The sequence below is a fragment of the Rickettsia philipii str. 364D genome, from assembly GCF_000283995.1.
Classification (GTDB): Bacteria; Pseudomonadota; Alphaproteobacteria; order Rickettsiales; family Rickettsiaceae; genus Rickettsia; species Rickettsia rickettsii.
Genome location: NC_016930.1, coordinates 230685 through 346027 on the forward strand (window position 1 = coordinate 230685; position 115343 = coordinate 346027).

The window sequence follows — 115343 nt, forward strand, 5'->3', positions numbered from 1 at the left end:
TTTAATCCATATAAATATAGGATTTATGAAGCCGGAAATTGCCGAACTTTTAATTCATCAGGGCATGAGTCCTAATTTAAGATATGAAGACGGTATTACCGGAATGATGCTAGCCGCAGAAAGAAATAATCTTGATTTAATAAAACTTTTGCTTACGTTAGGTGTTAATCCTAATGTTCAAAATTCTAAAACCGGAATGACTTCCCTTATTATGCATCATCATATCTTAATGTTGAACCTACTCGTATTTTATTAGAATATGGAGCGGATCAAAAATTAAAGATTGCAAAGGGAAAAGAGCTTTAGATTGGATAGCGGTGGATGCTAATAGAACTTTACATGCTTATGACGTAGAATACTATACTGCTTTATTTGTTGCTCCATTTAAAACTAAACTGAAAATTATAAAAGAAAGAAATAGCATAAAGACTCAAAACAAAGAAAAGTAATAAAAAAGCTTCTCAATTCTCACCGTTAAATTTTTGTAGCGTTTCTATTTATACTTCACAAGTTAGGATAAAAACCTATCTTAATTTTCTGCCTTATGTTCTGTCTCTGTCATTGCAAGAAAATTGCATAGCAATTGACGAAGTAAGGAAGAGAAAAAATTCTGATTTACAGAATTCTTTTATTATTTTTTGGGGAGTGCCATGCAGTCTACGACTGCGATGTTGTTAGCCCGATTAAGATATCTTGGTAGCTCAATTGATTTAATAATATCTTTAAGGCTAATATATACTATAGGTAGATTCTCATGTCCTTTATGTACAATCCCCAAAATTAAGTGTCAACTATAGGCGATAAGTTATCACTCTTCTTGGTCATTTGGACGGTATGCAGCATCTACATGCCAATCTCAATCATTATACGGCGATTGAGAGCTATGTTCATTATGCGAATTACGTCTTGGTGCTACTGCTCTAATAATATTCTTATCTTCTTTATATAATACAGGCAAACTACCAATTATCCCTATTACTCCATACATATGACAAATTAATTCTTCTATTCCGCTAATCCGTACCTCACCGTCATAGGGAGTCATTATATTATAATTTTTTTGATCGATATTTTTTATATGTATAATTTCTGCATTATTATTTCCGGCATCTTTAATTTCTTTTGTATAATTTACATATTTTGTATCTCTAAATATAAATCTTTGTTTTCTTTCAACCAGCTAGTTAATCTAACGATTGTATTGTTTAAATTTTCTAATGTTGCTATACAAGTTTTTTCATCTAAAATTTTCCTCCAAACATCATAGCACGCATTATTATAGTCAATATTAGTATCTTCAATGATGAAATAATCCCCTTCTTCAAAAATATTCTAAAATACCTATAGTATTAATATGAGCATCTTCTATTCAAAGTATAGGATGTACTATTTCAGATATTTTTTCTTTTGGGAATATTGCCTCTACTTTATTAGAATCACCTTGTAAAAATTCTATTCTATTATCTTCTTTTTGATAACTATATTTTAATTTCGCTTTTCCTTGGATTCCTGCTTTCGCGGGAATGACATAAAACGCATTTTTCAATTCAGACAACAATGCTTATAGTTGCTCGCAATGACAATGTCTGGTCTTAGTTAGCAATATCATTAAGATAAATATACTTCCTTATCTAAAGTATCTTCGCTGTTATCTATAATCATAGTAATTGTTGCATCGCCGGTAATATTGATAGTAGTACGTAGCATATCAAGTATTCGGTCAATACCAGCAATAATTGCTACTCCCTCTATAGGTAAGTGAACCGAAGAAAGAACCATAGGAAGCATTATCAAAGAGGCACCGGGAATACCGGCACCACCGATAGATCCAAGTGTTGAGGTGAGAATAATGACTAAATAGTCGTGAGGAGCAAGTGTTACTCCCATCATCTGAGCAAAAAATATGGTGGTAAGAGATAAATTTATAGCAAAGCCGTCCATATTAATTGATGCACCTATCGGAAGTACGAACGAAGTACTAGACTCTGAAATGCCAAGCTTTTCACGACAAACTTGCATAGTAGTTGCAAGAGTTGCCTTACTGCTTGAAGTAGAAAAAGCAAGTATCTGATACTCAAAACTTTTCTTATAAAAAGGTATAGGTGAAACACGACAGAATACACATATAAGTAAGCCAAAAACTAAATATTGGAATGTCATCGCCACAACTACCGCTACAACAAGTTTCGATAAACTAATCATTACCTCAACTCCCTGCATGCCTACAATCCAGCCTGTTAAAGCAAAAGCACCGTAAGGGGATAATTGAATAACAAACGATATCATTTTTAATATTAATTTTGACATTACATGAATTAAATCAGTAATAGGTTCACCGATAGATTTCATTTTGTTTAAGGTAATTCCAACAAAAATAGCAAAAAATACAACTTGTAAGACATCACCGTTTGCAAAAGCTCCAACAGCATTATCAGGGACGATATTTACAAAAAAATCAATTATATTAAATGCAGTTCTGCTTGTCGTTCCTGAAGAGGTGAAATCTATATGTACGCCTACTCCTGGCTTTAATACTAAGGCAACAGTGAGTCCAAAAACCGTGGCAAAAAAGGTAGTACCTAAAAAAGCGACTACCGCTTTCATTCCTACTCTACCAAGGGCAGAATTATCATTCATACTAGTGATACCGGAAACCAAACTGAAGAAAATTAAAGGGGTAATGATCATTTTTATCAAACGTAAGAAAATGTCACCGATAGGTTTAATATAATTAACATATTGTGGTAAGTATATACCATATATAATACCTAAGATTAACCCTAAGGTAACTTTTTGCCATAATTTCATAATTTACTTACTTAATTTAAATTTTCTCAACTATAAGTTTATTTATTATTTTGGTTAATCCATTCTAAGTACTTTTGAAAGCCATAGTCAATATTTATTTTTATTATTTGTGGTAATTCATAATTATGCATTTCAAGGAGTTTATTTTCAATTGCATTATAATTAGAAGATTTTGTTTTAATTACAAGTCTATATTCAGTTTCTAAAGTTACTCTACCATTCCATCTAAAGTAACTTTTGACATCGTCAATTTGAATGCAGGCAGTAAGATTTAATTCTAACAAAACAGATGCTATTTTCTCGGCAATTTGTAAATCATTAGTAGTAGTTAAAATTAAACAGCAATCTTGCATGCCTAAACCTCAACAAAACAATTCGGTGTTTCATATAGTTTGAGGCTAGTTACGAAGAAGTTTTGACTTACGAAAAGTTTAGGAAAAATTTCATTCTTTAAATGCGTCGCTATATTTTCTGCAGTTGGGTTATTTTGCATGTAATATATTTTTTGACCGGTACAATTTTCTATTTGCTGCCCCATTTCATTATCGTCTTGATGTAGGATTAAGCTATGATCAAAATTTTCATCAATCCATTTTTTAGCTAAATCCTTAATTAAACCAAAATCGATTACCATACCAAGTTTATCGGTTTTGTTTGCGGCTATAGCGATCTCAAGAACATAGCGATGGCCGTGCAGGAATTGACATTTATTTTGATGTTCTATAATTCTATGTCCTGCATCGAACTCAATACGACGAGTACATTTTATCATTATTATATACTTCCTTTCTTTGAATGATTTTACTTTTTTTTCAAAGAGTAAAAACGGGACCACGTCATTGTGAGGAAAATTACGAAGTAATTGACGAAGCAATCTCAGGAGTTTGTTATGATTTCATGAGATTACCACGCAGCCTACGGCTGCTCGCAATGACAATTTTTTACAAATTTAACAATAACTTTTCAGGATTCTCAATAAGCTGCTTAATTTTTACCAAGAACGATACTCCTTCTTTCCCATCAATTATACGATGATCGTAAGATAAAGCTATATACATCATCGGACGTATTTCAATTTTACCGTCTATAACTACAGCTCTTTCCTCGGTTTTATGTAAGCCTAGAATACCTGATTGAGGAGGATTAATAATCGGTGTAGATAATAATGAGCCATATACGCCTCCGTTAGAAATCGAGAATGTCCCACCTGACAAATCAGCCATAGAAAGCTTACCCTCACGAGCTTGTTTAGCCAAAATTCCTATAGTTTTCTCTACTTCGGCAAATCCCATTTTATCGGCATCCCTAACAACCGGTACAACAAGCCCTTGCTCTGTTCCGACAGCTACACCTATATCATAGTAATTTTTATATACTAAATCATCGCCATCTATTTCAGCATTTACCGACGGAATAAGCTTTAAAGCTTCAATTGTTGCTTTAACAAAGAAAGACATAAACCCAAGTTTCACAGTGTGCTTTTTCTCAAACTCTTCTTTATATTGATTACGCAAAGCAATTACTTTTGACATATCGATTTCATTAAAAGTAGTCAAAATAGCTGCTGTATTTTGTGAATCTTTTAAACGCTGTGCAATAGTTTTACGCAAGCGTGACATACGAACACGCTGCACTCTTTCTTCATTAGATTTACTTATTGCAGGAGCAGAAGTAGTCGTAGTGTTTATTGTTGCAAGCACGTCACCTTTGGTAATTCTACCATCTCTACCTGTTCCTTTTATATTATTGGGGTCAAGCTTATTTTCGGTAACTAATTTTTGTACAGAAGGAGCAAGAGTATTATTAGCCACGGCAGGTTTTTCTGAAGTAGGTTGTGTTACTGGTTGAGCTTTAGCAGATTCATTATTAGTACCGGCAGTATTTACAGATGCTCCTTCATTTATTTCGCCTATTTCTTCGCCAACTGCTACATTTGCACCGTCAGTTTTCGATATTTTACCTATAGTACCATTGCAAGGAGCATGAACTTCTAAAGTCACTTTTTCGGTTTCGATTTCTAACAGTAATTCATCGGTTTTAACCGAATCGCCTTCTTTCTTATACCATTTGGCAATAGTTGCTTCCGTTATGGACTCCCCAAGCGACGGTACTATAATTTTAACTCTCATAATTTATTTTACTCCTATATTTGTATAGCATCGCCCTGTATAGTTTTATCGTCATTGCGAGAAGACGCTATAAGCGTCGACGAAGCAATCTCAGGCAAATTCCTGAGATTGCCACGCTCTTTTAGTCGCTCGCAATGATGATTATTAGGCAATACCCTAAGAATCATATTCCCAATGCTGTCCTTAATAGTTTCTCTTGCTGTTTATTATGTGCTTGCAGCGAGCCTACTGCTGGCGAGGCTGATTCCTCTCTACCTACATATTTAAATTCATTTTTAATGCCTGCTTCTTTTAAAGCATCGTTTAAGTGAGAAACTATATAACACCAAGTTCCCATATTCTTTGGTTCTTCCTGACACCAAATAAATTCCTGCGTCCTATTATATTTTTTTAATAGCGATGCTACAAGTTTTTTTTCAAAAGGGTATAATTGCTCAAGCCTAATAATCGCTATATTACTGTTATTGCCACGCATTTCAAATAGATCGTAATATACCTTACCGCTGCATAAAATTACTTTAGTAATATTGTTTGTATCTACTTTAGTTACTTCATCTAAAACTGGTAAGAAAGTAGTATTTTCACCTAGCTCGTCAAGTTTAGATACGGCATATTTATGACGTAATAATGATTTCGGCGACATTACGATTAACGGTTTACGGGTATCATCAAGTATTTGGCGACGTAGCAGATGGAAAATCGAAGCAGGGGTAGTAGGGTATGTAACATACATATTATTCTCAGCCGCCAGTTGTAAGAACCTCTCAAGTCTTGCCGAACTATGCTCCGGTCCTTGTCCCTCAAATGCATGAGGTAACAAAACCACAAGCCCGCTCATACGAAGCCATTTAGTTTCGCTGCTTGAAATAAACTGGTCAAAAATAATCTGAGCTCCATTAGCAAAATCACCGAATTGTGCTTCCCATAAAACTAAATTGTTTGGGTTTGCGAGTGAATAACCATACTCAAAACCAAGCACCGCATATTCAGATAAATGACTATCGGCTACCTCGTATTTTGCTTGTTCTTTAGATAAATTATTTAGAGGTATATAGGTAGTACCATCAATTTGGTTGTGCAATACTGAATGACGATGCGAGAAAGTACCGCGTCCCGAATCTTGTCCGGTTAGCCTTATATTTGTGCCTGAAGCAAGCAAGCTTGCAAAAGCTAGCTGTTCTGCTGTCGCCCAATCAATAGGTTGATCAGCTGTTAGAGTGGCTTTTCGAGCTTCAAATAGTTTTACAAGTTTTGGATTAACGGCAAAATCTTTCGGTATTTCGCATAGTTTAGTGCCTAAATCGTGTAATGTTTTTTTACTGATACCCGTTATTGTAGCTTGTGTACGAATACGAGAAATACCTTGCCATAATCCGCCTAAGCAATGTGCTTCTTGCTTATAACTTTTTGCCTGCTCATATTCCTTATCTAGTTTTGCTTTAAATTCTTCTTTTAACTTAGCAAAATAATTATTGTCGATTACACCGCTTTTTACTAACTCATTTGCGTAAATATTTCCAGGGGTCAGTTTGTTTTTAATAATGTTATACATCTTGCCTTGAGTATACATCGGCTCATCGCCCTCATTATGCCCATATTTACGGTAACAAATAATTTCTACTACAACATCCTTACCAAATTTCTGCCTGTATTCTACCGCAATATTGGTGGCTTTTAACACTGCTTCTATATCGTCACCGTTAACGTGTAAAATCGGGGCAGCTATGATTTTAGCAAACTCCGTAGAATATCTACTAGCTCTAGTATCTGCAGCATTAGCCGTAAAACCTAACTGATTATTAATGACGAAATGCAATATCCCGCCGATATCATAAGCAGCTAAAGGTGACATTGATAGACTCTCGGCAACCACGCCCTGACCGCAAAAAGCAGCATCGCCATGTACTAAAATAGCTTTGACTTTGCTGCGTTTAGTATCTCCAAGCATATCTTGCTTTGCTCTTACTTTTCCTGCAACTATAGGATTTACCGCTTCTAAATGTGAAGGGTTATCGGCTAGCGACAAGTGTATTTTCTTATCCTCTAGAGTTCTATCGAACGAATAGCCTAAATGGTATTTTACATCGCCTGAAACATTTAGCTCATCAGGAAATACGCTGCCGCTTATGAAGCCCGCAATAACGGCTTTATATGGCTTACCTACTACTTTAGTTAGAGTGTTTAATCTCCCTCGATGTGCCATACCGATAACGATTTCTGAGACGCCATGATGCATGGATAAATCTATAGCTTTACTCATAGCAACTATAGAAGCATCACCACCCTCAATGGAAAAACGCTTAGTTCCTGGAAATTTTGTATGTAAATACTGCTCAAACCCTTCTACTTCTACTAAATCATTTAAGATAGTTTTTTTGTCTTCAGAAGAAAACGTCACTTCGCTTTCTAGCTTATTATATAACCAATTTTTTCTTGCTACATTTTCTATTTGCTCAAACTCTACACCTATAGAACCTGTATAAACTTTATCGAACTTGGTCACTAATTCAGATAATTTACAGTTCCAAGTACCGACAAATTCATCCGTAATATTGATATTTTCTTCTAGCTGACTGCTATCAAGACCAAAAGTTTCTATATTAAGCTTTAAATCATTTTTTGTTTTACGTAGCTCAAGACCAAGCGGATCAAGATTCGCTAAATAGTGAGCATGCTTGCGATAAGCATTGATCATTTCCTTGGCTTTTAAACTATTTAAGTCTTCAGAAGATAAATTATTATTTAACGATTCTTTTTTTATTTCATCAGGGATAATTATTTTTGCCGTACTTTTATTGAGTAAAGTATTATTATCCTGAATGCCGGCAAAAAATTCTTGCCAAGTTTGATCAACCGAGGCAGGGTTGGCTAGATATTGCTTATATAGCTCTTCAACAAAAACAGCATTCCCGCCAAATAAATAACCTGTTTTTTTAAAGTCTTCTTCCATATTATTGTTTGTATTGTTTAGTTGTTGTCATAAGCCGTCATTGCAAGCGACTGCAAGGAGCGTGGCAATTTCAGCAATTCTTCCGAGATTGCTTCGTCAATTACTGCGTAATTTCCTCGCAATAACGATTTATTACTATAAATACTTCCCTTCTAAATATCTTATATACACCTCAGGGCTGATTTTTTCCTCACCGCTAGCACTTTTTAATAAATCGGCTGAATTTTTTAACGAACCGAGATTTCTAAAATTCTTATTTAGATAATTATTTAAATTACTAAAATCACCCTTTAATATATCATCTTTTATATTTGAATGCATCTCTGTTACTTTTTTCATCACCATTGATGCGATAATTGCACCGTTTGTATAGGCGGGAAAGTAACCGAAATTTCCGTGTGACCAATGAATATCTTGAAGACAGCCGTTACTAAAACTTACCGGTTTAACGCCTAAGTATTCCTGCATCTTACTATCCCAACAGCTTGGTAACTCATCGAGATTCAAGTCGCTATTGATAAGCATTTCCTCTATCTCAAAACGTAACATTACGTGCATCGGATAAGTTAATTCATCTGCATCTACTCTTATAAAATCAGGCGTCACTCTTGTAATTTTTCTATATAAACTTGCTGCTGAATATTCTTCGCCTTTAAAAGCAAATTCGTCTCTAAGTAATTTAGCTAAAAATTCGGTAAATTCTCTTGATCTACCTACTTGCATTTCCATAAATAAAGATTGGCTTTCATGGAAGGCCATACCTTTAGCAAGCCCAACCGGCTGCCCTTTATACATTTCTGGTAGATTCTGCTCATATAAAGCATGTCCTGTTTCATGAATAATTCCCATTAAACCGCTTATGAAATTATCTTTATCATACCTAGTAGTTAAACGTATATCGTTTGGCGTTCCACCGCAAAAAGGATGAGTCGATTCGTCTAATCGTCCTTTTGTTAGATCAAACTGCATAATTTCCATAATGCGTTTTCCGATACGCTTTTGCATTTCAGGAGCTAGTTTGCTGTGTTTTACTAGTTCTTTCTCAGTTTTCTGTTTTTCTAAAACTTTATTTATGAGCTGCGGGAGTTCTTTTTTAAGTACTGAAAAAACTTGTTTGATCTCGCTACTTTTTCTGCTTGGATCAAACATATCTATTAATGAGTTGTATAATCCACAATTAAAAGCATCTGCTCGTACTTTAGCAACTTCTTTCGTATAATCTAAGACTTTTTGTAAGTGTGATTTGAATAAATTATAGTCGTTATGTTTTCTTGCTTCTCGCCAAACAAGTGCGGCTTTAGTAGTAGCTGCTACTAATTTTTTTTGTAGCTGCTCGTCAATACAATTTGCATCTGTTACTTTTCTCTCAATCGCTCTAATATTACCATTCTGCCATTCATCAAGGTTCTTTGATTCTTCTTTTGCCTTGCTAAGTAGCTCCTTTAGAATAGGCGATTTGAGCATAGAATGAACTAGCGACGTTAAAGTTACTATTTCGTTTGTCCTACTCTCACCTGAACCCATAGGCATATTTACGGCAACATCCCAGTATAATATGCTCAAGATATTATTAAAATGTGAGATAGTTGCAAATTCGTTTTCTAATTTTGTGTAGTTGTTGTTCATATGTTCCCTATTATGTCATTCTCGCTTTCGCAGGAATGACATAAAAACCGTACCGCTAGTGCCTATTACAAATGCAACAACTCCTTTGCTGCTTTTAAACTTGCTTTGGTGATTGTTTTACCTGAAATCATGCGGGCGAGTTCCTCCTGTCTTTCAGCTAAATTTAAAGCTTTTACCGTTACTTTCGTTTCTTTCTCTAGCTGTGTTTTCTCGATTTTTATATGCAAATCCGCTTTACCTGCTACTTGCGGCTGGTGCGTAATAACTATTACTTGAGTAACGCTACTAAGTTTTTTTAATCGCTCACCTACTTTATCTGCGACCTCTCCGCCAATCCCAACATCTATTTCATCAAATATAATAGATGGTTTTACCATTTTATCAAACAAAGAAGTTTTTAAAGCTAACATGAATCTTGATAATTCACCGCCGGAAGCGATTTTATTAATTGCTGCAGCTGCTGTTCCCGGGTTAGTAGACGCTTTAAACACAATATCGTCATTACCGTCGGCTGTTGGTTCTTTAGCATTTATCTCAATCTCAAAAATTGCTTTCGCCATTTTAAGCTGCTGTAGTTCCTGATGCAACGATTCTTCTAGATGTTTTGCAACAATAAGACGCTTTGCAGATAAATTACTCGCTAGTTCATAATATTTTTTCTGCAGTAGTACTTCTTGAGCTTTCAACTCATTACTATTTGCTATTTTGTGTTTTAATATACTGAGCTGCTCTAAAGATTTATCTAAAAATACACCTAACGCATCAGCAGGAACATTATATTTACGGCTAATAGCTTTTATTAAAAATAATCTTTCTTCTGTTTCTTCAAGATTATATTCCTCATAATTGAAACTATCTAACAGATTTGATAATTCTTGGCGTGCTTCTTCTAGATTATTATAGGCTGCCTCTAAACTTGTAACGATAGCTTCAAAACGCTCATTGTTGCCTTGCCTTGCTAATAATTTCTCTGCTCTATTAATCGATGTATTTATTTCAGGGTTATTAATCTGTTCTAGAATATCTTTTATTAGCTGTAAATCCTTATCTTTATTTTGCAAATCTTTTCGTAGATTTGCTAATTTTTCTTCTTCACCTGTTTGAATGTTCAGTTTAGTTAATTCTTCCGTTGCAAAGCTCAAATAATCAATTTCTTGTTCTATAGAATTTTGTTTAAGTGTTATTTCGGCCATTTCTTTCCGAGTATTTTGCCAAGCCTGATAGCATTTGGAAAGCTCCGCTCGAAAGTCCAAAAGATTTCCATAACTATCTAAAATATCACGCTGCGTATTTGCTTCTAGAAGAGAAATATTATTATTTTGTCCATGAAGCTCGAATAAATAAGTAGCTAATTGCTGCATAAGAGCTTTAGTAACCACTTGATTATTAATGAAAAAATTTTTTCGTCCTTCGGCTTTTTGCAGACACTTTACAAACAATAACTCTTCAGGTTCAATAAAATTTTGAATCAGAAAATTTTTTATTTCTTCATTTAAAGAGAATATTATATTAACAACAGCGTACTCTTTTCCACGCTTTATTATATTATTTGAAGTTTTATAACCTAAGCAAAATAAAATAGCATCAAGTAAAATAGATTTACCGGCTCCCGTTTCACCGGTAATAACACATAAACCTTTATTAAACTCAATTTCCAGCTCGTCTATCAGAATGAAGTTTTTAACTGAGAGACTGTAGAACATATGCCGCTTAATTTTGGTGGTTCTGAACTAGCCTGTATGCATAACTATACCATTGACTATCAGGATAGTTGTAACCTAGCACTGAGGCATATTTTTTTGCTTCATCCGGAAGTCCAAGTATCATATAACTCTCGGCTAAACGGTAAAGAGCTTCTACCGAGTGAGAAGTAGTTTGATAATTATCAATTACCTCTTCAAATCTATTTATAGCTGCCATCGGATTCTTTTTCTTTAAGTAAAACCGACCTACCATCATCTCTTTACCTGCTAAATGATCGTTTACTAGGTCAATTTTTAAAGATGAATCAATAGCATATTTAGTATTTGGGAATTTTGCTATTACTTCTTCAAAACTATCTTTAGCTAGGAAAGTTCTAGATTGATCATGATTTACGTCTGAAATTAACATATAATATGATAATGCTTTAAGGTAATATGCATAAGCAATGTCAACATTTGCAGGGTGCAACGTAATGAACATATCAAGCACATCAACCGCTTCTTCATATTGAGCAGCGAGAAATAAAGAATAAGCCTGCATCAATTCGGCTTGCGGCGTCATTTCATTACCTGGATGTTGGTACAATACTCTTCCGAATTCTTCTGCAGCGTTCTTATATTTTTTCTTTTCCAATAAGGTAATACCTTCATTATAAAGGGTAGCGATAGGGACTACTATGTCATCACTGGTTTTTTTATTTTTGCACCCGCCTAAAACTAACCCTATAACTAAAAGGGTACTTAATAATTTTGTTAATTTCATAAGAACTTAAATTCAGTTAATAACTAAATATACATATAGGCTTACAGAATTTCAAGGATTCAATTTAAAATATCACAAACTTATAAATTAGACCTATTCAGAAACTTGTTTATAGGGAGGAATTTGAGGGAAACACAGAATGCAGAATCGCAGCGTACACTTGTACGTAAGGATTCGAGTACCGGATCGACGTACAAATTACCCCTAGAAGAATAGGTCTATATTCTTGTACTTATTTCTCTACCCAATGTCCTTTATCATTTTTATGGTATTTTTTTTCTACGGCCGACCATGCTACTTTATGTGCCACTGTCTCTCTAGAGTCATTTCCACGTCTTTTATCGGCATCCTTATATGGTTCAAATGCCATGATTAAAAGCTTTGCGATAAATATCCTTAGCATGGCTCGGAAGATGATTTTTAACTGAATCAGGTAAATCGTTATTATTCTTATAATGCATAAAAACCTCCGGTAATATTATGCAAATAATATTTTATAATATTGGAGGTTTCATTTCTATAGGAAAGGTAAATAAAATTTACGACCACAGACTTTTCATTTTATTAAAAAAGCTGCCGTCATTTTCTTTTTCATTTATGGATTCTTTTTTGAATTCTTCTAGTAATTCACGTTGTCTTTTAGATAAATTTTTAGGTACTTCGACATGAATATGCGTAAGCATATCACCCCTAATAGTTGATCTCATTTTAGACATACCTTTGCTGCGTAGCCTTAATTGATCACCGTTTTGTGTGCCTGCAGGAATTGTTAAGCTTACTTTTCCGCCTTCAATTACCGGTACTTCTATCTCTCCTCCAAGAGCAGCATTCACAAAACTAATAGGTAGTTTACAATGTAGATTTGCTCCGTCTACTTTATAAATATCATGTGGTTTTATTGTTATATCAACGTATAAATCACCGCTATTACCGCCTCTAATACCTGCTTCCCCTTCTCCGGTATGTCTTATTCTAGTACCGTTTTCAACACCGGCAGGAATGTTTACCGATAAATTTCGTTGTTTATGGTAACGTCCCATGCCATGACATTTCTTGCAAGGATTTTTTATAATGTGTCCGTTACCTTGGCATTTATGACAAGCTTGTTCGATCGTAAAGAATCCTTGCTGCATTCTAGTCGCTCCAACACCGCTGCAAGCATCGCAAGTAGTTACGGTTTCACCTTTTTCAGAACCGCTACCGTGACAAGTATCGCATTTTACTGCGCTAGAAAAGCTAATATTTTTTTCTATACCGTGAAATGCTTCCTCTAGGTTAATTGTCAGATTATATTTTAAATCTGAGCCTCTAACTTTAGCTGAAGTTGGGCGTGATGATCTTCTGCTGCCTCCCATAAAGTCGCTAAAGAAGTCACCGAATATGTCGTTAATATCAGGGTGAAAACCGCCATGATTTCCTCCTCCCCCTCGTGATTGTTGATTTTGAAAAGCATCGTGTCCCAAACGGTCATAAGCAGCTCTTTTTTGCTCATCTTTTAGAACATCATAAGCGGCATTGATTGCTTTAAATTTCTTTTCAGCATCTTTAGCATCAGTAGTATCAGGGTGATATTGCTTGGCTAGTTTGAGGTAGGCTTTTTTAAGGTCAGCTTGGCTAGCTGTTTTACTAACCCCTAGTATTTGGTAATAATTTTGTGACATAATTTAATTTATAAAATGAGATTGTAACGTCATTACGAGGAAAATTACATAGTAATTTGACAAAGCAATCTCAGGATATTTAACGAGATTGCCACGTCGCTTCGTTCCTTGCAATGACGACATTACTTCTACTTCTTCTCTACATCTTGAAAGTCGGCATCTACTATTTTTTCATCATTAGTGGCACTTTCTGCAGCAGGTTGGCTCTCGCTTTGTGCTTTATACATCGCTTCACCGATTTTCATGCTAGCTGCAGTTAAACTTGCAGTCTTTTCTTTAATCAAAGCAGTATCTTCCGACTCAAGCACGGCTTTTAAAGCGGCTAATGCTTCTTCAACAGCTCCTTTATCGTCTGATGATAATTTATCGCCATATTCTGTAAGAGTTTTTTCAGTAGAATAAACTAAACTATCGGCAGCATTTTTTGCTTCAATAAGTTCCTTACGCTTTTTGTCTTCATCAGCATTTTGTTCGGCATCTTTAACCATTTGTTCAATTTCTGCATCGCTAAGACCACCGGAAGCTTGAATAGTTACTTTCTGCTCTTTACCGCTTGCTTTATCTTTAGCTGAAACATGCACTATTCCGTTAGCATCAATGTCAAACGTTACTTCTATTTGTGGCAAACCTCTTGGTGCAGGAGGTATACCTTCGAGATTAAACTGACCAAGTAATTTATTATCTTTTGCCATTTCACGTTCACCTTGGAATACTCTAATAGTTACGGCATGCTGGTTATCATCAGCAGTTGAGAATACCTGACTTTTCTTAGTAGGTATAGTAGTATTACGATCAATTAATCTTGTAAATACACCGCCAAGAGTTTCAATGCCAAGGGATAGAGGTGTAACGTCTAATAATAATATATCCGTTACTTCTTTATTAAGTACTCCGCCTTGAATAGCAGCACCAAGAGCTACAACCTCATCGGGATTTACGCCTTTATGCGGCTCACGTCCGAAGAATTTTTTTACGGCTTCTTGTACTTTCGGCATTCTAGTCATACCGCCTACTAATACTACTTCTTGAATATCAGAAGCTTTAAAACCTGCATCCTGTAATGCTTTACGGCAAGGCTCAATTGTTTTTTCAATTAAATCATCTACTAATTTTTCTAGTTCAGCTCTAGTAAATTTAATATTTAAGTGTTTTGGACCGCTACTATCAGCCGTAATATAAGGTAAATTAATATCGGTAGTTACTGCAGAAGATAGCTCTTTCTTAGCTTTTTCTGCGGCTTCTTTCAAACGTTGAAGTGCTAAAGGATCTTGACTTAAATCTATACCGTTTTCTTTTTTGAATACATCTATTAAATGGTTTAATATTCTTGTATCGAAATCTTCACCGCCAAGGAATGTATCGCCGTTTGTTGATTTCACTTCAAAAACACCGTCAGCGATCTCAAGAATTGAAACATCGAATGTTCCGCCGCCAAGATCGTATACTGCAATAGTTTTACTTGCCGATTTCTCGAAACCGTAAGCAAGAGCTGCAGCAGTCGGCTCGTTGATTATTCTAAGGACCTCAAGACCTGCTATTTTACCAGCGTCTTTCGTTGCTTGACGCTGTGCATCATTAAAATAAGCAGGTACGGTAATTACTGCTTGTGTTACTTTGTCCCCTAAATAATTCTCAGCAGTTTCTTTCATTTTTTGTAAAATGAATGCACTAATTTGACTTGGTGAATATTTATTATTATCCGCTTCGACCCATGCATCCCCGTTATCGGCTTTCACTATATTATACGGTACAATACCTTGGTCTTTCCTAACCATAGGATCGATAAAATTTCTACCGATTAATCGCTTTACCGCATATATAGTATTGCGAGGGTTAGTTACTGCTTGCCTCTTAGCAGATTGCCCGACTAATTTTTCGCCGTTTGCAAAAGCTATTATTGACGGGGTAGTTCTTTCACCTTCTGCATTTTCTATTACCTTTGGTTCTTTACCTTCCATGACTGCAACACAAGAGTTGGTAGTCCCAAGGTCGATACCTATTACTTTTCCCATAAGATTCCTCGTTTTCTTTTTTATTTTATTATGACTTTTGATTTGATATAGTGTGGCTTAAATGATTTTACAAGAGGTGACAATGAAAAAACTACCGATTTTACTAAAACTTTTATTTATTATTAATTTAGTTTTCCTAAATAATATAGTTTTAGCATCTAGCGAAACAAGCACTATTATATTTGAAAAAGCAAAGAAAGCAATCGTAACGATCGATACTAGAATTGCTGTATCGGCATATGACGATACAAGTAGTTGGACTGGAACGGGATTTATCAACGATAAGAACAACGGTTATATAATTACTAATACTCATGTTGTCGGCGGTGCGTCTATCGGAACTTATTTTGTTACTTTTTATAACGGTGAGCAGGCAGAAGCAAAACTTATCTATTACGATATTTGGCAAGATTATGCCGTTTTAAAAGTAGAGAGTAAAGATATACCGGCATCAGCAACGCAAATATCTTTTGCAAGCGAATTTCCAAAATTAAATCAAAAGGTTTTTGTAGTCGGTAACACAGAATCAAAAGGTTTTTCTTTCCATACCGGTTATTTGTCTGATCTTTATAATATTGAAGGTTTAATGCCGCAATGTACTTATGTTATTAATTTAAATACTACAGGAGGTGCTAGCGGTTCACCGGTATTAAACGATAAGATTGAGGCTATAGGAGTATTATATGGTGGCGGTAAAACTCATTCTCTAGCGCTGCACGGTGATTATGTAGCTCGCACTTTAGAAAGTTTAAAGAATAATAAACAACCAGGCAGAAAACATATAGGAATAATAAGCGAGTTATATTCTTTAAATAAAGCAGTTAGACATCACAATTTCCCTAAAGAAGAAATGGATAAATATATAAAGAAATTTCCTGATAGTAGAAATAGAGTGATAAGCATTAAGGCAGTTTTAGCCGGATCACCTGCCGCAAAATCTTTAAAAGCCGGTGATATTATTTGGGCAGTTAATGATAAGGAACTCGGCGGCAATCTAGCATTATTTGATAGAGAAATGGATAATTTCCAAGGAATAGCTATTAAACTTACTATATTTCGTGACGGAAAAAAGCTAGAACAAGCAGTAGATTTATATGATGTGAACAATAATAAAATCGCTAAAATGATACATTTCGGCGGTGCAGTATTTTTTGAAGCCGATGATTATTTTAGTAATAAATCAGGTATTCCTCTTAAAGCTCTAAGTATAGCTTCAGTTCAATCCGGTAGTAGCTTTAGCTCTATACCAACGTTTTTTACTAAAGATTATAAAAATGTTTATAGATTGCAAATTTTTGAGATGAAAGATTTAGCTTTAAGTAATCTTGATGATTTGGTGAAACTCTTGCCTGCTATTACTAAAGAGAAGTTTATAACGGTTAGATTTAGAAATTATCAACCTTATTATGCTAATTTCGGTTATAATGAACTTATCTCGTCGCATGATGATATGATTGCTGATGTAACTCTAGATTCTATAGATACTAAGCCTTATATATTAAAGTATAATACTATTTCTCATGATTGGGATATGGAAAATATAAACCTTCAGTAACTAATGACATTGTGATAAATTAACAATTCTTAATCAATGAAGTAATATATAATTCAACTTGGTTTGTTGTGTTATTATTCTTAAATTTATAATCTTATATTTTAGGAGAATTGCAAATTAGCTCAGAGTAGTTCGCCAACTAGGTCATTTTTGAGTGGATTGATAAATATTCTTTATTTTATTCCTGCAAAAGCGAGACAGTATTGTTGCGTGGATACATACTGAAACCGTCATTGCGAGCAACCGTAGGCTGCGTGACAATCTCATGAAATAATAACAAACTCTCCTGAGATTTTGCTTCGTCAATTGCTATGCAATTTCCTCGCAATGACAGAAAAAACGCCCTTTACTCACCACCTAAGAAACATAGCTAATTAACAATTTCTCCTAAAATAATTAATAAATTTAGGAGAATTAATGACTAAAGAACCAATACCTACAGTAGATAAAACAAAAAACATCTTTTTTTAAGTTTTTTACAGAAAATAGTAATAACTCTAATACTCAGGATTCACTAACATCACCACGTTCAGATGATGATATAGAGAGGGATGTTTCTAAAAAAGAAGCTTCTTAAGAAAATTCAAAGCATTAATAGACAAGAATGATGAAGCTGCACTACATTTCTATTTGATAAAAATAATAAGTATATCTTACATGATGCGGTTGAGGATAAAGAACAAACATTAGTTGAAAAAATATTAGAATTAGCTAAATACGTAACAGAGATAACCTATAACGATTCAACAGTGTTACATTCAGCAGTTACAGGAATTGCTAACAAAGAGATGATCAAAACTTTATTAGCAAAAAATCCTTATTTAGTAATGATCAAAGATGCTTCAGGTCTTACTCCATCATATTATAATACTAGTAAAGAAATATTAGAAATATTGCAAAATTGTGAACGAGATATTATAGACCGGCTTAATATAGAACCATGGCATGGTTGGGCAGAAGATAAAATATTTAGAGATGATATGTCTATAATCGGAAACAATAAGCATACAATAATGGAGCTTGTATAAAAATTTTGTAAATTATCGGACAAGCATCTTCCTTGTAAATTTAACATAGAGTATGAGATTTGCAAGGAAGATATAGAGAGTTTCTTTAATAAAAAACGGTAAGTATGTAAAACTTAGCGATTAAATTTAAAGCTTAAAAGATTATAATTCGGTGATAGGGATATAATCGATATTTCCATCTTCTCCTATCAATGGGTAATACTTTGTTTGAAGGTTATAAGCATCATCACTAATTGATGTTTGTAATGATAGTTTTTGTGCTAATATTATCAATTTTTCTTCATATAACTCAAAAGATTTTTTTAAATCCTCTTGTGTAATCTTTACAGTTTTAGCTTCATCTGTACTTACTTTGAGCGTTTCAATATTTTCTGTTAAGCTATATTTTGTTAAAGTTACTGTTTCTAGAAAATATGCTCTTATTTTTATCCATGCTGTGTGTATGTGTATTGGAATACTTAGAACAAGTTTATTTAATAACATCTAATACCTTAAAAATTTTGAAATGGCAGCATACAAGCCTCACTTATTAATGTCAACATCAATTAACATATTATTATAAATATTAATAAATGCTCATTATTATAATTTTCTTTCACAAAATCGAAATAAACTGTTATTAATATAAAAAACCAATCTTAATTTAATATATGCGTTCTTTATTTGTAATAATTATATTCTTTCTAACGAGCAGTTGTAATTTAAAACCGGTATATAGTGAAAAATACAGTAGAAATAATGATTTAGAAGCTATTGAAGTTGAACCAATTCGAACAATTGAAGGGGCTGAGTTTTATCATCGTTTAACTAGTATTTTACCTCAGAAAGCACAAGCAAAATACCTGCTTAAAGTAAAGCTTATCGCAACAACTATGCCTGCTACTATTGAAAAAAACTCCAATGTTTTAAGGGAATATATTAATCAATTAGTTAGATATAAATTAATTGATATAGAAAGCCAAAAGGTTTTAATTGAAGAGAAGTTTTACCAAAACATGTCATATAATGCTATTTTTACACCATATGCGACAAATGTTGAAAGAGATAAAACAGGAATAGACTTGGCATATCAAGCAGCAGAAGAAATTCGTAGCAGATTAATTTTATATTTTACACGGAAATAGTTAAGTTATGAAATTTTATTTTTCACAAATAGGTAGGTTATTTGAACTAATAACATCCGGAAAGATTAGAGCTCTTTTACTATATGGTCCTGATAAAGGTTATATAGAAAAAATTTGTAAGCATTTAGTAAAAAGCTTAAATATGCTACAAACTTCTATAGAATACGCAGATCTTAATATTTCATCTTTAGAAATATTACTTAATTCGTCTAATTTTTTTGGTCAAAAAGAATTAATTAAAATTAGATCGGTTGGGAATTCAATAGATCAGAATTTAAAAACAATTCTAAACAGTGATTATATAAATTTTCCTGTATTTATAGGTGAAGAAATGACTTCTAGTGGGAGCATTAGAAAGTTTTTTGAAACGGAAGAATATTTAGCAGCAGTTGCTTGTTATCATGATGATGAAGCAAAAATTGAACGAATTATTTTAGGTAAAGTAGAAAAAACTAATAAAGTTATAAGTAAAGAAGCTATTACTTATTTAAAAGCTCATTTAAAAGGTGATCATGATTTAATTTGTAGCGAAATAAATAAATTAATATATTTTGTTCACGACGCACGCGAAATTACTTTAAACGACGTTCTAGAAGTTATAAGTAGCGAAATTACGGCAAACGGCAGTGATTTAGCAATGTATTTTTCAAAAAAAGATTATAGTAATTTTCTGCAAGAGCTTGATATATTAAAAAAACAAAATATCAATGAAGTTTTAATTATTAGAGCATTAATAAGGCATTATTTAAATTTATATATAGTTTTGTCGAAAGTAAAAAACGGTGAGCGTTTGGAACTCGCAATAAAATCATTATCACCACCGATTTTCTATCAGTATATTAATGATTTTACGAAGATAGCAAACGGTCTTAGCCTCACTGAATGTCTAAAGACTTTAAAAGTGCTACAACAGGCAGAAGTGGATTATAAGTTAAATCCTGCTAGTTTCGATTTATTCCAAAGTATACTCCAAAGTAAATGAAGAGTAGACGAAGTGTAATTTGGCAAAGAGCAAGGAAGACTATACGGCGAGGAGCGGGGCGTATACTTAATACGTGAGCACCTTAGCTCTTATAAGATGACGTAGCCAATTTTTCAAATTAAACGAGTATACATTATGCCTAGACCTGATTTTTCTGACCCTGACAAACAAATTCACGAGATAATTAGAGTTAATCATGCCGGAGAATATGGTGCAAAAAGAATTTATCAAGGACAGCTAAAACATATTAAATCTCAAAATGATCATATATTGATTAAAGAAATGCTTGACCACGAAGAAGTGCATTTAAATTATTTTGAAAAAAAATTACTGGAAAAAGAAGTGAGACCCACGTTTTTATTATTTTTTTGGCATCATTACGGATTTTTACTTGGTGCTTTATCTTCCTTGATGGGAATCAAAACGGCGATGCTTATTACCGAGAGTGTAGAAGAAGTAATAGAAAAACATTATGAACAGCAAATAAATTATTTAGAAAATAAAAATGTTGAGCCAGAATTATTAAATAATATTATTAAATTTCGACTTGATGAAATTGAACATAAAAATATTGCTATAATGAATGATAGTACTGAAGCAATATTTGCAGAAATAACTAGTAAAATAGTGAAGATAATTTGTCGTATCTCTATAATTTTAAGTAAGAAAATTTAGAGTTAACAACTTAATTAGTTAAAAAATCTAGAAATATTTTACTTCTAAGATATTAAGAAGATAATAAAAAAACATTAGTAATATTATTAGAAATGGTGATGAAAAGAAAAACTTTTTTTAAATTTGTTCTTTATTTTTTGCATTTGTATTTTTTAGAATTAATAAATAAAGGGGCCAGGGGTTAAGATCCGTTGCTGTAAGACAACAACCTCCATTATACTTCATGATTTTACTCACTGATAATAATAGACTCCTGGCATAACTTAATATTAAGTTTTGACAGATTGGTTTTACAACAATGGAGTTTAAACATTATTAGTGGTCTATATATGTTAAATAATATAAAGAGTCAAGAGATTTTAGTTGTCATTGATAATAAATAATGTAATTCTGAGTTGGGGGTATATTTTCTATATAATCTCCTTCTCGCATTTGCTTTTACATCAATAATAATTTATATTTATTTTCACTCATGCGAATAGCAGATTACTTTTGTAGTTTGTTATTGGTGATAATTAGGAAATATAAAATAACAATATGTAACAATATGAGTCAAAAGATAATTTTAAATAATTCATATTCTATTACTAAATCGCACTTATTCCATATAGTAGACCCAAGCCCTTGGCCCGTCCTAACATCTTTTGCTTTACTTCTTTTGGTTATAGGCGGCGTCTCGTTCATGCATGGCTACAAATTTAATATATATATTTTATCTGCAGGGGTTATTTCAGTAGGTTACTGTTTATATTCTTGGTGGAGAGATATAGTGAAAGAAGGAATAGTCGAACATCAGCATACTAGTCCTGTTAGAAAAGGTTTGCAAATAGGTATGGCGTTATTTATCTTAACGGAAATAGTATTTTTTGGTGTATTTTTTGCTTCTTTTTTTAAATCAAGTCTATCACCCGTAGGTCTTTTAGACGGTGTATGGGTTGTAAAGCAGGGCATTTGGCCTCCACCTACAATTAAAACTTTTGAGCCGTTTGATATTCCTTTTATCAATACTTTAATACTACTCTTATCAGGCACTACCGTTACTTGGGCTCACTACGCCTTAGAAGAAAAAAATCAAAAAGATTGTGTAACTGCACTTGCTCTTACCATATTGCTTGGAATATTTTTTACAACTATGCAGGCATATGAATATTACCATGCGGCGTTTAAATTTACAGATGGTATATATGCTTCTAATTTTTATTTAGCCACGGGTTTTCATGGAGCTCATGTAATTATAGGTACTATATTTCTAATAATTTGCTACTTTAGAGCAAAAAGAGGAGATTTTACTACAGAAGGTAATGGACATTTAGGGTTTGAATGTGCTGCATGGTACTGGCATTTTGTAGATGTGGTTTGGTTATTTTTATTTACGTTTGTTTATATATTTGGAAGTTAAATTATACTATATGTGATTATAATGTTACTTAAAATAAGTGTTTTTAAAATATTTTGGCATATTAATTAAAATTACATATATTTAGGAGTTGATTTATATATAAATAAATTATACATTATTTTTTAAATGCTAATTATTTTATTGAGGTAAAACATATGAACTTTCCTATTCGTAAATTAAACGAAGAATTAATCGATTATAATCTATCATTACGCATATTCTTTACTATTCTAAGCGTGGCTATTATTATGGTAGCTTTTGATAGCTTAGGTAGTAGTGTCGGTGATCCTGTAGGTGAGGCATTATGTAAGTTAATTAAAGTATTCAGAGGCAATACTGCAAAAGGTATAGCTGTTGTCGGTATAATTGTTCTGGGAATTCAAACATTAAGAGGAAAATTGCAGTGGGAAGTAGCTTTAGTGATAGTTACTGCAATCATTATATTATTTAAAGCTCCAGATATTGTTAATATGGTATCAAGTGATACTAATAGCTCAAATTGTGGTGTTTCCTAATACACAAAAAAATTATTATATCTTTAGTAATACCCATAAGCTTCGGCTTATGGGTATTTTTATTTTTAAGTGATGTTGTTGCATAGCCCCTATGTCATTCCTGCAAAGGTAGGGACAAGACAACCTTAATATAGGTTACATATTTAATAAAAATCAACATATAAAAACTTGTTTTTATATGTTTTCCTGGATTCCGCCTACGTGGGCATGACATCAATGGCCTTTATACTCAGGTCAACAGCAACATTCGTACAATACTCAATAGTGTTTTAATTGTTTTGATGGATCACGTGATTAAACCACGGGATGACAGTAGATTTTGTCGGTCTATGCAACAACATCCTCACTTAAATAAAAGTCCTAATCTATTACCTATAACAATATCAATATATTTTGCTGTAATAGGGATCCCTTCAATATTCATTTCTAGATATATTGCTTGTTTTGCAGGGATTTTTGTTTGTAGTTTTGTAATTGATACATATTCATCTAAAGCTTGATTATGAGTATCCATTACTCTTACTTTGATTATAGGATCGGAAATTAAATAATCAGACTCATTAGATAATTTATAAAATATCTTCATACCGCCTATATGACGAGATTTGCCTAAATTAATTTCTTCTATCTTTAATTGATCATATTTACCTAAGAATTTAAAGCTATCTATTAGTAATATCACTAAACAAAAAATTATAAAGCTAGTCCATAATATTGGAAATATATTATATTTTTTCTTAGGAGGAATATACGGTAAAATAACTGGCACATTAGCATTGTAATGATTTTTAATAGGAGTTTTAATAGTTCCCGTGTTTACTTTATCTTTAAAATCATTTAATGTACTAGTATTATAGTCTAATTTCTGATACCACAAATGGCTACATTTGGAACATTTTACTCGTCGTCCGTTAATACCTATTTGATTGCTTGTAACAATAAATCTTGTTTGGCAATTTGGGCAAGTAATATGCATAGTTAATTATAATTATTATATTTGACTTTCATGATAATCTCATTTATTATTTTTGGCAATAAAACAGTTAAAAGATATGTCCTCTCTTATTAAAGAAGTTGAAGAAGCTTGGCAAATTAAGGACAAACTTCTTCAAGATTCTTCAAAGCTTATAACATTAAAGCAAACTCTTAATGATAGTATAGAAAGCTTAAATCAAGGTACGATTCGTGTTTGTGAAAAGAAAGAAAATAGTTGGCACGTTAATGAATGGGTAAAGAAAGCTATATTGCTATATTTTATCACTACGGAATCACAACTTTATAATAACAATTATAATAGTTGGTATGACAAAGTTGCTCCTAAATTTTCTGCAGATACTGATAAAAATACATTCAAAGAAGCAGCTATACGCACAGTGCCCGGAGCTATTGTTAGAACCGGTACTTATATAGCTAAAAATGTTGTAATTATGCCTTCTTTCATTAATATAGGTGCTTATATAGATGAGGGAACAATGATTGATACATGGGCTACTATCGGCTCATGTGCTCAAATCGGCAAGAATTGTCATATTTCAGGCGGCACGGGAATAGGTGGGGTGCTTGAGCCGTTGCACGCAAAGCCTGTTATCATTGAAGATAATTGTTTTATCGGTGCAAGATCGGAAATAGCAGAAGGTGTAATAGTAGAGGAAGGAGCAGTAATTAGTATGGGGGTGTTTATCGGTAGCTCTACAAAAATAGTATACAGAGATACAGGTGAAATTATTTACGGCAGAATTCCGGCTTATTCCGTTGTAGTTCCAGGAGTATTACCTGCTAAGGAAGCCGGTAAGCCTGGACTTTATTGCGTAGTTATCGTAAAACAAGTCGATAAAACTACTAGAGCTAAAGTAAGAATAAATGATTTACTGAGATAGATAGATCAAGGTGAGCGTTCATGGGTTTTTCACTGTCACCCCGTGGCCTGACCATGGGGTCCAGAAAAAATAACTTCAATATTGTTACCTACAATACATGTTTAACAAAGTAAACATATAAAAATTTATTTTTATATGTTTTACTGGATTCCGTGAATAAATCACGGGATGACAGAGAGGCATAATAAGCCGCTTAATACCAGTGAAAGGTCACAGATCAATAATATCGCCGATTATACAATTAAGATATCCCTCGCTTTGTTGTTGTTCTGAAATATCTGTTTGTTGAATTGCGTTATTATTTGGGTTTCCTAAGAATATTGTATGCCATAAGCATTGCATCTCGTTGTTTTTGAGGATCACGTACAACACCAGCTGCTTTAAAATATGATTCTGCAGCATCTGTTTCCTGTTGTTTTTGAAAGCAAAGTTCGTTTCCTTAGGCCATATATAAATCATATTTTATAGGCTTTGCAGCCTTATTTATAAGACTGTCATAACATTTTAATATAGAGTCTAATTGATTATTCTTTCTATAAAATATGATAGCTGGGTCTTCACGTCCTAAGTTAAATAGCATATCGTCGATTTTATTGTACATTTCTTTAAGTTCTTCATTACATGTTAGAGCTGCATTATAATGAGCTAAAGCTTTATTATAATCTTCTGCTTCGCTCAATATATCGCCTATTTTAGAGTAGCAGCCTAGCTATAGTTTGAGTCACTTCTGCTTTGTCCGAGTACTTATTTACACTCTATGGCTTTTTTATAATATTGCACTGGTTGATCGTGTTTAGGTTCTATATTTTTTATAGAAGATAGATAGTGATTTTGTATGAATCATATTTCAATTAAGGAACTATAGCAATCATTGGATTGAGACCATGTTGTAGATAACATTTCTTCAAATAATGATAATTCTTTAATTTGTAGGTTTAATACATATCGGTAAGCTTGAATAACCGGTTTATTGTCTGTGAATTTCTCAATAGAGTCTAAAATTTGCAATATTATCCCTATAAGGTTATTAGCTTGTTTGTTTAATATGATAGCTTGAAATTCTGATAATTGTGCTAATCCCTCAAAACAAGAAAGACTTTTTTCTATAGCCGGTATTGTATTGGAGAACTTGGTAAATATGGTTTAATATAACCCTTATAGTTAAAAAATTTTGAGTAGTTAAGAGGTGTATATACATTAAAGTCTTCAAAAATTGATTGGATAGTATTAATTATACATTCTACATTTATCTGTATTTGTGTATGTAAATTTTCTATCAGACTGTCTTGTTCCTTTAACAATGAATTTAGCTGCTTTATCTCTAAATTTTGTACTCCTTTTTGCTCTTCTAGGTGTTTTAGTTCTAGAGAGAGGTTTATTACCCCATTTTGAGAAGTAGGTTTATAGAAAAATTTTATATCAGAGAATTCTAATATATCCTTGTTAATAGCAATGCTATTTTGTACATCGGTATAATGTTTTCATGATTATTTTCATTATGTTGTGTTATTACGCATATAACATTTCCTTTTAATTTTTTGTGTTCTTCTGTAGGAAAAATATTTTTAAAGTCTTCTATAATCCTGTTAAAGATACTAGGGGATTTTACGGTCTCTTTTTTTGCTACTATGATAAATTTTAATTTATCGGTCATTTGAACTAGCTTTTGAATGAAAAATATATTGATTAACTCTTGCACTGTATCGGGTACTCCGTTAGAGCATGCCCAAAATACTTTTTCTGCAATTTCAAATTTTTTGGGATCATATATAGCCGGTTCATATTTATGCTGAATTTCCGGCGTTGTTTCAAAATCAAATAATTTATCAAATGTAAATTCTTCACCGTTAATCTTAAGGTTGTGCGCAAGAGCATTTAAAAATGTGTTTTTTTCCGCTATAAGGTAACCCTATTACTACTCTGTAGCTTCTGGTGTTTTTCCTGCTGGTATTAGTGAATAATTCACTGCAGTCAATGCATTGAGAATATTTGCTTTTAAAGAATCAAGAGCAGTTTCTTCTTCTGTGAAAGGTTTAATCTCAATTTCTGTGGGAATTTTAAATTTCATATATAACCGCTAATCTATTCTTTAATATAAATTTTTATACTGTCGCTTTCGCCGCTATCGCTGATAGCTCTAATAATAAATTCACCGGTTTTTGCTTTCCATATTACTGCTTAGTTTGGTTTCGCGGTTGCTATTAATTCATTTTCCACAAACCAAAAAATGTTGTTGGTTTTATTATCGCTAATCGCACTAAAAGTAATGTTATCACTATTTTTAATTGAATGTACGGAATTTTTTAACGGGTATATAATTTTAGGTTTTTGATGATGCCAATTTGTCAACCTATTGCAATGGTTTGTAGGTATCGGTTTTGGTAATATATGTATTCCTGCTTTTTGATAAACCGCAAGCATATCTGTTGGCCATAAATTTACTGTTTTATATTCTGTTTGTCCTTTAATAAAGTTACAAGCAGGCATACCGGTTTTTAAATCTATCAACATTTTTCTATAAATACCGGATTGTTTTATCGGTGATTTGCCTTGAATGAATAAGGTTTCTGCTTTAACCGGACACATATCGTTATCGATATCTTCCGTATCTGCACAAACTTTTACTTTAGTAATATTTAGTGCATTAATTTTTGAAAGGATTAAATCCTCATCTTTATTTGGTCTAGCTATGGATTCGATAATATTAAAGAATAAAGGGGCTGCAGCAATATTACCCGTAAATGTTCCGTGAGTTTGCCCTTTGAAATCCCCAACCCAAACAGCAAGTACGTATTTCCCGAATATGCCGACGCTAAGTGCATCTCTAAATGAGCTGGAAGTACCTGTTTTCCAATAAATCGGTAAGTTATGCCTTGTATTATTATAGGTAATAGGACGAGTCGTATCTTTTATGATATCAAGTGTTAAATAGCTTGTCTCGGGGGAAGTAGTACGGTGTCTGTGTCATCCTTGTCCTCTCCTGTGTTATTCCCGCGAAAGCGGGAATCCAGTAAATCATATGAAATTTTTGTTCCAACATTTAGGTAATTTTTTATGGCTTCCTGCTGTTGCAGGAATGACATAGTAGAATCCAATACTTTTCTAAGCGGTTTATAAGTACCGAAATTAGCAAGCATAGCATAAAGAGTAATTAACTTTTCAAGAGTAATTTCTGCTGTGCCGAGCACTATAGATAAACCGTAATTTTCAGGTTTTCGTAAGCCGCTAATTTTTGCTTGTTGTAAGAACTCATAAAAATTCGGGTTTTTTAACTTAGACGCTAGAAATATTACAGGTACGTTACGGCTCTTTATTAATGATTCTCTAGCACTTAAACCGCCTGCAAACCTACTATCAAAATTTTCCGGTTTATAATAATCATAGTAAGTAGGTGTATCCTTTAGTAAAGTTAACGGATGTATTAGTGATTGATCAAAACTAAGTGCATAGACAAACGGTTTTGAAGCTGAGCCTGGAGATCTATGGCTTTTAGTGCCGTTAATCTGTCCACAAATATCGTTATTAAAAAACTCTCCGGAGCCAATACTTGCAAACACTTCCATAGTAGTAAAATCAATAAGAATTACGGAGGCATTATTAATGCCATATTTTTTCCGATCATTAATATATAGCCGAACTTGTTGTTCTATAGCAGCTTGCAGATTTTTATCTATAGTAGTGCGTATAATAGGGCTATCATTATTTGCTAGTATGTCTAAAGTAAAATGCGGTGCAATAAAAGGAAGCTTTTTATTTTGATTAAATTTAACCGGCAAACTAATTAACTTATTATAAATAATATCTTGTGGGTGAATCGTGAGCCACTCGGTAAATAGATATTTACGTGCTTTAAAAATATTAATATCATTCCCACCTCTTTTAAGCGGATTTTGTGGGATTACTGCAAGGCTTAGAATATCGATCAAATTTAAATCTTTTAGGTCACGATTGAAGTAAATATAAATGCCGGCTGCTATCCCTTCAATATTACTACCGTAAGGCACTAGATTTAGATAAGCTTCTAGGATTTCATCTTTTGAATAATGTAGCTCTACATGAATAGCTTTAATGATTTGATGGATTTTACCAAGAATAGTAGAAGAGTTTATTCCATATCTTAAACGTGCTACTTGCATTGTTATAGTAGAGCCGCCTATTTTACGATTATTCTGTAAATAAGTAGAAAAAGCTTTGGCTAAAGAAACAGGGTTAACACCAAAATGCGCATAAAAATGCTTGTCTTCATATAATAGTACTGTTTCTATAAAACTTGCCGGTATTTCAAGTATAGGAGTGAATATCCTATATTTATCGTCTTTAGAAAGCGAAATACGCATTAACTCGCCGTTTCGGTCAAATACTCTTTGTGAGAAACTTATGTCTTTAAGTAAAGGTGCAGGAGGAATAGCAAAATATAATATTATAATGCCGCTGATTGTAATAAAAAGTAATTTGGTTTTGAGAGACAAAGTAATATACCTTATAGTTTAATGTCATTCCCGTGTAGGCAAGAAAGCGCGGTTGCGTGGAACGATTTTTGCGTCATTGCGAGGAAAAACTGCAAGTGTCGACTAAGCAATATTGGAACAATTCCTGAGATTGCCACGCTCACTAACGTTCGCTTGCAATGACGACTTGGGTATTCATGCGGGAATGACATCATGTGATATAACAATCATTATAAAGCATTTTAAAAATAATGAAAATTTTAATAATATAGCTTGCATTTATAGAAGTATAATGTTCTACGAGATTTTAATAAATTAACTAAACGTTAACAAAATAACATTTCCTATAAATACTAAAATATCATATAAAATCCACGTTACTATCCTATTTTATAACTAATCAATATAAATTTTTGACATAATATTTTTTATGTATCATTATCTTTAATAACAAAAAAGTATTAATATTTTAAGTAATAAGATTTATTAAAGAGGAATTAGAGATTATGGAAAAAATATTAAATCTATAAATTCTAAACTTACAAAATTATTCTTACTTAACTGTGCTAATGCTGCAATCCTTACCGCTGTGACCGGGGAAGCAAGAGCAGATATAGAAATCTATGATATATTGAACCATACTGCTGACTACCAAATATTAACTCCTGCTCAAAAGCTTAATGTTATAAAAGGAATTCAGGACCGTACAGATTTTGGTGACCTTGTTGACCATCTTATGCCGGGGGAAAGAAGATTATTCAATAACGCAATAATAGAAGTCACTAGACTGCAAGCAGTTGCTCCTGTACTTAACGGTGCTAGAGCAAGCAGAGAAGTACGTGAAGCCGGTGTTGAAGTTGTTGATTTAACAGGTAATACAGCAGTAAAAACAGGACGTAACGAGCAAGAGATGGCTCTAGAAAATAGACTTCAAGTATTGGAAATCCTTGCTAAAGCTGAAGGGGCAAATGCTGTCAGTATTAACGATAAAATTAAAAAGGCTATACATTTTATAACATAGAAAATTTAAATACACCTTTGGAGCAGTTAAAATATATAGCTATGACAGGCGGTGTAGATGCGAATGACGATTTAAAAGTTGTAAATAATCTGTAAGAAGAATCGATATTAATGCTAAATACTCTGAATCAGGAAACAGCCCTTTGAAATAAGTTTAAAAGCGTAGCTACTCCGGAAGCAAAACATAAATTATTAGATCAATTTAAAAACTATGTTAATCAAAACTTAGTTGAGCTTGAGTCTAAACAATCTAGTATTCCCATAAGACAATCCGTAATGAAGTTAGCTGATCCTGCAATAGTAGTTAATTATTGAGAGCAGATGGCTAAATTAAAAGAAGCATATATTGATAACGGTAAAATTAAGATAGTGAATGAAAACGATAAGGTAGTTGATGAGCAAGGTCTAAAAAGTTATAACAAGATTTTAAAAGATGCCGGTTTAATAACTAAAGATTTGGATGGTAAGAAAATGCAGGCATTGATAAATAATTTCGATGCTTTAACAATGAGTGATCTGGCACTTGTCCTAAAAAAGACTTTAGGTGAAATAAGAATAGATAATGAGGGTCTAGTAGGTCTTGTAATATAGCACCTCAAGCAATGGCAGGAGTAGTACCGCCTCCTCTGCCTCTACCGGGTGGAGTAGCAGCTCCTCCTCCGGCAGGTGTAGGTATAAGACTTGCAATAGCTAGGGATATAGCAAATCTAGATGCCATAGGTGATGATGAACTAAAATTAGCAGGTTATAAATCTAAAGGCAAAAGAAGATGTTGTATTAAGAGGAAGAATAGCTGCACCGGCACCGGTTGTAGGCAGAGCAGTTGCAGAAGTTCTTGTAGCTCCGAATACTTTAGACAGAATATTGCATAATGAGATGTATTTAGCTAAAAATAATGGAAATCCCGGAAAGCTAGAAGTAAGAACATTAGATTAGGTGCAGAAAGAGATTTAGGGATTACTATCAAAACACTTTTAACTTTAGAAGAAAGGAAGTTCACTTGAGTCTTTAGCATTATTTTCAGAAGCAAAGCCTTATAAAGCACAATTAATGATAAAAGCTGAGAATTATTTGGAATAGACTAAAAGATGATGATGTAATAAAGCAAATTTCAAGGCAAGCTTTAACTTTAAATAAAATAGCCAACAAGGAATTTTTTAAAGAGTTATTTAATGAAGAAGAACATAATGCAATAGACCGTTAAACTATACTTTTGATAAATTACCGCTGGACTTACAAAATCATATTACGGCAAGAAGTACTGAAATAAAAATAAAAGATGAACTACAAGATAAAAAAACCATTATATCAAGAATAGATTATATTGCTAAAAATGAAAATGTTTTAAGAGCAAATTCTTTAAATAATGAAATAGAGATAAAATTTTCCGATGTACTAGATCTAGCTCCTAATAAAGGAGAAGTACGCGATAATATAGCCCTTACTCCTAAAGCAAACAAAGTAAATACTCAAATAAATAATTGGATTAATAACAATATTGTTAATTTAACAGTGGAAAGTAATATAGATAGAGGCTAACATTTTTACAAAATAAAGCTGTACCGGCAACATTATCAAGAATTTATGAAACGGCAGTTGATACTAACGCTAGATTACTAAGAAAAGTTTTAGCCGATAATGCAGCTGGTTTATCTAAAGTTTCTAAAACCATTACAGAGAAAAATATAACAGACGCCGTACAAAATAATTTTAATGCAAAAATGAAAGCTTTAATACCTAATACTAAAGATTTCTTAAAAGAGGCAATTGTAAAATTTCTTAATATAAATAAGTGATGAGAAAATAGAAGCAGTATTAAAAGGAGTAAAGCTGCTAATACCCCTGTTATTGCACCAGTAATAGTGGTAGCAGGTGGACCTGCCACTCTACCTACGAGGATAGGATATAATGGGCTTGGTATGGACGGTTTAGTCAGAAAGAGGAACAGTCTAAAGCCTATCGTAAATCTTTTTCCTAAAAAAAATGCTGTGGTTGCAGTGGCATTAGCTTATATTGCTCCTACTTCTAAAATAGGGGCAAAAATACGAAACCGTTGTTCAAGCTATAGCAGCTTCAGTTGACACGGATTTCAAAAGAGAGTTAGCAATAAAGACTCAAGGAAAGGAAAAACTAAAAGCATTAATTGTAGAAGAAGTTTTTGAGAAATATACAAATAAAAATGCAGATGCACTTGATGGTAATATACATCAATTAGCTCAAGCTATACAAGAAGGAACCAATATTGAGTTCATAGGTCCTAAAAGAGAAGTAGCAAGTGGTATAGATCAGGAAACAAGAAATTTATGTATTAGAATGAATCAAGATGCAGGATTAATGCGGCAACTTAAAGCGAATAATTCTAGGTTAGCAGCAATTATAGAAGCGACAGCTGTAAATGAAGCAGAAGTTGCTACAAGACATCCTGAGTCAGCAGCAGCACAAGCAGTAGCCAATGGAGACATAAGCTATGGTGGAGTAGTTGTAGTAGCTTCTGCTGTTGCTTTTGTGGTTCCTGTTGCACCGTTGGTTTTACCGGCAGATCCTGAAGAGGATGCAGGAGAGGTAATAGCTGTTCCTGCAGTTGCAGCTCCATTAGCACCGGCACCGGTAGTTATTAATATGGAAGATGTAGGGGTAGTTCCGCCTCCGGTGGAAGAAGCTCCACATACTGTAGAGAGGATTGTTCCTGTAGAAGGCAATATTGAAGGCTTTGATGATAAAGATGATGATTTTAACATTGAAGAAGATTATGAAAATGATGATTATAATATAATACAGGAGCGAACAAAAGTATAAGTATCTAGTAGTACAAATAAATCAGAATCTAAGGATTCTGAAGTTAGCCTTGAAAACTCGAAGCAAGAGGACGCTAGACAAGAAGAGGAGGCAAAAGTAGTTGCTTCTATAAAGGAAGCCGCAGAAGCAAGCATTGCTGAAGCTGTAAGAGTTGAAGCTGCTGAAGTTGTAGAAATGCAAAATGCAGTAAAACAAGACGAAGAAATGATTGGAGCAATATATAATCTGATTCATGATATCACTCAAATGAGCTGTAATATTATATCGCATAGAATGTTCTCTAGTGCTGTGGTTGCTGCGGGTGATGAAGATGAAAAAGTGTTAGATAAAAGCCTTTGGATTGCAGGTACTTACGGTACTAATACGCAAAAAGGTTTTGCCGGTTATAAAGGTCATGCTGCGGGTGGTACTATAGGTTTTGATATTGGTTCTGATAACTACAAAGATTTAGTCGGTATTGCTTATACTAAATTGGATTCAAAGTTTAAATCTAACGGTAGCAGGGCAAATACTAATATCGATAGCCATATCGTAACTTTATACGGACAAAAAGAATTACCGAAAAACTTTATGATACAAGCTATGTTTGCTTACAATCATAATATAGTAAAAAGTAAATCAACCGTTTAGGTACTATTGCAACCGGTAAATATAAGGATAATAATTATAACTTTGAAACTTTATTAAATTATAATCATCTTATGAATGGTGATATTACTCTTACTCCAAATCTTGGTATAAGATACGGCCACTCTAAAGACAATACATATCAAAAAAGTGATGTTGTAGGTATTCAGCATTTGAGTATTGGTTCTAAAAGTAGCATTTATAGAGCGGTATTTTAGGCGGTAAGGTAGAGCTCTTTAGCACCGCAGAAAATAGCTGAAGGTTTCAGTGTTATGCCTGCACTTCAAGCATCTGTAGAACATTACTTAATGATAATAGTAAAAAACTTAATGCTAAAGTAAAATGGAAAGATAGAGAAGTTAATGAAACTATCGCATTACCGAAGCAACCTAAAGTCGCTTATAATATCGGTGCTAGCGTTTTAACTGAAAAAGATAATGTAAGCGTATTACTTGAATATCACTGTCATTTACAAAAGAAATATCAAAGCTATCAAGGCTTTGTGAAGTTGAAAGTGAAGTTATAACCGCCAAAATCGTCATTGCAAGAAAAAACTGTAAGTTTTGACGAAGCAATCCAGTAAAAAATGCTAATTTATAGCATTTTTTTTATTTTTTGTGGATTACCACGCAGCCTATGGCTGCTCGCAATGACGATTATGGACCCACGCTAGCAATGCACTCACAAGAGTCGTAAATAATACTTATTACTCGTCTCTTACTACTAACACTGATATATCTGAATGACGGACGATTTTAGAAGCATTAGGTCCAAGCATATAATCTTTTAATTGTAGTCTGACTGCAGAGATTATGATTAAATCGGCTTTAATTTCATTAGAGTGCTTAATTATTTCATCATAAACGGCACCGCTACCTATATAATAATCTGTTTCAATTTCATTGGGAATATATTGTTTGATAAGCTCTTTAATTTGAGCTTTATACTTTTCTTTTTTCTCTGTTCTCCAATGTTTGGGTAAATAATCTTCAAACATTTTCGTACCGAATTCAGGAATTACATACATAAAATGTAATTTTGCTTGAAAGTTCGTCGCAAGCATTAAAGCCTTAGAAAGAATACCTTTTATAGATTTTTTATCATTTAAATCTATAGGTATCAGTATATTTTTAAATATAGTATTTTCAGACATAAGATATTGTTAGTTTTTGTTTCTTACTGAATCATGTTTTGGTAGGACAAAATTTTTAGTATCGGCGAAATAGTTAATGTCCAGGTTATTTAATAAGTAGTTAGAAAGTTTAAAATTTGCTACGTTTCTATGAAAAGCTCCGATAAATTTATCTAAAATATCACGATTTGCCTCATCTCTAGTTACTAGGATTGCCGATACTTTTACTGTAGTGTGATTATCGGTAATCCCTGGATATAAGCCCTTATGAAGTATGGCTTTATGAAAAGCTCTATTTTGTTTTATTAATTCCGTTATTTTATCATTGTCAATAGAAATGAAATCAATTTCACACTTATTAGCTATTAAATTTACTAAGGGGTTAGAATGTCCAACCATCATTATTATAGCATCTATTTCCTTATTACAGAATTGATCACTAGAATCTTCATAATTAATGTGTAGCTCTTCAGGTTCCTTAGCAAATTTATATAAAGAACGTACGACATCATAAGTAATATGACTACTGGAAAATGCTGGACCGTTAGTTATTTTTTTTCCGTCAATATCAGCAAAACCTTTTATTTTATCCTCATCTTTTACAATAACCGTAAAAAACTCATCATGTAGATTAAGCACCTGACGTAAATTTTGCATTTTTTCTTGATCGTGATAATAACCTATGCCCTCATATGCTTCTACTGCAATATTAGCTTGCACTAGGGCTAAATCAATTTTGCCTTGTTGTAATAATTTTAAATTTTCTATACTACCGTTTGTTGCAACAACTTCGCATTTAATATGTTCATTATTTTTATCGTCATTTGTAATAGTCTTGCATAAATCAAGTCCAATAGCATAATATCCTTTTAAAATAGAGCCGGTACCGATTTTAATGACTTTTGGAGCAGCATAAATATTACTGCAAATAAGAAATATGCTAATAATAGTCGCTAGCTTAAAATTGTTCATAAAGCTAATTTGAATTATTTGTGGTATTTTGGTCTTCTTTATGTTCACCAAGTTTTAGTTCTAATAAATTAATAGCACCGATATTTATTCCTTTGTCTGAAAACTCAATATCAAACTTAGCTTTTGTTATATTGTTGTAAGCTGAATTTGAATCATTTTGCTCTGTATTTAATTGCACGTCGGAAGCTTTATTAATTGCTTTAGCAATAATTGTTTTAATTATTTTCTTAGAAAAAATAATATTATTCGGTAATAATTTATCAACTATGGCATTATAATTTTCCAGCTCAAAATATAGTTTTCCTTTCGGTAATTTATTGGCAAAGAGTTGTAAATCACCGTTTAAATTAATTTTAGAATCATTATCACAAGTAAAAATAAATCTCTCTATATTAAAATTTTGTAAAATAGCTGAATCTTCTCCGTCTTCAGCAAAGTTTAAAGAAGCAGCAATATCTAAATTAGCATTTTTAAAATTCAAAATATCTTTTTCTGAATAATAATTCATGTTTAAAAATAAGGATATATTTTCCTCACTTGCTAAATTCTGTTTTCTTATAAGAAATGCTAAATCATTAATTTTAAAGATTTCTTGATTATCTTTAAATATCAATAATGCTTTATTATTTAACTGAATTGATTTTAATATTTCTTTTAAATTATCATCTTTTGATATTTTATATAAAGGTTTATTAAATTTGCCTATACCTTTTATGTCATCATCGCTGCGTACATCATAGGTAAATGTTTTGTCGCCGTAATTATCGACTTCTCTAATAAAAGGACCGAAATTAAGAGCGGCTCTTTTAGTACTAAAAGCTATATTTAGGACAATATTTTTGCATGTAAATTCTAAAGAATTTACATGATTAATTAATTTTACTTTAGGATCCGTTACGGTAATTTTCCAATTAAAAGGATAGCCTGAAAACTTAACTACATTATAAGATATTTTAAGATTATCGGATTCAGAATTCTTTATTAAACTTACAACGTTATTTTTTATAGTATATGCAGTTGCAAACCATATTATAGTAAAGGCTAAAAACACAAAAAGAAGTATTTTACGTATCACTTTTTTAATCCATTATAATTTTATATTACGAGTAGCAGCAGGAAGGCTTACTTTTATGCCGTCTAATTCTTCGGTTAAAATAATTTGACATCCCAATCTAGAAGTATCGGTAAGACCAAAGGCTAAGTCAAGCATATCTTCCTCTGCTTCCGTAGGTTTTTTTAATTTGTTGTAAAATTCTTCTTCTAAAATAACGTGACAAGTAGCACAAGCAAGTGATCCTTCACAAGCTCCCTCAAGGTCTAGATCGTTACTATGGGCAATTTCTAAAATAGAAAGCCCTATCGGTGCTTCTACTGTTTTTTCTTCTCCATCATTTATAATAAATGTTACTTTTATTTTTCCTGACATTCTTCTTATTTTTCATTATCTAAATTAGTTCGATTATATATAATATTTTATATATAACTGAGGCTATTTAATTTGATTGATATTTTTGCCTTTTAGCAAATCATTAATTATTATATTAAACTTTGTATCCATAGATTTTTTTATTTTGGATTTAAACTCTTTAATAGAATTATTAATTAAGATCCAATCTCTAGCGTGTACGGCTTCTTTTATATTATCTAATAAAGAATTAATTATAGATATCTCACTTTCCGATAATAAAGTTGTTAATTCCGCTATAGCACGTTCTATGCTAAAGATAAAAGCCTCTGCTTCAATTACTGCTTCTTGTAATAATCTTGTAGTATAATCTATTTTAGCATTTTTATACGCGTTTTCTAACATAATATCAATCTCCGTTTTATCAATACCGTGATTTGGCTTTACTTCTATAGCATGTGATGTATTGCTGATTTTCTCATAAGCAGAAACGGATAATATACCGTCTGCGTCAATAGAAAAAGTAACTTCGGCTCTAATATATCCTGCTTTCATAGGAGGAAGTCCCTTTAACTCAAATCGGGCTAAACTGCGACAATCGGCAGCCATTTCACGTTCACCTTGTAATATATGAAATTGTATACCGGTTTGATTATCGACATAAGTCGTAAATTCTTTTACGACTGAAATAGGAATCGGAGTATTATGCATGATGATTTTTTCAACTATACCGCCATATAATTCCATACCCAGCGATAAAGGTGCTACATCAATCAATAATGAATTTGTATGGGGTGCTATTAAATTTTCTGCTTGTAATGCAGCCCCCCATACAACTGCTTTATCAGGATCAATATCTGATAGAATATCTATTTTAAATGCTTTATATAATTCGTCTTTTATTAAAGGAGTGCGGGTTGCACCCCCTACTAAAATAACTCCGTCTATATTTGGATTTCCTGCTTGTTCTAAACACTCTTGAGCTATATTGATAGTACGTTCTACTAAGGGTAAAATTAATTGCTCTAATGTTTGCTTATTAATTGATACATTATCATTATTAAAACTATCTTTATATGTTAAAGTTTCTTTTGCTTTTCTTGCAAGTTGTAAAGTATCTATAGAATTAGGTAAATCAAATTTATTGCAAAGATATTGTGTAATTACTACATCTATATCGTTGCCACCAAGCATATTATCACCATTTGTTGCTATAACTTGAAAAATACCTTCTTGTATATTAAGAATAGATACGTCAAAAGTGCCGCCGCCTAGGTCATATACTAAATAACAGCCTTTTTGATTTTTGTTTAAGCCGTAAGCATAGGCAGCTGCAGTAGGTTCGGCAATTAGCCTTAATACTTCAAAACCTGCTATTTTAGCCGCAAGCATTACTTCGCCTCTTGCTGCATCGTTAAAATGTGCAGGTACTGTTATTACTGCTTTAGTTAGATTAGTCTTTAATTGTTCTTCTGCTTGATTTTTTAGGTAAATAAAAATTTCTGCTGCAATTTCAGGGACTCTCAGTTGTTTATTTGCAAAATTTAGCTTAAGCTCACTACTATTTACATCTAGATAATCTTTAACTAACGAAAAAAGTGCCGGAGTATTTAGAATTTCTTTTAATGTTTTACCGAATAGTCTTTTAATAGAACGCAGTCCTTTATTATTACCTATAGTAAAATTGTTACTTGTAAAATCTATAGTAGTTGGGATTAATTCTTTATCATCTATAGATTTAATAACTTTAACTTTTCTATTAGCTGCAATAGCTATTAATGAGTTAGTAGTGCCAAAATCGATACCGACTGCTATTTGCTGTTCTGGCTTAAAATCAGCTTGCTCCGGTTCCCTAATTTCTATTATTTGCATGATTTTATTTTTTCTTGCAGTTTATGCAGCAATGTCCCAATATATTTAAGCTTGCTAGTTTTTATAGTTGCGTCTGATAGATTTTGTTCTTCAAAAGCTTGTTTTAAAGCATCAATTTCAAGCTTTTTCATTAAGTCATATTTGTCTTTTATTTTTTCTAAATCACTAAATAAGATAGTATTTTCGATTATTTCCATTTCATCCCAGAATATGCTTAATTCTAGCGGCGAAAGTAAACTACGTGTTTTTTCGTCATTCAAATTTATATTTTGCAAAAGCAGCATATATTCAGCACGCTTTAAGGCATCTTTAAGAGTAGAGTAAGCGTTATTTAATTCAGCCGCAGTAATTAGATTTTGTTCCTTTTCCTGCAAAGTTTTTGCTTTATCGGGATGATATTTTACCTGCATAGCAAAATATTGCTTTTCTAATATCTTTAAATTAATATTATACTCTTGCGGAAGTCCTAATAATTGAAAATAATTTTGCACTTTTCCTTTTTTGTAATTCTAAACTGCTCTATCATATATCAAAAATTAAAAAAATACAATTATGGAAGTAGATCTATTACATTTTGAAAAAAAATATCATAACTGTATTGTAGCAGGTATAGATGAAGCAGGTAGAGGACCGCTTGCAGGTCCGGTAGTAGCAAGTGCCGTTATAGTAGATAACGCCAATATTATAACGGGCATTAAAGATTCTAAAAAGCTTTCCAAAAAGAAAAGAGAATTACTATATGAACAAATCACTAGTAATTATGCTTGGGCAACTGCTATTATTTCTCATACCGAAATTGATGATATTAATATATTAGAGGCAACTAAAAAAGCTTGTTCTATTGCTGTAGCAAATCTTAGCCTTGAGCCAGAAATAGTGTTAGTTGACGGTAATATGCAGTTTAAGGATGAAAGATTTGTCAGTATAATTAACGGTGATAATTTATCATTATCGATTGCTGCGGCTTCTATTATTGCAAAAGTTACTAGGGATCGTTTGATGCTAGACTTAAGTGCTGAATTTCCCCAATATTTATGGCACAAAAATTCCGGCTACGGTACCAAAGAACATATCGAAGCTATTAATATACATGGCTTATCACCGTATCATCGTAGGAGTTTTAGGTGTTGTTAATGGTATTGCCCGTGTGGACACTGAATCATCATTGCGAGCAGCCATAGGCTGCGTGGCAATCTCATGAAATAATAACAAACTCCTGAGATTGTCAAAACTTACAGGTTTGCCTCGCAATGACGATGACGATTTTGGTATCCACAACGCACACCATTAACTCAACTCGAGTGCCGCTTCTTCTAGAGTTTTTAGCTGATCACGAAGTTTTACGGCTTGTTCAAATTCAAGATTACTTGCGGCTTTAAGCATTTCTTTCTTTAATTTATCAATATGGGTTTTTAGCTTAGCAGGATTATCAAATAAAGTATGAGCTTGTTTTTTATCAAGCTTACTATCGATTTTCTCAAATTCTGCTAAAGCGTGAATAGCACGGTTGATGGTTTTTGGAATTATGCCGTGTTTTTCATTATATTCCTGCTGAATTTGCCTTCTACGCAACGTTTCACTAACAGCTTTATCGATAGATTTAGTCATTTTATCGGCATAAAGTATAACTCTACCCGCGCTATTTCTTGCAGCTCTTCCTATTGTTTGTATTAACGATACTTCCGACCGCAAAAACCCCTCTTTGTCTGCATCAAGTATAGCAACTAAGCCGCATTCAGGGATGTCAAGCCCCTCCCTTAATAGATTAATACCGACTAAAACATCAATAGTACCTTGTCTTAAATCTCGTAAAATCTCTATACGTTCGAGAGTATGAACGTTAGAATGTAAATAAGAAGTTTTATATTTTAGCTCCTGCAAATAGGCGGTTAAATCTTCTGCCATTTTTTTAGTTAAGGTGGTGACTAGAACACGAAAACCTTGAGCGATAGTGGTTTGAATTTCGCTAATTAAATCCTCAACTTGGTTAGTAGCGGGTTTGATAATACATTCAGGATCAAGCAGCCCAGTAGGTCTAATAATCAATTCTACAACCGTGCCGCCGGTTTCTTCTAACTCGAACGGTCCTGGAGTTGCAGATACAAACACAGTTTGTGGTCTAAATTTGTCCCATTCTTCAAATTTTAAAGGTCTGTTATCAAGTGCAGAGGGTAGACGAAACCCATGCTCTACCAAAACTTTTTTCCTTGCTCGATCGCCGTTATACATCGCTCTAATTTGCGGTACGGATACATGGCTTTCATCAACAAATAATAATGCATCTTCTGGTAGGTATTCGAATAATGTAGGAGGCGGCTCACCGGCATTACGTCCTGTGAAAAAGCGAGAGTAGTTTTCAATGCCTTTACAGCTGCCGGTTTCCGTTAACATTTCAAGATCATATTGAGTACGTTGATTTAGCCTTTGAGTTTCAAGTGGTTTGTCTTGTGACTTTAAAAACTCTAAGCGTTTTTGTAATTCTTCTTCAATACCTGATATGGCATTATTGACCGTTTCTTGAGGCATCACAAAATGTGAATTACCAAAAACTATAGCTTTATCGAGCTTAGCAAGTTTTTCACCTGTTAGGGGATCAAATTCATGGATATATTCGAGTTCATTACCGAAAAACGATAAACGCCAAGCTTTATCGCTGTAATGTGAGGGGAAAATATCGATGTTGTCGCCTTTAACTCTAAAACAGCCACGCTCAAATCCGATATCGTTACGCTCATATTGTAGATTTATCAAATCGTTTAGTAGTTGATCACGAAGGTAGCTTTGACCAGGCTCTAGATTAACCACCATTTGGTAATATAAATCGGGAGAGCCAATGCCGTAAATACAGGAAACGGAAGAAACTACTATAACGTCACGACGCTCTAATAGCGATCTTGTAGCGGCATGACGCATTAAATCAATTTGTTCGTTAATTGATGAGTCTTTTTCTATAAAAGTATCGGTGCGTGCTATATAAGCTTCGGGCTGGTAATAATCATAATATGAGACAAAGTATTCAACGGCATTCTTTGGAAAAAGCGATTTCATCTCTGAATAGATTTGGGCAGCTAAGGTTTTATTATGAGCCATAATAAGAGTAGGACGATTAGTTCTCTCTATAATATTTGCCATAGTAAAGGTTTTGCCTGATCCCGTAATACCAAGCAACATTTGTGAGCGTTTTTTGCTACTTAACCCTGCTATAATTTCATCTATTGCTTTTGGTTGATCGCCTGCCGGTTTATATTCTGAGATAATAGAAAAATTATTCATGCATTTTTACTTGCTTTAAAAACTATAGTTTAAGATAATATATTAAAATCTCACAAAAAAATATAACATTATGAATAAAGCTATATTACACACAATTATTGTTTATACTCTCGCTAGTTGTCCTTATTGTATAAAAGCTAAAGCATTGCTTGATGAGAAAAATGTTGCTTATGAGGAAATTGAATTAAGTAATTTTACTCAGGAAGAGAAAGAAAAATTTATTAAGAAATCCGGTGGAAAAAAGACCGTCCCGCAGATATTTATAGATAATATGCATGTTGGCGGTTGTGATGCTCTGTTTGATCTTGAAAAAGAGGGAAGGCTAGATAAGCTGTTAGAAAATCAGCCAAAGACGACTTCACCTGCTGCCGGAGCGTAATTAATAAAAACGTCATTGCAAGGAAATTACGAAGTAATTGACGAAGCAATCTAAGGAGGTTGTTATTATTTTATGAGATTGCCACGCTCCCTACGGTCGCTTGCAATGACGATTTAGTATCCACGTGAGCAATGCCCGCTTGCAATGATGCTGAAAACTACCAAAACTTTAAAATGTTCAAAAACAAAACTCGCAAAAATTCATTCTCTCTACTTCTGCCGTATTTATGGTCGAAGGATTTTGATATACGCCTGCGTATTGTTACCTCTCTTATTTGTCTAGTCATAGCTAAAGTAATAAATATTTTCGTTCCTATTGGTTATAAATATATAATAAATGGGCTAAATAAAAACTTTGCTCTTTCGGTTATGATTGGGATTATTGTTGCATATGGCGGAACAAAAATACTTGTTCAACAGTGAATTACGAAATATCTTTTTTTCAAAAGTAGGGCATCAAGTAACTCGCTTAGTTGCTCTAAATGTCTTTAAGTACATGCTTTAAGTATGCGTTTTCACATTACTAGAAAGACAGGGGGCTTAAGTAGGTCAATAGAGCGTGGTACTAAAGGTATTGAAGTAGTACTGCGGTATTCGTTATTTAATATTTTTCCGACAAGCGTAGAAATTATATTAGTAAGCGGGATGTTATGGTATGTTTACAGTATTTGGTTTGCCGTAACTATTTTAATAACAATGATAGTTTATGTTGGTTATACTTGCCTAATCAGTATTTGGCGTATTTCTTTTGCAAGGGAAATGAACCAAAGCGATAACACCGCCAATAATAGAGCAATCGATAGTTTACTGAATTTTGAGACCATTAAATATTTCGGTAATGAAGAATATGAGGCGATAAAGTTTAATGAGGCTTAAAGCTTTCGGGCGGTGAGAAACAGCGTATTGCAATTGCAAGAACCATCTTAAAAAATCCAGCAATATATGTTTTTGATGAGGCAACAAGTTCGCTTGATACTAAAGCCGGAAAGCTAATTCAAGCACGCCTTAAAGAGATCTCGGCTCACCATACTACCCTTATCATTGCCCATAGACTCTCAACTATTATCGATGCAGATGAGATTATCGTTTTAGATCACGGTTATATAGTTGAGCGGGGCAACCATAAAACCTTGCTACAGCACAAAGGCTATTATGCCGAACTTTGGTATAAACAGCAAGAAGAGGAACCTTCTTAAAATTTATCATTATATCAACTACAAGCTTTATTAAGTGGTTTGGTAAAACCAGCTCGATGTCATTCCCGCGGAGGTTTTGTTGCGTGGATATCAAGTCGTCATTGCGAGCAGCCATAGGCTGCGTGGCAATCTCAGGAATTTTTCTCAAGATTGCTGCGTCAAATTACTATGTAATTTTCCTCGCAATGACAAAAAAACTGATCCACGCAGGAATGACATGGATAGCTAATTGATATTTCAAAAAATTGGCTAAAATCTCTTGCAAGAATAGCGGTGACGTTATTCCGGGGTTTCAAAGCCTCTATCCTCAGCGGTATTATCAGCCGTATAAATGGTATAATCCTCGACTTCATGGTCGGGGGATAGTAGCTATGTACAAGGTTTAAAGTGTAAGCTTTAAACCTAAAAGCTATTATAACTGTTCTGTGACGGTTCTTTGAACGTCCCAACCACCCGAAGTTAAAATCTTCGGTGGTTAAAACTTGAGCAATTTAAGTGTAATCACGGGAGCAACTACATGTTCAATAAAAATAATAAATTATTATCTAAAATATTACCGTTCTCTAAGAAAAATAAAGATTTAGAAAACTAAGAGCTCAGTTTAAACAAAGGTTAGCAGAATAGGTAATGGTAGATGAGATAACAAGAATAGAGCAGCGTTCATTATATTTAGAAAGTATAAAATAATTCTAATATATAATAAAGTTTGTTAACTTTTACGATTATGTTATTGCATAGAAACGGTTGATGTCGTCATTGTAAGCGACTAAAGGCCTTGTTGTATGGTTCGTTTATGTCATTTCCACGCAAGCGGGAATCCAGTAAAAAATGATAAACAAAGAAAATTACATAAAAATTTAGTATATAATTTGCTTAAAAAACTAGATTCCTGCTTTCGCAGGAATGACATAGGCATCCGCGCAACAATGCCCCGCAGCAATGACATCGGTAACTTAGAAACAATGCCACGATTATAAATACAAGCAATCCTTGAAAGAAATTTATTATGTCTCTATTATTAAATATAATTCATTAAATTTAAGGCTAAGTAATCGTGACTGATAAATCTTCTTCTAATTTAGTACCGGTAAATATCGAAGATGAGATGAAAGTATCTTATCTTGATTATGCTATGAGCGTTATAGTAAGTAGAGCTATACCGGATGTTCGGGACGGCTTAAAGCCGGTACATCGCCGAATTATCTATTCCATGCATGAAGCCGGTAATCATGCTAGTAAACCTTATAGAAAATCCGCTAGAATAGTCGGTGACGTGATGGGTAAATACCATCCGCACGGCGATAGTGCTATTTACGATGCGTTAGTACGTATGGCACAAGATTTTTCCTTGCGTTTACCGCTTGTAGACGGGCAGGGTAATTTCGGTTCGATGGATGGTGATGCGGCGGCAGCAATGAGATATACCGAATCTCGAATGGCTAAAGTTGCGTATAAGCTCGTAGAGGATATCGATAAAGAGACTGTCAGCTTTAACCCTAATTACGATGGTTCTGAAGAAGAGCCTTCCGTACTTCCTGCAATGTTTCCCAATTTATTGGTGAACGGTAGCGGAGGCATTGCGGTCGGTATGGCAACTAATATCCCGCCTCATAATCTTGGTGAGGTTATCGATGCGTGCTGTTTATATATAGATAATAATGATATAGAAATATTAGATTTACTTGAAGTTGTTAAAGGACCGGATTTTCCTACAGGTTCAATGATTTTAGGCATTAGCGGTATTAGATCGGCATATCTTACTGGTAGAGGTAGTATCATTATACGAGGTCGAGCCGAGATTGAGAATATCGGTAATAGCCGTCAAGCAATTATTATTACCGAAATACCGTATATGGTAAATAAGGCAAGGCTTGTTGAGAAAATCGCTCAAATGGTTAAGGAAAAGCGTATAGAAGGTATAAGTGATTTACGTGATGAATCGAATAAAAACGGTGTAAGGATTTTTATTGAGTTAAAGAAAGACGTAGTTGCTGAAGTAGTCTTAAATCAAATATACGCATGTACGCAGCTACAAACTAGCTTTGGTGTTATTATGCTTGCTCTTAAAGACGGGTTACCGAAAGTGATGAATTTGAAAGAAGTAATTGCAGCTTTCGTTAGTTTTAGGGAAGTAGTAGTTACTAACCGTACTATATATTTACTCAATAAAGCAAGAGATAGAGCTCATATTTTACTAGGACTAACTATTGCCGTTAGTAATATCGATGAAATAATACGTATTATTAAAGCTTCAAATGACCCGAATGCAGCTAAACAAGAATTAATGGCTCGTCAGTGGGAAGCATTAAATATCCTACCTCTTGTAAAGTTGGTTGATGATAAAGCAATGTTAAACGAGCAGGGTAAATGTAACTTTACCGAAGTGCAAGCTAAGGCAATCTTAGAAATGAGATTGCAACGCCTTACCGCTATGGAGAAAAACAAGCTTGAAGAGGATTTAAAGAACCTCACTACGGAAATCACCGAATATCTTAATATACTTGGCTCTCGTACAAGGTTACTTGAAATTTTAAAGGAAGAGCTCATTAAAGTTAAAGAAGAATTTGCGACTCCTCGTCTTACTTCAATTGAATTTGGCGAATTTGATCAAGATATAGAAGATTTAATTCAGCGTGAAGAAATGGTTGTAACCGTAACGCTTGGCGGGTATATCAAGCGTGTACCTCTAAGTAGCTATCGTGCGCAAAAACGTGGCGGTAAAGGAAGATCAGGGCTTTCAATGCGTGATGAAGATATTACCACGCAAGTTTTTGTCGGTAGTACCCATACTTCTATGTTGTTCTTCTCAAATATCGGTCAGGTTTATAGTTTAAAACTGTATAAACTGCCTTTAAGTAATCCGCAGGGTAAGGGTAGACCGATGGTTAATATATTACCGCTGAAAGCAAATGAGCATATTACGAATATTATGCCGCTACCTGAAAATCAGGATGAGAGGGATAATTTAAACATTATGTTCGCAACTGCCAAAGGTAATATCAGAAGAAGCGATTTATTAGATTTCACAAAGCTTCAGTCGAACGGTAAAATTGCTATTAGGCTTGATGAGGACGATAAATTAATAGATGTAAAACCATGTAAAGAAGATGAGCATATTTTACTTGCTACCAAAGCCGGTAAAGCTTTAAGATTCCCTGTTGAATCGCTGCGTGTTATTAAGAGCCGTACTTCTGATGGGGTACGAGGTATGAAGCTTGCCAAAGAGGATTCCGTAATTTCTATGACTGTGCTTAAAGGTATTAGTAGTACAAAAGAGGATAGAGATGCTTATTTATCAGTGCCGTGGGAGCAGAGATTAGAGATTGCTAAAGGTGAGGAGTTTAATCCTGAAGAACTTGGCGTAAGCTTAACTGCCCCGGCTATTGTAGAAATGGCAAATTCCGAAGAATTCATTTTAACCGTAACTGAGAACGGTTTTGGTAAGAGAAGTTCAGCTTATGGCTATAGAATTACTGACCGTGGCGGTAGCGGTATAATCAATATGGATATTAACGACAAAACTGGTTTAGTCGTCGGTGTTATGCCGGTTAAAATGGATGATGAGTTAATGCTGATTACCAATAGCGGTAAGTTAATTCGCTGTAAACTTGAGTCAGTACGTATTACGGGACGTAATACTAGCGGCGTAATCCTATTTAAGCTAGATGATGGTGAAAAAGTCGTGTCTGTCTCTTTAATTGCTGAAACTGCTGAAAGAGAAGAAGATAGTGAGTTAGAGGAAGAGGGATTAGAGCAATCTGAAGAGGTGTAAGGGCTGAGGCGTTGTGATTCCCGCATAGCTCTTAAAAAGCTCTCGATGTCATTCTTGCGAAAGCATTTTGCATAGATACCTAAGTCATCATTGCGAGGAGGTATTGTTGCGTGGACCGGTAAAACCCACTGTGTCACCCCGTGGTCAAGCCACGGGATGACAGAGGTGAAATTGCTTCACGCAACAATGCCTTGTGAGCAGCCATAGGTTACGTGGCAATCTCATGAAATAATAAAACTCCTGAGATTGCAGACGTACTTTGTAATTTTCCTCGCAATGACGTTAATTTATTAATTGATCTGCTTTTAGTTAACAATACCCCCAAAAAAAAAGAACTTCTAGAAAAGTATTGCAACACTAATTTTTCTCTCTATAATAACTGTATGTTGAATTAATATGCAGATATTAACTTTCCAGTCTTTTTTTACTACTATAACCGGTCTAAGCCGGTAACAATATCTCTATATCTTTCTTTTAATTATATTCATCTATTTAAATTAACTAATTATTAGGTAAGTTTTATGTTGCGTAAAATGCTACTTATTTTAATGGCTATTATCATAGCTATCATATTGTTAAACCCACTAATGAGTTTAGAAGTACAAAGGTTATTGTATTCAATAAGTCTATCTATTTCTATAATTGGATTATTGCTGCCTTTAATTATTTTTGGTTTACTTTTTAAATCTGTTGTAATGCTAGTCCAAGATGCAACACGTATAGTTTTTTTAATATTATTACTAGTATGTGGGTCTAATGTTTGTTCTACCTTCATAAGTCATTATGTAGGTATATACATATATCAATTCGCTTTATCAATGATCTCTCCTATAGAAAATGCTAGTTTAAAGCCTTTATTGTTGCTTAATTTTCCTAATATTATTTCTAATGATAAAATCGTATTTAGTAGTATTATCTTAAGCTTTATTTCCTCAAAGTTGTGTGCTGAAGTTGCAATTGGATTGGCTTGTAAGCTAGAAGCATTTGTTGCAAAAATATTGCGATTGTTGATCTATATAATGCCCTTATTTATAATGGGCTTTATCGTAAAACTACAGTTTGATGAAGTATTAGATATAATTATTAAAGATTATATGTTCATTTTTGTGACGATCGTATTTGCTCAGTTTGGTTATATCTTTCTTGCTTATTTTATTTTGAGTAACTGTCGAGTTAAGGAATGCATAGCTAGCTTTAGTAATATGATGCCAGCGTCTATAAGTGGATTTAGTGCAATGTCTAGTGTTATAAGTATGCCACTTAGTATAATAGGAGCAGAAAATAATACAAATAATAAAGCACTCGCTCGTACCTACCGTTGACCAATAACAGTCAATATTCATCTTGTTGGCGATTGTTTTGCCATATCGATTTTGGCTTATGCTATACTAAAAAGTTATGGATTAGCTGAACCTACTTTATTTAATTATTTTACTTTTTATTTTGTATTGGCAAAATTTTCAGTAGCAGCTATACCAGGTGGTAGAATTATTGTAATGCGCCCTATACTTGAACAATATCTAGGTTTTAATACTAATATGATGTCTCTGATTACAGCTCTTTATATCTTATTTGATCCTGTGATCACTTGTGCTAATGTTTTAGGAAATGGTGCTTTTGTTAAACTGATAGATAATATATATAGTGTAACTCAGAAAGCTTAATTTAAGCAAATTTGCACAGAGCAAGTCATGTTCCACCGTGAGCATTAATAAATATTTTAGCAATAGGACGAGGTTTCTCAAAATACTCTAGGTTCTTGCGTGCAGAAAATTAAATTATTTGTGTTTTTAGATATTTTTGAGCAAAAATTAATAAGAACGCAAGAGCCTAATATCTCTTTTGCTTTTAAAGTAATTGTTGAATTATCTATATTTGATAAATTAGATATTTGTGTTCCTTGAATTATTATTTTTTACGAAGAATTAGTGAATTTTTTAATCAAATCTCAAATATTATATAATTGATTTAAAAGAGAACAAGCATATAATCTTTGTGTGGAAAGTGATATATTGGTAATAAATTATGATGTGGTTATTAATTGTGATTGGTTTAACCGTTGCGGTGCTTATTATAGGGGTAGTATCGATGGCTATCGCAGGAAAGTTTGATAAGAAATTTAGTTCAAAGTTAATGACTTTAAGGGTTTTTTTTCAGGCAGTTGCTATATTTTTATTGATTATAATGTATTTTTATAAAGTTAATTTATAAATGTCTAAAAATAACTCAAAAGCTACTTAATCGATTTCTCTAATTTCTTCACGTAATTCTTCCCATTTGTCTAAAATTTCTTCTAATGTAACTTCTTCGACTTTTTTCTCTCCATCTTCAAAGTCCTTTAAATCTCTAATCAGTTTCTCTAGCTTTAATAATGAAATTTTTTTTTTCATTATACTGATCGCTACAATGTTCTTCGAGTTGTTCTGCAATTTCTTCAATATCACCCCAATGCATTATTATTCCTCCTTAATTTTATGCAAGCCTTATTTATTAACATGTTATCTGATATTTGCTATTATTTTTTACTAAATATTATTAATTCGACAAATTATTGCAAATAGGTGAGTTTATTATGCAACTATTGCCGGAATTAGGCAGGTTTGCTTTCTTTACATTTTGGTGATTTTATAGTATATTAAAATTAAATATTAAGATTTAATTATGTCAATATTACCGATAGTAACGGCACCTGATGAAAGATTAAAGCAGAAATCTCAGCCGGTTTTAGAGTGTACCGATCAAACACGAAAATTTATGGATGATATGCTTAAAACTATGTACCATGAAGACGGTGCAGGGCTTGCAGCAGTACAAGTAGGGGTATTGAAACGTATTTTAGTAATTGATATACAAGATCATGATTCGGTAGCAAGACCAAAAGATTTTTATCCGCTTTTTATAGTGAATCCTGAAATAATAGAAAAAGCAGAAGAGCTAGTTACGGCTAACGAAGGTTGTATCTCATTACCGGAGCAACGTATTGAGGTGGCAAGACCGGAATCTATAAAGATTAGGTATTTAGACTATCATGGTAAATCGCAAGAGCTTAAAGCAAATGATTGGCTTGCAAGAGTTATCCAGCATGAGTATGATCATTTAGAAGGTAAGCTTATGATTGATTATTTAAGTAATTTAAAACGAGATGTAGTACTTCGTAAGCTTAAGAAACTTAAAAATAATATAGTGTGAAAGTAATCTTTATGGGAACGCCTGAATTCGCTGTTCCCGCTCTTAAAAAACTTATAACTCATCACGAAGTTAAAGCTGTTTTTACACAGCAACCTAAAGCTAAGGGCAGAGGACTTAACTTAGCTAAATCTCCAATACATCAATTAGCATTTGAGCATCAAATTCCTGTTTATACTCCTTCTACTCTTCGTAATGATGAAATAATACATCTAATTAATAAAGTTAATGCTGATATTATAGTTGTTATTGCCTATGGTTTTATTGTGCCGAAAGCTATATTAGAAGCTAAGAAATACGGCTGTCTTAATATCCATCCATCTGATTTGCCTCGTCACAGAGGAGCGGCTCCTCTGCAGCGTACTATTATAGAGGGTGACCGGAAAAGTAGTGTATGTATTATGCGTATGGATACAGGGCTTGATACAGGTGATATATTGATGAAAGAAGATTTTGATTTAGAAGAAAGAATAACATTGGAAGAACTGCATAACAAATGTGCAAATCTCGGAGCGGAGTTATTAATTAAAACACTTGCAAATATCGATAATATAGTACCAATAACACAGCCAAGTGACGGCGTTACGTATGCTCATAAATTAACTAAAGCAGAAGGAAAAATTAATTGGCATGAATCCGCATATAAAATAGATTGTAAAATAAGGGGCATGAATCCTTGGCCCGGAGTATATTTTAGTTATAATGATAAAATAATTAAAATCCTTGAAGCAGAATATTTAAATGCGGATCATCACTTTACTTCCGGTACCGTTATTAGCGATAAGCTGGAAATAGCTTGTGGAAGCGGTATATTACGCGTGAAAAAACTTCAGCAAGAGAGTAAAAAAGCTTTGAATATAGAAGAATTTTTACGTGGTACAAATATTTTAAAAGATACAGTATTAAAATAAGAGTATTATTATGGGTAAAGATAAAAAAGAAGTTAGGTTTAATGATAATTGAGACGTTAAGGAGTTTACCTCAAAGTTTGAAAAGAATAGTGATATTTATTCTTTAAAAAGGAAAGTAATTAATATGGTAACAAAGCTTTGATAGCATTATAAGCATCTATAGTAGATGATGAAGTAGAGGATCAAACTAAGCTACTTACGGAAACTCAATTTCTTGTGACAAAAACTCCACATGGTAAAACATCTCAATATGAAATTAGCGGCTTTATTAACAAAGCCGGCGAACATATAAACGATCCAAAACAAATAAAAGAAATTTCAAAATTATACGCTCATGCCGTATTTGCTGATTTACAGAAAAATATTTTAGGTAAATTTGATAAGAACGGTAATTTAAGTATAACTAAAGATTTTGCAATTGATGAAAATCCAGTCTTTAGAAAAGACGGTAAATTATTATGGGTTAAAACTCAAAGCGGTTTGATAAACAGAGAAGGAGAAATAACAGCAGTAAATCATATTTTACAAAAAGGCAGATTTTTGTTTGAAGATTTAGGCGGTAAGGTAGATACAAAATTAGGGACTACAAATCTAAACAAAAAGCCGACAAAGCCTACCTTAAAAAGAGGTTAAAATAACTTTAAGCCCTCTCATAAGAAATAAAATTAAAATTATTTGAAATTAGTGTTTGACAAGCTTTAAAAATATAGATATAAAATCATCACACAAGGTTTGAAACGTAAAACTTTGTAGCTGTTTAAAAAGTTGGTAAAGCTAAAAACTAAATACACCGCGATAATAAAAATTTATATCGTGAGTAGATGCTGAAAATAAGAAAAATAATTGTGAAATTAATTCTGTATGCATTGTGTAATCTCAAGTTAAAAGCATAAGTAAATATAATAAGAGCATTTGGTGGATGCCTTGGCACTAGAAGGCGATGAAGGACGTAATACGCTGCGATAAGCTTCGGGGAGTTGCGAATAAACTTTGATCCGAAGATTTCCGAATAGGGAAACCTACCTAATTTATTAGGTATTGTATAGTGAATACATAGCTATATGAGGCAAACCCAGCGAACTGAAATATCTAAGTAGCTGGAGGAAAGGACATCAACCGAGACTCCGTTAGTAGTGACGAGCGAACGCGGACCAGGCCAGTGGCTTCAAAAAAATAACTAAAACAACATGGAAAGGTTGACCATAGAGGGTGATAGTCCCGTATAGGTAAAAAGTTTGAAGTCCTTGAGTAAGGCGGGACACGTGAAATCCTGTTTGAACATAGGGGGACCACCCTCTAAGCCTAAGTACTCTCTAGTGACCGATAGTGAACAAGTACCGTGAGGGAAAGGTGAAAAGTACCCCGACAAGGGGAGTGAAATAGTATCTGAAACCAAATGCTTACAAGCAGTCGGAGCAAGCGTATTTATATGTCTTGTGACGGCGTACCTTTTGTATAATGGGTCAGCGACTTAGTTTATCTAGCAAGCTTAAGCCGTTAGGTGTAGGCGTAGCGAAAGCGAGTCTGAATAGGGCGTTTAGTTAGATGAATTAGACCCGAAACCGGGTGATCTAGCCATGGCCAGGTTGAAAGCGGAGTAAAATCCACTGAAGGACCGAACCCACTACTGTTGAAAAAGTAGGGGATGAGCTGTGGTTAGGGGTGAAAGGCCAATCAAACTCGGATATAGCTGGTTCTCCGCGAAATCTATTTAGGTAGAGCGTTATAGCGATTACCATCGAAGGTAGAGCACTGAATGAGCTAGGGGGTCCCACAGACTTACCAAACTCAATCAAACTCCGAATGTCGATGAGTACAGCATAGCAGACAGACTATGGGTGCTAAGGTCCATAGTCGAGAGGGAAAAAGCCCAGACCGCCATCTAAGGTCCCTAAATCATGACTAAGTGTTAAAGGATGTGAGAAGACCAAAACAACTAGGATGTTGGCTTAGAAGCAGCCATCATTTAAAGAAAGCGTAATAGCTCACTAGTCTAAATAAGTTTTCTTGCGCCAACAATGTAACGGGGCTCAAGTCATGTACCGAAGATGCGGGTTTATGCATTTGGCATAAATGGTAGCGGAGCGTTCCGTAAGCCTGCGAAGGTGAACCGTAAGGTTTGCTGGAGGTATCGGAAGTGAGAATGCTGACATAAGTAGCGATAAAGAATGTGAGAAACATTCTCGCCGAAAGTCCAAGGGTTCTTGCGTAAAGTTAATCTGCGCAAGGTTAGTCGGCCCCTAAGATGAGGCTGAAAGGCGTAGTCGATGGGAATCAGGTTAATATTCCTGAACCTGAAGGATGTGACGAAAATAGTAAATTGTACAGTCTTATTGGATTGATTGTGCAGTGAATATTTTCCAGGAAATAACACCTTCATTATAGACCGTACCCGAAACCGACACAGGTGGACAGGTAGAGTATACCAAGGCGCTTGAGAGAACGATGCTGAAGGAACTAGGCAAATTGCATCTGTAACTTCGGAAGAAAGATGACCTGTATATGGGCAACCATGTGCAGGTGGCACAAGCTAGGGGGTAGCGACTGTTTATTAAAAACACAGGGCTCTGCAAAGTCAATAGACGATGTATAGGGTCTGACGCCTGCCCAGTGCTGGAAGATTAAAAGGAGGGGTGCAAGCTCTGAATTGAAGTCCCAGTGAACGGCGGCCGTAACTATGACGGTCCTAAGGTAGCGAAATTCCTTGTCGGGTAAGTTCCGACCCGCACGAATGGCGTAACGATTTCCCCACTGTCTCCAGTATCGACTCAGCGAAATTGAATTCTCCGTGAAGATGCGGAGTTCCCGCGGTCAGACGGAAAGACCCCGTGAACCTTTACTATAGCTTTGCACTGGTGTTAGGAATCAGATGTGCAGGATAGGTGGGAGACTACGAAGCGAAGGCGTCAGCCTTTGTGGAGTCACCCTTGAGATACCACCCTTTTGGTGCTTGACATCTAACCGAGATCCTTGAATCAGGATCCGAGACAATGCATGGTGGGTAGTTTGACTGGGGCGGTCGCCTCCCAAAGAGTAACGGAGGCGCGCGATGGTTAGCTCAGGTTGGTCGGAAATCAACTTTTAGAGTGCAATGGCATAAGCTAGCCTGACTGCGAGTCTGACAAGACGAGCAGAGACGAAAGTCGGTCATAGTGATCCGGTGGTCCCGAGTGGAAGGGCCATCGCTCAACGAATAAAAGGTACTCCGGGGATAACAGGCTGATGATTTCCAAGCGTCCATAGCGACGAAATCGTTTGGCACCTCGATGTCGGCTCATCACATCCTGGGGCTGGAGAAGGTCCCAAGGGTTCGGCTGTTCGCCGATTAAAGTGGTACGTGAGCTGGGTTTAGAACGTCGTGAGACAGTTCGGTCCCTATCTGCCGTGGGTGTAGGAAGTTTGAGAGGATCTGCCTTTAGTACGAGAGGACCGAGGTGGACGTACCCCTGGTGGACCAGTTGTCGTGCCAACGGCACAGCTGGGTAGCTAAGTACGGAAGGGATAACTGCTGAATGCATCTAAGCAGGAAACCCACCTCAAAACTAGACTTCCCCATTAGAGCCGTGGAAGACCACCACGTTGATAGGTCGGGTGTGGAAGCACAGTAATGTGTGTAGCTAACCGATACTAATAGCTCGATTGATTTACTTTGCTGTGAGATTACATATGCATATAGTGTTAATGTTATAAGAGTGTAGTATCTACTCACAAAGTTATCAGGTTAAATAGTTTTATCAACTAATAAAAGTGTTATTGCATAACTAATGTTATACTGTAGTCCTGCAACGATATTCAGCGAAAATTATTTTGCTGAGTATCGTAGTAAAAGTTAAGATATGATGTTGAGAATTTTTTTGAGTCGTGCAACAACATTAACAGTAATATAATACAAATCTATCTTTTTAAAAGTTTGTATTGCTAGCTTGGTGGTTATAGCATGAGTGAAACACACGATCCCATCCCGAACTCGAATGTGAAACCTCATAGCGCTAATGGTACTATGTCATAAGGCATGGGAGAGTAAGTCGCTGCCAAGCTTGCAATGCAAATTTTTAATTATCTTTCTTTCTCTTTATGAGAATATTTTATATTCATAATTTTTACCTTTCTCTATATTAGTAATGCTTACGCATGAGAGAATAAACATCAATTTATTTCCATAGAATCGCTAAAATCTAACATAGAAATTAAAAAGCTATTTAAAGAAAAAAAATACTGGTCAATTTATTTTAGAGTTACCAAACGTCACAGTAATTAATGAAGGTGGAATTTTAACTCAAGAAGGTTATATTCTACAAGATCCTCAAACAAGCTTAGGTGATCAACATCGTTTATTAAAAAAACGAGATATTAATACTGAAAATCGTTTATATTTTAATGGAAAATTAGCAGTAATTTTATCTTTTGGTTCTGAAAATTGGTATCATTGGCTGCTACAAATTTTGCCTAGATTAATTATATTAAAAGAATCAGCTCTTGAATATGATTGTACCTATATTAATAATTTAAAATATTCATGGCAAATTAAGTCATTAGAAATAGTATTAAATTATTTAAATATACCGGAAGATAAGCTTTTTGTAGTAAATAGTGACTGTATAATTCAAGCTACTAGACTAATTGTTCCATCTGTACCTTTTATTCCGGTAAAAGGTACACCTTTGCCTTTATGGTTAAAAAAAGATTTAAGAAATATTTTTATTAAAGATAATAGTAAAGCATACGATAAAATATATATTTCTTGTAAATACGCTTCTACCCGAACAATAGTGAATGAAGAGGAATTAATAGAAAAAATTGAGAGATCCGGTTTGAAAGTAATATATCTAGCGCTATCCTTCCCGTATGAACAGGCCCAGTTTTTTAATAAAGCAACAATAATAGTTGGATCGCACGGATCAGGATTTGCTAACTTTATTTTTGCGGTTCCAAAATGCACGGTAGTAGAGATTGATCACGGTACAACTCCCTCTAGAAGTTTTTATAAAAGAATAAATTATATGTAATGCGATTATTATCCTTTTTATGTAGATCATCAGACAACAGAAGAGCATTTAGAAGACGATATAAAGATCAATATTGATGAATTTATTAAGTTTCTTAGAGGTCATCTGTAAATAAATTTTAATTAGTAATTAAAAAGCTTTTTTAGCGAAAATTGAAGTTAATTCTTAAAATCATTATTTAATAAATAAGATTCGCTATTCATTTCATTTAGTCTTGAAATAGTGCGTTTAAATTCTGCGGCTCGTGCTGAACCTTGATATATTTTATTTGGGTTATTTTCTAGGCTCATAAATAAGAGTATTTTATAGAAATAGGCATTATCGATAAAGTTGATAAATCTAACGGCTGTATTTGTATCGTTAGCATCGATAGTATGAACGTTCCCCACTATAATAACGTTAAAATTTTGGCAAATATTAACATAATCGATATAGCTTAAGTCTCTTGTAAATAATTCATTATAATCTGTTACTAATATTCGTTTATGCACTTTTTGAAAGGATATTTCTCTACCTAGAACCTGTATATTTTGAGGAGCAAGATTATTATCACTAATATCCGTGATAATTTTTTCAAGTTTGTTTTGGTTTTCTAAAGTTAAAGGATAAATTATCCTTGCCTCTTTAACTCTTAACGCTTTATCAAATCGATAATCATGTTGATTATCTAGATATTTAACATAAAATGTATTATTGATTATCTTTATAAAAGGTAAGAAAGATTCTCGTTGTAATCCGTCTTTGTACAGATTATTGGGACTCGTGTTAGAAGTTATAAAAATAAAAATATTTTGCTGTATTAATTCATTAAACAATCTACCGATTATCATTGCATCAGTAATATCTTTAATTTCAAACTCATCTATACATAACACTTTAGTTTGTTTAGTATAGTTTTTAGCAATTTTAGGGATGATATCTTTTTGATTTGCTGTTTGTAATTTATGCATAGATTTATGAATTTCCTGCATAAAGTTCTGATAATGTATTATTATTTTAGGTGTGGTTAATTCTTCACAAAAAGAATTCATGAGCATAGTTTTACCGCTGCCCACCGGACCGTGTAAATAAATTCCGCTTTCTAAGTTGTTTTGATTAAAGAATTTGAATAAACTTTTAGGCTTATTAAGTGCTGCTGCCAGCTGTTTTAATTCTTCTCGTAAAGCAGTTTGTTTTGAATCTCGTATTAATGAAGTAGAGGATTTAATCATCCAAAATATTTTTTATCTAGTTTGTTATAGGTTTTTTCTAAAATGTCGTTCCTAGCTAAAAGCAGGAAGGCTTTGTTGCGTGGATCAATTTCACCTCCGTCATCCCGTGGTTTGACCACGGGATCCAGTGAAAAATGCTAACCTTTAGCATTTTTTGTTATTTTTGCTAGATTGCCACGCTCCTTTTAGTTGCTCGCAATGACGGTTGTGATTATCATTTCCTACATAAAAGCGTTGCATCGCCGTAGCTAAAAAAACGCATTGCTTCTTTTATAGCATATTTATATAATTCATGCATCTCTTTAAATCCGGCAAAAGCACATATAAGCATAAATAAAGTAGATTTAGGAAAATGGAAATTAGTAAGTAGCATATCGGCTGTTTGAAATTTAAAACCTGGGGTTATGAAAATATCGGTTTTAAAGCTACCTGCTTTTACGATGCCGTTATTGCAAGAACTCTCAAGTGTTCTAAGTGTTGTAGTGCCGACTGCGATAATACGTTTCCCTTCTTGCTTTGCTTTATTGATAATTTCAGCAGTGTCAGGAGTAATAGAGCAATATTCGGTATGCATTTTATGTTCATGAATATTTTCGGTTTTTACAGGTAAAAAAGTTCCAGCTCCCACATGTAATGTTAAAAATGTGGCTTGTATGCCTTCTGCCTTAAGCTTATCAAGTATATCCTTTGTAAAATGCAAGCCTGCTGTCGGTGCTGCAACTGAACCTTCTATTTGGCTATAGACAGTTTGATAGCGGTCGTTGTCGTTTTGAGTGTTTGTCATCTCGTGGTTTGACCACGGTATCCAGTCATTATTTAAATATGTTTTGGATCCCGTGGTCGTAGCCACGGGATGACATAATGAGTGTGAACGCCTAATATAAACCGGTAGCGGCATCTCACCGTATTTATTTAAGAACTCGAATACAGAAATATCATTAAGCTCAAATTTTACTTTAATCTCACCCATTGCAAGTTTTTCGGTAATAATTACCTTATGATTATCAAAATAAAATTCATCATTTACATGAAGCTTTCGAGCTGGTTTAGCAAAAGCCGACCAACTATCATCTGATAATTTTTGATTCAAATTTATTGTAATATTTTTCCCCAAATTTAACTTTGCTTTTATTACCTTACTATTATTAAAGACTAATAAGTCCCCTTCTTTTAAGTAATCTATTATGTTGTAGAATTTGGTTTTAATAGGCGGCGTAACAGCAATTAGTAAATCTGAGTTATCACGTTCACTAGATGGATATTGTGCGATCAGTTCGCTTGGTAAATCAAAGTCAAAATCAGATAGTTTCATTGTTTAAATATTAGTGGCTAAAAAAGTGATTATAACAGCATATGACAATATTTAATATAATATTTTAGTTTATTGATTGCTTACTAATAAATCCACTATTTGTTGATAAAATGATTTTTTTCTGTACGATACAAAATACTATCACTTGAATCATTAAGGGACATACTTGATAATCGATGATATAATTAGAAATAAATTTCATGAGATATTAAGCAGTAAAGATATAGAAGAAAATATGGGATTTAATAATATATATAAAATAAAAAGATATGAATTTTTTAGAGAAAGTTTTGTCAAAGAATTCAAAGCTTTGATTGAAGATCCAAATACAGAAGTATATACATTGGAAGGTGAGGCTAAATCTTTTTTATATTTTGCGTGTCATAATAATCAGAAAGGGATAGTAAGGCTTCTACTTGCCAAAGGTGCAAATATAATCCTTGACCACAACAGCGGTATGACCGTTTTTCACACTGCCCTAACAGCGCAACATTTTGATATGGCAGTATTTCTCATTGAAAATGGTGTGGGTCCTAATTACGTAACAGGTGACAATATGACTTATTTAGAAATATGTACGTCCTATACCTAAATATAGCCATGGTAACTAAATTGCTCGCTTATGGTGCTAATATGAAAAACCGCATTTAAAAGTTTAGTAGACCTAACTAGAGAATTGAATGATAGTAAGCAGAGTACAGATATGGTAAAAGTATTGTTACAATATGGTGCTAATCGAATATACTCGATTCTGACGGTCAAATGGTCCGTGACAAGGAAGCAATTTATGAACCTCTGAAAGCTCTTTTAACGCTTGAATCCACATTGCGTAAGAATGATTACAAGAAAATTAAGGCTATTGACAAGAAAGATTTAGCTGCGTTTGTTCAATGGAAAGCAGCAATATTACCGGTTGTAAAAGATGTTGCTAAGGATGAGTATATAAAAAGCCTATTAGAACTATATAATATTTTCAAATCAAATGAGTTTGGATTCGGATGATTCTATAAAACAACCATTAATAGAATTAGGAGGAAAGATAGCTAAATTGATACCGCCTTTAGAGTTTTTATGCATTTTAAAAATTGAAGATATTATTGATAGTAACGCTACAGATACGATAGAATTACCTGAGAGTGCAATAAAAGCAATGACAGAGTGCGGACTACTTCAAGTTGAAGCAACAGGAGAAATAGTGGCTTATAATGATTTAGTTTAAAGGTTGAGGCTGGTTTTATGTCATTCCTGCTTTCGCAGGAATGACATAAAACATGGGTAATACCTCCTCACACTATTAACCCTTTAACTTGAGAGTTCCATAATTTTTGATATAGCTTACTATTTTTTAGTAATTCTGCATGGTTACCGTCATCGATTATACTTCCCTTTTCAAAAACTAAAATTCTATCCATATTGAGTAAAGTAGATAATCTGTGGGCAATGACTATCACGGTTTTATTTTGCATTAAATAATCCATTGACTCTTGAATCAGGCTTTCCGTCTCGCTATCTAAGCTACTTGTTGCTTCATCGAGAATTAAAATAGGAGCATTTTTTAAGATGGCTCTTGCTATGATAATTCTTTGACGCTGACCGCCTGATAAGTTATTCCCCCGTTCACCGCACATAGTATCGTAACCGTCCGGTAGATTATCGATAACATCATGAATATGTGCAGCTTTTGCTGCTTCTATAACCTCCTCAAGAGTAGCTTCTTTTTTCCCGTATCTGATATTGTCCAAAATGGTACGATGAAAAAGCACCGGTTCTTGAGGTATAAGGCTAATGGCTTTTCTTAAAGAATCTTGAGTTACGTTTTTAATATTTTGATTATCTATTAAAATCATTCCTTCTTCTATATCATGTAACCTCGTGAGTAAACTAATAAAAGTGGTTTTCCCTGAACCTGAAAATCCAACTAGTCCTACTTTTTGTTTACTCGGTATTAATACCGATTTATTATAAAATAGATTGTTATTATGATGATAATTAAATGTAACATTTCTAAATTCAATAACCCCTTCTTTGATATCTAATGGAGTAGCGTTTGCAATATCAGTTATAATATGCGGTGCCATTAAAGATAAGCCTTGATTAAATGCCCCGACCTGCTCGAACATATCACCGATTTCTTGCGTTAAATCCCAAATATCGTCTGCTACATTTATACATAATGTTAGCACTAATACGCAATCACCTATGCTTATAGATAATTCGCTACGAAGTTTAGATAAATAATAAATCATTATAAAAATCATTATTGAACAAGAAGTCCCAAGAGCATAACGCAATTTGAACATAAAGAATTGCATAGTTTGCTCATCGGCTACGGCATTTTCTACTCTTGTTTCGAGATGTTGACGTTCAAATTTATGGGCTGTAAACATTCTAACCGCATTAATGTTGCTAATTGCATCTACGATACTACCGGCAACAAAAGATTGGCTTCTAGCATAATTTAATGAGTATTTATTGATTTTATCGGAGAAAAGAACACTAAGTCCTAAAAAAACCGTAATCCATAAAATAAATATCGTAGCAAAAACGTAATGTACTGAATATAAAGCAATTAATGCAAATACAATAATAGCGAGTTTACGAAGAATTTTTTCACCAAATATTGAAATAATCATCTCAAACGATCTTGCAGTTTCGGTAATACGATTGCTAATATGTCCTGCTAGATTATCCTGAAAGAATTTATGGCTATGATATTGGGTGTAATTATAAAGTTCATTTAGTATTTTCCCTTTTATTACGGGCATAGTCTTGAGATACAAATAATCATATGAACGATATGCTATATTAATACTCTCCCACCAAAGAGCATAAAATACTGCCCAGTAAATCATGGAAGATAAAAGATTATTAGCGTTCTTATCGCTGAAAGATTCTATTAAATCAATGATTTTCTGAAGTAATATACTATCAATCGCCGGAATCATACCGAGTACAATACAAATTACAGTCAATAAAGTCATTTTAACTGTATCGAATTTTAAAAAATAAATACTTAAGCTAAATGTTGATTTAGATAAAGTAGGGTATTTTATCACGATAATGTACCTCGATTTTAAAATAATATATTAATTCGTGTTATTTTGGAGCATATTTTAATTTAATTATTTTAAAATATACCTCAAAATATTAAATCTGTGGAAAAATAATAAACAAGCCTTGCTTCTTACCTTAAATAATGCTACAAAATTCAGAAAATAACTTCAACATCATTAGAAATGCAAGCAAAAGAATTATCTAATAATTTTTTAGAAGAACAAGAAAAGTCTAAGGAAGACAATTCTCCGTTCTTTGATGTAAAATATATTTGTCAAGCAAGTTTATTAATTACGGATTCTATCCGAAAAGGGTATGATGTAACGCAATTGCCCAATGGTGATATTAATGTTACAGAAGTAAGAATAGTAAATGTTCATTATAATTGGAACTCCGAAAAAGGAAAATTTGTTAAAACTAATCAGATAGAATTTAATAATAGCAAAGGTGGATGATTAAATCAAATACTGTATACTCGCTTAATTTGAAAAATTGGCTACGTCGTCGTCCTATAAGTACTGTGGTACTCACGTAAGTATACGTTATTACACTGGGAGTATATTGTTATTGTCACAAAGCTTATTATCTTAAAACAGCAGCTTAAATATGGAATTTGATCAAGGATTATTATCAAGGATTCAATTTGCTTTTACCATAAGTTTTCATATAATATTCCCTGCTTTTACTATAGGGCTTGCAAGCTTTTTAGCGGTAATTGAAGGGTTATGGTTGAAAACAAAAAAGCCGGTTTATCAAGAAATATACAAATTTTGGGTGAAGATTTTTGCCGTTACTTTCGGTATGGGAGTAGTTTCGGGTGTTGTAATGTCTTATCAATTCGGTACTAACTGGTCGAATTTTTCAGATAAGGTTGGAAATGTCCTTGGTCCGCTTCTTGGTTTTGAAGTATTTACTGCCTTTTTCCTCGAATCTTCTTTTTTAGGTATAATGTTATTCGGCTTTAATAAAGTCAGTAAAAAAGTACATTTTATTTCTACGTTAATAGTTGCCGTTGGTACTGTAATCTCAGCTTTTTGGATACTTGCAGCTAGTAGCTGGATGCATACGCCTGCTGGTTTTGAACTGCGAGGCGAAGGATTCTTTTATCCTTTAAATTGGCTAGAAATTATCTTTAACCCTTCTTTCCCATATCGCTTTTTCCATATGATTACGGCGGCTTATTTAACTACTTCTTTTGTTATCGGTGGTGTAGCTAGCTTTTATTTACTAAATAATCGTTATAAAGAGCATGCTAAAATTATGCTTTTTATGGCGGTGTTAATGGCGTTAATCGTTGCACCTATTCAAATAGTTATTGGTGATCTGCATGGTTTAAATACTCTTAAATATCAGCCGGTCAAGGTCTCGGCTATGGAAGGTATTTGGAATACAGACAAAGGAGCAGCTTTTAATCTTATCGGCTTTCCTGACGGGGAAGAAGAAAAAACAAAATATGCTGTAGAAATACCTTATGCTAGTAGTTTAATCTTAACGCATAGTTTAGATGGTGAAGTGAAAGGATTAAAAGAATGGACAAAAGAAGAGCGTCCGCCGGTTGCAGTAGTATTTTTTAGCTTTCGTATTATGGTAGGAATCGGTTGCTTAATGGTATTTACAGGTATTGTGGGGTTATATCTTTACTTGAAGAAAAGATTATATACTACGCATTGGTTTCAATATTGGTATATATTAATGTCACCTTCAGGTTTTATTGCAGTACTTGCCGGTTGGTTCGTAACCGAGGTAGGTAGACAACCTTATATAGTATATAATATTTTACAAACCGTGGATACGGTATCACCGGTACTCGGCAAATATGTATTTATTTCTCTAATTGCTTTTATAGTAGTGTATGTGATCATTTTCGGAGCGGGTATATATTATATAATGCATTTGATAAAGAAAGGTATAGCAGTGATAGATAATAAAGAAATGTACGGAGAGAGTGGTTTGAATAACCCATTATTAGAAAAGTAATAAGCTTATGTTAAATTTTGCACCTTATATAGATTTACCGCTTGTTTGGGGTGGGCTTGTAGCTACCGCTATTTGTTTCTATGTTTTATTAGACGGTTTTGATTTAGGAGTAGGAATCTTATTTCCGTTTGCACCTACCGATGATTGCCGTCATAAAATGATCAATTCTATTGCTCCTTTTTGGGACGGTAACGAAACTTGGTTAGTACTTGGCGGCGGTGGTTTATTTGCGGCTTTCCCGTTGGCATATTCGCTATTAATGCCGGCTTTATATATTCCTATTATATTGATGTTACTCGGTCTAATATTTCGTGGTGTAGCTTTTGAATTCCGTTTTAAGGCTCATATAGGTCATCGTTATATTTGGGACTACGCTTTTCATTTCGGTTCTATGATTACTGTTTTTTGTCAAGGTTTAATGCTTGGTACGTTTGTCCAAGGAATAGAGATAGAAGGACGAGAATTTGCAGGAGGGAGCTTTGATTTTCTTACTCCCTTTTCCGTTATGACGGGGATAGCATTAATATTCGGTTATGCACTCTTGGGTGCTACTTGGCTTATCCTGAAAACAGAAAAGACAACACAAGATTGGGCTTATAAATCTGCTTTATATATTTTATTTTACGTTGCACTTTTTATGGGCTTTGTAAGCTTATGGGTTCCTTTCTTAAATAACCAAATAAATCATCGTTGGTTTAGTGTACCTAATATTTACTATTTATCTATTGTACCTATTGTAACTGCTTTAATATTTATCAAGTTAATTAAAGCCGTTAAGCAGAAAAAAGAAGTAAAGCCGTTTATTTATACGATCTTGTTATTTTTATTAGGATATTTAGGGCTCGCGATAAGCATATGGCCATATATCGTTCCTTATAAAGTTACGCTTGAAACTGCTGCAGCAGCACCGGAGTCACAGTCTTTACTGTTGATAGGGGCTGGGATATTCCTACCTGTCATACTTGGCTACACATTCTATTGTTATTATATATTCCGTGGCAAATCATCTCATCATCCGATATATTAAAAAATTTAAAACAATAACCTCTTGTCTCAAAGGGTGGCAATGGTTTATTATCCTATGGCTTAGCGGATTATTATCCACATTCCTTTTAACTTATGTAGTTAAGCTGGTGTTTAGGGTGATAGTAGGAATATAACCTTGACAAAACGTACTGTTTATAGTACGTTATTAATATTAAGTCTCACTAACTATAAGGAAAAAATAATGGAAATATATAATACAAGCGAAGCAAGAAGTAAGCTTTATAAACTTATAGATTATGTTTCTGATGTACACAAACCTGTTTATATTAAAGGTAAAAGAAATAATGTAGTTATAATTTCAGAAGAAGATTATCATAATATGGAAGAAACTTTATATTTATTATCTATTCCAAATATGCATAAGTCTATAATTGAAGGACGAGCAGAGCCTATAGCAAAGTGTAGCGATAAATTAAATTGGTAATTTTTTATAAATGTATATAATTCGTTATACTATACAAGCACAAAAAGATGCTAAGAAAATAGTGCAAGCCGGTTTAAAGAATAAAGTAGAAGTTTTATTAAACATAGTTAGTACTGATCCTTGGAAAATTTACCCTCCATATGAAAAGCTCGTTGGTGACTTTAGCGGTTGCTATTCAAGAAGAATTAATATTCAACATAGGTTGGTTTATGAAGTTTATAAACAAGAAAAAGTTGTAAAAATTCTTAGAATGTATACGTATTATGCATAAGTCATTAACTGAAAAAATCTCAGCATTTATTATTACCAAAAATGAATCCACAAGGGTAGCACGAGCTATAAATAGCGTAAAAAATATTACTGATGAGGTGATAGTAGTCGATAGTGAAAGTACTGATGATACGGTAGCAATAGCTGAAAAATTAGGAGCAAAGGTAGTAATAAAACCGTGGCTTGGTTATGTAGGACAGAAATCTTTTGCCGAAAGCCTTTGCGTAAATGATTGGGTTCTTAATATTGATGCCGATGAGGAGTTGTCTAAAGAGTTACAAGACGAAATAGAGTATATTTTTGCCTCTCATAATCAAGATCGTTATTTAGCTTATCAAATAAAGCTGTTAATAATGCATCGTAATGACCAAAAGCCACGAATGTTTGCTCCATTTAATAAATGTACTCGGTTGTATAATAAAAAATTTGCAAGCTTTGCAAATACCGTAAATAGTACTACTCATGATTCGGTAATATTTAATAAAGATGTTGATTTTGCAGGTAAAATTTATCTATTAAATGAAGTTGCTTATCATTATTCGGGTACTTCAATTGAGCAGTTGGTCACTAAAGCAAATTTTTATTCTAACGAGCAAGCAAAAGATTTAGTTAAGCAAGGAAAAAAGCTTTCAAATTTTCGTTTAACAACAGAAATGATATGGTGGTTTTGTAAAGCGTTTTTTATCAGACGCTATTTTGTATTTGGTTTTGACGGTTTTGTAGATTCAATAATTTTTGCTTTTGCAAGATTTCTAAGGCTTACGAAGTTAAGAGAGTCATCGCTTAAATCAAAAAACGTCATTGCGAGCGACTATAAGGAGCGTGGCAATTTCATGAAGTAATATAAAATTTCTGAGATTGCCACGTCGATGCTATACATCTCCGCGCAATGACGATTTAGAAAATAAAAGATAAATTATGAAAGAAAATTTTAATGTTAGTAAATTAAAAAACGGTTTGACAATTTTAACATATAATATGCCTTATGTTAATTCAGTAGCAATAAATTTAATTGCTAAAGTTGGAGCACGTTATGAGAATGTAGAAGAGGATGGCATATCTCACTTTCTTGAGCATATGGCTTTTAAAGGTACAAAAACTAGAACGGCAAAACAGATAGCGGAAGCGTTTGACTCTATAGGCGGACATTTTAATGCCTATACCGGTCATGAGAATACGGTATATTATGCACGAGTCTTGTCTGAAAATTGTGATAAAGCACTTAATATACTTGCCGATATAATTCAAAATTCTATTTTTTCTGATGAGGAAATAGCTAAGGAATATCAGGTGATCATGCAGGAAATTGCTCATCATCAGGATAATCCAGATGACCTAGTATATGAGAAATTTTATAATAAAGTTTATAGAGAACAACAATTGGGTAAGTCAATCTTAGGTACTGCTAAAACCCTTGCAACTTTTACGAAAGAACATTTTTTTAATTTTATAGATAAACATTATAATGCTGAAAATCTCTATTTATCAATTGCCGGTAATATTGATCATGATAAAATAGTAATTATAGCGGAACAGTTATTTTCTTCTTTGAAGCAAGGAGTAAAAAGTAGCTTTATTCCAGCAAAATACATAGGCGGACACGGCTTTATTAATAAGGAGTTAGAGCAAACTAGTTTAGTGCTAGGGTTTGAAGGTACATCATATATTAATTTAGAAAAGCTTTACCAAACCCATCTACTTTCTATAATATTCGGTGGCGGTATGTCATCGCGTTTATTTCAAAGTATTCGTGAGAAATTAGGTTTAGCATATGCAGTAGGTAGTTATAATAGTGCTTATTTTGATAGTGGAGTGTTTACAATTTATGCATCCACTGCACATGATAAATTAGAATTATTATATAGAGAGATTAAAAACGAAATAATAAAAATGACTGAACAAGTCAGCACAGAAGAGATTCTTAGAGCTAAAACACAACTACGTAGTAATTTACAAATGGCTCAAGAGAAAAATACCTATAAGTCAGAAGAAATAGGTAAAAATTATTCTGTTTTCGGTCAATATCTTTCTCCTGAAGAGATTATGGAAATTATCATGAGCATACAAGCTGATGATATTATTAATACGGCAAATAAAATATTTAGTGGTACTATTACGTCGGCAATTATCGGTCCGAATGATCTTCAGGGATTTTAATGATATGCTTGTGTGGATACCAGAGTCGTCATTGCGAGCGGCCGTAGGCTGCGTAGCAATCTTATGAAATAATAACAAGCTCCTGAGATTGCTTCGTCAATTACTTTGTAATTTTCTCCCAATGACGAGGAAAATGAATTTTGAGACAAATAAATGAAAAAAAAATTATATGAAGGTTCAAGTAAAATTTTATATTCTGCTGAAGAAGATTTTTTACTTATAATGGCTTTTTCCGATAAGGCTATTTTAGAAACAGGTGAGATTGTTGATATATCAGGTAAAGGAGTACTTAATAATAATATTTCTTCCTTTCTAATGGATAAACTGGAAATGATCGGCATTGAAAATCATTTTATCGAAAAAATAAATATGAGGGAGCAATTAATTCAATATGTTGAGGTTTTCCCGATACAAGTAATAATATCATCAGTAGCGTGCAGTAGATTTGTAAAAGAATTCGGAATTGATGAAGGGTATGTATTTGATAAACCTATCATTGATTTTAAGGTCCGAAGTCGTGAATTTAAATATCCGATAGTTAATGAGTATCAAATATTAAATTTCGGCTGGTTAACTAGGGATGAAATTAAAGCGGTAAAAGAGCAGGCTTTGCGTATATATGATTTTCTAAGCGGCTTATTTATCGGTGTCGGGATTCGGCTTGTTGAGTGTAAATTAGAATTTGGGCGTGTGTTTAACGGTGCAGAATCTATCATTATGTTAACTGATGAAATTAGTCCGGATAATTGTAGATTATGGCATATTAACAGTAATGAAAAATTGGGATTTGAATTGCTTGAAAAAGAACCACATAAGGTTTTTGAATCATATCAGCTAATAGCTGATCGTTTAAAAGAAAAATAAATATATTTTTTAAGCGATATATGCTATTTTGGACTGTTTAAGGTTTTATTACAAAGTTCAGTTTTGCGTCATTGCGAGGAAAATTACGAAGTACTTGACGAAGCAATCTCAGGATATTTGACGAGATTGCCACGCAGCCTACTGCTGCTCGCAATGACGATTAGGTGTCTACGCAGGAACAACATTGATTTTTAATAATTTTTTACAGTAAAAAAGATGAAAATACGATTTATTATAATAAGCTTTATAGCGCTAATCCTAGTAGGGTGGGGATATGCTGCCTATAAATTTGAACATCAAAGTAAAGAAAATATTATCTCTATTCTTGATAAATATGAAGAATATATAACTTATGATGCAATAAAAGTTAATAAATATGGATTTAGTGTTACTTTAAATAAAGTAATGTTAAAACCTATAGATTTTTATTGTGATGAAATAGTTATTAGACATATACCGTTTTTGAATATTACAAAAATTGATTCTTACGGAAATAATGTAAAAATTACTACCGCTCAAGATGAAAAAAATATTTTTTACTCACCTGATCATCATACAACAATTTGGTTTAGAAAATCTTTGTTTAATAGAGAGCCTGATTATTGGAAATTAAGCTTGAGTGACAATAAATCAACTCTTTATAGTTCTCTAGATGCAGAAAAATTAGCAGAGAGTGATATTAGTAATTCTGTAATTACTAATACTAAGACATCGGATAACCTTAATTTGTTAATTTTGGATGGAAAAAATACTGTTTCTTTTATTTCTGAAAATTACAGAAGAAATTTATATGATAAAATTTTTGAATTTTTGAGAGATCAAATAGCTAATGACTCTGATACTGCTTTCTTTGAGTATGGTTTGACAAAGTTAGATATATTGAATTTACCTATTTCTTACAATTCCAAATTAAAACTAAAATATAGTGATGAGTTAGTAGCTCTTGGGAAATTATTAATTCAAAATTTTTCTCTAGATCAAAGGCAAGATGAGAATATGTATGCTGTTATTTTTATGCAGATGTTAGGAGAATTAGTAAAAGGTAAGCCGTTTTTATTTGCTTGTGATATTGAAAGAAAAGGAAAAGTAGAAAGTAATTTATATAAATTAAATATAGAAAAAGATAAAATTTTTGATTTTGCTTTAAATATTAAATCTACTATAGAACCTTCTGAAACATACCAAAAAACGGCAGCTGAAGCTTTAGGAAGCTACTTTAGTAATGGTTTAAACAAAAGAGCTGAGTTAGATAAATTTTTTAAACTAACTAGCCCTATTACTCAAGAAGATGGAGAAAGAGTAATGGGTGTTTTTGCAAAAATAAATAATTCCGAATTTAATTTAAAAGGTGAGTTTGATCCTGAAGCAAAAAAATTATCCGGTAAAACTAATCTTGTAATGGATGATTTTAATTTTGCTATTGATATTGATATGCCTAGTATAGATAATCCTCTGAATCTAGAAAGCGTAATAAAATTATCGGATCCGAGTGTGGTTATAAATAATTTTGTGCATTATACTAATAATGCTATTGTACCGGTGCTTAATAAAATAGAAGATTCTAAGGAATTTGCTTTAAATCTAGGAAAACAATCTTCAATAATAAAGCAATACGGCTTTAGGGCAATAGAAGTTTTTAGTAAAAATTCTGAATTAAAAGACGGTGAATCTTTAGTAGTGGATGTAAAAAGTAAAGACGCCGGACTAACCTTTAACGATAAAGCTATTGATCAGATCCTTAGTGATGCAAGAGTATTAGAATTTATAAATGCCATGGCTATGATAGATCAAGAAAGCAAGTAGTCTAAGTGTCATTCCTGCTTTTGCAGGAATGAAATAAGAGCTACGAGATAAGGTCTACAAGTAAAAAATTTGAAGAAAAAATAAGTTATAAAAGAATGATTAATATTTCCTTTCCCGATGGGAGTATAAAACAATTTGCAAAAAACATTACCGCCTATGAAGTAGCAAATGCAATTTCAATGTCACTTGCTAAAGCAGCAATGGTTGCTGAAATAAACGGTGAGCTTCAAGACTTAAGTATCGTAATTGACAATGATTGCAAGCTTCGTATTTTAACTGCGAAAGATCCTGAATGTCTCGAGATAATAAGGCACGATGCGGCACATTTAACAGCAGAAGCAGTAAAGGAACTATTCCCTGAAACTCAGGTAACGATTGGTCCTGCAATTGAAAACGGTTATTATTACGATTTTGCTCGTGATAAACCTTTTACCAATGATGATTTAGCCGTTATAGAAGCTAAAATGCAAGAACTTTCACAAAAGAACGAGCAAGTAACAAGAGAGCTATGGGATAGGGATAAAGCCGTAGAGTTTTTTAAATCGATAGGAGAGCATTATAAAGCCGAAATTATTGCTTCAATTCCGGCAGGTGAGCCAATTACTTTATACAGGCAAGGTAATTTTATTGATCTATGCCGAGGTCCGCATGCTCCTTCTACAGGGGTTGTTAAGCATTTTAAGTTGATGAAAGTTGCAGGAGCGTATTGGCGAGGTGATAGTCGTAATGAGATGTTGCAGCGTATATACGGCACTGCTTGGGCCACGAAGGAGCAGCTAGATAGTTACCTATTGATGCTTGAAGAAGCCGAAAAGCGTGATCATAGAAAGCTTGGGCGTGAGCTTGATTTATTCCACTTCCAAGAAGAAGCTCAAGGAATGGTATTTTGGCATGATAAAGGCTGGAGTATATATAATACCATTGAGCAGTATATTAGGAAAAAGATTCGTAAAAACGGTTATACCGAAGTTAAGACTCCTGTTTTGGTCGATAAAAGCCTTTGGGAGGCTTCAGGACATTGGGAAAAGTTTCGTGATGATATGTTTGCGTTAGAAACAGACGACAAGACATTAGCTTTGAAGCCGATGAACTGCCCTTGCCACGTGCAGATTTTCAAACAAGGTATCAAGAGTTATCGTGATTTACCTCTTCGTATGTCGGAGTTTGGTTTGTGCCATCGTAATGAGGCATCCGGTGCATTGCACGGTTTAATGAGAGTGCGGAGTTTAGTGCAAGACGATGCACATATATTTTGTGCTGCGGAACAAATTACCGATGAAACGGTTAGTTTTTGTAAATTACTGACTGAAGTTTATAAGGATTTCGGCTTTACTGATATAAAGGTAAAATTCTCTGATCGTCCTGAAATCAGAGCAGGGAGCAATGAAGTTTGGGATAAGGCTGAGAATGCTTTAAAAGAAGCAGTAGAACAAGCAGGGTTTACTTATACACTAAACCCAGGCGAGGGGGCATTTTACGGTCCGAAGCTTGAGTTTGTATTAACCGATGCGATAGGGCGGCAATGGCAATGCGGTACGCTTCAGATGGATTTTGTTTTGCCGGAGCGGTTAGACGCTAGCTATGTTGCAGCAAGCGGAGAGAAAAAAAGACCCGTAATGCTACATAGAGCGATCCTTGGCTCACTTGAGCGTTTTATTGGTATATTGATCGAAGAATATGCAGGTAGGTTTCCGCTTTGGCTTGCACCAGTGCAGGTTGCTATTGCAACTATTACCAGCGATTTGAACGATTACGCTTTGGAAGTGCAGAAAGCTTTAATTGATAACGGGGTAAGAACGGATTTTAATATCTCACCTGATAAAATTAACTATAAGATTCGTGAGTTTTCTAATCAAAAAATACCGATGATTGCAGTAATCGGTAAACAAGAGCAAGAAAATAAACAAGTAGCGATTAGAAGGCTTGGAACTACTGCCCAAGAAGTATTATCGGTTGAGCAGTTAATAGCTGTGGTTAAAGAAGAGAATGAGAAATATTTGTAGCTTTTAAATCTAAAGGATGATATAAGATAATAATACGTATCATAGGGATATGATATCCTAATTAGGAAAAAATTCTAAGGAGATTATGTGAGAACTATTATTAATATAGCTGATTCGCAAATTAAAATTCTAGATAAACTATCCAAGAAAAAAATATCAAGAGATAAAATTATTGGGCAAGCTTTAACTAGTTACATTGCTAGTAATGATCACAATAATAAGGCATTTGAAAACGCTTTTGAACTCTGGAAAGATAAAAATCTAGATAGTGTAGAATATCAGGCTAAATTATGTAATGAGTGGAACGAATGAAAGCTACCTTTGATACTAATATATTAATAGATTATCTACAATAATGTCATTCCGTTGATCGCACATGGGTGACAACTTAAGGATCGATGTCATTCCCGCGAAGGCGGGAATCTAGGGTAAAGCGAGATACAGCGAGCTTTCCAAACAAATCTTTTAGACCAAGATTTTTTGATAAATTTTACTTTTCAAATAAAGCTTTAAGGTACTGGATTCCCGCTTTTGCGGGAATGACATAAGAGTCATGCAACAAGGGAACGCAGGTATGATATGAAACGGGCCATGTAATAAGGCCGCTTTTATCTCAGAATAAAATACATTTCTCAACTTATGAAAATCAAAACTTATTCTGTTTCTTTTTTATGGTCTGTTATAAAGCCTTATAAATATTGGTATTTTGTTATGATGCTTGGGCCTGCTTTCATCCTATTATATATAATTATGCCGTAAAGCTTTTGCTTGATTTATTTACCCACAATGAAAAGATTATATTTGCTCAAAGTTATAAACCGATAATATGGTTTGTAGCAGCACAAGCTATACTTGATGGTGCTTGGCGTGCTCATAACTTTGCACAACTTAAAGCAATGCCTCATATCTTTCAAGGCATGATGCATAAAATATGTAATCACTGTTTTAATTTGCCGTATACTTATTTTCAAAATAACCTTTCCGGTTCTATCGTTGGAAGAGTACGGGGCATAGGTGATAATTATTATAAAATGCACCAAGCAATCGAGTATCAATTAAGCAAACCGTTATTAATTACCTTGCTTTCCGGTATTGTACTGGGTCTTACTAATATTAAAGTATTTGTTGTCATTAGTACCTTTATGGCTATTGACTTACAGCTTGCTTTACAGTTTTTTACTAAACTTGCTACAATGGAACAAGATAAGCAAGATTCTTGGTAGCTGATTGTATTATAAACATCTTTACTATTTTTTCATTTGTAGCAAAGCAGCGAGAATTAAATAAAGTAAATGATTATTACCATAATGTACATCCTCTAACAAAAATATTACAAATATGATTTAATTATTTGTATAATACTCAGTTTAGTATATTGGGTATATAGGTGTATTTGTGTATGTAATTCATTTAACGTAATCTTGGTGAAATTAGTATCGGCGATATTGCTTTTATTATGTCCCTTACTTTTTTAGTTACTGAAAATTTGTGGCATGCCACTATGGAACTTAAAGACTTTTTAGAAGATATAGCAGCGTTTCGCTCCGCCTTTACAATCATGCAAATCCCACAAGATACTATAGATAAAAAATGCTGCTGAATTAAAAATCTTCAAAGGGGAGATTATATTTAAGGATATATCGTTTGCTTATAAAGAGGGGAGTAGTGTATTCCAGTCTCTTAATTTGTATATTAAAGCCGGTGAGAAAGTGGGTATTGTCGGGAATTCAGGTAGCGGTAAAGCCACTTTAATTGCATTATTATTGAAAAATTTTAAGCCGGAATTTGCGATATTATAATCGATAACCAAAGCCTTTACGATACTTCCTTTGACAGCCTGTGGGCGCAGATATCATTAATTCCTCAAGATATTATGCTTTTTCATCGCTCAGTAGGTAAGAATATCGGATATGCAAAAGAGAATGCTTTGCCTTGGGAAATAGAAAATGCCGCCAAAGCTGCAAATATTTATGAATTTATCGAAAGTTTACCGGAAAAATATAACACCATTGTCGGTGAGAGAGGAGTAAAGCTAAGTGGTGGACAGAGGCAACGTATAGCAATTGTCCGTGCTATTCTTAAAAACGCTCCGATTTTGGTTTGAGATGAAGCAACTTCAAGCCTTGATAGCCATACAGAGCAAGAAGTACAAAAATCTATGAATACCATGCTTGATATTGAGAATGTCACAACAATTGCTATAGCCCACAGATTATCTACTATCAAGCATATGGATAGAATTATTGTTATGGATAAAGGCAAGATCGTAGAAGACGGCACTTTTAAGGAATTCTGGGAGCATCAAGTTAACGGATTTGTTTAAACCGGCATTATATTAAGAATATGTAAGGTATCTCTAGGCAACAAAAAGCTAACTATGAAGTTCCTAACCTAATAAAAGGCATTTATTACATTTATAATCAAATATTTCATGAAATGTTGTTTTGAATTGCCAATCTTTTTTACAAGATGGACAATTTGAATAATTAGAACGTGCATAGGAGTTTCCTGATACCGGTGCTGCTATAGGATAAAAAACTTTCTTTTTTAAACATTTTTGTATTCGCTTACTCATTTTTCTTCCTTTTATAGAAATATCACTATCTAATGCTGCTAATTGTTTTTTCATTAAAGGTTCTAATGTTTATAGCTTGAAAGCCATAAGCTGTAAGCCGCCGCATAATCATTTGGCCAAGAAGTAATTGTTCCTCCGAGATATTGGTCTTTATCATTTATTATATATAAAGGTAGATATCGCCCCTCATCTGTACGTAATATAAGCTGCTCTTCATAAGCTTTTGACCATGAAATAGGATATAAATAGAGAAATTTTGCATTTTCAATATTTTTTTCTATATCAATAGGTGTTGCACTAACATAGTCTGCTGTTATTTTATAACTAATTATTACGCCCAATTGCTCTAATGCATCTTTATCTTTCAATGCATGATAGCTTAAATGTGAAGCATGCAAAGCATCTTTATTAGGCATTACTGCATAAAAAACCAATTTATTTTTTGTAAGACTAAAAATTCTCCATTATTTAATATATTACCGTTTTGGTATAAAGAACCGATAAAACTACAAAGTAAATGCCAATAATAAGAATTGCTTACTTTTATTAAACGATATAGTAACAAGATATATATTAGACATAGTTTAAATAAAATTTACCTATTTAGCTAAGAATGCTGCCTTTTATAATCTAACTTAATTGGAGTTTATTCCTAAAAAATTACTATTTAGGAATAAACGCCTAAATAGTTATATTAGTATATAAGTAAAGGATAAAAAACATAATTGATTTTAAACATGCTTTAAAGAAAAGTATAAAATACTACTTTTCAAAGAAAAGAGTTATACCCCTAAGGCTTTTTTCCCTTTAGATTGTTCTTGTTCAACTGTTTGAGTATGAGACTTAACTTGAGGAATTGCAAGATCGACTACATGTTCATATCTAACGCCATTTTCAAATAAAACTTGACCGCATTTATTCACTTGAATAACATCTTCTTTAGAGAATTTATTTAAAATAACTTCCGTGATATTATAAAGGAATTGCCAAGATAGTTCTATTCTTTCTTGTAATGTCAGCTTTTTATTTTCTGGTGTTTGACTATTAAGTGCCACATTTGGCGAATCATCAATATTACCTCCTGCAGCAGGTAATATATTGTTTTTACGTGCTGCTATTTTCTTATACATTAAAAATATTAATAATAATGCTAATAAGCAACCTATGGCAATTAAAATATGAGTATTAGAATTAGACACTATTTTGCTCTTCCTTGTTGTTGAGTTAAGTTGTGTGTTTTAGAAAGTATAGTAACCACTGCTTTACCTATATTAACTAAGTTAGCTATATCAGGAGTTAGCTTTGCAATTGCTAAGACCGGAGGCGGTAATAAGTTAGTTTTTATTGTGAGACTTATAACATTTCCGAGTTCTTGACTTCCTGGTATTACTCCTACTATTTTTTTTATGTCGCTTGCAATTTTCGTAGCTTTTTCTGCTGCTTTACATAAGGATTCTATCTTTTCGCTACAAGAAGCTTCCGGATGTAATACTTTTAATAATTCTGTTTTAGCTTCATTTAGATTACCAGAAATAGTATTCTTTACAGAGTTTAATTTGTCAATATTTGTATCTTGTGGCATTGCACTTTCAATATTACTTTTTAGTTCTGTTATTTTTTCTTCTACTTCATCTTTGCTTTTTGGTATAGCTTTAGTAGCTTTTACAATATTCTCTAGTGAAGCTTGGTTATTAGGGTTTTTATTTGCTATTTCAATAATTTTTCGAGTCGGTTCTTTTGATATTTCTGAAATTGTAGCAACTTTTTTGGCTTTTTCATAGATGTTTTCAAGCTTCTCATGAGATTTAGCTTCTTTCCTTATTTCTTTTATATCATTATGCAATTTTGTTATTTTGGGCAATAATTTTTTCAGAGTCAATAAGATTATTTACTTTTTCAAGTATTCCTCTTGTTTGTATAAATATTCCAAGCATCGGTATTTGAGTCGATATAACCCCGACTAATATATTGTCTAATGATTCTATAATTTTTTTAGAAGCTCCAGGATAGAGTTTATCTCATTCTTGCTGAAATAAAATGTGTTCTAAAACATTTAAACATTTTTCTACAATAATCCTGTCAAATAAAAATATATCTTTTGTTTTTTAACTGTTCTTGAGATGCTTTCTAAAGCGCTTCAGATAAAGTAGTTATAGATTCTTGGATTGTCCTATTAAAAAGTTTTTCTATTGTCGCTACATCGATATTTTCAGTGTGAGATAATTCATTAAAGAATTTTGTAAAATATAAAATAAGATCTTCTAAATCTTTTACATTCATTTTCAAAGATTTGGTAAAACCTTTTAATTTTATTAAAAGTCTTTGTTATTCTTTATTTAATCCGCTGAAACTAGAAAAATCAATTATAGACATAAAATTTTATTTTGTTATCAAATATTAATTAATCTTAAAGCTTTATAACCGTAAAATAAAATGTAAAATAGTTATCATTGTCCTTGAGATTAATTTTTGTTATATTACGTGCTAACATTGCTACAATAGATTTATATTGTTTTATTAGGATATAGGTATATTCTTGAAAGATTAAACTAATCTAACTAACATATTATCAATTATTCAAGAAATTTATGCGTAAATTAATTACATTTATTGTTACATTATTACTAACTAGTTCGGTTGCAGCAGTTGATTTGCAGGGAGCTTTAACTGAAGGATATAAGAATAATGAGGAGCTGAAAGCTGCTAGAATTAAGTTTTTAGACTCGATTGAGCAGTTTCCGCGAGCTTTTTCGGGGTTTATGCCTAGTGTCGGATTACAGATTAATAGACAACATAATAAGACTAAATATAATAAAAAATATGCTGATAGGCTTGGTCTCACTCCAAGGGAAACAGATAGTGATCAAGGTGCATTAACAATTCAACAGTCTCTATTTAATGGTGGTTCTAGCGTTGCGGCTCTTAAAGCTGCTCAAGCAGGATTTAGAGCTGCACGGGGTGCATATTATGCCGGTGAACAAAAAATATTATTAAATTTAATAACTGCGTATCTTGATTGTGTTGAGAGCAAAGCGAAATATGATATTTCCGAAAGTAGAGTTCGCACTAACATACAACAAGTTAACACCGTTGAGGAAAAATTAAGACTTGGAGAAGCAACGGAAGTAGATATAGCAACCGCAAGAGCGGGGCTTGCAGCAGCAGAAACGAATAAACTAGCTGCTTATGCCGATTTTCAAGGAAAAAAAGCAAATTTTATTAGAGTATTTGGAATAGAGCCGACTAATATAACTATGCCTGAGTTACCTAAAATGTTACCTGCTTCATTAGATGAGTTAACTGGAAGAGCTGCTAAACTCAATCCTGATATTGATTCGGCAAGGCATAATGTAACTGCGGCTAAAGCTTTAGAAATGGCAGAAAAAGGGAAATTATTACCGCAAGTAAGTGTGCAACTGCAATCCGGTAGAACATACTACAATCCACAAGGTGATATAAATGCTAGAAATGTAAATGCTATAAATAATAGAAGCTACACTACTACTCTTTCGGTAAATATCCCTATTTATCCTGAGGGAGGAGCTCAATATTCAAGAATCAGATCGGCTAAAAATCAAACAAGAAATAGTGCAGTTCAGCTTGATAATGTGATAAAGCAGACCCAAGCAGGGGTTGTAAGCGTGTGGGAGGGATTTGAAGCAGCACAATCTCGTATTGTTGCCGCTAATCAAGGAGTGGATGCTGCTCAAATATCATATGACGGTACTGTGCAAGAGGAAATAGTCGGATCTAAAACAATATTAGATGTTTTAACTGCCGAAGAAAAATTATACGAAGCAAAAATAACTCGTGTGGATGCGTATAAATCTTCAGTACTTGCGGCATATCAAATGAAATTGTTAACCGGCGAGCTAACGGCTCAAAGTTTAAAACTTAAAGTAAAATATTTTAGTCCTGAAGAAGAGTTTAAGACTATTAAAAAGAAAATGTTTATAGGTTTCTAACGTGAGTAAGGACAATAAAAAGAACCAAGATATGTCGATAGAAGACATATTAAAAGCGATTAAAGGAGTAATAAACGAGCGTAAAAATCCTATTCATGAAAATGATAGCGAAGATGAAGATGTATTAGAGCTAACGGAAATAGTAAATCAAGATGAAGAAGAAAAGTTAATATCAACTAAATCTGCTGAAGAGGTAGGTGATATTTTTAAAAATTTTACTAATACTATTAAAGATAAAAAGCTGGATAATAATATCTCATCTAAAAATGCACTTGAAGAATTAGTCGTTGAGATGTTAAAACCAGAACTTAAAGCTTGGCTTGATCAAAATCTACCTGTACTTGTTAAAGAGTTAGTAGAGATTGAGATAAAGAAATTGGTGCAGAATAGTAAGAGGTAGGGGAGTGAATGTCATTGCTAGCTAAAAGCGGGGGAGGTGTATGGCTTGTTTATGTCATTCCCGCGGAAGCGGGAATCCAACAATTAAAAGGTATATACACAGTAAGTTTTAATATTAAAAGCTCGATTTATCTCGCTTTACCCTGGATGCCTGCTTTCGCAGGAATGACATCGAACAACCTCCTGCTATCAAATAAATTATTTAATAAGGAATTATATGTTAAATAAATTATGTAAGATATTATTTTTTATAAATCTATTATTAGTGATAGTTCAAAGTTATGCTTCACCTCCGCCCTTACCGCCATCATTACCGGCTGCCGAAGTAGATAATAAAGATAAGGATGTTCGCTCTAGTGCCGATATTTCTTTTTTTGATAAATTTAAACAATTTTTTAGTAAACCAAAAAAGAAAGATATACACCCTAAACAAGCAAATGAACAAACTAAAGCAGCCCATCAAGAAGAACCAAAGCTAGCTTCCCAAGAGCCTAATGACAATGAACAAGCTGAGCCGTTTATAGATGTCGGTAATACAGCATTGCCTAGTGCTACAAGTGATAACGTTCATACAAATCCCAGTCATGAAAGTAGTGTAAATTTAGCTTCTCATGACATTCAGGAATCTAATGAAGCCGAGGCATCTGAACCTTTTATAGATATTGGTAGTGCAACGTTACCTAGTGTTACAAGTAATGAAATGCATGAAGCACAAGTTGCTTCTAATGAGCATAATGATACAAATTTAGCTTCTAATATTATAATTCCTAACGTACCGAGACCGATAGTATCTATGCCTCCGGCTCAAGCAGGAAGTTATTTAGTGCCTCCGCAGCGACCGGTGCAAATATATACACCAACCAATTTGCCGCCTGTGCATAAGCCTATTCCGCTTAATCCCCCTCCTGATGCTAATAAAGAGGAAGAAAGCGTAGCACCGATAGCACCGCCCTCTATAACTAATATACCTGCTGTTTCTCCGCCTGTGGTTAGCCCGCCGGTAACCCAAGATAATACATCAAGTACTATGCCGACAACAGTACCTCCGGCAGTACCTAGTAATGTACCTGCACCTTCGGTAATGCCTACAAATCAACCTTCTACACAGCCTATAACACCGACTAGCCCAAATACACCCGTTACTAATCCGTCTAAAGTAATTCCTACAACCGATTCTTCAGCAGAACTCAATAACTCGCAAGAGACATTTGTAGCTGTTTCAGATGTCCCAAAAAAACAAGATTGGAATACGCCGCTTATACCCGTTGTTGTAGTGAAGCTGAATCAACTTCAGCCTTTACAAATTAATAATAATCAAACTACAAATAATCAAGAGAAATCACCTCCGGCAAGCTCTCCAAATGTCACGATTCAAAAACAAGATAATAACGTAAATAATGAAACATCGGAGTTGGTAACAAAATTTGTTAAAGATGAAACACAAATGTTACTTTTACCTGATGATGATATAGTGCTTGGTAAACTAACAGAGCAGGAGACTTTAGAGCAGATGGATATGTATGCATATATAGAGCTGTTCCAAAAGAAAGCAGAATGGATAGCAAGTGCCGAAAGAAGAAAAGTTGTAGAGAGTTTTATTAAATATGATAATGATACAAATAAAAAGAAAGATATTTATGCCAATCTATCTTATTGTAGTGCAGTAGAGAATGCTTTTAGAGCAGTGGATAGAAACAATCTTTTTGGGTTGCGTGCGTTACTTGACGTTTATCCTATATTGCAAGAAAAAGGTAGAAGCGGTGAGACATTACTAACTGCTGCTATTTATAACGATAATTACTATTTAGCAAAATTTTTGGTCATACGAGGTATTAACATTTCTACTCTAAATGATGAGTGCCAATATCCATTAGATATTGCATTAGCTCAAGGAAACGCTAACATAGCTTGTATGTTAAGCAAAGCTAAGGGATATTGATAAGATTATTTTTATCGTCATTGCAAGCGACTGTAAGGAGCGTGGCAATCTCATAAAATAGTATAAAATCCTGAGATTGCTTCGTCAAAACTTACAGTTTTGCCTCGCAATTACGTAGCATTTTCAAACAATTTCTTTAAAGCTTAATTGCTTTTCTATGTTAAATAGTTTAATTTAGGAGAGAAAATAATTAATTAAATCTCTAATATATGAGCGATTTATTCAGCTTTAACAAAGAAAAGAAAAATAAGCTAGTCGATAATAACTATAGTGCAAAAGATATTGAAGTATTAGAGGGGCTTGAGCCTGTTCGTAAAAGACCGGGGATGTATATCGGGGGTACTGATTCAAATGCTATGCATCATTTAGTATCTGAGGTGCTGGATAATGCTATGGATGAAGCAGTCGCCGGCTTTGCAAGTATCATCACGATAAAAATGCATCATGATCATAGTATTACTATATTTGATAACGGTCGCGGTATCCCTATTGATAATCATCCTAAATTTCCTGACAAATCAGCTTTAGAAGTAATTTTAACTACTCTTCATTCAGGAGGTAAATTCTCAAATAATGTTTATCATACTGCAGGCGGATTGCATGGTGTTGGAATATCGGTAGTAAATGCTTTATCTAAACATTTAGAAATAAAGGTTTATAAACAAGGTAAATTATATAGCCAAAGTTATTCTAAAGGAGAAAAATTAACTGATTTAATATGTGAAGAAGCATCTAAAAGGCTAAGAGGTACATCAATAAATTTCACTCCCGATCCGGAAATTTTTAGTGACAAATTACATTTTAATCCTAAAAAGATTTATGAGCTTGCAAGGTCAAAAGCTTATTTATATCGCGGTGTTACTATAGAATGGGTATGCGAAGTAGAAGTACAGTCAGATATACCTAAAAAGGCATTAATAAGTTTCCCGAACGGTTTAAAAGATTATTTAAGTTCAAAAATAACTTTAGATAATTTAGTTATTCCAGGAATTTTTGCAGGTAATATAGAGTCTACGTCGGACAGGATAAAACTTGAATGGGCGATTTGTTGGCAAAATAACGATAGCGCGGCATTTGTTCAATCATATTGTAATACTGTTCCGACTCCTCAAGGAGGAACACATGAGCAAGGACTTAAGTCAGCTATTTTACGTGGGCTTAAAGCATATGGTGAAATGATAGGGAATAAAAAAGCTGCTAATCTAACTATTGAGGATATTTTAGAAACCACAAGTGTCGTACTTTCTATTTTTATAGCTGAGCCGTCTTTTCAAGGACAAACTAAGGAAAAATTAGTATCAAACGGTGTAAGTAAACCGGTCGAGAATATAATAAAAGATCATTTTGACCATTTTCTTAGTAGCGATAAAGCTTTAGCTACTAATTTACTTGAGCATGTAATTAGCATTGCTGAGTTTAGAATCAGTAAGAAAAACGAAAAAAATATTTCCCGTAAAAATGCCACTCAAAAATTACGTTTACCCGGTAAACTTGCCGATTGCACACGCACTTCACCTGAAGGGACAGAATTATTTATTGTAGAAGGTGATTCGGCAGGAGGCTCTGCAAAACAAGCACGTAATAGAGAAACGCAAGCAGTATTACCGCTATGGGGTAAAGTTCTAAATGTTGCGAGTTCTACGCTTGAGAAAATCGTTAATAATCAAGCAATACAAGATTTAGAAATAGCTCTTGCCTGCGGTAGTTTAAAGAATTATAAAAAAGAAAATCTGCGTTACGAAAAAATAATTATTATGACTGATGCAGATGTTGACGGTGCTCATATAGCTTCGCTATTAATGACTTTCTTTTTTTTACGAATGCCGAAATTGGTAGAAGAGGGGCATTTATATCTAGCTAAGCCTCCGCTTTATCGTTTAACGCAGTCTAATAAAACTTATTATGCAGGCGATGAAGAGGAAAAAGCTAAGTTAACGGATAAATTATTAAAAGCTAGTAAAGCTAAAATTGAAGTAGGTAGGTTTAAAGGTCTCGGTGAAATGATGCCTGCACAATTAAAGGAAACTACTATGCATCCGGAAAAAAGATCGCTTTTAAAGGTAACTTTAGAAGATGTTCAAAATGTTGATAAAATAGTAGATGATTTAATGGGTAAAAAGCCGGAAAAAAGATTTCAATTTATTTATGAACAGGCTTTAGTTAAAATGGATAAAATTATTAGTGAGCTGGATATTTAATCGTTATTGCGAGGAGCCGTAGGCGACTCGGCAATCTCGTCAAATATCCTGAGATTGCTTCGTCACATTACTTCGTAATTTTCCTCACAATGACGCTTTGCTTAAAAAACACACATATTTGGAGTATTATGTTATTACGTTTAATTATAACACTATTTTTTATTATAAATTCTATTTGTGCATTTGCAGAAGGAGAAAAAGAAACTGAAAATAAAATATCAAATCAGGAAGCTTATAAGCAATTTCAAGAAGTATTTGAACGTATCGAAAAGGCTTATGTACAGGTGCCCGATAGGCAAAAAATGATAGATGAAGCAATTAACGGTATGTTAAACTCACTTGATCCCCATTCAAGCTATTATACCGATGAGGATTTAGAAGATATTTTTACTTTTACAAAAGGTGAATTCGGCGGAATCGGTGTTGAAATAATGTATGATAGCGGAGCAATTAAGATAATATCGCCTATTGACGATTTGCCGGCTTTCAAAGCAGGGCTTAAAGGTGGGGATTATATAGTAGGCGTGAATGATGAGTTAGTCTCTACGCTTGGTCCTAATAAAGCTATAAAAGAGATGCGTGGTAAGCCTGGTACTAAGGTTAAATTGTTGATAATTAAGGAAGAAGAGGCAAAACCGCAAGAGCTAGAGCTTACTCGCGAAATAGTAAAAATCAAGCCGATAAAAGCACATTTAGAAAAAAATAATATTGCATATATACGTATAACTACTTTTAATGAGTCAACAATTTCTGAGCTGAAGGCAGCAGTAAAGAAGTTAAAAACTGAGGGTAAAGATGACCTTAAAGGTATAATGCTAGATTTACGTAATAATGCCGGAGGTATACTCGATCAAGCTATTGCTGTTAGTGATTATTTTATTGATTCCGGTGTAATTGTAACAACAAAAGGTAGAACTAAATCAAGTAATAGCGAAATTAAAGCAAATGAGTTTTCGTTAAAAGCTCCCAAAGTACCTATGATAGTTTTAATAAACGGTAATTCTGCCTCTGCCTCGGAAATAGTTGCCGGAGCTTTACAAGATCATAAAAGAGCAATAATACTTGGCACTAAGTCTTTCGGTAAAGGATCAGTTCAGGCTTTAACGCAAATCAATTCTAGGGCTGCCGTAAAACTGACTATATCTAAATATTACACCCCAAGCGGTCGTTCTATTCAAGCAGAAGGAATAGAGCCTGATATTTTAATTGAGCCGGCGAAAGTTGAGTATCCAGAAGTGAAAAAAATAGATAAGCGTTTTTCTGAGAGTTCTTTAAAAAATTATTTGAAGAATGATAATGAAAAAAACAAAGATAGCCAAAAAGCAACAAAAGCCAAAAATAATAAACAAGAAGAGAATGAATTATCGGAATTATACAAAAAAGATTATCAATTTGCTCGTGCTTATGATGTAATTACAGGGTTGATTATTAATAAGAAGCTGGAAACAAAAGAGAGAGTTAAACAAGAAGATAAGTAGAGAGGATAATATCATTCTCGGTTTTGCTGCATGGGTAGATTCTTCGTCATAAGCTACGGAAAAACTGTAAGTTTTGTACGTACGCGATCTCAGGCACCCTGGTTTATGAGATTGCCACGCTCCTTTTAGTCACTAGCAATGACGATTTGTTATGCGAGCAAGCCTTCCGCAGGGATGACATCAGTTGAGTTAAAAATAACTACTAGGTCTTATAATGAACCATAATAAGTATATAGTAAGATTGTCATTCATTATATTGTTTCTTAATATTGTCATAAATATGATGTTTTATCGTTATTTTATGATAAAAGAAATGATAGTAAAACAAGTGGCTTTGGAACATACTAAAATTGTAGAACTTTACACTGATAATATTTGGAATACTCATCAGAACGTAATCAGTAAATTACACAAATTCGATTATTTAAAACTATTACAAGATCAAGATTTTATTAATTTTGCAAAGATTACCGCTCAATGGTTCACCAATCTTAATATTAATATTTCTCTCTACGATCTCAAAGGTAATAAATTCATCACTAGTAATATGTTACATATGTATAGTGTAGACAATTATAAAGATGATAGTTTGGTTGAGATAGTTACCGCAAAAATCGATAAATTTTTTTTAAAATCCTTTACTTCAAAAGCTCCGCTTCGAGATGCTTTTGAAGGTATTACAAGTCATATATTATTACCAAGGGTAGTAATAGAAAATGAAAGTGATTTAACAGTGGAAGAGGCTTCTTTTATTACTAGCTATATCCCTGTTATAAATAATAATTTAGATTTTCCCGTAGATGCAGTATTTGAGATTAACACTAATATTACCAGCCAGTGGCAAAATATAACCTCTCTTGAGCAAAAGGTTTTTATAACTTTTATCATTATTTTTATAATATTCTGCACTATAATTATTAGTAATACTAACTATGCTAGACAAATCATTGAGGAACAGCTTGAAATAAATAGAAATTTAAAAGCTCAAATAGTAAAAGTAGAAAAAACCAGCTCTTCAAATACAAAGTTTTTGGCTAATATTAGTCATGAATTGCGTACACCGCTTAATGCTATAATAGGCTTTTCGGAAATTCTTATGTCGGAAAGAAATGAAGAAAAAAGTAAAAATTATATTAAAGATATAAATGATGCCGGTAAGCATTTGCTTAGTATGATTAATGATATTTTAGATCTTTCTAAAGCTTCTGCCGATAAATTAAAAGTAGATAGTATAGATCTTGATTTAAATAAATTAATTCGTTCTTCGCTGATACTTGTTAAGCCTCGTGCCGATCAAGCCGAAGTGGCTTTAATTAGTAGATTACCGAAAGAGCATGTGGTTATAAAGGCTGATCCAAAAAGGCTAAAACAAGTATTCTTAAATCTTTTATCAAATGCCGTGAAATTTACAAATTCCGGAGGCAGTGTTACTATTGCACTTGAAAAAGATGAGTTAGCAAAATTAGTATATATAAAAGTTATAGATACCGGTATCGGTATTGAGGAAAAAGATATCCCAAAAACTTTATCGGCGTTCGGTCAAATTGATAGTGAGCTTAGTAGAAAATATGAAGGTACCGGTCTTGGGTTGCCGCTTACTAAAAAGCTGGTTGAACTGATGAACGGTAAATTTGATTTGCAAAGTAAGATAAATGAAGGTACCACCATAACAATAACGTTTACATATGACGGTAGTATTGAAATATAAAAAATTGTGTGGAATATTAAAAAAATTTCGGTATTATAAAAAAATTATAAATTTTTAAAAAATATATGAAACTGATTGTCTTATTATTTACTTTTTTATTTTCTATGTTTTCTTTCGGAGAAAGCGAAACTATTAAAGGAAAGCCTTTAAAATATGTAGCAAATAATGATTTTGAAAATAGACTAGATGAACAGGAACAAGAAATCAGAAGGCTAATCGGTAAAGTTGAGGTTTTACAGCATAAAATTGATATGCTAACTCAGAACTCAAATATTTCAAATCAAGAAGAAAATACTGAAGTTTTAGAAGCCGGTGATTCAAAAAAACAAGATGTTTTTGATATAGCTTTGCTTAAAGATATGACGGATAATGCGCCTAAAAAACCTATTGCGGTTAATAAGGATATAGCTCCTGATAAGCAAGCCTATGATTTGGCTCTTGCTGCTTATAAAGATAATAAACTTACTGAAGCAAAAGATAAGTTTAAAAATTTTATCCAAAAATATCCTAACAGTTTGCTAATTAGTAATGCTTATTTCTGGTATGGGGAATGCTTTTTTAAACAAAAAGACTATAACGGGGCAGCGGTTAACTATTTAAAAGGCTATAAAGAGTTACCGAAAGGGGCCAAATCTTCCGATGGGTTATTGAAGTTAGCACTTTCCTTAGGCGAACTAAAAAAAACTCAGGAAGCATGTAATATGCTTGCTAAGTTTGATAAGGAATTTCCAACTAATAGAACTGCCGCATCCAAGAAAATGGCAGAAGATGCTAAGATTAAATTTGGCTGTAAAAATAAATAAAAATAATAAAATATGACTGATATTTTGGATGAAGTACTGAGTGATCAAAATGAAGAAAAAAGGTTAATTTTTTTCAAAAAGCTTTTACCTATAATAATAATCATTGCTATAATAGCTATTACTATAATGGTTGTTATTAATAATAATAAAGATAAAAGAATTAAAAATAACCAAAAAAACGGGGATATTCTTGTTAAGACTGTTGGTTTGGAAACAATAAAAGATAATGAAGAATTAGCTTTTAATACTTTAGAGAATTTAGTTACTACTAGTAATACTAAAATCAAAGAAATAGCTGCATTAGAACAAGTAGCCATAAAGATTTCAAAAAAAAAATATTCAGAAGCGAAAGACCTGCTTAATAAAATTATTGAAAATAAAGAATATTCCGAAATTTCTACTTCTTATGCACGTATTTCATGGTGTAGTCTTGTTATTGATGATCACAATCTAGATATTCAAGATAAAGAGAAATTGACCAAATATTTAAACTATTTTGATGATGAGAAAAAACCTTTTTGGGCTACAGCAACTATTATAAAAGCTATGTGGGATATTAAGAATAATATGAAACCGCAAGCAGAAAAAAATCTAAAAAATTTATTAATTTCAAATAATGTATCTGATCTAATAAAAGATCAGGCTAAAGCATTGCTTGTAAATTTAAATAAATAATAATTCGTACTTAAGGAAAAATATGACAAAAAAAATAGCACTTCTGTTATTACCGTTTATTTTAATTTCATGTAACGGGCTTGGACCAACAAGGGTAAAAAATATTGTTGAGTTGACTCCGAAATTAGCAATTCAGACTCATGAGCCTATATATTTAGATTCTAATGCAAATATATATGCATTTAATGCAAATATGCTTAAGAATAAACAGTATAGTTTCACTAGAAGTAAAACGATTACCGAGCCGGTTTTTATAGGCGATATGATTTATGCATTGGATATTAGATCAAATATTTCTGCATTTTCTATAGAGAAAAATAAGATTATTTGGTCTTATAATTTAAGTAGACATAAAAAAGATAATTATATAGGCGGTGGAATTTTACACCATAACGGAAAATTATACGTAACATACGGTTCAAGGTTGTTAGTAGTGCTAGATGCAAAATCAGGTTATGAACTAATTAGAAAAGAACTTCCGGATATTATTAGAATTAAGCCTATTGTGCTCAATGATAATACTGTCTTAGTGCAAACTATCAGTAATCAAACTATTGCTTTAAATGCAGAAACTTTAAAAACCGTATGGGAACATGAAAGCCTAGCGGAAGTTTTGTCGGCTAGTTATTTTATGACGCCGATAGTACAGCATGATAATGTAATAGTAGCTTATAATTCCGGACAAATACTTGCCTTAAATATAACAAACGGTGAAGTAAAATGGAATTTTGAGTTTACAAATCTTAATGATCGTACAGCTATACCGAATTTTGACGAATCAAGTATTTTATGTACTCCCGTTCATGATAATATGAATCTGTATATAGCAACCGGTCTTGGTAAGCTTATTAAGCTTAATGTAGCAACCGGCAGTGTGATTTGGCAGGTAAATGCCGAGGATATTCAATCAATGTCTTTAATCGGTAATAGTCTATTTGTAACAAATAATGCTAGACAAATAGCAGCATTTAATCCTGAAACAGGGAAAGTAAAGTTTGTAGCTGATTTAAATGATGGACAAGATCCTAAGAAACTAAAATCTGCTGCTTTTTTAGTACCTTTTGTTGGAGTTAATAATAACAATAAGCGAAGTTTAAATGTTATTTCCGTTAACGGTGTTTTATATAGTTTTGATGTTGATAATAATGGATTAAACATGATACCTCATGTTGTCAAAATTATAAAAAATATTCGTTATTATGGGCTAAGAGCAAATAATAATTTATATTTTTCTACCGATAGAAAAATAATCTTTGGAAGTAAATAAATTATATTTAGCTTGACAGATAGCGGGTATTAATGCTATTAAATATGTTGCTTGATTCTTTAATTTTAAATTCTAATTAAAAAGATACTATTGTGAAAACTTACTCGGCAAAGCCATCGGAAATTGAAAAGAAATGGTGGGTCATAGACGCAAAAAATATTGTACTAGGACGACTCGCTAGCAGAGTTGCTAATATGCTACGCGGCAAGCATAAGCCTAGCTTTACACCTCATTTAGATTGTGGTGATAATATAATCATAATAAATGCGGAGCATGTAAACTTAACAGGTAAAAAAGCAAATCCCAAAGACGGAAAAATATATTACAGATATACAGGATTTCCAGGTGGGATAAAAGATACTACGGCAGGTAAAATCTTAAGTGGTAAACACCCTGAGAGAGTTATTAAAATGGCCGTAAAAAGAATGATTACAAGAAATGCTTTAGGTGCTAAGCAAATGAGTAATTTGTATGTTTATGCAAATGGTGATCATCCTCATATGGCACAGCAACCTACTGTTTATGATTTTGCAAGCCAAAATCCAAAAAATAAAAAGTAATAGAATATGCCCGAGTTAAAAATTAAAACAGAAAAAGTAGAAAAGCAGTTAACTAAAGAACCTTTAGTATTAAAAACTCCTAAAGAAAAAATAGATAATTTAGGCAAGTTTTATGCTACAGGTAAAAGAAAAAATGCTATAGCACGAGTATGGCTTAAAGTAGGAAAAGGAAAAATAGTTGTTAATAAAAAAACAATAGCCCAGTATTTTCCTTCTGAAACTTATGTGAAAACTATCTTACAGCCGTTTGTCTTAACAAAAACTATTGATCAGTATGATATAATTTGTACTGTTAGAGGTGGAGGAATTTCAGGACAGAAAGGTGCTATTTTACATGGAATTTCTAAAGCTTTAGATAAATCTGCTCCGGATTTTCATGCTATTTTGCGTAAAGGTGGTCTTTTAACACGTGATTCTAGGGTAGTAGAGCGTAAGAAATACGGACAACGTAAAGCACGTAAGAAAACACAATTCTCTAAACGTTAAGATACAATTTGAGAAGTTGCTAGTCAATTGTTGCATGGATCAATTTTTTATTATCATCCCGCGACTTGATCGTGGGATTCAGCTTAAAGTATTTAAATTAATTAGTATTTTAAGTTATTTTTTTGGGATACCGTGGTCAAGCCACGGTATGACACTAAGTACATTTTCCAAGCCATGCAACCGCTTTTATCTAGAATGACACTCCTTAACAAATTATATAAACACTTTTCCCCTGGCGGGGTAGCTCAGTTGGTTAGAGCGACGGAATCATAATCCGTGTGTCGGGGGTTCAAATCCCTCCCTCGCTACCATTCATCCGTCTTTTTGACAGTTCTATAGTAAACTGATTTGAACTTTGTGCTTCGTTGTTCATCCTCTCGTCTATTATATATAGGCTCTACCTTCGTGCCTGGCACAAAATGGGGGTGAGTTTACTATAGTACTGTTAAGTTAACAGTGCCATAGTTTTTAATAAAATTTTGTATAAGATAAATATTAGACTGCTTGCATAACCTATTTTATAAAGAGGAATTTGAAGGAGGCACAGAACATAGAACCGGAGCGTAGCCAAATCTATGTAAGGATTCGAGTACCAGATCCAAATGACCTTTAGAAAAGAGATTATGCCAAGGAGTCTATTTTATATTAGGTTCTGTGAAGATCTCTAAAACGATTTGATTTGCACTAAAAAATATCTCAAAATAAAATCAATTAGAAATCTTTACAAAGCATAGCATTTTATGAAATTGATTTTAACAAGTTTAATTTTTATATTTATGAGCTTTCTTCCAATATATGCTAAATCCTTACTTAAAGGGTTCATGTATCTGAAAGATATCGACCCTACAATTATTCAAAATATGCATTATTATTCAGATGAAAATTTTGTTGGTAAAAAGGTAGATGGTTATAAAGCACCGGAAGCAATTTTAACCATATAAGCTGTTAAGGCTCTTAGAGCAGTACCAAGCTGAGATACAAAAAGATGGTTATTCACTGATTATATGCATATAGGCCACAAAAAGCTGTACAACCTTTTTAAGATGGAGCAAAGATAATATTGATCAAAAAAATAAGGAAAGCTTTTACCCATATAGAGATAAGTCTAAATGTTTTATATTAGGTTATATAGCTGAAAGATCTAGTCATAGTAATACTGTAGCTTGATCAATAATAAAGCTTCAGAAGGAAGTTAATAATAATTCTGAAGTTATTATTAAGAGAAAGCTGAAAGACACGCGTGTTATAATCCTCTTTAGATGACAATACGGTAGACATGTATACTTCTTTTGACTTATTTGATGAAGCTTTACCTAATGATAGTAAATTAATTGATAAGCAATATTTAGCAAAACGTAATTATTTATGTTCTAAGATGCAAAAACATAATTTTAAAGCATGTAAAATTGAGTGGTGGCATTATACAACTTGCAGATGAGCCTTATAAAGATCAATATTTTAACTTTGATATAGAAAAAAACTATGACAGTATTCAGTGAGAAAAGATGCATACCATGTGAGGGTGGAGTTCCGCCACTTGAGAAAAAAGAAATTGATAAGTTATTAGTTCAATTACAAAGTGAGTGGCAAGTGAATGCATTAGGGCCTCTTTATAAAAAATATAAATTTTCTAATTTTATAAAAGCTATGGAATTTGCAAATAAGATAACTGAAATTGCAGAGCAGGAAGCACAGCATCCCGATTTAACTATATCTTGGGGAGCATGTAGTGTGGAAATATGGACTCATAAAATCGACGGTCTTATGGAAAACGACTTTATATTGGCTGCAAAGATAGAAAGTAAAATCTAATTATTTTCAGGTTGAATTACTTAAGTGAAAAGAATAATAGCAAAAATCACACAAGTATCAACAGCAGCTAAACTATGGTTTCTTATTAAATTAATTGAATTATAACAATAATCTTAATAATAAGACATGTTATAATAAACATAAAGTAACGTTATGCCAAATTATCATATTAAATTTTTACCAAATATGGTTAAGTTAATCGGTTATTTTTGTAGACTTATTTTATTACCAAATTTAATACCAGCTGATTCTAGTGAAAATAGTTATGACCAAAGCCTTGATAGAAATAAGGTATATTCTGTACATTTAAAACCTTTTTCTAATACCTCTACATATTTTTTAGATGAGCATCCTGATCATACCTTTGTACATATTGCTGATAAAAAATATATTTTATATGGATTGGTTAGAGAGCTAAAATTTGCGTTTGAAGATATAAATTCATGATTTTTAATGCCGGAAACTCAAATTGATACGGTTAATTGGGAAACTGAAACAACAACAAATTACTGTCTAAGTAATTTCATTATAAACTTATTTCATATAAGAGCAGTAAAAGATTTTATTGCTAATATAACTATATCTAATCTAGCAAATGCATTTACTGCACATATAATCGGTGATTATAATTATAACCTAATAAAGAATTATAGTACGTACATATTATATGATTGCATCTAGTTGCGATAAAGATTAGTTTATTGTCTAGAGGAACAAATGAGTGTGCTGTATAATAATACTGATATTTCATTATTTAGTGCTATAAATGAATGAATTGAAGGTGATCAAGAGGTAAATAGTGCTGTTCTACAAGTACTATATATATAAAATTTTACTGAATTAATGATTCAAATTCTTTTACGACTGCTTGGTAAAGTTTACGTTTAAACGGTATTATAATAGATAAGAGTTCATCAAGTGATGCCCAACGCCATTGGTCAAATTCCGGATTAGAGGTATTTATATTAATATCTTCGTTATGTCCGGTAAACCTAATTAAAAACCAGCGTTGTTTTTGTCCACGAAAATTACCGTTCCACAGTTTAGGTATTAAAAAGCTTGGTACATCATAACTATACCAGCATTTGCTTTCGGCAATAATATATCCTTTATCGCTGCCTATTTCTTCTAACATCTCACGCATTGCTGCAATACTTGGTGTTTCGCCGGGAACTATCCCACCTTGCGGCATTTGCCATGCAGATATTTTTGTATCTATTCTTTTACCGACGAATATATGGTTATCGGCATTTAATATCATCATGCCGACCCCTGGTCTATATGGTAAATCAAGATGTTTTTTGGAAGAATTGCTCATTATTTTTTTACTTTAAAAAATCAATTATAATTTTACTACTTTATTTTTACCCGTTGTTTTAGCTTCATACATAGCTTTGTCAGCACGTTCAATGAAAGATTCTATTGATTCTTCTTTTTTATATTTCGTAACTCCGATTGAAATAGTTGTTTTTAAAGGTTCAATTTGATCTTCAATGTGAAAATTCATATATTCTATTTTAACTCTCACTCTCTCCGCAGTTTCAATTGCTTTAGAAATATCTATATCCGTTAAGAGTATAGTAAATTCTTCACCGCCGAATCTTGCTATTAAGTCTGTTACTCTGAGAGTATTCTTCAAAATACGGGATACAATTGTTAAAACCTTATCGCCTGCTTGATGACCGTAAGTATCGTTTACATGTTTAAAATTGTCGATATCGCACATAAGTAAACATAATTTAATACTTTCTTTATTAGTTTTCTCAATAATTTGTTTGAGATGTATATCGAAATAGCGACGATTAAATAAGCCGGTTAGACCGTCTTTAACTGCTAAATTGACACTTTGTTCAAGATCATTACGTAAATTATCTTGATATTGCTTACGTCTTAATTGTGTTCTAATTCTAGCAAGCAATTCGCTTTCCTCTATAGGATAAACGAAATAATCATTAATACCGAGTTCAATACCTTTCACAACCAAAGGCATACCGTCTTCATCAATTTGTAAAATTATTACTACGCCGCTTATTTCTGCTTTACCTCTTAAAATAACACTGATCCTCAAAGGATCGTCATTTTCGAGCGTACTACTGATAATTACTAAATCGGGGGTATATTCATTTATAATATCTAATTCATCGGAATTACTTATTACCTTTACGTTTTGGGTAAGCTTAAGTAACATTTGTTTTATATTTTTAGTTTGCACCACATCATCATTAATGAGTAATATTTTTTTATCTGCAAAAGTGTCATGCATTTCGATATTTGTTACGCCTAATAATGCATTAGTGCTATTACGAAGCTTTAACTCATCAATTAAGCTTTTCATTCTAGATAGCGATTTAAGTCTTACAAATAGAGCAGTATCGTTAATCGGCTTTGTTAAAAACTCATCAGCTCCTGCCTCAAGACCTTTAACTCGATCATCAATATCGGAAAGTGCAGTTACCATTACAACCGGTATATGAGTAGTTTCCGGATCGGTTTTTATCGTTTTACATACCTCAAATCCATCCATTTCCGGCATCATAACATCAAGTAGTATAATATCAATTTTTTCTTTTTTAAGAATTGCTAGTGCTTCTTTACCGCTATTTGCAGTAAGAACCGTATAATACTCTTTTAAAAGTTTGGCTGTTAGTAACTTAATATTGGGTTCTATATCATCTACTACTAATATTGTGGTCATAAGATTAAATTCTTGTTTTTAAAGGAAATAATTTGTATATTTATACTTTAATTTAAAGTCTTAAATGTATGATATATGAAAATTTCAGCAAATTCAATTAGAACAGGTAACATATTAGTGTATAATAATGATTTATGGGTTGTCAGCAAAACACCGGAACATACTCAACCCGGGAAAGGTGGAGCTTATGTACAAGTTGAGATGAAAAATTTAAAAACAGGGACAAAGCGTAACGAAAGATTCAGTTCTGCCGATTATTTAGAAAAAGCTGAACTTGAACAAAAAGATTATCAATTTTTATATTTTGAAGGTGATGATTTGGTATTAATGGATACTAAACATTTTGATCAAATAAATATTTCCAAGGAAATGTTAGAAGAAAAATTATCTTTCTTAACTGAAAATATGATTGTTAAAATCGAATTTTATAATGACAAGCCTTTAAATATTGAGCTTCCTCCAACTGTTATACTTGAAATTAGTGAAACTGATCCGGTAATAAAAGGAGCAACCGCTACCGCTTCTTATAAACCAGCAATTTTAGAAAACGGTATTAAAGTTAAGGTCCCGCAATATTTAGAAATAGGAGAAAAAATTGTTGTTAAAACTGATGATATGACATATGTCGAGCGAGCGAAGTAAGCTGTTTTATTGAACTATGGATACCACCCTGTCATTGCGAGCCGTAGGCTGCGTGGCAATCTCGTTAAATATCCTGAGATTGCTTAGTCAAAACTTACAGTTTTTCCTCGCAATGACGACTTTCAGCATCCACTCAGGCAATGCTTTTAGCTAGGAATGGTATCAATTTTTTAAAGCCATACGACATAATTTCTAAAACTAATATCTTAAATTAAAAATATCAAATGCAACCTATAACTAATTTATTAATTAATGCCCTGCGTAAAGCTGTTAAGTTTTTGCATAGAGATTTTTTAGAACTCGAAATGCTACAAAAAAACTCTGTAAGAAATGAAGAATTTTGTAAGCGATCTTATTTAAAATTAAAAACTTTATTATGTGAAGAATTACAAAAATATACACAATATTTATTTTTTCCGGAGGATAAATTCGATTTAAATAATAATTATGAGAGTGTTTTTTTAATTAATCCTATAGATAGCCCAAATAATTTCGCCAGAAGCATACCTTTTTTTGCGATATCCGTAACTTATTTAAAAAGGAATCAAGAAGTTTTAATTCCTACTTCTACAGTAATATATTTTCCTGCTCTTAATGAAATTTATTATGCTGAAAAAGGTAAGGGAGCTTGGATAGAAAAAAATAATTTAAACTCTAATTATCAAGGATTAAGACTTAGAGTTTCCGATAATGCCGATTTAAAAAACTGTTTAGCAATTATTGAAGGTGTAAATCATAATGATTTGGAGGAGATAGAGGTAGATAATATTAGATCTTTTGGTTCTCTTTGCTATGGGGCTACGCTTGTAGCGTCAGGTAAAGCGGATTTAATATGTTTATCATTATTAAATTTTACATTATATTATGCATTTGAGCTTTTTATTAAGGAAGCAGGCGGGATAATTATAGATTCTAGCGATAAATTTCTATATTCAAATCGTTATATTGCTAAAAAACTTAAAAAATATTAGACAAGAAATTATTTTAGATTTGCATTTTTATTGTTATAATAATATTAATATAATTATTAATTCATAAAGTTATGGCACATTATAAAGAGTTTGAATTTGACTGCGATTTTAGTGGACAAAGAGCCAAGTTTAAGTTTTATATAGGTACGCCTCAAGAAGGGCATCATCCGCTACAATTTCAAGCAAAATGGTTATCTGACGAAAGAGGTGGTACTATTCCTGATGATGTTATGAAAGCAATATCACAGCTAAATGATCTTGCCAAAAAAAACGGTGTTCCACTCCCGGATTTATGCGTATATGCTCTTGGTGCTGCGCAAGAAGTCCAAGCTACCCCTCAAGACGAAGATGAAAACGAGAGTGAGAACCAAGAGGATAAAGCAGAGCAGGCATAGTTAAAAATAATAAGGAGATTCATAGAGATTAAAATGAAACAATATAATGATTTATTTAAAATTATTCATCGTGAAGGATATATATTTATTGCTAGCTTTGCATTAGTAAGTTTTTTATTAGCATCATTTAATGAAAAACTTGGCTGTATTGGATGTATTGCTACTGCTTGGTGTATTTATTTTTTCCGTAATCCTGATCGCTTTGTGCCTATAAGTGATGATCTGGTAATAAGTCCCGCAGATGGAATAATTCAAGAAATTAAGGAAGCATTGCCGCCTCCGGAATTAGGACTTGGTGATGTGGAAATGATTAGAGTGAGTATTTTTCTAAATATTTTTAATGTCCATGTTAATAGAATCCCGGCAAACGGAAAAATTTTAGCACTTCATTATAATCCAGGAAAATTTTTTAATGCTTCACTCGATAAAGCTAGTATTTATAATGAGCGTCAATCAGTATTAATGGAAATGGCTCAAGGTCAGAAAATTGTTGTTGTTCAAATAGCCGGACTTATAGCAAGGCGTATAGTTTGTGATTTAGAAGAGGGTAATGAAGTTAAAACGGGCGAGCGATACGGTATAATTCGTTTCGGTAGCAGAGTAGATGTTTATCTACCGTTGAAAACAGCTTTATTAGTGAGTAAAGGGCAGACTGCTATAGGCGGTGAAACTATCATTGCTGATTTTGGACGTAAAAAGACAACAGAATTTAAGTTTGAAAGGAAGTAAGCCTCATAACTTTAAAACCGTCATTGTGAGCAGCTGTAGGCATGGTTTGTTTATGTCATTCCCGCGTAGGCGGGAGGGAATCTAGTGAAACGTATAAACAACAAGTTTTTTATCTGTTTATTTTATCAAATATATAATTTTGTACCAATTAAGATTATTTGTTTCTGGATTCCTGCTTTTGCAGGAATGAGACATTGACAGCCATGCAACCACACTGTTTTTTCCTTGCAATGGCGTGATAAATACATTTTGAGTATAAAAATTGTTAAAAATGCGTAAATCTATAATAACTAAGCCTGTACCTCTAATAAAATTAATTCCCAACTTTATTACGTTGCTTGGTTTAGTAACCGGTATGAGTTCTATAAAATTTGCTTTGGATAGCAGATGGGAACTTGCGGTATATTGCATTATAGTAGCGGCAATTATTGACAGTATCGACGGTAGAATAGCAAGGATGCTAAATGCAGTTAGTCCATTTGGTGCAGAGCTTGATTCATTATGCGATTTTGCTAATTTCGGTATAGCTCCTGCCTATCTGATATATTTATGGTCTTTTCAACAATATGAGTATAAGGTATTTTCATCAGCGGTAATGTTATTATTTATAGTGTGTATGGCACTACGTTTAGCTCGCTTTAACGTTGGTATTTATCAACCGAAACAAGATAAAACTGACTATTTTTTTACCGGTGTACCTGCCCCATGCGGTGCTTTACTTGCTTTAATGCCTGTAATGATAGATTTTGAAATCGGTACGTTATTAAATATCAATACCCGTACTCATACTATAACAATTAATATATATTTGGCTATTATAGCTTTTCTACTTGCTAGTAGGCTTCCTACAATTTCAACAAAAAATTTGAGTATTAAACCTGAATATTTATCGCTTGCAATGATTTTAGTTGCTCTTGTTATTATAAATCTTATCATATATCCATGGTATTCACTGCCGTTAATTGCAGTTATATATATTCTTTCTATACCAATTTGTTATTTTTTTAAACATAGAGGGTATTGGTAAAGTTAATTATGCCGAGTGTATTACAACAAGCTATCGACAAATATAAACATCATCCATTTACTAAATATGTAATTATTATAGCCTTAATCATATTTATTTATTTGGGATATAGAATTTATGTTTGGGCCAATACACAATCTACGGATAATGCTTACATAGATGCAGATATTTCAAATGTTAGTGCTGAAGTTAGCGGTGTTTTAACAAAGTTATTTGTTACCGATAATACTAAAGTTAATAAAGGCGATCTGATAGGTGAAATTGACGATAGAGATTATAAGGCAAAGCTTGCAGCACTTGAAGCATCTATTGAAGCTTGCATAAAAAATATAGAAATTATAGAGCAAAAAATCTCAATAGGGCAGAGTAGCCTAGAGCAAGCAGCTGAAAAATTAAAGCTTAATAAAATAAGCTTTGATATTGTTGCAACAGATTTTATGAGAGTGCAGGAGTTAAATAAGGCAAAATTTGCTAGCTCTAAAACGTTAGATGATTCTAAAAACGCATATCAAAAAGCCAAAACGGATTATAAACAAGCACAGTTAGATTTAGATATATCTAAGCAACATTTACAGCTTCTTGAGCTTGAAAAAGCAGCAGAACAGGAAAAACTTAAAGAGCTAACAGAAAATAAAAAAGTAACCTTAAGGAGCTTACAAAATACTAAACTTATTGCTATGGTACCCGGTATATTCGGTAATAGTAGTTTAGAAGTCGGAAATTACATAGTACCGGGTAGGGTGTTGTTTTCTATAGTTCAAGATAATACTATGTATATTCAGGCTAATTTTAAAGAAACACAAATTCAGAAATTTAAGTCCGGCATGAAAGTCAAAATTGAATTTGATGCTTTGCCTAAAAAGGTAATTTACGGGAAGATTCGTAATATTGCTCCTGCGACCGGCTCTAAATTTAGCTTAATCCCACCAGATCATGCTACCGGTAATTTTACTAAAAGCGTACAACGTGTACCTGTTTTAATAGATTTTGAATCCCCAAATGCTAATCTAGTTCCTGGCATGTCAGCAATTGTATCCATTAGAACGGATCAAAGTACGTAATTTTTGTTAAAAAATAGCAATAATTATTCTATTAACAGTACATATTCTAGTATTTATTTACTGATTACTTAAAAAGCTATATAATATGAGTAATACCAAAAGTAATAATTAATATGCAAAGATATTGAGATCCCACTAATTGATAGTGTATTTAAAAAAATCTTTCGTGATTTAGAGAGGTTCAAGGAATTTATCAATGCAGTTCTTGAACTACCTGAGGGGCTGAGAATTAAAGCAATAGAATTTATATCTGTAGAGCAAGTACCTATGCTCGATAAAGGGAACAAGAAGCATATTTGATTTAAAGGTTAAAGATGAAGCCGGTAGCTGGTATATAATCGAGATGCACAAAAGAAATGAAAGCGATTACTTAAAAAGAGTGCAATATTATTCTGCTCATTCTTACGTACAGCAACTTACACAAGGAATAAAGCATAAAGATTTATTACCGGTAATAGTTATTTCACTTATTAAGACTAAAATGCTTGAAACTAAAACAAATATTTATTTGATTTTTCCTATGTATTTATAGAGCTTAAAATTTTGATAAAGATAAGCTTGAAACTACTATAGATGAGTGGCTACATTTATTTAAGTGTGCAGAAACAGAAAACAGCCCACCTGCAAATATAAAGAGCGAGAAGGTATTAGATGCATACAATATAATAGAAATGCATAACCTCACCGCCAAAGAATATGATGCCTATATAAGAGCGAAATTAATGGAAGATGCCGAGGAAATAGCTTTAGGAAGAACAGTGTGAAAAAGGGAAAGAAAGAAGCATAGAAATAGCAAAGAACTTGTGACTTAAAGATATAGATGTCAATATAATAGCAGATTCAACATGGCTAACTATAGAAGAAATAGAAGAGCTAAAAGCAAAAATAGAAAATTCTGAAACTAGTTGATTAATTATTTGCTCTTTAACTCTGCTAATTCTTTCTTGAGTTTTATTACTAAAGTTTGTAATTTTTCAAATTCTTCGCGAGTGACGTAATTACCTTTAAGTATTTTATCCTCAATTATGCCACAGCTTTTATCCGTTATACTATTTAAGGCTTTTTGTGCTACGCTGCTAGCTCCAACGGCTACTTTTAAAATATTATTTGTTTTCATAGTACCTCTATCGATAAAGCATGCAAGCCGCTATTAAATTCATCGGCAAGTAAGTTATTAATCGTGCGATGATTGGCAATTAGGCTTTGCCCCTGTAATGTTTCTGCAGAAATTCTTATTTTTATATGGCTGTGAATTCCGTTATAATGACTAGCATGTTTATAGCTTTCATCTATTATTTCTTGAAAATGTGGTTTTAACACACTTAATTTTTCTTGTATCCTTTCTATGCGGTTCATATTTTTATTTCATTTACAGTAAAAATGTCCTAATATTCTTAAGTATATAATTTTATGATACACATGGCAATGTCGGAATTAAGAACGAATTATAAAGATTTACAAGATGCGATAGATAAATTGGAAAAAGGCGTATGTTTTGCTTGTAGATTAGTTAATTATGATGAAATAGAATTTATAGAGCAGGGTAAGCATTTTATAATTGAAGATTTAGATCAAATCATTGAAGATGTAAGTAAAGAACTTAATATTTTTTCAAAGTTTAAGAAAATAAAGAAAGATAGAATATTATTTATCCTAAATACTACTGATTCTGACTTAATTAAAAATTTTGCTAGAAAATTATATTTATTTTTGCAGCTTTATATTAATGAACAGAAGCCGGCAATTTATATGAATTGTTATATTGCTAGTATTAAATTTCCAAAAAAAGTAAGTAATAATGCTACAGAAATTGAAAAAACATTAAATATGTTACTTTCACAAAATAATAATTATTATTACCGTGAATATAGCAGTACAGAACATGATTTGGAAAATATAAGAAAATCTAATCTTCAGCTTAACTTACTACGACAAGCCTTAGCAAAAAAGACTATGCGATTTGCTTATCAGCCTATAATAGATCGTAATACTATGAAGATTCATTATTATGAATGTCTGCTTCGTATACCTGACGAGAACGGTGTTTATATTTCCGTAGGTCCTATAATCCCTATTGCTGAAAATAAAGGATTAATTTTTATAATTGATCAAATTGTTTTAGAAATGACTGTTAATGAACTTGTCCGCAACCCAAACTTAATGTTAGCCGTTAATATTTCAAATATAGGAACAGGCGATGAAGCTTTATGGGAAATAGCAGAAAACTTATTAAAAGCTCATAATGTTCGGGATCGTTTAATTATTGAAATTACGGAAACTTCTTTCAATCAGCATTACGATAAAATAACTTTATTTATTAATAAACTACATAAGTACGGATGTAAATTTGCATTAGACGATTTTGGTGCGGGTTTTACTTCTTTTAAACAACTTCAAAGTTTACCAATTGATATTATCAAAATTGACGGTAAATATGTGCGTAGTATTACAAGTGATGTACAAAGTAGGTATTTCGTAGAAAGATTAATTAAAATTTCAGAAGATTTAGGTATTGCAACGGTAGCTGAATTCGTAGAAAACGGAGAAATAGCTAAATGTTTAATTGATCTAAAAGTCGGTGGGCTACAAGGAAACTTCTATTCCGAAGCAAAATTTGATAGAGTGGATGAGGTTTAATGATTGTCATACTGAATCGGTTTTGTTGCATGGCTCTTGAAAAAGACTCCGATGTCATGCCGTGATTTGACCACGGTATCCATAAAAATAACTTTTAATATCAATGATTTTAATATTTTAAACTGGATACCGCGATCAAGTCGCGGTATGACACAGTTAGTACTTGACAATGTTACTTAAAACCTATATGCAGAACTCAATTTTAAATGATTAAACTTAAATGCTGTTACTTGAATTAAAAAAAACTAATCAAACCTTAGAAACTATACATTTTATAGGTATCGGCGGCGTTGGCATGAGCGGTATTGCCGAGATATTATATAATCTAGGTTATAAAGTACAAGGTTCCGATTTAGTAGAAAATTATAATACTAAAAGGCTTGAGTCATACGGCATTAAAATATTTTTAGGACACGCCGAGCAGAACATTACCAATGTGTCGTATGTTGTTATTTCATCGGCAATTAATCCAAAGAATCCTGAAATAAAAGAAGCTTTGGAGCGTAAAATTCCAATTATTAGACGTGCGGACATGCTTGCTGAACTTATGAGATTAAAATGTTCAGTAGCAGTTTCGGGATCGCACGGTAAAACCACTACTACTTCTTTAGTTGCTTGTTTATTTGAGGCAGCTGGTTTATGTCCTACGGTTATTAACGGTGGGATCATCAATAATAAATCGACTAATGCATATCTTGGTTCAAGTAATTATTTAATTGCGGAGGCCGATGAATCGGATGCAACGTTTATTCATATTCCATCAACTATTGCGATAATAACTAACATTGATCCTGAACATTTAGATTATTATAGAGATTTTGAAACATTAATTGGTGCTTTTAGAAGCTTTATTACTAATTTGCCGTTTTACGGTTTTGCCGTTTGTTGTATCGATCATAAAATAGTGCGTAAGTTAGTAGACGAGATTACTGAAAGGAAGATTGTGACTTATGGCATCGATTCGGAAGATGCTCATATTATAGCGTTTAATATTAACACTGATATTGCCTCCTCTACTTTTGACGTAAAAATTAGTCTACCAAATGTACTAGGTACAACGATTATTGAAAAAATTACTATTCCAACGCCCGGAAGACATAATATTTTAAATAGTCTTGCTGCAATTGCCGTTGGGATAGAATTAGATTTCGGTATTAAAGCTATTAAAAACGGTTTTAATAATTTTAAAGGAGTGAAGAGGAGATTTACTAAAGTAGCTGAATATAATAACGCTTCAATTATCGATGATTACGCTCATCACCCTGAGGAAATCAAAGCAACGCTTGCGACGGCTAAAAATATAGCAAATAAACAAAACGGTAAAGTTATTGCTATTTTTCAGCCTCACAGATATTCAAGAATGCAGTATTTATTTGATGATTTTATGCTTTGCTTTGCTGATGCCGATATACTCTATATTACCGATATATATGCTGCAGGTGAAAACCCTATAGAAGGAATTACAGGACGAAGTTTAGTTGATAAGATTACTAAGCGTAAACATCACGATAAAGCAAATTTTCTAGCAGAGCTAGATGATGCGGTTGGAGTTATTATAGATAATGCAGCTTCTGGTGATATGATAATTATTATGGGAGCAGGTAATATTTCAAGTTTTGCTAATGAATTAGATGGGAGATTGTCATCCCGTGGCTTTAGCTGTCATACTGTGGTTTGACTGGTATTGTTGTATAGCTCTTATGTCATTCCCGCGAAAGCGGGAATCCAGTTTTTTAAATAAATTATATAAAAATTTAGTATATAATTTTCTTTGTTTTTATCATTTTTTTCTGGGTTCCCGCTTTTGCGGGAATGACATCTGTTCGTATAACATAGGGTCAAGCGAACTAGGGGACAAAAGCGTGAAGATAACAGTAAAGCGAATAGCAGGACTAAATATGTTAATTTTACCGATAGTAAAAGGCGAGTATAAAAAAGATTATAATTTAAAACACTTAACATGGTTTAAAGTAGGCGGTAATGCTGAAATTTTCTTTAAACCTTTAGATAGCGAAGATTTAAAAAGTTTCTTAATACAAAATAAGCAAAAATTACCTATAAAGACTTTTGGAGCAGGCTCAAATATTATTATCAGAGACGGCGGCATAGAAGGGGTCGTTATAAAACTTGGTCAGAATTTTAGCAATATTGAGTTTATAGATAATCATTTAATAGTAGGTAGCAGCTGCCTTAATTATAATTTAGCAAAATTTTGTCAAGCAAATGCTATTTCCGGTTTTGAGTTTTTAGTAGGTATTCCAGGGACTATCGGCGGCGGTGTTGCTATGAATGCCGGTGCTTACGGCTCTGAATTTAAAGATATTGTAGTGCAGATTGAAGCGATTGACTTTGCAGGAAACTTTTTAACATTCACAAATGAAGAAATCGGTTTTAAATATCGCAGTAATAATTTACCAAAGAATTTAATTATTCTCAAAGTTGTTTTTAAAATAAATAAAGGCGATAGTGAAAATATATTATTACGGATGAATGAAATAAATAACGCAAGATCATCTACACAGCCTATTAAAGAGCGTACTGGCGGTAGTACTTTTGCAAATCCTGAAGGGTGTAAATCTTGGGAACTTATTGACAAAGCGGGGCTTAGAGGCTATAGAATAGGCGGTGCTTCGATGTCAGAACTTCATTGTAATTTTATGATAAATAATGGTGATGCTACCGCTAAGGATTTAGAAGATTTAGGTAATTTCGTCCAGCAGAAAGTATGTGAAGATAGCGGGGTTAAGTTAGAGTGGGAGATTAAGAGAATCGGACGTCATCCCTAATTAAAAATGGCGTTGTTGCAGCTAGTTTTATGTCATTCCCGCGAAGGCGGGAATCCAGTAAAACATATAAAAAACAAGTTTTTTATATGTTTATTTTATAATATGTAACTTCTATATCAATATTGAAGTTATTTTTCTGAATCCCCGCCTACGCGGGGATGACATCGAGTAGGTTTTTCGAGCTATGCAACAAGGCCGCTTTTAGTTAGGAATTACAATGGATTTAATAAGAAAGGAAAAAACGTGCATAAATATCAAACACATTGGGTAGAACACTCTATAGTCAAAATATTAAGTAGTACCGGTAAAAAGCATATAGCATTAATGGCAGGCGGTATGTCTGCTGAGCGTGAAGTATCGTTAGTGTCAAGCGAAGGAGTTAGTAAAGCTTTAATTGAATTAGGATATAGAGTTACCTTTATTGATATGGGAGCGGATATTGCCGTTAGATTACAAGAAATAAAACCTGATATCGTTTTTAATTGCCTGCACGGTACATATGGTGAAGACGGTTGTTTACCAGGATTACTTAATATAATGCGGATTCCTTATACTCATAGCGGCGTGTTATCTTCAGCTTTAGCATTCGATAAAATACATTCTAGGATCTGGTTTTTAACGAATAATATTAATATGGCAGAAAGCATTGTTGTAAATAAAAGCGATAATATAAAAAATGATCCTATGAAACGACCGTACGTTATTAAGCCTCTTACGCAAGGTTCAAGTATTGGTGTTGAGGTGATATTTGCAGAAGACGATTTTAACTTTGCCGATTATGATTTTCCTTACGGTGATCAGGTAATAATAGAACAATATATAAAAGGGCGAGAATTGCAAGTAGCGGTATTAAACGGCAAAGCTCTTGGAGCTTTAGAGATTAAATTACTAAAGAATCGTTTCTATGATTATGAAACTAAATATACCGCAGGATTTGCTGATCATCTTTGTCCTGCTCCGCTACCTGCTAATTTATATGAGAAATTACTTATAGAATCAGAAAAAATTTATAAAACAATGAATTGTAAAGGTCCTGCTAGAGCAGAGTTTATTTTAGAAGAGCAGACAAACAAGTTATATGCTTTGGAGATAAATACTCACCCAGGTATGATGTCTTTATCAATAGTGCCGGAAATTGCAGCTTATGCAGGGATAAATTTTACTAACTTAATTGAAGAAATTATAAAGACGGCAAGCTTTGAATCATGAGAAAAAAAACAAGCTCCAATAAAAAAAAACAAACAAAAAAAACTAATAATATCTCATTACGCCGCAAATTAGGACTAATTTACCAAAAAGCAATATTAGGGCTTAAGATTGCTTTAATTATCTTTGTATGTCTATTTGTTTTTACAAAATATTTTGCCGGCATAAAAACCTACTTAACAACAAATATATACCAAACAACAACAAAACTTGGGTTTAAACTTGAGAATGTTATCATTGAAGGACAGCAAAATGTCGATGAGCCTACAATATTAAATGTTTTAAATGCGAATAAGGACAGTCCTATTTTTGCTCTTAAATTAGACGAAATTAGAAATAATTTAAAGAAAAATAAATGGATCAAGGAAGTATATGTCAGTAGAAGATTACCAAATACGGTATATATAAAATTATTTGAAAGAGAACCTATTGCTATTTGGCAAATTAATAATCAGCTTTTCTTAGTCGATGAAGAAGGTTACGAAATTAGTAAAAATATTCAACCTTTTCCTCATTTATTACATGTTGTAGGGGAAGGGGCGAATATCTATGCAGGTACATTAGTATTAGAGCTGCAGAAATATCCGGCATTAATGAATAAAACTTCAGCTGCTGTAAGACTCGGAGATAGAAGGTGGGATTTAAATCTTAAAGGTAATATAAGTATTAAGTTACCTGAAAAAGAGTTTGAAGAAGCATTAAAATATGTCGATGCACTAAATAAAGCTAATAAGCTATTTAACCAAAATTATAAGGTTTTGGATTTAAGGGATAAGAATAAGTATTATATAGAGAAGTACTGAGAATCGTCATTGCGAAGAGAAACGTAGTTTCGACGTGGTACTCTTGTCAAGCATCCTGAGCTTGCTTCGTCTCATTACTTTGTAATTCTTTGCGTAATGACGTTTTTGGAATAACAAGCATAAAAAAATGAAAGAGAAAATATCAAATTTTGTTACACTTGATTTAGGTAGTAGTAAGATTGCCGTAATTGCTGCCTATATTAGTAAAAAAGGTGAAATTAAAGTAGCTAGCCAAAATTTGCATCATTCTAAAGGTATTAAATCAGGAGTTATATCAGATTTAAAAAATGCTGAAACTAGCATTGTTTCAGCAATTTACGCACTTGAAAAAGATTGCGGTAAAAATATAAAAAAAGTTATATTATCGTTATCAGGTGCCGACACTAAATCTTATTATATTAATTATACCATTAAAGTTAACGGGCAAACCGTAACGCAGCAGGATATTAAAAAGTTACTACAAAAAGCATTACTTGAATTTAAAGTTAAAAACCAAGAAATTATTCATTATTTTCCTCTTGAATTTACCCTTGATAATAATTCAGTCGAGAATCCTATAGGTATGTACGGTAGAGAACTTAGTTGTGAATTACATATTATTGCTGCTAGTTCAAATATGTTATCAAATATTGTACAATGCTTCGCTAAATGTCATGTTGAAGTCACAAATATTACTCTAGCAATTTATGCTTCTGCTATTAGCTGTCTTACGAATGATGAAAAAAATCTAGGTTCGCTTATCATCGACATGGGGGATAAAACTACCTCTTTCGGCATTTTTTTTGCCGGTAAATTAATATATACGGGGCATGTAAATATAGGTAGTTTTCATATTAGCTCGGATATTGCTAAAGTCTTTGGTATTGATCTTGTTACGGCAGAGAAATTAAAAATTTTATACGGTAATGCAATGATACCTTTATTTGAGAAAGATAGTATTATAAATATGGAGGATTTTCAGGTTGATACTCATCATACTTTAAATACTTCCATAACAATTTATAAATTGGCTGAGGTAATAAGAGCAAGAGCCGAAGAAATATTATCAATGGTAAAAGCCGAATATGATAAAGCAACAAAAGGGCATGTTGAAGTTTTGAGAGTTGTAATTACCGGCGGCGGGTCTCAGCTTAGAGGACTTAAAGAGCTTTCAAATAAAATTTTTGAAAAACAGAGTAGAATCGGTAAACCGGAGATTATTGCCGGTTTTATAGAAGACTATAATCCGGCTATGTATTCAGCAACTATAGGAATGCTAAAAATTCATGCTCTAAAACAGCAAAAAGAATTTGCTCATATTAGACTTGATGCAAATAGTAGTTTCTTTAAAAAAGCTTTTGATTGGTTTAAAGAGAATATTTAGAGAGGCTGCCCGTGTTGGACTGGAAAATGCATTTAGTGTCATTCCCGCTTCCATGGGAATGACATAAAATGATCCACGCAACAATACCTACTTGAATGAGGACTTGTATTTACGCGGGCAATATCATTTAGAAATATTTTGCTAAGAATTATTATTAGGTTTTTCTCTAGAACAAATTAGTACATTCCCTTTAACTTCGATAATAAAAAGTCGGTTGCCTGTTTTTGCATCGATTTCATTTGGCACAAGGTAAGCATTCATAATAGCACCAGACCATCTTACTTGTCCTATAGTATCAGAAGAAACTGTAGCACTATAAACCTCTACCGTTTTGCCTATCATATCCGAGTAATTTTGTGTTTTATCAGTTTTATTATAAACATATTTTTTAAGAGGATAATATAATATGCAAAACCAAATAAGTGATAATATACCAAAAAATGTTATTTGATTTGTTAAGCTAACTAGAGGGTAGTTATATACAACAAGAGTGTTTGATAACGCTCCAAGCCCAAAGAATAAGAATCCAATACTTGGAACTGTAAAGAATTCAACAACTATGCAAATTATACCTATTATTAACCATATTTCGGTGAGATAATTATTTATCATGAACATAAGTTTTTAAAAATAATATTACGTCAGCTATGTTTTGTGGTTTTGAGATACCGACAAAGGACATTTTAGTTCCTGGTGCATAGCTACTTGGTTTATGTAAGAAAGCAAATAAACTATCATCATCCCATACGCCGCCAAGTTTTGATAGAGCAGGGGAATATTTATAGTCTGCTATGCTCGCTTTTGGTCTGCCTGCTACATCCCAAAGATGCGGTCCTAGTTTATTTGGACCGTCTTTATCAAGAGAATGACACATTAAACATTTCTTGGCTATTTCACGACCGTTATCGGCGTTGGCAGTCTTCATTAATTCCGGTATATTTACCAGTGCTTGCTCTAGTGCGGTAGTATTTTGATGTGCTGATGATTCTTGAACCGCAACGCTGTAGCCGCGATGTTGTAACTCTAGAGTGGGTTTGTATAATATATTTGCAACAAATCCAACCATCATAGCAATTAAACTAGCAAATAAGATGGCTGCAACAATTTTATTTAATTCTTTTCCAGACATTTATTTTGTTTTTTTATTAGAATTTATACTATAATTTAAGTTGTAAGAGAAGTTAATTAAATAAATAAAAGAAAAGTTTATAAAAATATTTGTTCTTTGGAGAGAAAAATAAATGTCAAAAAAATCAAGGGTTAGAAAAATATTTAATAAGTTAAAATCTTATTGGACTAGTTTTAGACAAAGTAAAATCGGTAAAATATTATTTAGCAATAGTTTAAGTTATGCAGTTTCCATAGCTTCTATAGCAATTACAGTTTCTGGACTTTTTACTCCTATATCACCGATAATTATAGCTGTAGCTGTTGTTTCAGGAGTTAGCGTAGGAATTCAAGCTGTAACTGAGACTTTGAAAGTGCATGATTTGTGTAAACTTCATAAAGAGAATAATTTATTAGTACATAACAGAAATGCTAAAAATCAGCAAGATTATATATTATCATTAGAACCGAGCTTAAAAGATATTTTGAAAAATGAATTATATACGCCGCAAACGGCAGGTAAGGATGCTACTCAAGATAAGTATGAGTTAAATGTAAATAAATTGAAAAGTACAGGACGAATATTTGGCAATAATTTAGGTGGAGCCGCAAATTTGGCCGCTTCTATTATTAAAGGTGCGAGCGGTAATGTGCTTGATATATTAAAAGCTACGGGTTACGGTGTAGTTACGACCGCATCATTAATTATCGACGGTCTTACTGAAAAGGAAAAAATAGAAATAAAAGCAATATTTAAATTAAATATAAATGAAGAATATAAAAAACAAGATACTCCTATATATAAAAATTTAGAACAATTAGAGAATTATACTAAGAATCAAGTATTGCAAACATTAGCTTTAAAAAAATTAATAATGGATAAGAATTATTGGAGTATGAATAAAGACCAAAAAATACAAAAATTTCGAGAAATAATAGGCAGTTTTAATTCTGAAATAAAAAGAAACGGTTTAGAAGAATTTTTTAGAGAAAATAAAATAACAATGGATAATAGCAAAGAGAGCTATGTTAAAGATATTAAAAATGTAATGAATCCATTTTATGAAAATCCTAGTAAAGCCGAAGGATATAATCCTTTAACTAAAGCTATGGATCAAGATAAAGTTAATAATGCTGCAATAAAAAGGACAAAAAGTGAAAATTTAAAAAGGATGCAAAAAAGAAAGCGAAATTTAACAATATGAAATGATTATTATAACTCACTGCTAGTTACAAATTTGTAAGAGGTAGTATCGCTAAATATTCTATGCAATAGTTCATTATTAAGAGCATGGCTGGTTTTGTAGCCTTTAATTGCACTTACAATGCTAGTGCCGTTGGTATATAAATCACCGAATAAATCTAATAGTTTATGGCGAACAAATTCGTCTTCATAACGTAAGCCGTTTGGGTTTAAGATTTTATCCTGCTCATCTATTCCTATAGCATTCTCAAATGAGGCACCTTGGGCAAGCCCTTTGCTTTTCAAATAATCAACATCTCTTATAAAGCCAAAAGTTCTAGCATCCGCAATATTTTTAGTAAAAGATTCTTGATCCCTAAAACTTAGATTTTGTCTGCCTATAGCTTTACTACTAAAATCAATGGTTAAATCTACAGTCATGTGATCGGAAGGAGTACAATATAATTCACAATCTTTATGAACTACTTTTATATCTTTTAAAATTTTTAGATATTTTTTAGGAGCATTTTGTAATTTTTTTCCTGCACACTCAATCATAAACACAAAAGGTTTACTACTGCCGTCCATAATTGGTACTTCAGGACCGTCAATTTTAATAATTGCATTATCAATGCTGCATCCCCAAAGTGCTGCCATTAAATGTTCAATTGTTGAAATTTGAACTTTATGATCATTACTGATAGTGGTAGATAACAAGGTATCGGAAACATTGAAATAGCTAGCTTCAATATAATTATTTTCAGAAGATATATCGGTTCTAATGAATATAATTCCGGTATTTTCTTTAGAGGGTTCTATAGTTAACTGGGTACGTTTTCCTGAGTGGACCCCGATTCCGTAACAACTAACCGGTTTTAATAATGTACTTTGCTGCATTTTAGGCATTGTAAAAATATATTTAAATATTAATATTTAATGCCAAATTATACAAGTTATATTATGTTACAGAATATTACACATATACTCGATGAACTTCAAAATTGGCTGTGTCATCCTACCAGAGTTGCGATATTCACGTATTAAGTATACGCGCCGCTCCTCACCTTGTGGATTCCTTGCTCTTTTTGAAGTTGAGCTTCGTCTATGTTTAGTATAAGACTTCTTGCATAACTTGCTAATAAGGAGAAATTTGCAGGAGACACGGAACGCAGAACCGCAGCGTACACCGCAAGTAACGTGAGGATTCGAGTACCGGATCGACGTACAAATTACCTTTATTAGCAAGTTATGTAAGAAGTCTTATTAAAATCTATATAATGTATACTTAATAAAATACCAAAAATGATAAGCTACAAAACTACCGACTACGGCAAAAACAGAAAATAAGAAATCACTGCCGTTAATAGTGCCGTAAGGTACATGAGATGATAAAGCTCCGGCATATGTACCGATGCTGCACATTGAAAAATACGCAAATAAAGCTGTTCTAAGTTCGTAATCCCTAAATTTATCAATTAGTATTAAAATATTGCAAATATAAATGGATCCTAAACAACTACCGATTAGTATTATATATAATATATTAAGGTTTTTATTAGTTCCATGAAGCGGTAGTAAAATAAAGCAGACGAGCAGAATTATAGTTAGTGATAAATTAGCCAAATATTTATTTACTTTGCTTAATATATAGCATATAGGAATTATAGAAAAACATATTGCTAGAAAAATATATTTTAGTATAAGTCTTAAATTAATTAATACTAATTCTTTCTTTAATGCAAAAGCTTCATAATACCATAATATATCCAAGGTGACATAAGCAACTACGAAGCCTGTCAATAATTGTAATTCGACATTTTTTATTAAGGATGAAAATTTGGAATTTAAATTTAATTTATGAGATGTAGGATTATAATGCAGAAATTCGGTTAGTATATTGATACAATATAACAATGCACAAATTACTATAGTATTATTTGTCGGTGTTATAAATGGATTTAATAAATCTACCATTAAGTTTCCACCCGCCCATAACAACATTATACAAGCTAAAAAAAAATATTTCTTTTCTTTGCTACTCTCAATAATGTCTAATGTTATAGAAGTGAAATATGAAAACGTTCCAAAATTAATTACAATAAAATTAATTTTAATTAGAGTATAATTATTTAATAAAATTAGGTTTATTGTACAAATAATTAATAAAGATAAGCTAATTAAAATAATTTTTTTATTACTTAACTTATTAATTAACTGTGTTAAGGCAAAGCCTGCGATTATCGAACCTATAAATTTAGTTTGATTGATATGATTTATTTGTTCTCCGCCTAGATTTTTATTTAGCAGTAAAAAGATTTTAAAATTATAAAAATTTATAGCATTGATACAGGAAAAAATAAATATTCCCAAAAGTGAGAAAAAAATAGTTTTGTAATCGTTTTTTAAAGTCATAAATTAAGTGTTTGCTAAACATCAATACATGGTATATAACTCATAATTATAATGATTAAGATTATTATCTTAAAAATTAAAGAGATTCATAATTCCATTATTTAAGTATATATGGATAGTTATTATATTATCAGCTTTTAATCAAGTATGGTAGTCTTATTTGTAATTTGTATATAATTATTGTTGAATTTTAAAAAAAATTAATGAATTAAATAATATGAAAATATTTTAATGTAAGAAAAATAATAATATATTTTTTAGTATTTTAAAGAGGTGTTATTTGAAGTTTATCTAGAATTTCATTTTTGCTCTTTACTCATAGATAAATTATCTATTTAAATAAATTAATACAAGATAAACAATGATTTTTCTTAAGATACAAGCATTATATTAATTATTTGTTCTTCAAGTTAGTGAGCAAGATAAATGAATAAAAAGATTATAATTGATGCTAATTTTCCAAGCGAAACAAGAGTAGTTTTATTAGGACAAAGCAACAATATAGAAGATATTGAATTTCAAACAACCGTAAGACAACAAAATAAAGGTAACATTTATTTAGCAAAAGTTACAAGAATAGAACCGTCGCTACAAGCTGTTTTTATAGAGTACGGAATGGATAAAAGCGGTTTTTTACCGTTTAGTGAAATCCATCCTAACTATTACAATTTGCCTACCTCGGAGAGAAATTTTCCGGTTAATGCTTTTCCTGAAATAGCTCTTTCAAATATTACGGTTGAGGATGATAAAGAGAAACCAGCTGCTATATATGATGCTTTGGTTGATAGTGAAGAAATTGACCTAAAAACCATAGAAGATTTAGTAGAGAGTAAATTCCAGTCAGAACTTAATTTAGAAGCGGCTGATGATATTGAAATGATTCAAAGCGGTACCCCTGAGTCAAATATTCCGCAATATAAACAATATAAAGTTCAAGAAGTAATAAGAAAAAACCAAATATTATTAGTGCAGGTTACTAAGGAAGAACGAGGAAGTAAGTGCGCCGCTTTTACTACTTATATATCCTTGGCTGGTAAATATTGTGTTTTAATGCCTAATAAAGGTTCGCAAAACGGTATATCGCGTAAAATATCAAACGGGGAAGAAAGAAAAAGACTGAAAGATATTTTAAATAAAATAGTAAGCGGTGACAAAAATGCTTATAGCGTCATTGTTAGAACCGCAGGTAGAGGAAGTAGCACCTTAGATTTAAAGAAAGACTATAATTATTTAGCAAGGTTATGGAATAAAATTCGTAAAAGTACTATTAAATTTCCGGCTCCGTGTTTTATTCATGAGGAAGATGGTATAATACGTAAAACCATACGTGATATGTGCGATCACAATGTTAAAGAGGTGGTAATTCAAGGACAAGAGGGTTATGAAGACGCTTCAAAATTTATGCAGGATTTATTACCTTCAGAGCTTGTAAAGCTGAAAGAGCATAAAAGTAAAACTCCTATATTTACTAAGTTTCAAGTAGAAGAGCAATTAGTTAAATTATATCAGCCTGTAGTGACGTTACCTTCAGGAGGATA

General features: G+C 32.8%; 124 protein-coding genes, 1 tRNA gene, 2 rRNA genes and 5 pseudogenes (2 of these 132 cut by a window edge). 83 read left to right on the forward strand and 49 right to left on the reverse strand.

Going from position 1 to position 115343, the window contains the following annotated elements:
* Window positions 1–256 carry the 3' portion of an ankyrin repeat domain-containing protein gene (locus tag RSA_RS01120; RefSeq protein ID WP_014364436.1) on the forward strand. Its footprint begins 86 nt before the window's first position, so the window shows 256 of its 342 coding nt (coding positions 87–342); the start codon falls outside the window, past its left edge; it ends in the stop codon at window positions 254–256.
* Window positions 257–856: 600 nt separating this feature from the next.
* On the opposite strand, the gene RSA_RS01130 is transcribed toward RSA_RS01120, so the two are convergent.
* The 11 genes from RSA_RS01130 to RSA_RS01180 all read right to left on the reverse strand — a co-directional run bounded on the left by RSA_RS01130 (window position 857) and on the right by RSA_RS01180 (window position 11979).
* Complete coding sequence (locus RSA_RS01130; protein ID WP_014364437.1) at window positions 857–1045, reverse strand: hypothetical protein; 189 nt, start codon at window positions 1043–1045, stop codon at window positions 857–859.
* Between the two features lie 324 nt (window positions 1046–1369).
* On the reverse strand, window positions 1370–1555 hold the full coding sequence (locus tag RSA_RS01135; protein ID WP_014013930.1) for a hypothetical protein: 186 nt from the start codon (window positions 1553–1555) through the stop codon (window positions 1370–1372).
* A 53-nt stretch (window positions 1556–1608) separates the two neighbouring features.
* Window positions 1609–2808, reverse strand: a complete 1200-nt coding sequence (locus RSA_RS01140) for a dicarboxylate/amino acid:cation symporter (RefSeq protein WP_014364438.1) — start codon at window positions 2806–2808, stop codon at window positions 1609–1611.
* A gap of 38 nt (window positions 2809–2846) precedes the next feature.
* Window positions 2847–3161 (reverse strand): divalent-cation tolerance protein CutA, encoded by a 315-nt coding sequence (gene cutA / locus RSA_RS01145; protein WP_014364439.1) that lies wholly within the window; start codon window positions 3159–3161, stop codon window positions 2847–2849.
* 2 nt (window positions 3162–3163) lie between these two features.
* Window positions 3164–3580, reverse strand: a complete 417-nt coding sequence (locus RSA_RS01150) for a 6-pyruvoyl trahydropterin synthase family protein (protein ID WP_014364440.1) — start codon at window positions 3578–3580, stop codon at window positions 3164–3166.
* 169 nt (window positions 3581–3749) lie between these two features.
* On the reverse strand, window positions 3750–4937 hold the full coding sequence (gene odhB, locus RSA_RS01155; protein WP_014362785.1) for a 2-oxoglutarate dehydrogenase complex dihydrolipoyllysine-residue succinyltransferase: 1188 nt from the start codon (window positions 4935–4937) through the stop codon (window positions 3750–3752).
* Between the two features lie 14 nt (window positions 4938–4951).
* Window positions 4952–5089 (reverse strand): alpha-ketoglutarate decarboxylase, encoded by a 138-nt coding sequence (locus RSA_RS01160; RefSeq protein WP_230453510.1) that lies wholly within the window; start codon window positions 5087–5089, stop codon window positions 4952–4954.
* Between the two features lie 11 nt (window positions 5090–5100).
* Entirely contained in the window at window positions 5101–7887 is a 2787-nt protein-coding gene (locus RSA_RS01165; RefSeq protein WP_014364441.1) for a 2-oxoglutarate dehydrogenase E1 component, read from the reverse strand.
* A gap of 135 nt (window positions 7888–8022) precedes the next feature.
* A complete protein-coding gene (locus RSA_RS01170) occupies window positions 8023–9513 on the reverse strand; it encodes a carboxypeptidase M32 (protein ID WP_014364442.1) in 1491 nt (496 codons plus the stop codon).
* Between the two features lie 65 nt (window positions 9514–9578).
* Window positions 9579–11216, reverse strand: coding sequence for a DNA repair protein RecN (gene recN / locus RSA_RS01175; RefSeq protein WP_014364443.1), 1638 nt, complete (start codon window positions 11214–11216; stop codon window positions 9579–9581).
* Between the two features lie 7 nt (window positions 11217–11223).
* Window positions 11224–11979, reverse strand: coding sequence for an outer membrane protein assembly factor BamD (locus RSA_RS01180; protein ID WP_014364444.1), 756 nt, complete (start codon window positions 11977–11979; stop codon window positions 11224–11226).
* 101 nt (window positions 11980–12080) lie between these two features.
* On the opposite strand from RSA_RS01180, the pseudogene RSA_RS08255 reads away from it, so the two are divergent.
* Window positions 12081–12189: pseudogene (locus RSA_RS08255) on the forward strand (palindromic element RPE1 domain-containing protein); the annotation flags it as partial.
* A 22-nt stretch (window positions 12190–12211) separates the two neighbouring features.
* Here RSA_RS08255 and RSA_RS09910 read toward each other — a convergent pair.
* The 4 genes from RSA_RS09910 to dnaK all read right to left on the reverse strand — a co-directional run bounded on the left by RSA_RS09910 (window position 12212) and on the right by dnaK (window position 15652).
* A complete protein-coding gene (locus tag RSA_RS09910) occupies window positions 12212–12349 on the reverse strand; it encodes a ChaB family protein (RefSeq protein WP_014362790.1) in 138 nt (45 codons plus the stop codon).
* Entirely contained in the window at window positions 12339–12440 is a 102-nt protein-coding gene (locus tag RSA_RS10430) for a ChaB family protein (RefSeq protein WP_014364445.1), read from the reverse strand. The genes RSA_RS09910 and RSA_RS10430 overlap by 11 nt, the downstream gene beginning before the upstream one ends.
* A gap of 78 nt (window positions 12441–12518) precedes the next feature.
* Window positions 12519–13640, reverse strand: a complete 1122-nt coding sequence (dnaJ, locus tag RSA_RS01190) for a molecular chaperone DnaJ (protein WP_014362791.1) — start codon at window positions 13638–13640, stop codon at window positions 12519–12521.
* A gap of 128 nt (window positions 13641–13768) precedes the next feature.
* The gene (gene dnaK / locus RSA_RS01195) at window positions 13769–15652 is read right to left on the reverse strand and encodes a molecular chaperone DnaK (RefSeq protein WP_014364446.1); all 1884 of its coding nucleotides are present in this window, start codon (window positions 15650–15652) and stop codon (window positions 13769–13771) included.
* A gap of 61 nt (window positions 15653–15713) precedes the next feature.
* On the opposite strand from dnaK, the gene RSA_RS01200 reads away from it, so the two are divergent.
* Window positions 15714–17207, forward strand: coding sequence for a S1C family serine protease (locus RSA_RS01200; protein WP_014364447.1), 1494 nt, complete (start codon window positions 15714–15716; stop codon window positions 17205–17207).
* Window positions 17208–17956: 749 nt separating this feature from the next.
* Entirely contained in the window at window positions 17957–18235 is a 279-nt protein-coding gene (locus tag RSA_RS01205; RefSeq protein WP_014364448.1) for a hypothetical protein, read from the forward strand.
* A gap of 141 nt (window positions 18236–18376) precedes the next feature.
* On the opposite strand, the gene RSA_RS01210 is transcribed toward RSA_RS01205, so the two are convergent.
* Window positions 18377–18718, reverse strand: coding sequence for a hypothetical protein (locus RSA_RS01210; RefSeq protein ID WP_014364449.1), 342 nt, complete (start codon window positions 18716–18718; stop codon window positions 18377–18379).
* A gap of 167 nt (window positions 18719–18885) precedes the next feature.
* Here RSA_RS01210 and RSA_RS01215 point away from each other — a divergent pair, with 167 nt between their 5' ends.
* From RSA_RS01215 to RSA_RS01235, 5 genes are all read left to right on the forward strand, one after another.
* Window positions 18886–19359 carry a hypothetical protein gene (locus RSA_RS01215; protein ID WP_012150456.1) on the forward strand — a complete coding sequence of 158 codons (474 nt, stop codon included), beginning with the start codon at window positions 18886–18888 and terminating at the stop codon, window positions 19357–19359.
* 7 nt (window positions 19360–19366) lie between these two features.
* Window positions 19367–20341 (forward strand): DNA polymerase III subunit delta, encoded by a 975-nt coding sequence (gene holA, locus RSA_RS01220; protein WP_012736533.1) that lies wholly within the window; start codon window positions 19367–19369, stop codon window positions 20339–20341.
* Window positions 20342–20476: 135 nt separating this feature from the next.
* Window positions 20477–21016, forward strand: a complete 540-nt coding sequence (locus RSA_RS01225; RefSeq protein WP_014364450.1) for a demethoxyubiquinone hydroxylase family protein — start codon at window positions 20477–20479, stop codon at window positions 21014–21016.
* A gap of 547 nt (window positions 21017–21563) precedes the next feature.
* Window positions 21564–22415, forward strand: a complete 852-nt coding sequence (locus RSA_RS01230) for a cytochrome c oxidase subunit 3 (protein ID WP_041472320.1) — start codon at window positions 21564–21566, stop codon at window positions 22413–22415.
* Window positions 22416–22570: 155 nt separating this feature from the next.
* Complete coding sequence (locus tag RSA_RS01235; RefSeq protein ID WP_014364452.1) at window positions 22571–22930, forward strand: TrbC/VirB2 family protein; 360 nt, start codon at window positions 22571–22573, stop codon at window positions 22928–22930.
* A gap of 343 nt (window positions 22931–23273) precedes the next feature.
* Here RSA_RS01235 and RSA_RS01240 read toward each other — a convergent pair whose 3' ends face one another.
* On the reverse strand, window positions 23274–23906 hold the full coding sequence (locus RSA_RS01240) for an MJ0042-type zinc finger domain-containing protein (RefSeq protein WP_014364453.1): 633 nt from the start codon (window positions 23904–23906) through the stop codon (window positions 23274–23276).
* Window positions 23907–23982: 76 nt separating this feature from the next.
* Between RSA_RS01240 and dapD the strand changes: the two genes are divergently transcribed.
* Window positions 23983–24807 (forward strand): 2,3,4,5-tetrahydropyridine-2,6-dicarboxylate N-succinyltransferase, encoded by an 825-nt coding sequence (dapD, locus tag RSA_RS01245; RefSeq protein WP_014364454.1) that lies wholly within the window; start codon window positions 23983–23985, stop codon window positions 24805–24807.
* Window positions 24808–25017: 210 nt separating this feature from the next.
* Here the strand turns inward: dapD and RSA_RS09235 are convergent, their stop codons facing one another.
* The 6 genes and pseudogenes from RSA_RS09235 to pbpC form a co-directional block, all read right to left on the reverse strand.
* Window positions 25018–25170 (reverse strand): hypothetical protein, encoded by a 153-nt coding sequence (locus tag RSA_RS09235; protein WP_231284243.1) that lies wholly within the window; start codon window positions 25168–25170, stop codon window positions 25018–25020.
* A gap of 76 nt (window positions 25171–25246) precedes the next feature.
* Window positions 25247–25486, reverse strand: coding sequence for a hypothetical protein (locus tag RSA_RS08770; protein WP_014364456.1), 240 nt, complete (start codon window positions 25484–25486; stop codon window positions 25247–25249).
* A 161-nt stretch (window positions 25487–25647) separates the two neighbouring features.
* Window positions 25648–25815, reverse strand: coding sequence for a hypothetical protein (locus tag RSA_RS08775; protein WP_196792866.1), 168 nt, complete (start codon window positions 25813–25815; stop codon window positions 25648–25650).
* A gap of 421 nt (window positions 25816–26236) precedes the next feature.
* Window positions 26237–26506, reverse strand: a complete 270-nt coding sequence (locus tag RSA_RS01260; protein WP_014364457.1) for a hypothetical protein — start codon at window positions 26504–26506, stop codon at window positions 26237–26239.
* A gap of 216 nt (window positions 26507–26722) precedes the next feature.
* On the reverse strand, window positions 26723–26875 hold the full coding sequence (locus RSA_RS08780; RefSeq protein WP_014364458.1) for a hypothetical protein: 153 nt from the start codon (window positions 26873–26875) through the stop codon (window positions 26723–26725).
* A gap of 14 nt (window positions 26876–26889) precedes the next feature.
* A pseudogene (gene pbpC, locus RSA_RS01265) lies at window positions 26890–29276 on the reverse strand (penicillin-binding protein 1C).
* Between the two features lie 568 nt (window positions 29277–29844).
* On the opposite strand from pbpC, the gene RSA_RS01270 reads away from it, so the two are divergent.
* From RSA_RS01270 to RSA_RS01280, 3 genes are all read left to right on the forward strand, one after another.
* Window positions 29845–30276, forward strand: coding sequence for a hypothetical protein (locus RSA_RS01270; protein WP_014364460.1), 432 nt, complete (start codon window positions 29845–29847; stop codon window positions 30274–30276).
* Between the two features lie 320 nt (window positions 30277–30596).
* Entirely contained in the window at window positions 30597–30866 is a 270-nt protein-coding gene (locus RSA_RS01275; RefSeq protein WP_014364461.1) for a hypothetical protein, read from the forward strand.
* A gap of 11 nt (window positions 30867–30877) precedes the next feature.
* Window positions 30878–31147 (forward strand): hypothetical protein, encoded by a 270-nt coding sequence (locus tag RSA_RS01280; protein WP_014364462.1) that lies wholly within the window; start codon window positions 30878–30880, stop codon window positions 31145–31147.
* 447 nt (window positions 31148–31594) lie between these two features.
* On the opposite strand, the gene RSA_RS08260 is transcribed toward RSA_RS01280, so the two are convergent.
* Window positions 31595–31735 (reverse strand): hypothetical protein, encoded by a 141-nt coding sequence (locus tag RSA_RS08260; protein ID WP_155114804.1) that lies wholly within the window; start codon window positions 31733–31735, stop codon window positions 31595–31597.
* 122 nt (window positions 31736–31857) lie between these two features.
* Window positions 31858–32160 (reverse strand): hypothetical protein, encoded by a 303-nt coding sequence (locus tag RSA_RS01285; protein WP_014364463.1) that lies wholly within the window; start codon window positions 32158–32160, stop codon window positions 31858–31860.
* Window positions 32161–32588: 428 nt separating this feature from the next.
* Here RSA_RS01285 and RSA_RS09240 point away from each other — a divergent pair, with 428 nt between their 5' ends.
* The 3 genes from RSA_RS09240 (at window position 32589) to RSA_RS09920 (ending at window position 33916) form a co-directional block, all read left to right on the forward strand.
* A complete protein-coding gene (locus RSA_RS09240; protein WP_014364464.1) occupies window positions 32589–33071 on the forward strand; it encodes a hypothetical protein in 483 nt (160 codons plus the stop codon).
* Between the two features lie 174 nt (window positions 33072–33245).
* The gene (locus RSA_RS09915; RefSeq protein ID WP_014364465.1) at window positions 33246–33701 is read left to right on the forward strand and encodes an autotransporter outer membrane beta-barrel domain-containing protein; all 456 of its coding nucleotides are present in this window, start codon (window positions 33246–33248) and stop codon (window positions 33699–33701) included.
* 71 nt (window positions 33702–33772) lie between these two features.
* Window positions 33773–33916: a hypothetical protein gene (locus RSA_RS09920; protein ID WP_014364466.1), complete on the forward strand. Its 144-nt coding sequence runs from the start codon at window positions 33773–33775 to the stop codon at window positions 33914–33916.
* Between the two features lie 488 nt (window positions 33917–34404).
* On the opposite strand, the gene RSA_RS01300 is transcribed toward RSA_RS09920, so the two are convergent.
* The 6 genes from RSA_RS01300 to hscB form a co-directional block, all read right to left on the reverse strand.
* The gene (locus RSA_RS01300; RefSeq protein WP_014364467.1) at window positions 34405–34851 is read right to left on the reverse strand and encodes a universal stress protein; all 447 of its coding nucleotides are present in this window, start codon (window positions 34849–34851) and stop codon (window positions 34405–34407) included.
* 9 nt (window positions 34852–34860) lie between these two features.
* Window positions 34861–35802 carry a TAXI family TRAP transporter solute-binding subunit gene (locus tag RSA_RS01305; RefSeq protein ID WP_012262256.1) on the reverse strand — a complete coding sequence of 314 codons (942 nt, stop codon included), beginning with the start codon at window positions 35800–35802 and terminating at the stop codon, window positions 34861–34863.
* A 4-nt stretch (window positions 35803–35806) separates the two neighbouring features.
* Window positions 35807–36877, reverse strand: a complete 1071-nt coding sequence (locus tag RSA_RS01310; RefSeq protein WP_014364468.1) for an RP198 family tick cell line-upregulated protein — start codon at window positions 36875–36877, stop codon at window positions 35807–35809.
* A 12-nt stretch (window positions 36878–36889) separates the two neighbouring features.
* A complete protein-coding gene (locus RSA_RS01315; RefSeq protein WP_014364469.1) occupies window positions 36890–37228 on the reverse strand; it encodes a ferredoxin family 2Fe-2S iron-sulfur cluster binding protein in 339 nt (112 codons plus the stop codon).
* Window positions 37229–37291: 63 nt separating this feature from the next.
* Complete coding sequence (hscA, locus tag RSA_RS01320) at window positions 37292–39079, reverse strand: Fe-S protein assembly chaperone HscA (protein WP_014364470.1); 1788 nt, start codon at window positions 39077–39079, stop codon at window positions 37292–37294.
* Window positions 39070–39570: a Fe-S protein assembly co-chaperone HscB gene (gene hscB, locus RSA_RS01325; protein WP_014364471.1), complete on the reverse strand. Its 501-nt coding sequence runs from the start codon at window positions 39568–39570 to the stop codon at window positions 39070–39072. The genes hscA and hscB overlap by 10 nt, the downstream gene beginning before the upstream one ends.
* Before the next feature lie 61 nt (window positions 39571–39631).
* Between hscB and RSA_RS01330 the strand changes: the two genes are divergently transcribed.
* Complete coding sequence (locus RSA_RS01330) at window positions 39632–40213, forward strand: ribonuclease HII (RefSeq protein WP_012150481.1); 582 nt, start codon at window positions 39632–39634, stop codon at window positions 40211–40213.
* A 153-nt stretch (window positions 40214–40366) separates the two neighbouring features.
* Here RSA_RS01330 and uvrB read toward each other — a convergent pair whose 3' ends face one another.
* Window positions 40367–42352, reverse strand: a complete 1986-nt coding sequence (gene uvrB / locus RSA_RS01335; protein WP_014364472.1) for an excinuclease ABC subunit UvrB — start codon at window positions 42350–42352, stop codon at window positions 40367–40369.
* 70 nt (window positions 42353–42422) lie between these two features.
* Between uvrB and grxC the strand changes: the two genes are divergently transcribed.
* The 6 genes and pseudogenes from grxC to RSA_RS01385 all read left to right on the forward strand — a co-directional run bounded on the left by grxC (window position 42423) and on the right by RSA_RS01385 (window position 49909).
* A complete protein-coding gene (grxC, locus tag RSA_RS01340; protein WP_014364473.1) occupies window positions 42423–42731 on the forward strand; it encodes a glutaredoxin 3 in 309 nt (102 codons plus the stop codon).
* Window positions 42732–42904: 173 nt separating this feature from the next.
* Window positions 42905–43926 (forward strand): annotated as a pseudogene (locus tag RSA_RS01345) (ABC transporter transmembrane domain-containing protein).
* 1054 nt (window positions 43927–44980) lie between these two features.
* The gene (gyrA, locus tag RSA_RS01355) at window positions 44981–47698 is read left to right on the forward strand and encodes a DNA topoisomerase (ATP-hydrolyzing) subunit A (RefSeq protein ID WP_014364474.1); all 2718 of its coding nucleotides are present in this window, start codon (window positions 44981–44983) and stop codon (window positions 47696–47698) included.
* A gap of 587 nt (window positions 47699–48285) precedes the next feature.
* Window positions 48286–49362, forward strand: a pseudogene (locus tag RSA_RS08285) (cation:dicarboxylate symporter family transporter).
* A gap of 99 nt (window positions 49363–49461) precedes the next feature.
* Window positions 49462–49602: a hypothetical protein gene (locus RSA_RS01380; RefSeq protein ID WP_012262260.1), complete on the forward strand. Its 141-nt coding sequence runs from the start codon at window positions 49462–49464 to the stop codon at window positions 49600–49602.
* 121 nt (window positions 49603–49723) lie between these two features.
* A complete protein-coding gene (locus RSA_RS01385) occupies window positions 49724–49909 on the forward strand; it encodes an HIG1 domain-containing protein (RefSeq protein WP_014364477.1) in 186 nt (61 codons plus the stop codon).
* Between the two features lie 26 nt (window positions 49910–49935).
* Here RSA_RS01385 and RSA_RS01390 read toward each other — a convergent pair whose 3' ends face one another.
* Complete coding sequence (locus tag RSA_RS01390) at window positions 49936–50088, reverse strand: Fe-S cluster assembly protein IscX (protein WP_012150493.1); 153 nt, start codon at window positions 50086–50088, stop codon at window positions 49936–49938.
* Between the two features lie 271 nt (window positions 50089–50359).
* Between RSA_RS01390 and def the strand changes: the two genes are divergently transcribed.
* From def to RSA_RS01420, 6 genes are all read left to right on the forward strand, one after another.
* On the forward strand, window positions 50360–50887 hold the full coding sequence (gene def / locus RSA_RS01395) for a peptide deformylase (protein ID WP_014364478.1): 528 nt from the start codon (window positions 50360–50362) through the stop codon (window positions 50885–50887).
* Window positions 50884–51795, forward strand: a complete 912-nt coding sequence (gene fmt, locus RSA_RS01400) for a methionyl-tRNA formyltransferase (protein ID WP_014364479.1) — start codon at window positions 50884–50886, stop codon at window positions 51793–51795. Before def ends, fmt begins: the two co-directional genes overlap by 4 nt.
* Before the next feature lie 216 nt (window positions 51796–52011).
* Entirely contained in the window at window positions 52012–52428 is a 417-nt protein-coding gene (locus tag RSA_RS01405; protein ID WP_014364480.1) for a hypothetical protein, read from the forward strand.
* A 258-nt stretch (window positions 52429–52686) separates the two neighbouring features.
* Window positions 52687–55447: ribosomal RNA gene (locus RSA_RS01410) — 23S ribosomal RNA — on the forward strand.
* Between the two features lie 270 nt (window positions 55448–55717).
* Window positions 55718–55832, forward strand: a 5S ribosomal RNA gene (rrf, locus tag RSA_RS01415).
* Between the two features lie 405 nt (window positions 55833–56237).
* Window positions 56238–56801: a glycosyltransferase family 61 protein gene (locus RSA_RS01420; RefSeq protein ID WP_014364481.1), complete on the forward strand. Its 564-nt coding sequence runs from the start codon at window positions 56238–56240 to the stop codon at window positions 56799–56801.
* Between the two features lie 158 nt (window positions 56802–56959).
* Here RSA_RS01420 and zapE read toward each other — a convergent pair whose 3' ends face one another.
* Together zapE and queA are read right to left on the reverse strand one after the other, a co-directional pair.
* Entirely contained in the window at window positions 56960–58012 is a 1053-nt protein-coding gene (gene zapE / locus RSA_RS01425; RefSeq protein ID WP_014364482.1) for a cell division protein ZapE, read from the reverse strand.
* A 214-nt stretch (window positions 58013–58226) separates the two neighbouring features.
* Entirely contained in the window at window positions 58227–59324 is a 1098-nt protein-coding gene (gene queA, locus RSA_RS01435; protein WP_014364483.1) for a tRNA preQ1(34) S-adenosylmethionine ribosyltransferase-isomerase QueA, read from the reverse strand.
* 166 nt (window positions 59325–59490) lie between these two features.
* Here queA and RSA_RS01440 point away from each other — a divergent pair, with 166 nt between their 5' ends.
* The 3 genes from RSA_RS01440 to RSA_RS01450 all read left to right on the forward strand — a co-directional run bounded on the left by RSA_RS01440 (window position 59491) and on the right by RSA_RS01450 (window position 60543).
* Window positions 59491–59916, forward strand: coding sequence for an ankyrin repeat domain-containing protein (locus tag RSA_RS01440; RefSeq protein ID WP_014364484.1), 426 nt, complete (start codon window positions 59491–59493; stop codon window positions 59914–59916).
* A 170-nt stretch (window positions 59917–60086) separates the two neighbouring features.
* Window positions 60087–60326: a hypothetical protein gene (locus RSA_RS01445; RefSeq protein ID WP_041472322.1), complete on the forward strand. Its 240-nt coding sequence runs from the start codon at window positions 60087–60089 to the stop codon at window positions 60324–60326.
* Window positions 60307–60543 carry a hypothetical protein gene (locus RSA_RS01450; protein ID WP_041472323.1) on the forward strand — a complete coding sequence of 79 codons (237 nt, stop codon included), beginning with the start codon at window positions 60307–60309 and terminating at the stop codon, window positions 60541–60543. Before RSA_RS01445 ends, RSA_RS01450 begins: the two co-directional genes overlap by 20 nt.
* A gap of 67 nt (window positions 60544–60610) precedes the next feature.
* On the opposite strand, the gene RSA_RS01455 is transcribed toward RSA_RS01450, so the two are convergent.
* Window positions 60611–62380, reverse strand: a complete 1770-nt coding sequence (locus RSA_RS01455; RefSeq protein ID WP_014364485.1) for an ABC transporter ATP-binding protein — start codon at window positions 62378–62380, stop codon at window positions 60611–60613.
* A gap of 180 nt (window positions 62381–62560) precedes the next feature.
* On the opposite strand from RSA_RS01455, the gene RSA_RS01460 reads away from it, so the two are divergent.
* From RSA_RS01460 to RSA_RS01530, 16 genes are all read left to right on the forward strand, one after another.
* A complete protein-coding gene (locus RSA_RS01460; protein WP_012150504.1) occupies window positions 62561–62833 on the forward strand; it encodes a DUF2671 domain-containing protein in 273 nt (90 codons plus the stop codon).
* A gap of 151 nt (window positions 62834–62984) precedes the next feature.
* On the forward strand, window positions 62985–64355 hold the full coding sequence (locus RSA_RS01465; protein WP_014364486.1) for a cytochrome ubiquinol oxidase subunit I: 1371 nt from the start codon (window positions 62985–62987) through the stop codon (window positions 64353–64355).
* Between the two features lie 7 nt (window positions 64356–64362).
* Window positions 64363–65382 (forward strand): cytochrome d ubiquinol oxidase subunit II, encoded by a 1020-nt coding sequence (cydB, locus tag RSA_RS01470; RefSeq protein WP_012150506.1) that lies wholly within the window; start codon window positions 64363–64365, stop codon window positions 65380–65382.
* Between the two features lie 201 nt (window positions 65383–65583).
* Window positions 65584–65826 carry a type II toxin-antitoxin system Phd/YefM family antitoxin gene (locus tag RSA_RS01475; RefSeq protein ID WP_012150507.1) on the forward strand — a complete coding sequence of 81 codons (243 nt, stop codon included), beginning with the start codon at window positions 65584–65586 and terminating at the stop codon, window positions 65824–65826.
* Window positions 65827–65836: 10 nt separating this feature from the next.
* Complete coding sequence (locus RSA_RS01480) at window positions 65837–66097, forward strand: Txe/YoeB family addiction module toxin (RefSeq protein WP_014364487.1); 261 nt, start codon at window positions 65837–65839, stop codon at window positions 66095–66097.
* Window positions 66090–66938 (forward strand): glycosyltransferase family 2 protein, encoded by an 849-nt coding sequence (locus RSA_RS01485; RefSeq protein WP_012150509.1) that lies wholly within the window; start codon window positions 66090–66092, stop codon window positions 66936–66938. The genes RSA_RS01480 and RSA_RS01485 overlap by 8 nt, the downstream gene beginning before the upstream one ends.
* A 76-nt stretch (window positions 66939–67014) precedes the next feature.
* On the forward strand, window positions 67015–68253 hold the full coding sequence (locus tag RSA_RS01490) for a M16 family metallopeptidase (RefSeq protein ID WP_014364488.1): 1239 nt from the start codon (window positions 67015–67017) through the stop codon (window positions 68251–68253).
* Between the two features lie 153 nt (window positions 68254–68406).
* Complete coding sequence (locus RSA_RS01495) at window positions 68407–69117, forward strand: phosphoribosylaminoimidazolesuccinocarboxamide synthase (RefSeq protein WP_014364489.1); 711 nt, start codon at window positions 68407–68409, stop codon at window positions 69115–69117.
* 216 nt (window positions 69118–69333) lie between these two features.
* A complete protein-coding gene (locus RSA_RS01500) occupies window positions 69334–70920 on the forward strand; it encodes a hypothetical protein (protein ID WP_014364490.1) in 1587 nt (528 codons plus the stop codon).
* Window positions 70921–71015: 95 nt separating this feature from the next.
* Window positions 71016–72923: a threonine--tRNA ligase gene (gene thrS / locus RSA_RS01505; protein ID WP_014364491.1), complete on the forward strand. Its 1908-nt coding sequence runs from the start codon at window positions 71016–71018 to the stop codon at window positions 72921–72923.
* An 87-nt stretch (window positions 72924–73010) separates the two neighbouring features.
* Complete coding sequence (locus RSA_RS01510) at window positions 73011–73235, forward strand: hypothetical protein (protein ID WP_014364492.1); 225 nt, start codon at window positions 73011–73013, stop codon at window positions 73233–73235.
* Between the two features lie 452 nt (window positions 73236–73687).
* The gene (locus RSA_RS07150) at window positions 73688–74146 is read left to right on the forward strand and encodes a multidrug ABC transporter ATPase (protein WP_231284244.1); all 459 of its coding nucleotides are present in this window, start codon (window positions 73688–73690) and stop codon (window positions 74144–74146) included.
* Window positions 74147–74379: 233 nt separating this feature from the next.
* Window positions 74380–74523 (forward strand): hypothetical protein, encoded by a 144-nt coding sequence (locus tag RSA_RS09250; RefSeq protein WP_196242469.1) that lies wholly within the window; start codon window positions 74380–74382, stop codon window positions 74521–74523.
* Between the two features lie 85 nt (window positions 74524–74608).
* Window positions 74609–74722: an ATP-binding cassette domain-containing protein gene (locus RSA_RS09925; protein WP_014364493.1), complete on the forward strand. Its 114-nt coding sequence runs from the start codon at window positions 74609–74611 to the stop codon at window positions 74720–74722.
* A gap of 50 nt (window positions 74723–74772) precedes the next feature.
* On the forward strand, window positions 74773–75027 hold the full coding sequence (locus tag RSA_RS09930; RefSeq protein WP_269208631.1) for an ATP-binding cassette domain-containing protein: 255 nt from the start codon (window positions 74773–74775) through the stop codon (window positions 75025–75027).
* Window positions 75028–75081: 54 nt separating this feature from the next.
* The gene (locus RSA_RS01530; protein ID WP_012262273.1) at window positions 75082–75246 is read left to right on the forward strand and encodes a multidrug ABC transporter permease; all 165 of its coding nucleotides are present in this window, start codon (window positions 75082–75084) and stop codon (window positions 75244–75246) included.
* Window positions 75247–75309: 63 nt separating this feature from the next.
* On the opposite strand, the gene RSA_RS01535 is transcribed toward RSA_RS01530, so the two are convergent.
* The 5 genes from RSA_RS01535 to RSA_RS10440 all read right to left on the reverse strand — a co-directional run bounded on the left by RSA_RS01535 (window position 75310) and on the right by RSA_RS10440 (window position 77784).
* The gene (locus RSA_RS01535; RefSeq protein WP_041472324.1) at window positions 75310–75552 is read right to left on the reverse strand and encodes a DUF2310 family Zn-ribbon-containing protein; all 243 of its coding nucleotides are present in this window, start codon (window positions 75550–75552) and stop codon (window positions 75310–75312) included.
* Window positions 75553–75560: 8 nt separating this feature from the next.
* Window positions 75561–75914: a DUF2310 family Zn-ribbon-containing protein gene (locus RSA_RS08290; RefSeq protein ID WP_196792867.1), complete on the reverse strand. Its 354-nt coding sequence runs from the start codon at window positions 75912–75914 to the stop codon at window positions 75561–75563.
* Window positions 75915–76280: 366 nt separating this feature from the next.
* Window positions 76281–76697, reverse strand: a complete 417-nt coding sequence (locus RSA_RS01545; protein WP_012150515.1) for a DUF2660 domain-containing protein — start codon at window positions 76695–76697, stop codon at window positions 76281–76283.
* A complete protein-coding gene (locus RSA_RS10435) occupies window positions 76697–77341 on the reverse strand; it encodes a hypothetical protein (RefSeq protein ID WP_014364495.1) in 645 nt (214 codons plus the stop codon). The genes RSA_RS01545 and RSA_RS10435 overlap by 1 nt, the downstream gene beginning before the upstream one ends.
* Window positions 77342–77625: 284 nt before the next feature.
* A complete protein-coding gene (locus RSA_RS10440) occupies window positions 77626–77784 on the reverse strand; it encodes a hypothetical protein (protein ID WP_155813319.1) in 159 nt (52 codons plus the stop codon).
* 302 nt (window positions 77785–78086) lie between these two features.
* Between RSA_RS10440 and RSA_RS01555 the strand changes: the two genes are divergently transcribed.
* From RSA_RS01555 to RSA_RS01640, 19 genes are all read left to right on the forward strand, one after another.
* Window positions 78087–79463: a TolC family protein gene (locus tag RSA_RS01555; protein ID WP_014364497.1), complete on the forward strand. Its 1377-nt coding sequence runs from the start codon at window positions 78087–78089 to the stop codon at window positions 79461–79463.
* A 1-nt stretch (window position 79464) separates the two neighbouring features.
* Window positions 79465–79863 (forward strand): DUF2497 domain-containing protein, encoded by a 399-nt coding sequence (locus RSA_RS01560; protein ID WP_014364498.1) that lies wholly within the window; start codon window positions 79465–79467, stop codon window positions 79861–79863.
* An 8-nt stretch (window positions 79864–79871) separates the two neighbouring features.
* Window positions 79872–80090 carry a hypothetical protein gene (locus RSA_RS09255; RefSeq protein WP_014364499.1) on the forward strand — a complete coding sequence of 73 codons (219 nt, stop codon included), beginning with the start codon at window positions 79872–79874 and terminating at the stop codon, window positions 80088–80090.
* Window positions 80080–81801, forward strand: a complete 1722-nt coding sequence (locus RSA_RS01570) for an ankyrin repeat domain-containing protein (RefSeq protein ID WP_014364500.1) — start codon at window positions 80080–80082, stop codon at window positions 81799–81801. The genes RSA_RS09255 and RSA_RS01570 overlap by 11 nt, the downstream gene beginning before the upstream one ends.
* Window positions 81802–82010: 209 nt before the next feature.
* Window positions 82011–83999, forward strand: coding sequence for a DNA topoisomerase IV subunit B (gene parE / locus RSA_RS01575; RefSeq protein WP_014364501.1), 1989 nt, complete (start codon window positions 82011–82013; stop codon window positions 83997–83999).
* Between the two features lie 128 nt (window positions 84000–84127).
* Window positions 84128–85477 carry a S41 family peptidase gene (locus RSA_RS01580; protein ID WP_014364502.1) on the forward strand — a complete coding sequence of 450 codons (1350 nt, stop codon included), beginning with the start codon at window positions 84128–84130 and terminating at the stop codon, window positions 85475–85477.
* 214 nt (window positions 85478–85691) lie between these two features.
* Window positions 85692–87185 (forward strand): sensor histidine kinase, encoded by a 1494-nt coding sequence (locus tag RSA_RS01585; RefSeq protein WP_014364503.1) that lies wholly within the window; start codon window positions 85692–85694, stop codon window positions 87183–87185.
* Between the two features lie 65 nt (window positions 87186–87250).
* A complete protein-coding gene (gene ybgF, locus RSA_RS01590; RefSeq protein WP_014362838.1) occupies window positions 87251–87988 on the forward strand; it encodes a tol-pal system protein YbgF in 738 nt (245 codons plus the stop codon).
* A gap of 12 nt (window positions 87989–88000) precedes the next feature.
* On the forward strand, window positions 88001–88663 hold the full coding sequence (locus RSA_RS01595) for a DUF2659 family protein (protein WP_014364504.1): 663 nt from the start codon (window positions 88001–88003) through the stop codon (window positions 88661–88663).
* Between the two features lie 22 nt (window positions 88664–88685).
* Window positions 88686–89930, forward strand: coding sequence for an outer membrane protein assembly factor BamB (locus tag RSA_RS01600; RefSeq protein ID WP_014364505.1), 1245 nt, complete (start codon window positions 88686–88688; stop codon window positions 89928–89930).
* Between the two features lie 92 nt (window positions 89931–90022).
* The gene (gene rplM, locus RSA_RS01605; protein ID WP_012150529.1) at window positions 90023–90490 is read left to right on the forward strand and encodes a 50S ribosomal protein L13; all 468 of its coding nucleotides are present in this window, start codon (window positions 90023–90025) and stop codon (window positions 90488–90490) included.
* A gap of 6 nt (window positions 90491–90496) precedes the next feature.
* A complete protein-coding gene (rpsI, locus tag RSA_RS01610; protein WP_012736490.1) occupies window positions 90497–90976 on the forward strand; it encodes a 30S ribosomal protein S9 in 480 nt (159 codons plus the stop codon).
* Window positions 90977–91010: 34 nt separating this feature from the next.
* Window positions 91011–91175, forward strand: a complete 165-nt coding sequence (locus tag RSA_RS08300) for a hypothetical protein (RefSeq protein ID WP_155105196.1) — start codon at window positions 91011–91013, stop codon at window positions 91173–91175.
* Between the two features lie 35 nt (window positions 91176–91210).
* Window positions 91211–91287 (forward strand) — tRNA-Met (locus RSA_RS01615).
* Window positions 91288–91716: 429 nt separating this feature from the next.
* Window positions 91717–91917: a hypothetical protein gene (locus RSA_RS01620; RefSeq protein ID WP_010976975.1), complete on the forward strand. Its 201-nt coding sequence runs from the start codon at window positions 91717–91719 to the stop codon at window positions 91915–91917.
* 335 nt (window positions 91918–92252) lie between these two features.
* Window positions 92253–92414, forward strand: a complete 162-nt coding sequence (locus RSA_RS01625) for a M15 family metallopeptidase (protein ID WP_014364506.1) — start codon at window positions 92253–92255, stop codon at window positions 92412–92414.
* Between the two features lie 44 nt (window positions 92415–92458).
* On the forward strand, window positions 92459–92788 hold the full coding sequence (locus tag RSA_RS01630; RefSeq protein WP_014364507.1) for a 4a-hydroxytetrahydrobiopterin dehydratase: 330 nt from the start codon (window positions 92459–92461) through the stop codon (window positions 92786–92788).
* A gap of 153 nt (window positions 92789–92941) precedes the next feature.
* A complete protein-coding gene (locus RSA_RS01635; RefSeq protein ID WP_014364508.1) occupies window positions 92942–93235 on the forward strand; it encodes a hypothetical protein in 294 nt (97 codons plus the stop codon).
* A gap of 6 nt (window positions 93236–93241) precedes the next feature.
* A complete protein-coding gene (locus RSA_RS01640; RefSeq protein WP_014364509.1) occupies window positions 93242–93469 on the forward strand; it encodes a hypothetical protein in 228 nt (75 codons plus the stop codon).
* A 151-nt stretch (window positions 93470–93620) separates the two neighbouring features.
* Here RSA_RS01640 and RSA_RS01645 read toward each other — a convergent pair whose 3' ends face one another.
* The gene (locus RSA_RS01645; RefSeq protein WP_014364510.1) at window positions 93621–94106 is read right to left on the reverse strand and encodes an RNA pyrophosphohydrolase; all 486 of its coding nucleotides are present in this window, start codon (window positions 94104–94106) and stop codon (window positions 93621–93623) included.
* A gap of 24 nt (window positions 94107–94130) precedes the next feature.
* Window positions 94131–95483: a PleD family two-component system response regulator gene (locus RSA_RS01650; protein ID WP_014364511.1), complete on the reverse strand. Its 1353-nt coding sequence runs from the start codon at window positions 95481–95483 to the stop codon at window positions 94131–94133.
* A gap of 75 nt (window positions 95484–95558) precedes the next feature.
* Between RSA_RS01650 and efp the strand changes: the two genes are divergently transcribed.
* The 7 genes from efp (at window position 95559) to RSA_RS01685 (ending at window position 100840) form a co-directional block, all read left to right on the forward strand.
* Window positions 95559–96125 carry an elongation factor P gene (efp, locus tag RSA_RS01655; RefSeq protein ID WP_012150536.1) on the forward strand — a complete coding sequence of 189 codons (567 nt, stop codon included), beginning with the start codon at window positions 95559–95561 and terminating at the stop codon, window positions 96123–96125.
* A 224-nt stretch (window positions 96126–96349) separates the two neighbouring features.
* The gene (locus tag RSA_RS01660) at window positions 96350–97096 is read left to right on the forward strand and encodes an inositol monophosphatase family protein (RefSeq protein ID WP_014362845.1); all 747 of its coding nucleotides are present in this window, start codon (window positions 96350–96352) and stop codon (window positions 97094–97096) included.
* Window positions 97097–97167: 71 nt separating this feature from the next.
* Window positions 97168–97491 (forward strand): DUF2610 domain-containing protein, encoded by a 324-nt coding sequence (locus RSA_RS01665; RefSeq protein WP_014364512.1) that lies wholly within the window; start codon window positions 97168–97170, stop codon window positions 97489–97491.
* A 33-nt stretch (window positions 97492–97524) separates the two neighbouring features.
* A complete protein-coding gene (locus RSA_RS01670; RefSeq protein WP_014364513.1) occupies window positions 97525–98220 on the forward strand; it encodes a phosphatidylserine decarboxylase in 696 nt (231 codons plus the stop codon).
* Window positions 98221–98482: 262 nt separating this feature from the next.
* Complete coding sequence (gene pssA / locus RSA_RS01675) at window positions 98483–99247, forward strand: CDP-diacylglycerol--serine O-phosphatidyltransferase (protein WP_012150540.1); 765 nt, start codon at window positions 98483–98485, stop codon at window positions 99245–99247.
* Between the two features lie 8 nt (window positions 99248–99255).
* Entirely contained in the window at window positions 99256–100308 is a 1053-nt protein-coding gene (locus RSA_RS01680; protein ID WP_014364514.1) for an HlyD family secretion protein, read from the forward strand.
* Window positions 100309–100645: 337 nt separating this feature from the next.
* Window positions 100646–100840, forward strand: coding sequence for an Rpn family recombination-promoting nuclease/putative transposase (locus RSA_RS01685; RefSeq protein ID WP_230455925.1), 195 nt, complete (start codon window positions 100646–100648; stop codon window positions 100838–100840).
* Window positions 100841–101221: 381 nt separating this feature from the next.
* Here the strand turns inward: RSA_RS01685 and RSA_RS01690 are convergent, their stop codons facing one another.
* Window positions 101222–101425 (reverse strand): hypothetical protein, encoded by a 204-nt coding sequence (locus tag RSA_RS01690; RefSeq protein WP_004996338.1) that lies wholly within the window; start codon window positions 101423–101425, stop codon window positions 101222–101224.
* A complete protein-coding gene (locus RSA_RS01695) occupies window positions 101422–101664 on the reverse strand; it encodes a BolA family protein (RefSeq protein ID WP_012150544.1) in 243 nt (80 codons plus the stop codon). The genes RSA_RS01690 and RSA_RS01695 overlap by 4 nt, the downstream gene beginning before the upstream one ends.
* 54 nt (window positions 101665–101718) lie before the next feature.
* Between RSA_RS01695 and RSA_RS01700 the strand changes: the two genes are divergently transcribed.
* From RSA_RS01700 to ftsA, 6 genes are all read left to right on the forward strand, one after another.
* A complete protein-coding gene (locus tag RSA_RS01700; RefSeq protein ID WP_014364515.1) occupies window positions 101719–102945 on the forward strand; it encodes an EAL domain-containing protein in 1227 nt (408 codons plus the stop codon).
* A gap of 220 nt (window positions 102946–103165) precedes the next feature.
* Window positions 103166–104623, forward strand: coding sequence for a UDP-N-acetylmuramate--L-alanine ligase (gene murC, locus RSA_RS01705; protein WP_014364516.1), 1458 nt, complete (start codon window positions 103166–103168; stop codon window positions 104621–104623).
* Between the two features lie 220 nt (window positions 104624–104843).
* Window positions 104844–105731, forward strand: a complete 888-nt coding sequence (murB, locus tag RSA_RS01710; RefSeq protein ID WP_014362850.1) for a UDP-N-acetylmuramate dehydrogenase — start codon at window positions 104844–104846, stop codon at window positions 105729–105731.
* Window positions 105732–105974: 243 nt separating this feature from the next.
* A complete protein-coding gene (locus tag RSA_RS01715; protein WP_014364517.1) occupies window positions 105975–106940 on the forward strand; it encodes a D-alanine--D-alanine ligase in 966 nt (321 codons plus the stop codon).
* Window positions 106937–107740, forward strand: a complete 804-nt coding sequence (locus RSA_RS01720) for a cell division protein FtsQ/DivIB (protein ID WP_012150549.1) — start codon at window positions 106937–106939, stop codon at window positions 107738–107740. The genes RSA_RS01715 and RSA_RS01720 overlap by 4 nt, the downstream gene beginning before the upstream one ends.
* A gap of 127 nt (window positions 107741–107867) precedes the next feature.
* The gene (gene ftsA / locus RSA_RS01725) at window positions 107868–109103 is read left to right on the forward strand and encodes a cell division protein FtsA (RefSeq protein ID WP_014364518.1); all 1236 of its coding nucleotides are present in this window, start codon (window positions 107868–107870) and stop codon (window positions 109101–109103) included.
* 141 nt (window positions 109104–109244) lie between these two features.
* On the opposite strand, the gene RSA_RS01730 is transcribed toward ftsA, so the two are convergent.
* Window positions 109245–109721 carry an NfeD family protein gene (locus RSA_RS01730; RefSeq protein ID WP_014362853.1) on the reverse strand — a complete coding sequence of 159 codons (477 nt, stop codon included), beginning with the start codon at window positions 109719–109721 and terminating at the stop codon, window positions 109245–109247.
* Window positions 109705–110232 (reverse strand): c-type cytochrome, encoded by a 528-nt coding sequence (locus RSA_RS01735; RefSeq protein ID WP_014364519.1) that lies wholly within the window; start codon window positions 110230–110232, stop codon window positions 109705–109707. Before RSA_RS01735 ends, RSA_RS01730 begins: the two co-directional genes overlap by 17 nt.
* A 112-nt stretch (window positions 110233–110344) precedes the next feature.
* Here RSA_RS01735 and RSA_RS01740 point away from each other — a divergent pair, with 112 nt between their 5' ends.
* Window positions 110345–111415: a hypothetical protein gene (locus RSA_RS01740; RefSeq protein ID WP_014364520.1), complete on the forward strand. Its 1071-nt coding sequence runs from the start codon at window positions 110345–110347 to the stop codon at window positions 111413–111415.
* Window positions 111416–111423: 8 nt separating this feature from the next.
* Here the strand turns inward: RSA_RS01740 and lpxC are convergent, their stop codons facing one another.
* On the reverse strand, window positions 111424–112290 hold the full coding sequence (lpxC, locus tag RSA_RS01745) for a UDP-3-O-acyl-N-acetylglucosamine deacetylase (protein ID WP_014364521.1): 867 nt from the start codon (window positions 112288–112290) through the stop codon (window positions 111424–111426).
* 237 nt (window positions 112291–112527) lie between these two features.
* Here lpxC and RSA_RS09260 point away from each other — a divergent pair.
* Window positions 112528–112664: pseudogene (locus tag RSA_RS09260) on the forward strand (palindromic element RPE1 domain-containing protein); the annotation flags it as partial.
* On the opposite strand, the gene RSA_RS01750 reads toward RSA_RS09260, so the two are convergent.
* Window positions 112657–113805, reverse strand: coding sequence for an MFS transporter (locus RSA_RS01750; RefSeq protein WP_012150555.1), 1149 nt, complete (start codon window positions 113803–113805; stop codon window positions 112657–112659). The pseudogene RSA_RS09260 and the gene RSA_RS01750 sit on opposite strands and share 8 nt — an antisense overlap.
* Before the next feature lie 426 nt (window positions 113806–114231).
* Between RSA_RS01750 and RSA_RS01755 the strand changes: the two genes are divergently transcribed.
* A protein-coding gene (locus RSA_RS01755; protein ID WP_014364522.1) for an Rne/Rng family ribonuclease crosses the window boundary here: on the forward strand, window positions 114232–115343 show its 5' portion. It continues 961 nt past the right edge of the window; 1112 of the gene's 2073 nt are visible here — the first part of the coding sequence; the start codon lies at window positions 114232–114234; the stop codon falls past the right edge of the window.

Coding starts and splice junctions, on each gene's coding strand:
- ybgF (WP_014362838.1), top strand. CDS start 87,251: ATGAAACTGATTGTCTTATTATTTACTTTTTTATTTTCTATGTTTTCT.
- RSA_RS01625 (WP_014364506.1), top strand. CDS start 92,253: ATGTATACTTCTTTTGACTTATTTGATGAAGCTTTACCTAATGATAGT.
- RSA_RS01570 (WP_014364500.1), top strand. CDS start 80,080: ATGTTAAATAAATTATGTAAGATATTATTTTTTATAAATCTATTATTA.
- RSA_RS01645 (WP_014364510.1), bottom strand. CDS start 94,106: ATGAGCAATTCTTCCAAAAAACATCTTGATTTACCATATAGACCAGGG.
- ftsA (WP_014364518.1), top strand. CDS start 107,868: ATGAAAGAGAAAATATCAAATTTTGTTACACTTGATTTAGGTAGTAGT.
- RSA_RS01450 (WP_041472323.1), top strand. CDS start 60,307: ATGAGTTTGGATTCGGATGATTCTATAAAACAACCATTAATAGAATTA.
- queA (WP_014364483.1), bottom strand. CDS start 59,324: ATGAAACTATCTGATTTTGACTTTGATTTACCAAGCGAACTGATCGCA.
- RSA_RS01700 (WP_014364515.1), top strand. CDS start 101,719: ATGATACACATGGCAATGTCGGAATTAAGAACGAATTATAAAGATTTA.
- RSA_RS01170 (WP_014364442.1), bottom strand. CDS start 9,513: ATGAACAACAACTACACAAAATTAGAAAACGAATTTGCAACTATCTCA.
- RSA_RS01680 (WP_014364514.1), top strand. CDS start 99,256: ATGCCGAGTGTATTACAACAAGCTATCGACAAATATAAACATCATCCA.
- cydB (WP_012150506.1), top strand. CDS start 64,363: ATGTTAAATTTTGCACCTTATATAGATTTACCGCTTGTTTGGGGTGGG.
- RSA_RS01640 (WP_014364509.1), top strand. CDS start 93,242: ATGCCGGAAACTCAAATTGATACGGTTAATTGGGAAACTGAAACAACA.
- RSA_RS01635 (WP_014364508.1), top strand. CDS start 92,942: ATGCCAAATTATCATATTAAATTTTTACCAAATATGGTTAAGTTAATC.
- RSA_RS01595 (WP_014364504.1), top strand. CDS start 88,001: ATGACTGATATTTTGGATGAAGTACTGAGTGATCAAAATGAAGAAAAA.
- RSA_RS01740 (WP_014364520.1), top strand. CDS start 110,345: ATGTCAAAAAAATCAAGGGTTAGAAAAATATTTAATAAGTTAAAATCT.
- RSA_RS01485 (WP_012150509.1), top strand. CDS start 66,090: ATGCATAAGTCATTAACTGAAAAAATCTCAGCATTTATTATTACCAAA.
- RSA_RS01165 (WP_014364441.1), bottom strand. CDS start 7,887: ATGGAAGAAGACTTTAAAAAAACAGGTTATTTATTTGGCGGGAATGCT.
- RSA_RS01150 (WP_014364440.1), bottom strand. CDS start 3,580: ATGATAAAATGTACTCGTCGTATTGAGTTCGATGCAGGACATAGAATT.
- RSA_RS09250 (WP_196242469.1), top strand. CDS start 74,380: ATGTCCCTTACTTTTTTAGTTACTGAAAATTTGTGGCATGCCACTATG.
- grxC (WP_014364473.1), top strand. CDS start 42,423: ATGAATAAAGCTATATTACACACAATTATTGTTTATACTCTCGCTAGT.
- RSA_RS01475 (WP_012150507.1), top strand. CDS start 65,584: ATGGAAATATATAATACAAGCGAAGCAAGAAGTAAGCTTTATAAACTT.
- RSA_RS01720 (WP_012150549.1), top strand. CDS start 106,937: ATGAGAAAAAAAACAAGCTCCAATAAAAAAAAACAAACAAAAAAAACT.
- RSA_RS01275 (WP_014364461.1), top strand. CDS start 30,597: ATGGCTAAATTAAAAGAAGCATATATTGATAACGGTAAAATTAAGATA.
- holA (WP_012736533.1), top strand. CDS start 19,367: ATGAAATTTTATTTTTCACAAATAGGTAGGTTATTTGAACTAATAACA.
- RSA_RS01385 (WP_014364477.1), top strand. CDS start 49,724: ATGATGTGGTTATTAATTGTGATTGGTTTAACCGTTGCGGTGCTTATT.
- murB (WP_014362850.1), top strand. CDS start 104,844: ATGTTAATTTTACCGATAGTAAAAGGCGAGTATAAAAAAGATTATAAT.
- efp (WP_012150536.1), top strand. CDS start 95,559: ATGAAAATTTCAGCAAATTCAATTAGAACAGGTAACATATTAGTGTAT.
- RSA_RS01620 (WP_010976975.1), top strand. CDS start 91,717: ATGAAATTGATTTTAACAAGTTTAATTTTTATATTTATGAGCTTTCTT.
- RSA_RS09255 (WP_014364499.1), top strand. CDS start 79,872: ATGTCATTGCTAGCTAAAAGCGGGGGAGGTGTATGGCTTGTTTATGTC.
- lpxC (WP_014364521.1), bottom strand. CDS start 112,290: ATGCAGCAAAGTACATTATTAAAACCGGTTAGTTGTTACGGAATCGGG.
- RSA_RS01215 (WP_012150456.1), top strand. CDS start 18,886: ATGCGTTCTTTATTTGTAATAATTATATTCTTTCTAACGAGCAGTTGT.
- RSA_RS09240 (WP_014364464.1), top strand. CDS start 32,589: ATGAATCAAGATGCAGGATTAATGCGGCAACTTAAAGCGAATAATTCT.
- RSA_RS01130 (WP_014364437.1), bottom strand. CDS start 1,045: ATGACTCCCTATGACGGTGAGGTACGGATTAGCGGAATAGAAGAATTA.
- RSA_RS01460 (WP_012150504.1), top strand. CDS start 62,561: ATGCAAGCAAAAGAATTATCTAATAATTTTTTAGAAGAACAAGAAAAG.
- RSA_RS01495 (WP_014364489.1), top strand. CDS start 68,407: ATGAAAAAAAAATTATATGAAGGTTCAAGTAAAATTTTATATTCTGCT.
- hscA (WP_014364470.1), bottom strand. CDS start 39,079: ATGCAAATAATAGAAATTAGGGAACCGGAGCAAGCTGATTTTAAGCCA.
- RSA_RS09920 (WP_014364466.1), top strand. CDS start 33,773: ATGAATGGTGATATTACTCTTACTCCAAATCTTGGTATAAGATACGGC.
- RSA_RS01660 (WP_014362845.1), top strand. CDS start 96,350: ATGCAACCTATAACTAATTTATTAATTAATGCCCTGCGTAAAGCTGTT.
- RSA_RS01580 (WP_014364502.1), top strand. CDS start 84,128: ATGTTATTACGTTTAATTATAACACTATTTTTTATTATAAATTCTATT.
- RSA_RS01230 (WP_041472320.1), top strand. CDS start 21,564: ATGAGTCAAAAGATAATTTTAAATAATTCATATTCTATTACTAAATCG.
- RSA_RS01730 (WP_014362853.1), bottom strand. CDS start 109,721: ATGTTCATGATAAATAATTATCTCACCGAAATATGGTTAATAATAGGT.
- dnaJ (WP_014362791.1), bottom strand. CDS start 13,640: ATGTCACAAAATTATTACCAAATACTAGGGGTTAGTAAAACAGCTAGC.
- RSA_RS01140 (WP_014364438.1), bottom strand. CDS start 2,808: ATGAAATTATGGCAAAAAGTTACCTTAGGGTTAATCTTAGGTATTATA.
- recN (WP_014364443.1), bottom strand. CDS start 11,216: ATGTTCTACAGTCTCTCAGTTAAAAACTTCATTCTGATAGACGAGCTG.
- RSA_RS01280 (WP_014364462.1), top strand. CDS start 30,878: ATGGCAGGAGTAGTACCGCCTCCTCTGCCTCTACCGGGTGGAGTAGCA.
- def (WP_014364478.1), top strand. CDS start 50,360: ATGTCAATATTACCGATAGTAACGGCACCTGATGAAAGATTAAAGCAG.
- parE (WP_014364501.1), top strand. CDS start 82,011: ATGAGCGATTTATTCAGCTTTAACAAAGAAAAGAAAAATAAGCTAGTC.
- RSA_RS01735 (WP_014364519.1), bottom strand. CDS start 110,232: ATGTCTGGAAAAGAATTAAATAAAATTGTTGCAGCCATCTTATTTGCT.
- RSA_RS01750 (WP_012150555.1), bottom strand. CDS start 113,805: ATGACTTTAAAAAACGATTACAAAACTATTTTTTTCTCACTTTTGGGA.
- RSA_RS09910 (WP_014362790.1), bottom strand. CDS start 12,349: ATGGCATTTGAACCATATAAGGATGCCGATAAAAGACGTGGAAATGAC.
- RSA_RS01600 (WP_014364505.1), top strand. CDS start 88,686: ATGACAAAAAAAATAGCACTTCTGTTATTACCGTTTATTTTAATTTCA.
- thrS (WP_014364491.1), top strand. CDS start 71,016: ATGATTAATATTTCCTTTCCCGATGGGAGTATAAAACAATTTGCAAAA.
- RSA_RS01535 (WP_041472324.1), bottom strand. CDS start 75,552: ATGAAAAAACAATTAGCAGCATTAGATAGTGATATTTCTATAAAAGGA.
- RSA_RS01690 (WP_004996338.1), bottom strand. CDS start 101,425: ATGAAAACAAATAATATTTTAAAAGTAGCCGTTGGAGCTAGCAGCGTA.
- murC (WP_014364516.1), top strand. CDS start 103,166: ATGCTGTTACTTGAATTAAAAAAAACTAATCAAACCTTAGAAACTATA.
- RSA_RS01445 (WP_041472322.1), top strand. CDS start 60,087: ATGGTCCGTGACAAGGAAGCAATTTATGAACCTCTGAAAGCTCTTTTA.
- rpsI (WP_012736490.1), top strand. CDS start 90,497: ATGCCCGAGTTAAAAATTAAAACAGAAAAAGTAGAAAAGCAGTTAACT.
- uvrB (WP_014364472.1), bottom strand. CDS start 42,352: ATGAATAATTTTTCTATTATCTCAGAATATAAACCGGCAGGCGATCAA.
- zapE (WP_014364482.1), bottom strand. CDS start 58,012: ATGATTAAATCCTCTACTTCATTAATACGAGATTCAAAACAAACTGCT.
- dnaK (WP_014364446.1), bottom strand. CDS start 15,652: ATGGGAAAAGTAATAGGTATCGACCTTGGGACTACCAACTCTTGTGTT.
- RSA_RS01305 (WP_012262256.1), bottom strand. CDS start 35,802: ATGAACAATTTTAAGCTAGCGACTATTATTAGCATATTTCTTATTTGC.
- RSA_RS01315 (WP_014364469.1), bottom strand. CDS start 37,228: ATGTCAGGAAAAATAAAAGTAACATTTATTATAAATGATGGAGAAGAA.
- RSA_RS01180 (WP_014364444.1), bottom strand. CDS start 11,979: ATGAAATTAACAAAATTATTAAGTACCCTTTTAGTTATAGGGTTAGTT.
- cutA (WP_014364439.1), bottom strand. CDS start 3,161: ATGCAAGATTGCTGTTTAATTTTAACTACTACTAATGATTTACAAATT.
- RSA_RS09915 (WP_014364465.1), top strand. CDS start 33,246: ATGCAAAATGCAGTAAAACAAGACGAAGAAATGATTGGAGCAATATAT.
- RSA_RS01210 (WP_014364449.1), bottom strand. CDS start 18,718: ATGTTATTAAATAAACTTGTTCTAAGTATTCCAATACACATACACACA.
- RSA_RS10430 (WP_014364445.1), bottom strand. CDS start 12,440: ATGCATTATAAGAATAATAACGATTTACCTGATTCAGTTAAAAATCAT.
- RSA_RS01200 (WP_014364447.1), top strand. CDS start 15,714: ATGATTTTACAAGAGGTGACAATGAAAAAACTACCGATTTTACTAAAA.
- RSA_RS01390 (WP_012150493.1), bottom strand. CDS start 50,088: ATGAAAAAAAAAATTTCATTATTAAAGCTAGAGAAACTGATTAGAGAT.
- RSA_RS08290 (WP_196792867.1), bottom strand. CDS start 75,914: ATGCCTAATAAAGATGCTTTGCATGCTTCACATTTAAGCTATCATGCA.
- RSA_RS01480 (WP_014364487.1), top strand. CDS start 65,837: ATGTATATAATTCGTTATACTATACAAGCACAAAAAGATGCTAAGAAA.
- RSA_RS08780 (WP_014364458.1), bottom strand. CDS start 26,875: ATGAAATTTAAAATTCCCACAGAAATTGAGATTAAACCTTTCACAGAA.
- RSA_RS01665 (WP_014364512.1), top strand. CDS start 97,168: ATGGCACATTATAAAGAGTTTGAATTTGACTGCGATTTTAGTGGACAA.
- RSA_RS01630 (WP_014364507.1), top strand. CDS start 92,459: ATGACAGTATTCAGTGAGAAAAGATGCATACCATGTGAGGGTGGAGTT.
- RSA_RS01585 (WP_014364503.1), top strand. CDS start 85,692: ATGAACCATAATAAGTATATAGTAAGATTGTCATTCATTATATTGTTT.
- RSA_RS01695 (WP_012150544.1), bottom strand. CDS start 101,664: ATGAACCGCATAGAAAGGATACAAGAAAAATTAAGTGTGTTAAAACCA.
- RSA_RS08300 (WP_155105196.1), top strand. CDS start 91,011: ATGGATCAATTTTTTATTATCATCCCGCGACTTGATCGTGGGATTCAG.
- RSA_RS01500 (WP_014364490.1), top strand. CDS start 69,334: ATGAAAATACGATTTATTATAATAAGCTTTATAGCGCTAATCCTAGTA.
- RSA_RS01235 (WP_014364452.1), top strand. CDS start 22,571: ATGAACTTTCCTATTCGTAAATTAAACGAAGAATTAATCGATTATAAT.
- odhB (WP_014362785.1), bottom strand. CDS start 4,937: ATGAGAGTTAAAATTATAGTACCGTCGCTTGGGGAGTCCATAACGGAA.
- RSA_RS01240 (WP_014364453.1), bottom strand. CDS start 23,906: ATGCATATTACTTGCCCAAATTGCCAAACAAGATTTATTGTTACAAGC.
- RSA_RS01555 (WP_014364497.1), top strand. CDS start 78,087: ATGCGTAAATTAATTACATTTATTGTTACATTATTACTAACTAGTTCG.
- RSA_RS01225 (WP_014364450.1), top strand. CDS start 20,477: ATGCCTAGACCTGATTTTTCTGACCCTGACAAACAAATTCACGAGATA.
- RSA_RS01300 (WP_014364467.1), bottom strand. CDS start 34,851: ATGTCTGAAAATACTATATTTAAAAATATACTGATACCTATAGATTTA.
- dapD (WP_014364454.1), top strand. CDS start 23,983: ATGTCCTCTCTTATTAAAGAAGTTGAAGAAGCTTGGCAAATTAAGGAC.
- RSA_RS01530 (WP_012262273.1), top strand. CDS start 75,082: ATGAATACCATGCTTGATATTGAGAATGTCACAACAATTGCTATAGCC.
- RSA_RS01670 (WP_014364513.1), top strand. CDS start 97,525: ATGAAACAATATAATGATTTATTTAAAATTATTCATCGTGAAGGATAT.
- RSA_RS01330 (WP_012150481.1), top strand. CDS start 39,632: ATGGAAGTAGATCTATTACATTTTGAAAAAAAATATCATAACTGTATT.
- RSA_RS01465 (WP_014364486.1), top strand. CDS start 62,985: ATGGAATTTGATCAAGGATTATTATCAAGGATTCAATTTGCTTTTACC.
- RSA_RS01650 (WP_014364511.1), bottom strand. CDS start 95,483: ATGACCACAATATTAGTAGTAGATGATATAGAACCCAATATTAAGTTA.
- RSA_RS01490 (WP_014364488.1), top strand. CDS start 67,015: ATGAAAGAAAATTTTAATGTTAGTAAATTAAAAAACGGTTTGACAATT.